This window comes from Bifidobacterium sp. WK012_4_13 (assembly GCF_041080835.1).
In the GTDB taxonomy this organism is placed as follows: Bacteria; Actinomycetota; Actinomycetes; order Actinomycetales; family Bifidobacteriaceae; genus Bombiscardovia; species Bombiscardovia fermentum.
The window spans coordinates 749,729-865,071 of the sequence record NZ_CP129683.1; the positions used below are offsets into that span (position 1 = coordinate 749,729).

At 54.7% G+C, this 115,343-nt stretch carries 96 protein-coding genes, 1 tRNA gene, 1 pseudogene and 2 riboswitches (2 of these 100 running past the window's edge); of the genes and pseudogenes, 38 read left to right on the plus strand and 60 right to left on the minus strand.

Features of this window, described 5'->3' with window-relative positions:
- The 10 genes from QN062_RS02990 to QN062_RS03035 all read left to right on the plus strand — a co-directional run.
- Positions 1–292, plus strand: partial view of an AAA family ATPase gene (locus QN062_RS02990; RefSeq protein ID WP_369342127.1) — the 3' end only. The gene continues 722 nt to the left of window position 1, outside the view; 292 of the gene's 1,014 nt are visible here — the last part of the coding sequence; its start codon lies off the left edge, out of view; the stop codon is at positions 290–292.
- Positions 289–1,281, plus strand: a complete 993-nt coding sequence (locus QN062_RS02995) for a DUF58 domain-containing protein (RefSeq protein WP_369342128.1) — start codon at positions 289–291, stop codon at positions 1,279–1,281. The genes QN062_RS02990 and QN062_RS02995 overlap by 4 nt, the downstream gene beginning before the upstream one ends.
- Complete coding sequence (locus QN062_RS03000) at positions 1,278–1,844, plus strand: hypothetical protein (RefSeq protein ID WP_369342129.1); 567 nt, start codon at positions 1,278–1,280, stop codon at positions 1,842–1,844. Before QN062_RS02995 ends, QN062_RS03000 begins: the two co-directional genes overlap by 4 nt.
- Entirely contained in the window at positions 1,845–2,921 is a 1,077-nt protein-coding gene (locus QN062_RS03005; RefSeq protein ID WP_369342130.1) for a VWA domain-containing protein, read from the plus strand. It abuts the gene before it with no gap.
- A complete protein-coding gene (locus tag QN062_RS03010; RefSeq protein ID WP_369342131.1) occupies positions 2,918–3,946 on the plus strand; it encodes a vWA domain-containing protein in 1,029 nt (342 codons plus the stop codon). The genes QN062_RS03005 and QN062_RS03010 overlap by 4 nt, the downstream gene beginning before the upstream one ends.
- Positions 3,943–4,563 carry a DUF6466 family protein gene (locus QN062_RS03015; protein WP_369342132.1) on the plus strand — a complete coding sequence of 207 codons (621 nt, stop codon included), beginning with the start codon at positions 3,943–3,945 and terminating at the stop codon, positions 4,561–4,563. The genes QN062_RS03010 and QN062_RS03015 overlap by 4 nt, the downstream gene beginning before the upstream one ends.
- A gap of 484 nt (positions 4,564–5,047) precedes the next feature.
- Entirely contained in the window at positions 5,048–6,382 is a 1,335-nt protein-coding gene (locus tag QN062_RS03020; RefSeq protein ID WP_369342133.1) for an Mbeg1-like protein, read from the plus strand.
- Positions 6,383–6,436: 54 nt separating this feature from the next.
- The gene (gene purB, locus QN062_RS03025) at positions 6,437–7,876 is read left to right on the plus strand and encodes an adenylosuccinate lyase (protein ID WP_369342134.1); all 1,440 of its coding nucleotides are present in this window, start codon (positions 6,437–6,439) and stop codon (positions 7,874–7,876) included.
- A 1-nt stretch (position 7,877) separates the two neighbouring features.
- Positions 7,878–10,487, plus strand: coding sequence for a YbhN family protein (locus QN062_RS03030; protein ID WP_369342135.1), 2,610 nt, complete (start codon positions 7,878–7,880; stop codon positions 10,485–10,487).
- Positions 10,488–10,668: 181 nt separating this feature from the next.
- Positions 10,669–10,950: an HU family DNA-binding protein gene (locus QN062_RS03035; protein WP_094694680.1), complete on the plus strand. Its 282-nt coding sequence runs from the start codon at positions 10,669–10,671 to the stop codon at positions 10,948–10,950.
- Positions 10,951–11,029: 79 nt separating this feature from the next.
- Here QN062_RS03035 and QN062_RS03040 read toward each other — a convergent pair whose 3' ends face one another.
- From QN062_RS03040 to QN062_RS03065, 6 genes are all read right to left on the minus strand, one after another.
- Positions 11,030–12,538, minus strand: a complete 1,509-nt coding sequence (locus QN062_RS03040) for a proteasome accessory factor PafA2 family protein (RefSeq protein WP_369342136.1) — start codon at positions 12,536–12,538, stop codon at positions 11,030–11,032.
- A gap of 1 nt (position 12,539) precedes the next feature.
- Positions 12,540–12,731 carry a ubiquitin-like protein Pup gene (locus QN062_RS03045; RefSeq protein ID WP_369342137.1) on the minus strand — a complete coding sequence of 64 codons (192 nt, stop codon included), beginning with the start codon at positions 12,729–12,731 and terminating at the stop codon, positions 12,540–12,542.
- Positions 12,732–12,816: 85 nt separating this feature from the next.
- A complete protein-coding gene (locus QN062_RS03050; RefSeq protein ID WP_369342521.1) occupies positions 12,817–13,653 on the minus strand; it encodes an inositol monophosphatase in 837 nt (278 codons plus the stop codon).
- A 121-nt stretch (positions 13,654–13,774) separates the two neighbouring features.
- The gene (dop, locus tag QN062_RS03055; RefSeq protein WP_369342138.1) at positions 13,775–15,463 is read right to left on the minus strand and encodes a depupylase/deamidase Dop; all 1,689 of its coding nucleotides are present in this window, start codon (positions 15,461–15,463) and stop codon (positions 13,775–13,777) included.
- On the minus strand, positions 15,460–17,052 hold the full coding sequence (gene arc, locus QN062_RS03060) for a proteasome ATPase (protein WP_394854735.1): 1,593 nt from the start codon (positions 17,050–17,052) through the stop codon (positions 15,460–15,462). The genes dop and arc overlap by 4 nt, the downstream gene beginning before the upstream one ends.
- A gap of 225 nt (positions 17,053–17,277) precedes the next feature.
- The gene (locus QN062_RS03065; RefSeq protein WP_369342139.1) at positions 17,278–17,952 is read right to left on the minus strand and encodes a DedA family protein; all 675 of its coding nucleotides are present in this window, start codon (positions 17,950–17,952) and stop codon (positions 17,278–17,280) included.
- Positions 17,953–18,080: 128 nt separating this feature from the next.
- Between QN062_RS03065 and serB the strand changes: the two genes are divergently transcribed.
- The gene (gene serB, locus QN062_RS03070) at positions 18,081–18,695 is read left to right on the plus strand and encodes a phosphoserine phosphatase SerB (protein ID WP_369342523.1); all 615 of its coding nucleotides are present in this window, start codon (positions 18,081–18,083) and stop codon (positions 18,693–18,695) included.
- A gap of 21 nt (positions 18,696–18,716) precedes the next feature.
- Here the strand turns inward: serB and fmt are convergent, their stop codons facing one another.
- The 12 genes from fmt to QN062_RS03130 form a co-directional block, all read right to left on the minus strand.
- On the minus strand, positions 18,717–19,694 hold the full coding sequence (gene fmt / locus QN062_RS03075; RefSeq protein WP_369342140.1) for a methionyl-tRNA formyltransferase: 978 nt from the start codon (positions 19,692–19,694) through the stop codon (positions 18,717–18,719).
- A 93-nt stretch (positions 19,695–19,787) separates the two neighbouring features.
- On the minus strand, positions 19,788–20,522 hold the full coding sequence (locus QN062_RS03080) for an HAD family hydrolase (protein WP_369342141.1): 735 nt from the start codon (positions 20,520–20,522) through the stop codon (positions 19,788–19,790).
- 93 nt (positions 20,523–20,615) lie between these two features.
- On the minus strand, positions 20,616–22,898 hold the full coding sequence (locus tag QN062_RS03085; protein WP_369342142.1) for a primosomal protein N': 2,283 nt from the start codon (positions 22,896–22,898) through the stop codon (positions 20,616–20,618).
- Positions 22,899–23,022: 124 nt separating this feature from the next.
- Positions 23,023–26,577 (minus strand): DNA polymerase III subunit alpha, encoded by a 3,555-nt coding sequence (gene dnaE, locus QN062_RS03090; protein ID WP_369342143.1) that lies wholly within the window; start codon positions 26,575–26,577, stop codon positions 23,023–23,025.
- Between the two features lie 66 nt (positions 26,578–26,643).
- Entirely contained in the window at positions 26,644–27,585 is a 942-nt protein-coding gene (locus QN062_RS03095) for an RluA family pseudouridine synthase (RefSeq protein WP_369342144.1), read from the minus strand.
- Positions 27,578–28,069 (minus strand): signal peptidase II, encoded by a 492-nt coding sequence (locus QN062_RS03100; protein ID WP_369342524.1) that lies wholly within the window; start codon positions 28,067–28,069, stop codon positions 27,578–27,580. Before QN062_RS03100 ends, QN062_RS03095 begins: the two co-directional genes overlap by 8 nt.
- Positions 28,070–28,122: 53 nt before the next feature.
- The gene (locus QN062_RS03105; RefSeq protein ID WP_369342145.1) at positions 28,123–29,397 is read right to left on the minus strand and encodes a DivIVA domain-containing protein; all 1,275 of its coding nucleotides are present in this window, start codon (positions 29,395–29,397) and stop codon (positions 28,123–28,125) included.
- A 103-nt stretch (positions 29,398–29,500) separates the two neighbouring features.
- A complete protein-coding gene (locus QN062_RS03110; RefSeq protein WP_369342525.1) occupies positions 29,501–29,782 on the minus strand; it encodes a YggT family protein in 282 nt (93 codons plus the stop codon).
- Between the two features lie 56 nt (positions 29,783–29,838).
- On the minus strand, positions 29,839–30,309 hold the full coding sequence (locus QN062_RS03115; RefSeq protein ID WP_369342146.1) for a cell division protein SepF: 471 nt from the start codon (positions 30,307–30,309) through the stop codon (positions 29,839–29,841).
- Between the two features lie 17 nt (positions 30,310–30,326).
- Positions 30,327–31,574, minus strand: a complete 1,248-nt coding sequence (gene ftsZ / locus QN062_RS03120) for a cell division protein FtsZ (RefSeq protein WP_369342147.1) — start codon at positions 31,572–31,574, stop codon at positions 30,327–30,329.
- Positions 31,575–31,928: 354 nt separating this feature from the next.
- Positions 31,929–33,026: a tRNA dihydrouridine synthase DusB gene (gene dusB, locus QN062_RS03125; RefSeq protein ID WP_369342526.1), complete on the minus strand. Its 1,098-nt coding sequence runs from the start codon at positions 33,024–33,026 to the stop codon at positions 31,929–31,931.
- 347 nt (positions 33,027–33,373) lie between these two features.
- Positions 33,374–34,891: a glycine--tRNA ligase gene (locus QN062_RS03130; RefSeq protein WP_369342148.1), complete on the minus strand. Its 1,518-nt coding sequence runs from the start codon at positions 34,889–34,891 to the stop codon at positions 33,374–33,376.
- A gap of 230 nt (positions 34,892–35,121) precedes the next feature.
- Positions 35,122–35,222, plus strand: a riboswitch (TPP riboswitch).
- Between QN062_RS03130 and QN062_RS03135 the strand changes: the two genes are divergently transcribed.
- From QN062_RS03135 to QN062_RS03145, 3 genes are all read left to right on the plus strand, one after another.
- A complete protein-coding gene (locus QN062_RS03135; RefSeq protein ID WP_394854679.1) occupies positions 35,213–36,151 on the plus strand; it encodes a hydroxyethylthiazole kinase in 939 nt (312 codons plus the stop codon). It overlaps the preceding riboswitch by 10 nt.
- Positions 36,152–36,280: 129 nt before the next feature.
- Entirely contained in the window at positions 36,281–37,015 is a 735-nt protein-coding gene (locus tag QN062_RS03140) for a thiamine phosphate synthase (protein ID WP_369342149.1), read from the plus strand.
- 46 nt (positions 37,016–37,061) lie between these two features.
- Positions 37,062–37,439, plus strand: a complete 378-nt coding sequence (locus QN062_RS03145) for an MTH1187 family thiamine-binding protein (RefSeq protein ID WP_369342150.1) — start codon at positions 37,062–37,064, stop codon at positions 37,437–37,439.
- A gap of 217 nt (positions 37,440–37,656) precedes the next feature.
- On the opposite strand, the gene QN062_RS03150 is transcribed toward QN062_RS03145, so the two are convergent.
- The 4 genes from QN062_RS03150 to QN062_RS03165 all read right to left on the minus strand — a co-directional run bounded on the left by QN062_RS03150 (position 37,657) and on the right by QN062_RS03165 (position 43,085).
- Positions 37,657–38,445, minus strand: a complete 789-nt coding sequence (locus tag QN062_RS03150; protein ID WP_369342151.1) for an isoprenyl transferase — start codon at positions 38,443–38,445, stop codon at positions 37,657–37,659.
- Positions 38,442–39,170, minus strand: a complete 729-nt coding sequence (gene recO / locus QN062_RS03155; protein ID WP_369342152.1) for a DNA repair protein RecO — start codon at positions 39,168–39,170, stop codon at positions 38,442–38,444. The genes QN062_RS03150 and recO overlap by 4 nt, the downstream gene beginning before the upstream one ends.
- A gap of 94 nt (positions 39,171–39,264) precedes the next feature.
- Positions 39,265–40,998 carry an alpha/beta hydrolase family protein gene (locus tag QN062_RS03160; RefSeq protein WP_369342153.1) on the minus strand — a complete coding sequence of 578 codons (1,734 nt, stop codon included), beginning with the start codon at positions 40,996–40,998 and terminating at the stop codon, positions 39,265–39,267.
- Between the two features lie 134 nt (positions 40,999–41,132).
- On the minus strand, positions 41,133–43,085 hold the full coding sequence (locus QN062_RS03165) for a DivIVA domain-containing protein (RefSeq protein WP_369342154.1): 1,953 nt from the start codon (positions 43,083–43,085) through the stop codon (positions 41,133–41,135).
- 292 nt (positions 43,086–43,377) lie between these two features.
- Between QN062_RS03165 and QN062_RS03170 the strand changes: the two genes are divergently transcribed.
- Positions 43,378–43,451 (plus strand) — tRNA-Val (locus QN062_RS03170).
- Positions 43,452–43,606: 155 nt separating this feature from the next.
- Here QN062_RS03170 and QN062_RS03175 read toward each other — a convergent pair.
- From QN062_RS03175 to QN062_RS03200, 5 genes and pseudogenes are all read right to left on the minus strand, one after another.
- Positions 43,607–44,170: a DUF4230 domain-containing protein gene (locus QN062_RS03175; RefSeq protein ID WP_369342155.1), complete on the minus strand. Its 564-nt coding sequence runs from the start codon at positions 44,168–44,170 to the stop codon at positions 43,607–43,609.
- 411 nt (positions 44,171–44,581) lie between these two features.
- Positions 44,582–46,841, minus strand: a pseudogene (locus QN062_RS03185) (BNR repeat-containing protein).
- Between the two features lie 472 nt (positions 46,842–47,313).
- Positions 47,314–48,201: a hypothetical protein gene (locus QN062_RS03190; RefSeq protein ID WP_369342158.1), complete on the minus strand. Its 888-nt coding sequence runs from the start codon at positions 48,199–48,201 to the stop codon at positions 47,314–47,316.
- Positions 48,202–48,213: 12 nt separating this feature from the next.
- Positions 48,214–48,867, minus strand: coding sequence for a hypothetical protein (locus QN062_RS03195; protein WP_369342159.1), 654 nt, complete (start codon positions 48,865–48,867; stop codon positions 48,214–48,216).
- A 107-nt stretch (positions 48,868–48,974) separates the two neighbouring features.
- On the minus strand, positions 48,975–49,472 hold the full coding sequence (locus QN062_RS03200; protein WP_369342160.1) for a hypothetical protein: 498 nt from the start codon (positions 49,470–49,472) through the stop codon (positions 48,975–48,977).
- A gap of 101 nt (positions 49,473–49,573) precedes the next feature.
- Between QN062_RS03200 and QN062_RS03205 the strand changes: the two genes are divergently transcribed.
- Positions 49,574–50,080, plus strand: a complete 507-nt coding sequence (locus QN062_RS03205) for a hypothetical protein (protein WP_369342161.1) — start codon at positions 49,574–49,576, stop codon at positions 50,078–50,080.
- A gap of 237 nt (positions 50,081–50,317) precedes the next feature.
- Here the strand turns inward: QN062_RS03205 and QN062_RS03210 are convergent, their stop codons facing one another.
- The 5 genes from QN062_RS03210 to QN062_RS03230 form a co-directional block, all read right to left on the minus strand.
- The gene (locus QN062_RS03210; protein WP_369342162.1) at positions 50,318–51,406 is read right to left on the minus strand and encodes a LacI family DNA-binding transcriptional regulator; all 1,089 of its coding nucleotides are present in this window, start codon (positions 51,404–51,406) and stop codon (positions 50,318–50,320) included.
- On the minus strand, positions 51,403–52,302 hold the full coding sequence (locus QN062_RS03215; RefSeq protein WP_369342163.1) for a carbohydrate ABC transporter permease: 900 nt from the start codon (positions 52,300–52,302) through the stop codon (positions 51,403–51,405). Before QN062_RS03215 ends, QN062_RS03210 begins: the two co-directional genes overlap by 4 nt.
- Positions 52,299–53,174: a carbohydrate ABC transporter permease gene (locus tag QN062_RS03220; protein ID WP_369342164.1), complete on the minus strand. Its 876-nt coding sequence runs from the start codon at positions 53,172–53,174 to the stop codon at positions 52,299–52,301. Before QN062_RS03220 ends, QN062_RS03215 begins: the two co-directional genes overlap by 4 nt.
- Before the next feature lie 50 nt (positions 53,175–53,224).
- Entirely contained in the window at positions 53,225–54,571 is a 1,347-nt protein-coding gene (locus tag QN062_RS03225; RefSeq protein WP_369342165.1) for an ABC transporter substrate-binding protein, read from the minus strand.
- Positions 54,572–54,684: 113 nt separating this feature from the next.
- Positions 54,685–56,211, minus strand: coding sequence for a hypothetical protein (locus tag QN062_RS03230; RefSeq protein WP_369342166.1), 1,527 nt, complete (start codon positions 56,209–56,211; stop codon positions 54,685–54,687).
- A 322-nt stretch (positions 56,212–56,533) separates the two neighbouring features.
- On the opposite strand from QN062_RS03230, the gene QN062_RS03235 reads away from it, so the two are divergent.
- Positions 56,534–57,199, plus strand: a complete 666-nt coding sequence (locus QN062_RS03235) for a GyrI-like domain-containing protein (RefSeq protein ID WP_369342167.1) — start codon at positions 56,534–56,536, stop codon at positions 57,197–57,199.
- A gap of 324 nt (positions 57,200–57,523) precedes the next feature.
- On the plus strand, positions 57,524–59,242 hold the full coding sequence (gene dld, locus QN062_RS03240; protein ID WP_369342168.1) for a D-lactate dehydrogenase: 1,719 nt from the start codon (positions 57,524–57,526) through the stop codon (positions 59,240–59,242).
- Between the two features lie 147 nt (positions 59,243–59,389).
- Here the strand turns inward: dld and QN062_RS03245 are convergent, their stop codons facing one another.
- From QN062_RS03245 to QN062_RS03255, 3 genes are all read right to left on the minus strand, one after another.
- On the minus strand, positions 59,390–59,896 hold the full coding sequence (locus QN062_RS03245) for a VOC family protein (RefSeq protein ID WP_369342169.1): 507 nt from the start codon (positions 59,894–59,896) through the stop codon (positions 59,390–59,392).
- Between the two features lie 169 nt (positions 59,897–60,065).
- On the minus strand, positions 60,066–60,758 hold the full coding sequence (locus QN062_RS03250) for a LuxR C-terminal-related transcriptional regulator (RefSeq protein ID WP_369342528.1): 693 nt from the start codon (positions 60,756–60,758) through the stop codon (positions 60,066–60,068).
- A 5-nt stretch (positions 60,759–60,763) separates the two neighbouring features.
- Positions 60,764–62,281, minus strand: a complete 1,518-nt coding sequence (locus QN062_RS03255) for a PspC domain-containing protein (protein WP_369342170.1) — start codon at positions 62,279–62,281, stop codon at positions 60,764–60,766.
- Between the two features lie 103 nt (positions 62,282–62,384).
- Between QN062_RS03255 and QN062_RS03260 the strand changes: the two genes are divergently transcribed.
- Positions 62,385–63,929 (plus strand): PspC domain-containing protein, encoded by a 1,545-nt coding sequence (locus QN062_RS03260; RefSeq protein WP_369342171.1) that lies wholly within the window; start codon positions 62,385–62,387, stop codon positions 63,927–63,929.
- 111 nt (positions 63,930–64,040) lie between these two features.
- Positions 64,041–64,703, plus strand: a complete 663-nt coding sequence (locus QN062_RS03265) for a hypothetical protein (RefSeq protein ID WP_369342172.1) — start codon at positions 64,041–64,043, stop codon at positions 64,701–64,703.
- A gap of 39 nt (positions 64,704–64,742) precedes the next feature.
- Here QN062_RS03265 and QN062_RS03270 read toward each other — a convergent pair whose 3' ends face one another.
- Positions 64,743–66,122, minus strand: a complete 1,380-nt coding sequence (locus QN062_RS03270) for a DUF2142 domain-containing protein (RefSeq protein ID WP_369342173.1) — start codon at positions 66,120–66,122, stop codon at positions 64,743–64,745.
- Between the two features lie 387 nt (positions 66,123–66,509).
- Positions 66,510–66,611, plus strand: a riboswitch (TPP riboswitch).
- A gap of 61 nt (positions 66,612–66,672) precedes the next feature.
- Between QN062_RS03270 and QN062_RS03275 the strand changes: the two genes are divergently transcribed.
- A complete protein-coding gene (locus tag QN062_RS03275; RefSeq protein ID WP_369342174.1) occupies positions 66,673–67,914 on the plus strand; it encodes a phosphotransferase enzyme family protein in 1,242 nt (413 codons plus the stop codon).
- 74 nt (positions 67,915–67,988) lie between these two features.
- Positions 67,989–68,957 (plus strand): ABC transporter substrate-binding protein, encoded by a 969-nt coding sequence (locus QN062_RS03280; RefSeq protein WP_369342175.1) that lies wholly within the window; start codon positions 67,989–67,991, stop codon positions 68,955–68,957.
- An 84-nt stretch (positions 68,958–69,041) separates the two neighbouring features.
- On the opposite strand, the gene QN062_RS03285 is transcribed toward QN062_RS03280, so the two are convergent.
- The 3 genes from QN062_RS03285 to QN062_RS03295 all read right to left on the minus strand — a co-directional run bounded on the left by QN062_RS03285 (position 69,042) and on the right by QN062_RS03295 (position 70,944).
- Positions 69,042–69,494, minus strand: coding sequence for a GNAT family N-acetyltransferase (locus tag QN062_RS03285; RefSeq protein ID WP_369342176.1), 453 nt, complete (start codon positions 69,492–69,494; stop codon positions 69,042–69,044).
- Between the two features lie 6 nt (positions 69,495–69,500).
- Complete coding sequence (locus QN062_RS03290; RefSeq protein WP_394854843.1) at positions 69,501–69,986, minus strand: DUF3052 domain-containing protein; 486 nt, start codon at positions 69,984–69,986, stop codon at positions 69,501–69,503.
- A 109-nt stretch (positions 69,987–70,095) separates the two neighbouring features.
- On the minus strand, positions 70,096–70,944 hold the full coding sequence (locus tag QN062_RS03295) for a PDZ domain-containing protein (protein ID WP_394854680.1): 849 nt from the start codon (positions 70,942–70,944) through the stop codon (positions 70,096–70,098).
- Between the two features lie 220 nt (positions 70,945–71,164).
- Here QN062_RS03295 and QN062_RS03300 point away from each other — a divergent pair, with 220 nt between their 5' ends.
- Positions 71,165–72,718 (plus strand): zinc-dependent metalloprotease, encoded by a 1,554-nt coding sequence (locus QN062_RS03300; protein ID WP_369342177.1) that lies wholly within the window; start codon positions 71,165–71,167, stop codon positions 72,716–72,718.
- Between the two features lie 67 nt (positions 72,719–72,785).
- Here the strand turns inward: QN062_RS03300 and QN062_RS03305 are convergent, their stop codons facing one another.
- The gene (locus QN062_RS03305) at positions 72,786–74,312 is read right to left on the minus strand and encodes an ATP-dependent helicase (RefSeq protein WP_369342178.1); all 1,527 of its coding nucleotides are present in this window, start codon (positions 74,310–74,312) and stop codon (positions 72,786–72,788) included.
- A gap of 83 nt (positions 74,313–74,395) precedes the next feature.
- Here QN062_RS03305 and QN062_RS03310 point away from each other — a divergent pair, with 83 nt between their 5' ends.
- Together QN062_RS03310 and QN062_RS03315 are read left to right on the plus strand one after the other, a co-directional pair.
- Positions 74,396–75,961, plus strand: coding sequence for a phosphotransferase (locus QN062_RS03310; RefSeq protein WP_369342179.1), 1,566 nt, complete (start codon positions 74,396–74,398; stop codon positions 75,959–75,961).
- Between the two features lie 90 nt (positions 75,962–76,051).
- Entirely contained in the window at positions 76,052–76,276 is a 225-nt protein-coding gene (locus QN062_RS03315) for a DUF3107 domain-containing protein (RefSeq protein ID WP_369342180.1), read from the plus strand.
- A 173-nt stretch (positions 76,277–76,449) separates the two neighbouring features.
- On the opposite strand, the gene QN062_RS03320 is transcribed toward QN062_RS03315, so the two are convergent.
- Positions 76,450–77,331, minus strand: coding sequence for a PHP domain-containing protein (locus tag QN062_RS03320; protein ID WP_394854681.1), 882 nt, complete (start codon positions 77,329–77,331; stop codon positions 76,450–76,452).
- A gap of 165 nt (positions 77,332–77,496) precedes the next feature.
- Here QN062_RS03320 and QN062_RS03325 point away from each other — a divergent pair, with 165 nt between their 5' ends.
- A complete protein-coding gene (locus tag QN062_RS03325) occupies positions 77,497–78,168 on the plus strand; it encodes a vitamin K epoxide reductase family protein (RefSeq protein WP_369342532.1) in 672 nt (223 codons plus the stop codon).
- Positions 78,169–78,274: 106 nt separating this feature from the next.
- Here QN062_RS03325 and dapF read toward each other — a convergent pair whose 3' ends face one another.
- A complete protein-coding gene (gene dapF / locus QN062_RS03330; protein WP_369342181.1) occupies positions 78,275–79,228 on the minus strand; it encodes a diaminopimelate epimerase in 954 nt (317 codons plus the stop codon).
- Between the two features lie 75 nt (positions 79,229–79,303).
- Between dapF and QN062_RS03335 the strand changes: the two genes are divergently transcribed.
- Positions 79,304–80,149 (plus strand): patatin family protein, encoded by an 846-nt coding sequence (locus QN062_RS03335; protein ID WP_369342182.1) that lies wholly within the window; start codon positions 79,304–79,306, stop codon positions 80,147–80,149.
- Positions 80,150–80,446: 297 nt separating this feature from the next.
- Here QN062_RS03335 and QN062_RS03340 read toward each other — a convergent pair whose 3' ends face one another.
- Positions 80,447–81,340, minus strand: a complete 894-nt coding sequence (locus QN062_RS03340; RefSeq protein WP_369342183.1) for an SPFH domain-containing protein — start codon at positions 81,338–81,340, stop codon at positions 80,447–80,449.
- A gap of 265 nt (positions 81,341–81,605) precedes the next feature.
- Here QN062_RS03340 and QN062_RS03345 point away from each other — a divergent pair, with 265 nt between their 5' ends.
- On the plus strand, positions 81,606–82,556 hold the full coding sequence (locus tag QN062_RS03345) for an aldo/keto reductase (RefSeq protein WP_369342184.1): 951 nt from the start codon (positions 81,606–81,608) through the stop codon (positions 82,554–82,556).
- A gap of 268 nt (positions 82,557–82,824) precedes the next feature.
- Here QN062_RS03345 and QN062_RS03350 read toward each other — a convergent pair whose 3' ends face one another.
- From QN062_RS03350 to QN062_RS03380, 7 genes are all read right to left on the minus strand, one after another.
- Positions 82,825–83,259, minus strand: a complete 435-nt coding sequence (locus tag QN062_RS03350) for a GNAT family N-acetyltransferase (RefSeq protein ID WP_369342185.1) — start codon at positions 83,257–83,259, stop codon at positions 82,825–82,827.
- A gap of 276 nt (positions 83,260–83,535) precedes the next feature.
- Positions 83,536–86,883, minus strand: a complete 3,348-nt coding sequence (ileS, locus tag QN062_RS03355) for an isoleucine--tRNA ligase (protein WP_369342186.1) — start codon at positions 86,881–86,883, stop codon at positions 83,536–83,538.
- A gap of 380 nt (positions 86,884–87,263) precedes the next feature.
- Positions 87,264–88,532 carry a glutamate-cysteine ligase family protein gene (locus QN062_RS03360; RefSeq protein WP_369342187.1) on the minus strand — a complete coding sequence of 423 codons (1,269 nt, stop codon included), beginning with the start codon at positions 88,530–88,532 and terminating at the stop codon, positions 87,264–87,266.
- A 321-nt stretch (positions 88,533–88,853) separates the two neighbouring features.
- Complete coding sequence (locus tag QN062_RS03365; RefSeq protein ID WP_369342188.1) at positions 88,854–89,183, minus strand: exodeoxyribonuclease VII small subunit; 330 nt, start codon at positions 89,181–89,183, stop codon at positions 88,854–88,856.
- 138 nt (positions 89,184–89,321) lie between these two features.
- Positions 89,322–90,593: an exodeoxyribonuclease VII large subunit gene (xseA, locus tag QN062_RS03370; RefSeq protein WP_369342189.1), complete on the minus strand. Its 1,272-nt coding sequence runs from the start codon at positions 90,591–90,593 to the stop codon at positions 89,322–89,324.
- A 302-nt stretch (positions 90,594–90,895) separates the two neighbouring features.
- Positions 90,896–91,864, minus strand: coding sequence for a Ppx/GppA phosphatase family protein (locus QN062_RS03375; protein ID WP_369342190.1), 969 nt, complete (start codon positions 91,862–91,864; stop codon positions 90,896–90,898).
- An 89-nt stretch (positions 91,865–91,953) separates the two neighbouring features.
- Positions 91,954–92,898 (minus strand): ABC transporter substrate-binding protein, encoded by a 945-nt coding sequence (locus tag QN062_RS03380; protein WP_369342191.1) that lies wholly within the window; start codon positions 92,896–92,898, stop codon positions 91,954–91,956.
- Positions 92,899–93,087: 189 nt separating this feature from the next.
- Between QN062_RS03380 and QN062_RS03385 the strand changes: the two genes are divergently transcribed.
- The 5 genes from QN062_RS03385 (at position 93,088) to QN062_RS03405 (ending at position 99,464) form a co-directional block, all read left to right on the plus strand.
- Positions 93,088–93,753, plus strand: coding sequence for a hypothetical protein (locus tag QN062_RS03385; protein ID WP_369342192.1), 666 nt, complete (start codon positions 93,088–93,090; stop codon positions 93,751–93,753).
- Positions 93,754–93,809: 56 nt separating this feature from the next.
- A complete protein-coding gene (locus QN062_RS03390; RefSeq protein WP_369342193.1) occupies positions 93,810–94,694 on the plus strand; it encodes a sugar transferase in 885 nt (294 codons plus the stop codon).
- A gap of 112 nt (positions 94,695–94,806) precedes the next feature.
- Positions 94,807–96,696 carry a DUF4012 domain-containing protein gene (locus tag QN062_RS03395; RefSeq protein ID WP_369342194.1) on the plus strand — a complete coding sequence of 630 codons (1,890 nt, stop codon included), beginning with the start codon at positions 94,807–94,809 and terminating at the stop codon, positions 96,694–96,696.
- A gap of 338 nt (positions 96,697–97,034) precedes the next feature.
- Positions 97,035–98,309 (plus strand): hypothetical protein, encoded by a 1,275-nt coding sequence (locus tag QN062_RS03400; RefSeq protein ID WP_369342195.1) that lies wholly within the window; start codon positions 97,035–97,037, stop codon positions 98,307–98,309.
- Between the two features lie 102 nt (positions 98,310–98,411).
- Positions 98,412–99,464 (plus strand): glycosyltransferase family 2 protein, encoded by a 1,053-nt coding sequence (locus tag QN062_RS03405; RefSeq protein WP_369342196.1) that lies wholly within the window; start codon positions 98,412–98,414, stop codon positions 99,462–99,464.
- Positions 99,465–99,519: 55 nt separating this feature from the next.
- Here the strand turns inward: QN062_RS03405 and QN062_RS03410 are convergent, their stop codons facing one another.
- From QN062_RS03410 to QN062_RS03445, 8 genes are all read right to left on the minus strand, one after another.
- Positions 99,520–100,311: a DUF4422 domain-containing protein gene (locus QN062_RS03410; RefSeq protein WP_369342197.1), complete on the minus strand. Its 792-nt coding sequence runs from the start codon at positions 100,309–100,311 to the stop codon at positions 99,520–99,522.
- 212 nt (positions 100,312–100,523) lie between these two features.
- The gene (locus tag QN062_RS03415; RefSeq protein WP_369342198.1) at positions 100,524–101,402 is read right to left on the minus strand and encodes a glycosyltransferase family 2 protein; all 879 of its coding nucleotides are present in this window, start codon (positions 101,400–101,402) and stop codon (positions 100,524–100,526) included.
- A 254-nt stretch (positions 101,403–101,656) separates the two neighbouring features.
- A complete protein-coding gene (locus QN062_RS03420) occupies positions 101,657–102,421 on the minus strand; it encodes a DUF4422 domain-containing protein (RefSeq protein WP_369342199.1) in 765 nt (254 codons plus the stop codon).
- 123 nt (positions 102,422–102,544) lie between these two features.
- Positions 102,545–102,859: a glycosyltransferase gene (locus tag QN062_RS03425; protein ID WP_369342200.1), complete on the minus strand. Its 315-nt coding sequence runs from the start codon at positions 102,857–102,859 to the stop codon at positions 102,545–102,547.
- Positions 102,856–103,737 carry a hypothetical protein gene (locus QN062_RS03430; RefSeq protein ID WP_369342201.1) on the minus strand — a complete coding sequence of 294 codons (882 nt, stop codon included), beginning with the start codon at positions 103,735–103,737 and terminating at the stop codon, positions 102,856–102,858. Before QN062_RS03430 ends, QN062_RS03425 begins: the two co-directional genes overlap by 4 nt.
- 109 nt (positions 103,738–103,846) lie before the next feature.
- Complete coding sequence (locus QN062_RS03435) at positions 103,847–105,328, minus strand: flippase (RefSeq protein ID WP_369342202.1); 1,482 nt, start codon at positions 105,326–105,328, stop codon at positions 103,847–103,849.
- Positions 105,329–105,882: 554 nt separating this feature from the next.
- Complete coding sequence (locus QN062_RS03440; RefSeq protein ID WP_369342203.1) at positions 105,883–106,047, minus strand: hypothetical protein; 165 nt, start codon at positions 106,045–106,047, stop codon at positions 105,883–105,885.
- A gap of 298 nt (positions 106,048–106,345) precedes the next feature.
- Positions 106,346–107,380 (minus strand): LacI family DNA-binding transcriptional regulator, encoded by a 1,035-nt coding sequence (locus QN062_RS03445; protein WP_369342204.1) that lies wholly within the window; start codon positions 107,378–107,380, stop codon positions 106,346–106,348.
- A 279-nt stretch (positions 107,381–107,659) separates the two neighbouring features.
- On the opposite strand from QN062_RS03445, the gene QN062_RS03450 reads away from it, so the two are divergent.
- The 5 genes from QN062_RS03450 to QN062_RS03470 all read left to right on the plus strand — a co-directional run bounded on the left by QN062_RS03450 (position 107,660) and on the right by QN062_RS03470 (position 113,712).
- Positions 107,660–108,433, plus strand: coding sequence for a glucose 1-dehydrogenase (locus QN062_RS03450; RefSeq protein ID WP_369342205.1), 774 nt, complete (start codon positions 107,660–107,662; stop codon positions 108,431–108,433).
- A gap of 75 nt (positions 108,434–108,508) precedes the next feature.
- Positions 108,509–109,843: an MFS transporter gene (locus QN062_RS03455; protein ID WP_369342206.1), complete on the plus strand. Its 1,335-nt coding sequence runs from the start codon at positions 108,509–108,511 to the stop codon at positions 109,841–109,843.
- 294 nt (positions 109,844–110,137) lie between these two features.
- Positions 110,138–111,364, plus strand: coding sequence for an endonuclease/exonuclease/phosphatase family protein (locus tag QN062_RS03460; RefSeq protein ID WP_369342207.1), 1,227 nt, complete (start codon positions 110,138–110,140; stop codon positions 111,362–111,364).
- Positions 111,365–112,005: 641 nt separating this feature from the next.
- Complete coding sequence (locus QN062_RS03465) at positions 112,006–112,842, plus strand: MurR/RpiR family transcriptional regulator (RefSeq protein WP_369342208.1); 837 nt, start codon at positions 112,006–112,008, stop codon at positions 112,840–112,842.
- A gap of 48 nt (positions 112,843–112,890) precedes the next feature.
- Positions 112,891–113,712: an HAD family hydrolase gene (locus QN062_RS03470; RefSeq protein ID WP_369342209.1), complete on the plus strand. Its 822-nt coding sequence runs from the start codon at positions 112,891–112,893 to the stop codon at positions 113,710–113,712.
- A gap of 127 nt (positions 113,713–113,839) precedes the next feature.
- Here QN062_RS03470 and QN062_RS03475 read toward each other — a convergent pair whose 3' ends face one another.
- Both QN062_RS03475 and QN062_RS03480 read right to left on the minus strand, forming a co-directional pair.
- Positions 113,840–114,100: an HPr family phosphocarrier protein gene (locus tag QN062_RS03475; RefSeq protein ID WP_369342210.1), complete on the minus strand. Its 261-nt coding sequence runs from the start codon at positions 114,098–114,100 to the stop codon at positions 113,840–113,842.
- 16 nt (positions 114,101–114,116) lie between these two features.
- Positions 114,117–115,343 carry the 3' portion of a glucose PTS transporter subunit IIA gene (locus QN062_RS03480; protein WP_369342211.1) on the minus strand. The gene runs 837 nt beyond the window's last position, so 1,227 of the gene's 2,064 nt are visible here — the last part of the coding sequence; the start codon falls outside the window, past its right edge; the stop codon is at positions 114,117–114,119.

Here is a 115,343-nt window from a genome sequence, read left to right on the forward strand (position 1 = left end):
CTACGCCGTCGATTTGGCAGCGACCAGCCGAGGAGCGGGAACCCATCCGATTCAAGGACTGTCCAATCTGGTTCGCCTCGGTGCAAGCCCGCGAGCATCCATCGCGCTGACGCGCATCGGTCAGGCGAACGCCCTGCTTTCAGGCCGTGATTTCGTTATTCCGGAAGACATCAAGGCCTATGTGCATGAGGTGCTTCGCCATCGCATACTGCTGACTTTCGAGGCTCTGGCTGACGCAGTGGCAAGCGATGAGGTGATTGATTCCATCGTGCAGGCGGTGCCCGTACCATGAGTTCGCAGAGGCGCACGGAAGTCACCGATGAATCGAACGATCCCATTCGCCGCAAGATCGAGTCCCTTGGCAGCACGCTGAGCCTTCCGACGGTACGCCGGGCGATGGGTGTTCTCGAGGGCGAACATACTTCCCATCAGCGTGGCGGGAGTCAGGACACCCTCGACATAAGGGCCTATGAGCCCGGTGACGAGGCTCGACTCATTGATTGGAAGACCAGTGCCCGCGTCGGCCGTCCCATGATCGCCGAGAAGGAACGGCCTTCGACGAGTCGTGTCTGGATGCTTCTAGACATGGGCATGGAGATGTCAGGAAGCTGCGAGGGCGGCGAGCGCGCTCTCGACGTGGCATGCAACGCACTCGCGATGTTTGCGACGCTTTCGCTTCGCCGCTCAGATGACATATCCCTTGTGCTGGGCGATTCGGCGAACATCACCCGCATACAGTTCAATGGCGGCTTCGCGCAATTCGAACGCAGGCTCGACGACGCGACCGGTCGCGACCTGGATCGTCCGCGAAACCTCGATGCGTTGCTGGACTACGGAAGGCGGATTCAGGATCGCAATGCACTGCTGGTCCTGGCAACGGACGACACTGCGCTTGAAAAGCCCCAGCTCGAGAAGATTCGCCAACTCGCCCAATCGCATCCCGTGGTCGTCATCAATGTGGTGACGGTCAACCCATTTTCACGACCACGGCGCTACGATCGCGTGGTCGATGCAGCCACCGGACGTTTCGTTCCGGCTTTCCTTGCACGGAAGGCAAATGCGGAGGACGTCGAGAATCATCGGCGCTTCAATGCAGCCCAACTCACCCATGAGTTGCAGAAATCGGGCTCGAGGATGCTTCGTTCGAGTTCGAGCGAGCTCATGTTTCATGATTTTGTCAGACTGGTGTCCCTTTCACTTGCCCGCAGTTCTACGAATCGCATAGTAAAGCCATATGCAACCACATCAGATAGAGAAAAAGTTGGAGACGGCACTCGATGATCGATGTTCTCAGCACTGCAGGCCCTGACGGCCGAACACTGTTCCTGGCGGGGATCGACACCTCGGATCTCGACGTCCTCGGCAGCCTTGGCACGGGAAAGCTGTGGTTCGCAGCGCTGGCGGGCGCGGTCATCGTATGCGCCACGATCGCACTCGTCATCTGGCTGTGGCGTCCACGGACGGTCAGAGAGCCCAAGCGCACAGGGGCGCACAGCCAGACCTCGCGCACGGACCCTTGGCACGGTCGAATCGATGATGTCGAACAACGTTTCGAGTCGGGAGAGATCACACGTGAGGAGGCATTCGTAGCCTTGGCCCGCATCGCCCGTGAATACGCGTCGAGGAACCTCAGCAAGGATGTGAGGTCGAATACACTGGCGGATTTTGGCAGTGAATCAAGGCACGGAAACAACAGGAACGGCATGGACCTGCTCAGACAGACGATAGCGGCGCTGTATCCTCCTGAGTTCGCCGACGGGGAGAGCAACCGTCAGGCCAAGGAATCGACGGTGCATGAGGCTGCGCGCTGGGTCGGTCGTCTTACGGAAAGGTGGCGCATATAGATGGGTGTGCTTATATGGCGCTGGCCTTGGGCCTTCGCGGTCGCCGCGGTGGCGATTCTTGTGGTGGTCGCCCTGGTGTGGTGGCGGAATCGACGCAACTATCCCCCGGTCATTCGCGAATCCGATGCTGAGGTATGGAATGTTGAGAGGCATCTGCAGACGGAGAACATCGCCGACCAGTATCGAGGCTGGCGCAACCTCAACCGTCTCGCGATCGCTGCTCTTGCTGCGGCGCTGATACTTGCTGGAGTGATCAACGCACGCCCATCCTCCGTCGATTCAAGCGAGGAATACAGCAGCACCAGAGACATCGTGCTCTGCCTTGACGTATCGGGTTCCGCACTCCCCTACGATCGTACGATCATCTCCACATATCTGGGATTGGTCTCGAACTTCCAAGGGGAACGCATCGGCATGAGCATCTTCAACTCAACGTCACGCACCGTGTTTCCGCTTACCGATGACTATTCCCTGGTTTCCAGGCAGCTGCGCAAGGCAGACAAGATCCTTGACGGGGTGCAGTCGCAGAGCGACATCGACAAGATGAGCGACAAGGACTATCAGGCGATTTCAGATTGGCTCGATGGCACTCAGAACCGTCAGAACGAGACTTCGCTCATAGGGGACGGTCTGGTGAACTGCTCGGCGATGCTGCCCGGATTCTCGTATTCGAGTACCAGCTCATCGGGCTCGACCGCAAGCCGGTCATCGTCGATCGTTCTGGCAACCGATAACGTCGTTTCCGGCACCTCCACATATTCGCTCAAGCAGGCCCTTGATCTGGCGAAATCTGCGAAGATCAACGTGGATGGTCTGTTCGCAGGCCCTGAGGAAAGCGAAGGCGATGCCACGACCATACAGATGAAGAACGAGATACAGTCGCATGGCGGCATCTTCCTCGCCACCAGTGCAAATGCGGGCGTGGAGGATCTGGTGAAGCAGATAGAAAGCAGACGCAACGGATCCGAAGAATCCGATGACCAGGCAAGCATCGTCGATGAGCCTACGTGGTGGGTTCTCGCCTTGGCTGTGCTCTTTGGGGGCTTCATGCTGACCGTCTGGAGGTTGCGTCGATGAACGGATACATGCTCTCCCCATCACTGGGTTGGATTGCCGGCGGCATCATCGCGGCGGCTCTGATCGTTGCGGCGATCGTCAATGCAGTGCTCTTCGTGCGGCAGCGGGAGAACTCGGACACCACCCTCGCAGCCTGCATCAGACGAAGCGCGATCGCCGTCCTGATCGCAATCATGGTGCTGACGCCAAGCGTCGTTTCCACCACGACGAGTCAGGCCATCAATGCGACAGACGTGTATGTCGCAGTGGACGTCACCGGTTCGATGGCTGTGAAAGATGCCAAATATGGCAGTCAGGACACGATGACCCGACTCAACGCCGCCAGCAAGGCGGTGACCGACATCACGAAGCTGTATCCCGATGCGAGCTTTGCAGGCATGAGCTTTGGAGCGAGCGCCAGCCTGGATGTTCCTCTGACCCCCGATTCCAACGCTCTGACCAACTGGGCCGAGACGCTTCGCACGGAACCCACCGCCAGCTCGTCGGGTTCCAACCTCGATGCCCCGCTGGACAAGCTGATCGTGAATCTGAAGTCGACCCATGACCAGCACCCCAATGATTCCATACTGCTCTATATCATCACCGATGGGGAACAGACCAGTTCGGCAACGCGCAGAAGCTTCTCATCATTGCGCGGATACATCAGCGATGGGTTCACGATAGGTGTCGGTTCAACGCAGGGAGGGCAGGTCCCCGTCACCGAAGTCACGGCTTCTGGCGATCAGACGCAGAGTGGCAGCTGGGTTATCGATCCAAGCACGAAGAAGCCTGCGGTCTCCAGGATGGATCCAAAGAATCTTGCCGCAATCGCCGACGAGATCAGCGGCCGATACATAGCGACGAACGCACAGAAGACATTGTCGGACTCGGCTTCGAAAGAGGCTTCCAAGCAGTATCGCGTGACTACCACGGTCAAGAGGCGCAAGCGGGCGATGCCTGTGGTCTGGCCCTTTGCCATCGTGACGGGGGCGCTGCTTCTATGGGAGTTCGGTGCATGGCTGACGACCACAAGGAGGATGTTGTGAGCACCAAGTCAACACGCAATGCAACCTCAGATCAGGCGTTGGACGCGTCAGAGACCGCCAAGCCCAGACACAGGGCGTCCCTAGGTGTCAGGATCGTTCTGATCGTGGCAGCAACCATCGTCTTTCTAGGTCTGGCGCTCACCTTGGTGAACATCCGTGCCGCAGGCACATACAATCAGGCGACCCAAAGCCTGCAGAGCAACATCAAGGCTGCCTCCAAGGACGATGCTGATCTGAACGAGCTCAAGGCAGCCCAGCAGCAGACCGATGCTCAGTTTTCAGATGCCGAGGCATTCTCGCATGCACTGCTGCCAGGCGTGTCCTATGCCGTGAAGTCCAATGCTGCGACCTCCAGGAAGCTTACGGCTATGATCGACGCCGCGCTCAAGGCCCAGAATGGCAGCAGCGGCAGCACATCTTCCAGCAATGCGAGCGGGGCAAGCTCAAGTTCGGCAAGCAGCACTCCAGAATCAAGCCTGAATGCCGAGCAGCGGAAGAAGGTCGCAGAATTGCTGAAGCAGAATCAGACGCTTCAACAGTCGAATTCAAGTTCCTCGGCGAGCACGTCGTCGGGCACTCCCTCGAGTTCTTCAAGTTCCACGACAAAGGCCTGGTAAGCATGTTCACCGTACAGACCGCGAGGGTCGCGATCGCATAGCGGAGTCGAACGGTCGTCTGCGTTCGATCGGACCGACATTCGACCACATTCCCAAACGAGTTTGAGACTTGCCCGGCGCGATGCTGGACTGAGGCAATGAACCAGATCACACATCGCCAGCCCATTGAATTCGGAGCCTTTCCGGCTCAGCCACACGGCGCATTGCAAGCAATCAGCCAGGCATCGTCAGACGGGACATACGCTCCTCCGTGCCCATGTCTTGCGTTGGCTCGTCATCACATACATCAGTTGCTGCCCATCATCGCCACCGCTCAGACCAGGATCGCGGAATCTCAATCTGCGCTTCAAGGCCTGCAAGGACTGACATGGGAGGGAAAAGCTGCGTCGCAGGCTCGTCAGCATGCCCAACGCATCATCATTCATGGACAGCGATGCTCGAGGATGCTGTCTGAAATCCAGTTCAGACTCAGCGCTTGGATTCGATGATGAGGCAGTATTCCCCAGGAAGTCTGCAATCATCGGTCTATGGGGGCAAGCCGTTCTCAACCCCTGAATCCCTTGCGTGCATCACGGTGGTTCATCAGCTTGAGGCCACGTCTGAGTCCTTGGCAAGGTGCACGACGCACTGGCGCGAGGCAATCATGCGAACCGCATGCCTGCCGGCCCAGGCTCCGCTCTGCCCTGCCTTGTCTGCAGAGTCATCGCACCATCCGGGAGCATACCTTCACACCCTTCTGCAACCCACCTGGCTCGTTGCCATGCTGACGGAAGTCGCCGCATCCGAGCAGACGCTGTCGGATGGCATCTCGGAACTTGCTCGATTGCTGGCTCGCGCTCACTCGACATATTCTCATGCCGAGGAAACCACCCTTCGCATGCTTGCGGGGCTCGCTGCAGGCTTTGGCATCGGCATGATCGCACATGGTCTGAGCGGCTACACCAGCCTCGTCTCCGCGCTGAAGCAGGGCAACGATCTCAGCGTGCGGCAGGTCGAAGGCATCTCGCTGCCTGCAGCACGATCGGTGAGGCAGGCCCTGTCGAACCTGCAGCGCATCGGGTCGCAGGGCGACGGATATTACGCCACCATTGCCATTCAGCGATATGTCGACGCGAAGGGCCTGGCATCTTGGGTGGTGACGATACCAGGAACCGACTCCCACGCCGATACGCCGATAGGATGGCTGCAGAACGTGGAACTCATGAGCGACAGTGCCGAACGACGCATGAACGCAGACAGTGTCAGATTCGTCCTTGCAGCGATGAAGGAGGCTGGAATCAGGCAATCAGACAAGGTGGCCCTGGTCGGGCATTCCCAGGGAGGAATTGTCGCGGCAACGATCGCAGCCGACGCGCAGAGGGAATATCAGATATCCCATGTGATCACGGCAGGCTCGCCAGTCGGCAACCACCCGATACCGCAGAAGACCTGGGTCACCAGCATAGAGGTCGATCGAGATGTGGTTCCCGGCCTTGATGGAAGACGCAATCCCAGCAATGCATCATGGCTGAGCGTGCGCGCACGGACGACATCTTCAGCGGAGCCGGCGGGCATGGCATGCAAGACAGGGGCGGACAGGACCGAGACGGAGGAAGAGCCACAATCGGAGAGGGACTGCGCCGTGGAATCCGATGCTGCCGTCGAAGCGTCGAAAGGTGAGCATCATTCGATGGAAAAGCAGCAGGAAGCCTGGAACGATGCCCTCCATATAGGTTCTCCGGCTGCGAGCATGCACGACGAGCACTTCAAGGCGATCACCTCCGGCACCCTCGAATCGACAAGGCATTACCAAGGACGACTGCATGCCGCCACCGGATGATCGCCTGACCGACGCTCACCCATAGCGTTCAGGGCTTCGCGTATTCTGTTGGCTATGAAGCTTTCTGAAATTGAACCCGCACTTGCCCTCAGCCCTCTCGATGGACGCTATCAGTCACAGACATCACCTCTCACCGAATATTTGAGCGAGGCCGCGCTCAATCGCGAACGCATGCGCGTCGAGGTCGAATGGATGATTCTGCTCGCGAATGGCTTTGACGGCAACGGCTTGCAGGCCATCATCCCTGGAGTGACCCCATTCACCGAAGCTGAGCGACGGTATCTGCGGAGCATTCCCGAGGCTTTCGGAAAAGATGGCATCGCAGAGCTCAAGGCCATCGAGGAAGTCACCCATCATGACGTGAAGGCCGTTGAATACTACATCGACCGTCGCCTTGACGCCGCTGCGGAACAACTCGGCACAGATACCGAGCTTGCCAGACTCAAGCCACTCGTTCACTTCGCCTGCACCAGCGAAGACATCAACAACCTTTCGTACGCTCGCTGCGTCAAGGACGCAGTCCAGCAGATCTGGCTTCCAGCGGCTCTGGAACTCGTTGACTACATCAAGGACAAGGCCGAGGAGTTCAAGGATCTCTCCATGCTGAGCCTGACGCATGGCCAACCCGCCACTCCAACGACTCTAGGCAAGGAACTTGCCGTGTTCGCCTATCGGCTGGGTCGCCAGATCAAGCATATCGAACTTCAGGAGTACCTGGGCAAGATCAACGGTGCGACGGGAACGTTCGGCGCGCATGTCGCCGCCCTACCCGACGTCGACTGGCTCGCCGTCTCACAGGAATTCGTCACCAATCGAATGCACCTGACATGGAATCCCCTCACCACTCAGATCGAATCGCACGACTGGCAGGCTGAACTCTATGGAAGCATCAGCCATCTCAACCGCATCCTGCATAATCTGGCGACGGATTCATGGATGTATATCTCACGAGGAGTGTTCGCGCAGACTCCTGTCAAGGGAGCAACCGGTTCAAGCACCATGCCTCACAAGGTCAATCCGATTCGCTTCGAGAACGCCGAGGCCAACCTCGAGATCTCATGCTCGTTCTTCGACACGCTCGGCGCCACGCTCACGGAGACCCGTTGGCAGCGCGATCTCACCGATTCCACCACCCAGCGCAATATCGGATCTGCATTCGGATATGCGCTGCTGGCACTGGACAATCTGCTCGGCGGACTCAAATCCGTGCATCCGAACCATGCCGTCATACAACGAGAGCTGCAGGAAAACTGGGAGGTGCTTGGCGAGCCGATTCAGACCGCGATGCGTGCAGCGGCCCTGGAAGGGCGTTCCGGAATGGACAACCCCTATGAGCGAGTCAAGGAACTCATGCGAGGCCATGCCATAGATCAGGAAGCCGTCGAATCCTTCATATCCACGATCGACTTCGATGATGAAACGTCAAGTCGGCTGAAGCGATTGCGTCCCGAAAGCTATGTGGGCATCGCCGGACGTTTGGTAAACTTCGACTGATATGGGGAACAATCTCAAGAAGAGAGATAATGTCCAGGATTCGGACAATCAGGCAGACCTCGGATCGAGCAGTCAGGCGACACCGATCTCTGCCACTATTCCATCGGACGATGGCCATGCCACGGACGATGGTCCTTCCACAGATAACGTTGTGCCGCAGATAACGGACACCGCTCCAAAGCGCGTGCACGATTTTGGCGACCTGGTGCGAGCAGGGTCGTATCTGCTGGCATTCGTCCTCGTGGTGCTTGTGTCTCTTTACCTCAAGGGACTGACCGCAGGCGTCGAATCCGACGTGCACACCACGGCCGGCCATGCGCTTGAGTGGCTTGTCGACTTTCCGACCAGCCTGCTGCAGCAATTCGTCACTACCGTGATAGTCATATGGGTCCTCGTTCAGCTGCTCATCAACAGGGAATGGCAGCAGGCCATAACGTCAACGCTGGCACTGTTCAGCGGGTATACGGTCATCCGACTGCTGTCGATGCTCATCATTCATATAGGCAATCAGACCTTGATCGAGGCTTTGAGCTCCTCAGCGCTGCTCACAGGCATTGGGTTTCTGCCTGACATATATGCCGGACTGGGAGCGTTCCTCACCGCCGCGGGCCCCCGGCGCATGCGCAATTCACTGGTGTGGGGGTGGAATCTGCTGCTGGGAGTCGGCATCGTTTCGGTCGCTCTGTCATCCAACTCACTGTCAGGCTCATTGGTTTCGATCACCGTAGGCTGCATGCTGGGCATGCTCATCCGCTTCGCATCCGGAACCCAGAACAAGGGTGCATGGGGAAATGAGATTGTGCAATCGGTGAGGACCATAGGCATATCCACCGCCGTGCTCGAACGTCTGTCGGAAGATGACAGCCACGCAATGCACTCCGGCGATCCTCAGGACGAAAGGCAGCAAGCCCAGGTCCGAGATGCCCAGAGCGGATCCTCCCTTCTCGATGACAACACCTCGCAGTCACGCATATACCGGCTCGTCGACACGCAAGGCAGGTCATATGTGGTCTCGGTCCTGGACAACCAGACGCATACCGCCGGATATCTTCTGCAGGTGTGGCGATGGATCAAATTCTCCGGAATCGCGATGCGGCGCGACAGATCTGCCTATGACACGACCGAACATCATCTTTCGATGCTGCTCGGACTTCGCAATCTGGGCCTGACAGCCGCCCACCCATACGCGATGTCTGCGGTGGGCGAGTCGTCGGTTCTTGTCTTCGACACCGACGTGAGGCTTGAAAAGCTCGATCTTGACGGCATTGACGACGACGATGCCAGACAGATGATGCACTATCTGGAGACAGCCCATCGACATGGGTACACGCATCGCCATATCTCCGCCTCGAATCTCTCACGCGACGAGCATGGCAACGTAGTCATCGCAGGTTGGCAGAATGGCGACTATGCAAGCTCCTCACCGAATATGAGCATCGATCGGGTGCAGCTTCTTGTACTTCTCTGCTGCACCATAGGCCGTGAACGCACTTTGAATATCGCATGCGCCGTCTGGGGCAAGGATGCGGTCATCCAGCTCGCGCCCTTCATGCAGAAGGTCGCCATTCCCGCATCGACCTGCGCCCTGCCGACATGGGGCAAAAACACGATTCGAGACCTGCGGGACGATGTTCGCAAGCTGAGCGATGAAGAAGCCGTCGAATCGCTCGAGACGGTGAATCTCTCCCGTTTCAGCTTCCGCTCCTTCGCGGCCTTGGTGCTGCTGATCGTCGCCGTCGTGGTCATCATCACACAGCTGAACCTTCAACAGGTCATCGATGCAGTCACCCATGCCAACCCATGGATGGCGGGTCTGTGCTTCCTCTTCGGCGTCATGGCCTGGCTCGGCGGCGCCATATCGCTTGGCACCTTCGTCGACAGGGACAAGCGCAACTACCTTGGTCTGTTCCTGACGCAGGTCGCTTCGAGCTTCACTGCCGTCTCCATGCCTTCCGGCGTAGGCCCCGCCTTCGTCAATCTGCAATACCTGAGAAAGAGCGGGTACAAGAATAGCATCGCCACGGCGATCATGAGCGCAGTGGTGGCCGTGCAGTTTGCCACCACATTCCTGCTTCTGGTCTTCATAGGCATATTCACGGGCCGCAGCAGCTTCTCCGGCATGATCCCAACGAACACCCTCGTCGTAGTGATCGGCGTTCTGGCAATCATCATCGCACTCGCAATCGCGATTACTCCCGTTCGCCAATATGCGATGAAGCGTCTGCTTCCGATAGTGTCGACCTACACACGTCAGCTGCTTGATGTGCTGACCCAGCCCAAGGAGCTGATCATCAGTTCCTTGGGATCATGGCTGCAGAGCTTCGGCCTCGGATTCGGCTACTGGGCGGCACTGATGGCATTTGGATACCACACCAACATCATGGAAACCACATTCATATATCTTCTGGCCAACACGATCGGTTCGGCAGTGCCGACACCGGGAGGGTTGGGAGCCGTGGAGGCTGCGCTGACATTCGGATTCTCGAGCCTTGGCGTCCCTACCGCACTGTCTCTTTCAGCAACGGTGCTCTTCCGCGTCGCAACGTATTGGATTCGCATTCCACTCGGCGCCCTTGCCGCCAAATGGCTGGAAAGGCACAGTCTTCTCTAGTGGGAATCGCCTGACTGGATGACGATGATATGACGATGATGTGAAAATGCTTGTCAAGATACCGGCGTTTTGCAGAAAAAACCCTTAGGAACGCGGCAATTTCAACGGATATGCGCTAATATCGTCTGTGACCGATGGGTTTCCCGGAAAGGATGGGGGCCCCCAAAAGAAGGATGCTCATATGGCATACAACAAGTCCGATCTCGTTTCAAAGATTGCACAGAAGTCAAACCTGACCAAGGCACAGTCTGAGGCTGCAATCAACGCATTTCAGGATATTTTTGTGGAGTCCCTCCAGTCAGGCGAAGGCCTGAGACTTACGGGTCTTTTCTCGGCGGAACGCGTCAAGCGCGCTGCCCGCACCGGCCGCAACCCACGCACCGGTGAAACCATCAAGATTCCAGCAAGCTACGGCGTCCGCATCAGCGCAGGCTCACTGCTCAAGAAGGCAGTCACCAAGTAATCTGGGGACATACAAACGTTGTAATCCCGGTCGATAACGTTATCGACCGGGATTTTTGATTTCGCGGTCAAGACGCACATCAGGAATCACGTTCGATGTAGCCAGGAGCCATGGAATCGATGAATTCCTCGAAATCCGGGGTGACATCACTCATGAAGGGATCCATGATCTCGAATTCCGCATGATGGTCCCCCATGGCGACCAGATGCGTCCAATCGCATGACCATGGGATATCGCTGGCAAGCGCCCTGCGAACGAATAGGCCACGCAGCCGTGCGCGCGTGTCAGCTGGAGGGTTGCTCGCCGAATCCGAGATCATTTCCTTGGAGATCAGGGTCTTCAACTGGCGATGCCGCTCCAGGGATTCTATGACATGCCCATTGACGATGTCATGGTATTCGAAATCAAGCATCTTCATCTGCGCCCATGATGGCGACGATTTCCCCATATGGGCACGACCGCGTCGATTCAGCGCATTGATTATGCGTAGCTTCGCCGCCCAGTCTACCCAATCCGACAGGGCCTGCCAGTTCCCCGCTTCGATGGCCTGAAGCGCACGGCCCCATAGTTCAAGGACCTGCCCCGCATCGTCAAGGACGGAGCTTCCCAGACCGCTATGACGGGACACGAAGTCCTGGGCCGCCTCAAGATACACATGCTGGATGGACAGTGCGGATGACTGCGCCGAGTGCTGTTCGCCGGAGTCCGCCACCACATCGATCATGGCACGGCCAGTGAGGTCCCTGCTGACGGCACGGATCGCCTTCCCGGGAGAGACAAGCGCACAACGTTCGAATGGTGTCGCAGAACCCTTCTCGATGGCCTCCTCGATGATGCAGAGCACCAGGTGAGTCGTGGCCAGCTTCATCCATGTGGCGACCTGGGAGCGATTCGAGTCGCCGACGATGACATGCAGTCTGCGGAAAAGCTCAGGATCGGCATGTGGCTCGTCACGGGTGTTCACCATCGGGCGCGAGCGGGTCGTTGCACTCGAGACAGCCTCGTCAAGATAGTCGGCGCGCTGGGAAAGCTCGAAACCGTCTCTCGTGACCTTTCCCGCACCGGAGAAAAGCTGTCGCGTCACCAGGAAGGGCACCAACAGCCTGCGCACGTCATCGAGTGAGACGTGGCGTCGCAGCAGATAGTTCTCATGACATCCGAATGACTGTCCAGAGGCATCGACGTTGTTCTTGAACACGTGCACGCGCGCCTCGGCACCATATTCACGCTGGAGCTGTTTTTGGGCGCGTAGGGCAAGGCGAGCCACGATCCGCTCACCTGCAAGATCCTGCTTCACGGCGTCCAACGGGGTGCGCGCCTCGGCAGTCGCGTACTCGGGGTGCGATCCGACATCCAGGTAAAGGCGGGCGCCGTTCTGCAGATAGGTGTTGGTCGACCGGGCGCGTGAGATGACCGGCTGAAACATCGTTCTGGCGATATCCGGAGCCGGGCAGAGCCTCTCAGTTCCAGTGAGGCTCACCCCATATTCCGTTTCTATGCCGAATATGCGTGCGAAGGCACCGCCGCGGGACCCTCGTAACCGGTCGTGGTCCATTGCCTCAAGATGGGAATCGCGTAGCTGAGGCACATCACTCGCCACCCTTTTGCACGAATCTGTTCACGTACTCTTCGGCGTTCTCACTAAGCGAGGTCTCGATATCATCAAGCACCGAATCAAGCTCGTCGATGTTCGATTCATCGCCCTTCACACGTTGGGCCGATCCCTGCTCCTGCACATCGTCATGCGCCTGCCGAACGATGCGGCTACGTTCCTGTGGCATATGTCCTCCTTGCATTGCTGGGACGAGCGCAGTCGCGCGCATGAGACATGCATGCCGAACCACGCCAAGACCCCATTGCGACATGTCAATCCTGGTTGAGATAGCCCTTCAGGTCTCCATCGATCAGCCCGTTCGATGCGACGATGTCGTTGTCCCGTCCCCAGTCGATCGGCTTGCCGTTCCACTGATTCAATCTACCCTGTGACTCCCATACAACCACAGATCCGGCAGAAACGGCAGGAATATCCCAAGAATGAAGCTTTGGCTCAAAATAGGCGTCGTAGGTTCCATCGGCGACCTTGCACAGGTCAAGTGACGTCGGACCGACACGCTTGATGTCGGCAGGCCTTCCAGCCATGGCTGCGACCGTTCTCAGCGCGCGTTTCGATTCGTTCGGAAAATATGACATGCCGAAGCTCACCACGGAGCCATCAAGTGAATCCGTCGTCGACGGTATGATCTTCTCACGCTTGCTGCCTATCGGCGTTCGCCTGATGCGAATGGCTCCCTGCCCATGAGCCGCAAGGTAGGTCAGGCCGAGCGCCGGGGCATGGACCACTCCAATGATTGGCGAGGGCACACCATTCTCCTGTATCTCGAACAGGGAGAAAGTCACAGCCCACTCAGCCATGTTGCGCACGTAATTGATGGCGCCATCAATGTTTCCTATGCACCAGTAGCGTCTGTTGGCCACACGACTGGAACCCTCATCTTCCCAGAATCCATCGGCCGGATCTATCTTGCCTATGCCGTCTCGGCAAAAACGCATCAGCCGAGTGTCGACCTCGGAGGAAAAGCGCTGTTCCGACTTCGGCTGGACTCGATATTTCAAATCGTGTGGGTTGACCTGATCCTGAAGGGCGTGCTCTCCAGCCTCGAATGCCAGATGAGAAACCCTCGTGGTTAAATCTCGCAGATCCATCAGTCCCACCTCATTCCTTCTCGATAGAAATAATACAGAATAGCAATGATTTATCACTTTCCCTAACGACTGACGCCGTCTCCCGAACGAAGGCCATCATATCGCTCTGCACCAAGCCTCATCAGCGAAGTCGCCAGTCACGATCGGCCGCGAACGGTTCGGCCGCGAGCATTTCGACTGCCTCGGCCGCACTGTCGGCTCGCTGCAGCACAGCCTCGCAACGAGACTTGCCGAACTTCGAGGAATCGCGCATATCCAGCCTCAGCGTCTTGGCATGGTCGCCGCCCCTGTCATCACGGACGGTCATCCTTGCCCAGGCGACGCCGATGATCTGAGTCGGAAAGCGTCTGACAAGCCGAGCACGCAACCATGCTCGGGTGTCCTGCGGCGGTTCCGCGCAGGCTTGCCGCAACTCATCGTCGCTGACCGTGCGTTCGAGGCGACCTTGCATCCTTGCGAACAGTCCCTTCCCGGAATCGACGGCCGACCATGCAAGATCGAGTGCGCGGAGTCTCGGATCTGACCATGACTCCGCAGATTCGCCATTGGATGCGCCATTGGATACGCCGGTTCCAGGCATCCGGCCATGCTCCCTATGACGGATGCGAATCTCAAGCGCATGCAGGAGCTGCCATTTCGCCAGCCACTCGATTCGAGACGCTTCATCTCGCATTCCGAGACGCTCTTCGTCACCCGCATCCCTTACCTTGCACAGGTCCGAAAGAATCTCCCTCCACATATGCATGACGCGTTCCGTCGATGGATCCGGCCAGTCAATCCCGGAAGAATCTCCGCCACGTCTGCCGTATACATCGGATCCGGTCCGCTCAACGGCTTCCAGCAGACGACGCTGCATCTCCAGCGCAGTGATCTCTTCCCCGCCATCAAGAGCGAGCCTTGCAGAAAGCCCCAGATCGTGCGAGACAATGTGCATGGCCTCCACGGGGTCGACGAAGTCGAGAGGCATATGACCTTCCACGCGGTTAAGCTCTGGCCTGAGCATTCGCATCTCAAGCATCCACAGCAGCATGCTGGTGGTGCCCAGCTTAAGGACCTGCGGCACATCCATGCGGTTGGCATCGCCGACAATCACATGCAGGCGTCTGAATTCGTCCGTGCTGTGCGATTCATCGCGCGTGTTGATGATCGGACGCTCGAATGTCGTCTGCAGGCCGATTCGACTGTGAATGTAATCCGCACGCTGACTCAGTTGAAATCCCGGGGTTTCGGACCGCTCGCCAATGCCTACGCGGCCGGAACCTGCATAGATCTGCCTGGTGACGAAATGTGCGGTCATCAGACCCTGGACCTGCGCGAAGGGAACGCTGCGCAACATCTGATAGTTCTCATGGGTTCCCCAGCTCGCACCTTTGCCGTCCACATTGTTCCGATGCAGCTGAATCTGCCTTCCGGTGCGTCGACCTGCCCTGATCGCCGCCTGCTCCATCAATGCGTCGCCTGCATGGTCGTATCGGACAGCCATGAAGGGGTCGTTCGTCTCCGGAGCGGAATATTCCGGGTGGGCGTGGTCAACGTAGATTCGGCCACCGTTGGGAGCGATCACATTCGTGATATGCAGCTGCGGCGCATCCGTCAGCATGCTTGCCGGTGCGGCAGCTCTGCTCAGACGCATGCCACGGGCATCGTGCGTCGGATCCTCTTCCCCATAGTCCCAACGAATCCCTTGAGTCGATGGGTCTGCGACACCAGCGACGACGTCGAAGGGCAGCTGCATGGGATTGCTCCGGGTATCCTCGAAGTCGCTCACCGCATATTCGGTCTCGGTGCCCATGAGGCGCAACACGCTCATGCAGGCCTGCCTTCGGATTCCCGACCGCGCTCGATGCGTACGACACGTCCGACATCCAATCCCGTGATATTCGACCACTGCGAAGGATCGGCATCACCGATCGAGTCAGCGCTTTCAACGAATTCATCTTGCACGGCATCGGCGAGGATCGATTCGCCCAGCGCCACATCGCTGCCACTTTCAATGGAAGCCTTGACCGCCTTGGTCTTCGCGCGGTCGACGATATTCTTCAGCATCGCCCCTGATATCACATCGGCGAAGAACACGCTCGTCCATTGACCCCGTTCATCGCAGACATCGCACACCTTGCGGTCCGCACCCCGCGAGAAGGCATCGCTGACGACCGACGATGCCAGGCTCTCCGAATCGCGGTCGAGCTGAAGGGGCAGGTCATTCGTCAGATAGTGCCGAAGGATGCTCGTCGCCTGAGCCTTGTTGGGTCTGTCGACACGAATCTTCACATCCAGCCTTCCTGGTCTCAGCACGGCTGGGTCGATCATGTCCACTCGGTTCGAAGCTCCGATCACGATCACGTTGTCAAGGGCCTCCACTCCGTCGAGCTCCGCCAGGAACTGCGGCACGATGGTCGTCTCAACGTCCGACGAGACTCCGGATCCACGCGTGCGCAGCAGCGAATCCATCTCGTCAATGAAGACGATCACCAGAGCGCCTTGGGCGGCCCTTTCGCGGGCCCGCTTGAAGATGCCGCGTATGAGCCGCTCGGATTCACCGACGAACTTGTTGAGCAGCTCCGGCCCCTTGACTGAAAGGAAGATGCCACGTCGGGCATGCGTCCCCTGAGCAAGCGAGTGGGCAACCGCCTTGGCGATCATCGTTTTGCCGTTGCCCGGAGGCCCATACAGCAGGACGCCCTTCGGAGGTCTCAGGTCGTAGCGTTCGAAGAGTTCCCGATGCTCGAAGGGCAGCTGCACAGCGTCGCGGATACGGTCGATCTGCGAGTCGAGACCACCGATATCGGCGTAGCTGACATCCGGTGTCTCCTCGAGGACGAGATTCGTCTCATCCTCCGCCGGCAGCAGATCGAGTGCGATATGGCCAGAATCGTCAAGAATGACACGATCCCCCGCCACGATCCTGGTGTCCATCACCTTGCCTGCGCGGGTCACGACCGATGCAGCGCCTGACGAATCCTGCACCACCAGATTCGGCATATCGATGACCTGCAGCACAGTTCGGACCTGTCCGGTCTGATGCCTTCCTCGGAATTCGACCAGCACCATGTTCTCATTGAGCAGGACCGACTCTCCGCACGTGGCCCTCTGCAGGTCGACGTTGGGTGCAACGGGAACGATCATGCGCCGGTTCGAGAGCGCGATCTCCGCCGTCGCATGACGCACATTGTGGCTGTCAAGCGAAATGCGATCCTGGGAAATGAACACTGCGAAGCTCATCGGAGGCTTCGCGAGCTGCTCCATCTGTGACTTGACCTTTCCCAATTCCTCCGCCGCCTTGGTGAGGGCGGCTGCAAGCGCATGGTTCTTTCGTTGCGAAAGATCGAGCTGCGCGGCCATATCGGAAAGTCGGCTGGCTGAGGATTCGTCGGAATCTCGTAGGGAATCCTCTTCCATGGGGTTCCTGCGGGGCGGTTGCCATGCCGAGACTCCCTCGACTCTTCCCGTCCCACGATCTTCGGTTCCGTCGGTTGCCTGCACGTCCGGCGATTCGCCGTCTGTCAGGTCAGTGCGCAAGGAATCGTCGCGCCTCTCCATCTGATCATCCTGAGGATGTTCACTCATTGATGTCTCTCCCCCTGCCGCCTTGCCATGCACCAGTCCAAGATGACGCCAAACCGATCACCGTTCTGCGGACCCATGCCGTTCCCGTATCAGATTACGCACCCAGAGCACAATCAGCAGCACGATGACCACTATTGCGACGATGATGACGGCATCTTCCATGATGCCAATCACGCTCATGATCGAACACCACTGTTCAGCAAGGCCGAAACCAAAGCCGATGAGCAGAGTGTTCCACACCGCCGAGCCGAGCAGCGTCCATGCGGAGAAGCGCCAGAAATTCATGGCGCTGAGACCTGCAGGAATCGAGATCAGGGAGCGGACGACCGGAATGACACGCCCGATAAGCACCGACCACGTTCCATACTTTTCAAACCAGTGGTCCGCCTTGGCAAGATCCTTCGCACTCACGCCGGGAATCTTGCTGGCAAGGCGTTCCAGTCGCTCGATGCCAATCCATCGAGAAAGCCAGTACAGCGTCCATGCGCCAAGCAGAGAACCGACCGTAGCCGCGATGATTGCCTCGACAAGACCGATCTTCCCCTGTGACGCCGTGAAGCCTGCAAGAGGCAGAATCACTTCGCTGGGAATCGGTGGGAAAATGGATTCGAGAGCAATCGCAAGCGCCACGCCGATGCCGCCTGCAAGATGCATCATTTCTACAAGCCAGTTGGTTATCGCACCGATGATGCCTGTCTGTTCAGTGGTGCATGCGGAAGCGGCCATAATCATATGAGTCGGATTCATACTCGACATTGTCCCAACGATTTCAGAGAATCGAAACCATGCACAACCAAACTTTGCAAGCTCCGAACAACTCGCCGACGAAAACAAACGCAAATCCACGAAGATTGCTGGTGATGGACGTCGATTCGACGCTCATCGACGAGGAAGTCATCGATCTTATCGGCGATGCCAGTGGCAAGGGCGCGCTTATCTCCGACATCACGAAGCGGGCGATGCGTGGCGAACTGGATTTCAGACAGGCTCTCGACGAACGCGTGAGTCTCCTGAAAGGCGTGCCCGTCTCGGTTTTGGAAGATGTCTTCAAGGAGGTGCACTTCACCAATGGCGCGCTCGATATGATCGCGACGGCGCACGACCGGGGCTGGACCGTCGGCGTGGTTTCCGGAGGATTCCACGAGATCGTCGATGGACTTGTCGCACAGGCGGGAATCGACCATGCCATCGCCAACTCCTTGCAGGTCCATGATGGCCTGCTCACAGGCAGCACCGTGGGCGAAACCGTAACCAAGGAGACGAAGTTGCGCGCGCTCAGAGCCTGGGCGGAGCAGGACGGCGTCGATATGGCAGACACCGTTGCCATCGGTGACGGCGCCAACGACATTCCGATGATTCTCGCCGCCGGAACAGGCATCGCGTTCTGTGCGAAGCCTGCGGTTCGCAAAGCCGCGCCATATACGCTTAATGTCCGAGATCTGAGACAGGTCATCTCAATAATCGATGGGCTATGATCCAAAGCCCCTTCGGAGCCTTCAGTCCAGGAATGCGCTGTCGGAAAGATGCGCGCCCCTTGCCCAGGCGGAGGCATCCATCGCCTTGCGCCCCTGAAGCTTGACCTCACGCAGTTCCAATGGGACGGTCAGGGTCCCCACCCACACATGTCTCTTGGAGGTGAGCAGCTCACCTGGCGAAAGAACGACATCCTTCAGTTCCTGCGGCTGCTCATCGGGAAGATATCTGGCCTCACGCGCATCAAGAACATGCATGAGCAACGGCTTGTCATTGCCACGATCCTGATGCAGATGAGCCCACGCACCAGGTTCGGGAGTGCAGGCGCGAATTTGGCGCTCGACTGCATAGGCAGGCGCGCGGAAGTCGATGTGAGCATCGTCTACGCCTATCTTCTCCGCCTTCTCGAACACTCCCTGCTGCTGTGGTTCTGGACGTGCCTTGCCCGAAGCGACTGCCTTGATGGCCATTGAAAGCAGATGGGAGCCATCCATGGACAGACGGCCCAGCAGCGACCCGGCAGTCTCATGCCTTCCTATTTCCACGGTGGACTGGGCGATGACTGGTCCATCATCCAGCCCTTTGGTGATGCGAAACACCGTCGCTCCCGAAAGACGATCCCCAGCCCAGATGGCGCGCTGAACAGGGGCGGCCCCTCTCCACTGCGGAAGCAGCGAGAAATGAAGGTTATACCAGCCAAGCGGCATCGCATCGAGGGCGGCCTGACGAAGAATCCTGCCGTATGCCACGACCGCCGCAATCTCCGCGCCCGTCGACCTCAGCTCCGAAACGAATGCGGGGTCGCTCGGATTGCCGTCAAGCACGGGGATACCCAGCTCCAGGGCCGCCCGCTTGACCGGGCTGGGCACGAGTCTGCGACCGCGCCCCTGCGGCGCATCGGGGCGCGTCAGAACCGCTACTATCTCGAAGGCATCATCATCTGCCAAGGCTTGCAACGAAGGCACGGCAACCTCCGGAGTGCCTGCAAACAGCAACTTCATATGCTCAACCCCTACCTCTCTCATGCCATGTCGGCACAGCCCTGAAAATGAGCCTCAGTCGCGGCACCATGGCATATTCGTCCACATCCCAGATCATTGCACGGAAGGAATGTCCACTCCTGCAGCGATCAGCGCATTGCGCAGCTTGTATGAGTCCGAGAACTGGAATCCCCGCATTCCCGCCGAATTCGCACCCAGGACGTTCTGTGACTTGTCGTCGACGAAAAGGCTTGCATGGGGGTCGATGCCAAACTGGCGAATGGCGAGATCGTATATGTCCTTATGTGGCTTGCGCATGCGGACATTCCCGGATATGACCTTGTCCTGCAGGGTATGCAGGATCTCGAACCTATCCCAGGCTATGGGGAACATGGTGCGCTCCCAGTTCGACAATCCCCACACGCCAATGCCCGAGTGCCGCAGATCCTGAATGAGCATGCGGGCCCCTGGCACCACGCCCGTGAGCGAATCCTCGAAGTGCTCGACATAGAAGCGAAAGATCTCGGCGTCAGCATGACCATGGGTGCGATCCATCCAGTCGGTCACATCCTCCACGGACTCTCCGCCATCAAGGAAATCGTTGGCGTCGAAGAAGCCCGAAACCGAGTTGTCAAGAAAACGATTGATCGTTTCAGGACTGTATCTGCTGACCAATGCAGCGCTCGGATCCCAGTACACCAGCACATTGCCAAAATCAAAGACGACATCCGTGATCGTCTGACCAGAGGCCACCTTGGCGGGACCCTGAGCGGTTATTGCGTTGGGAACGACAAGGTCAGCGGTGACGATGTCCTTTGGCGCATCCGGCGATTCAATGATTTCAGGCATATTCGACCAATCCTTTCGATAGCTCCCTATACATGGAAACACCCAGCATGGAGAAATGGGCCATGATCCCTTGGACCATCCTCCGGCATTTGACTACATCAGGTCCTTCGGATCCATCTTGAAGTGCAGCTCCTTCGGATTGCGCGTCGCCATATGCTTCGCGACGCTTGCACGCAACCGTAATGCAAGATCGTCCCTGTCTGCGACAGCAACCCTCACTATCGCCCGAACGCGGTCATGCGTACCCTCCAGCTGACGATCCGCCAAGGTTCTTGGCGGTGCGATCGGCACCGGGCCAAGCAGCGCAGGGACATATTCCCCATGTATCTGCACAGCCGCACGCTCTCCTCGCATGGCGCCGACCTCATTGACCGCATTCATGACGGCATCCCGATTTCCCCAGACGCTGGCGGCAGCGACCACTGGCGGCAGCGCGGTCTCGACACGATCATGAAGCTCCTGTCTTGCAAGGATTCCACTATCCCATAGCATGAGCGACTGGGCACAGGCAGGATCCGTTTCTCCGATGAGCATCACCTGACCGCCCATCGTTCGCGGGAGGCATAGAGAGGCCGCACGCATCCAGTCGGTCAGCGAGTCTATTCGAGCATCGACGCCAAGCGCATACAGGCTCGTCCAGGCATCCAGAATGACTACCGCCTGATATGAAGACTGCTGCCTCTCAGGCCGTCTCGACGCCCCCTCCGCTTCAGTCCGGCGCCCTACCGTCTGCCGTATCCTCGGTTCCGCACCAGGCGTCGCAATGACGATCTGAGGCCTGTCAGCGATATCCGTGACTATCCCCCTGGGCTGGAGTGGCGTCGATAGGACGATGGGAACATTACGGAACAGACCTCGTAGCTCCGCTGCCGTTCCCTGCGCGCCTACTCGCAGAACGCGCATGCCTTCATTGCCGCAGTTGGTGCACTTCCAGTCCACCGCTGCGGCGCCGCACCACAGGCAGTGGGCCACTCTCCCGGCGTGCGTGTCTGCATGGAGAGGACCGGTGCAGCGATTGCATCGTGCCTGTCTGTGACACTTGGTGCAGCACAGCACGTCAACGGCATGCTCCCGAGGAATCGAAAGCAGGACGGGTCCCAGCTTCAACGCGCGCTGAATCACGGATACCGCAGTGTGTGGCACGCGAGCGCCTATTGCCAGATCGGCGAGTCTGGAGAGCTCCTCATGGTTAAGCCAGCGAATCCAAGGCGACTGCTCCTGAGTGGCTGTGCGCAGACCTTGGACGTTCACGCTCGTGCCGCACACCGCATTGCCTTCATGGCTGCCGTCGAGAATCTCCCACTGACTCATGGGACTGCGAACGGCGGAGAAATCGATGAAGGTCCCACGGTGGTTCCTGGCACGAAGCCTCAATACTCCGCGAGCATGGGCATAGGGCATGAACCCATCGGCATTCTGATACGCGTTATCGTCCATGATGGCAAAGACCCCACTGCCTTCAACAGGCGCATACATGACGGCGCGTGTTCCGATCACGCAGCGAACCTGCCCGCTCGCCACCGCCTGAAATGCTCGATAGCGCTCCTCCGGTGGCAAGGCCGCTCCGAGAACGGCGAAGTCACCGTCCCATGCACCCTGCGAACCCTTCGCGGGAGCGAAGGGTCTGAGTCCCGCTTCCTGAAGGACCTCGCTCAGATCCTGGACATGCCGCATATCCGGCAGCACCATGACGGCGGATTTGCCAAGAAGCAGTGCCTCCATCAGCGTCCATGAGGCATCGCGCGCCCAGCGCAGAACTCCTGGCAGGACATTCCACACAAAGCTGGAGCCCGCATGCGCGGCAAGCGACCTTCGCACCTCTTCGACATGGTCGTAGCTCGCGCGCAGGCTTTCGAAACGCCTGTCACACCATGCGCGCATGTCTCGTTTCATCGGCTCGCTCATGCCAATCGCAAAGCGGCCGGTGACGAGCCGTTGCTCGGCATCTACGCGGGCAACTCTCGGAGGCACGGCCATGCGCAGTATGTTCGCCCTGGTTCCACCGTATGCACGTGCGATGTCGGTGATGTCCATTCTGCCTTGCTCGCTCACTGCGATGCTCGGACTGACGACCCGCTCTATGAATCGAAGCGTTGACGGTGGAACGGCACTGGTCTGAACGCGATTCCATATGAAACCGAAGAGCAGTTGGCGGCCAAAGCGCACGCGCACACGCACCCCAGGCAGTGCCGCATCATCATCCTTGGCCTGCACCAGATAGTCGAAGGTATCGCCAAGCTGGGTCGCCTGAACATCGAGAATCACCTGCGCGATTGGATTGCGCTCGGCCGCGATGCGCTGGGCAGGCGTTCGTCTGCGACGTCTTCGAGGGGCAAGGCCGTCAAGGGCCAGCTGCTCTGCGTCCGAATCAGCCATGTGTCCCTTTCCCGAAGCTGCGTCAACCAGTCAGATCGACCTCGTCCAAATCCACGATTCCGCGTCGAACCCATGCCGAGGAAATCCGCATCCACAAACATGCATGTCACCAAGCGGAGCATGCCTACATTGGCAGACAGGACGGACCGAACACGGTTTTGATCTCCGCAAATAGACTGGTATCCCTGTGAACCCTGTAGTTGTCTCCGAATGTAAGCACCTGGGCGCTGCCGTCATGCTGCAGCACGACGAGCTTCACCTCGCAATAGCCAGGATGAGCCTTGATGATTCCGCTCAGACGGTTCAGATGCAGCCTGTCCAAGGCTGGTTGTGGAAGCGCTATCATCAGTGGACGTTCGTCCGCGGCCTCTACGCTCGGAACTTCCAGCTCCATCGCACGCATCGACACCGTCTCGTCCCGAACCTCGACCTGGCCTCTGATCTTCACCAGGGTATCGATCGACAGATCGGCAAGGCTGGCCTCATATACCTTGCCAAAGAACATGCACTGTATGGAGCTTTCAAGGTCCTCGACGGTCACGATCGCCCATGGGTTACCCTTGCGCGACACTCTCCTGTCGACATTGGTGATAAGACCTGCGATGGTCACGGTGCGCACGTTGCCATCGTCCATGGATTGCGCGCTGTCGACCAGCTTTGCGATCGAGATGTCGCGCAGACCGGCAAGCACGGATGCCATGCCGCTCAAGGGATGGTCGGACACATACAGGCCGAGCATTTCGCGTTCGAAGTTAAGCTTGGTCGACTTGTCCCACTCCTCGATGTCAGGGACGGTGACCGCGGCGTCTCCCATCGCATCGTCGTCGCTTCCTCCATCGGGATCGGCGAACAGGTCGAACTGCCCTTCCGCCTGCTTGCGCTTGAGCGGGACAAGCGAGTCGATCGCGCTCTCGTGAATCTGATAGAGAGCCCTGCGGTTGGGATCGATGCCATCGAATGCGCCCGCCTTGATCAAGGATTCGATGGTCCGCCTGTTCAAGACATTCAGCGAGACGCGGCGCACGAAGTCGACGAAGTTGACGAACTTGCCGTGCGAGCCTTCCCGCTGTGCGATGATGTCAGCAACGGCCTTGTCGCCCACGTTGCGGATGGCTCCCAGTCCAAATCGCACCACATCGCCGACTGCCGAATATTCGAGGATCGACTCGTTCACGTCGGGCGGGAGGACCTGAATGCCCATACGTCGGGCTTCGCCCAGATACAGCGCGGTCTTGTCTTTGTTGCTGCGTTCGTTCTGCAGGAGCGCCGCCATGAATTCGACCGGATAATGCGTCTTGAGATAGGCCGTCCAATACGAGATCATGCCATAGGCAGCCGAATGCGCCTTGTTGAACGCGTAGCCAGAGAACGGCACCAGAATGTCCCAGACCGCCTGCGCGGCCTCCTGCGAGTATCCGTGGTCCTTCATGCCTTGGAAGAAGGGCACCTTTTCCTTGGCCAGCACCTCGGGCTTCTTCTTGCCCATCGCGCGTCGAAGCACATCTGCCTTGCCGAGCGAATATCCTGCCAGAATACGCGCAGCCGACTGCACCTGCTCCTGATAGACGATCAGGCCGTATGTCTCGTCCAGAACCGCCTTCAACGGCTTCTCGACCTCTGGATGGATGGGGGTTATCTTCTGCAGACCATTCTTGCGCTTCGCATAGTTCGTATGCGAGTTCATATCCATGGGCCCTGGGCGATAGAGCGCTATGAGTGCCGAAATATCGTTGAAGTTATCGGGTTTCAGCGTTTTGAGCAACGAACGCATGCCATCGGAATCAAGCTGGAACACCCCCAGCGTATCGCCACGCGAAAGCAGCTGATACGTTTCCTTGTCATCAAGCGGAATGTCGTGGATGGTGATTTCATCCTTGCCGTTGCGCGTGATGTTCTTCAAGGTGTCTCGTATGACCGTGAGATTGGAGAGCCCCAGGAAGTCCATCTTCACCAGACCGAGCGTTTCGCATGTGTGATATTCGAAGGTCGTGGTTACCGTGCCGTCGTTGCGCTGCATCAGCGGCGAGGTGTTCGTGATTGGCTGCGATGCCATGATCGTGGCGCAGGCGTGCACTCCGGTCTGTCGGATAATCCCTTCGATGCCCAATGCCTGCTCGGTTATGCGCTTGACATCGGGGTCTGATTCATAGAGGTCCCGGTATTCCTTGGCCTCCGCATAACGCTTGGCAGCGGGGTCGAAGATATCCCTGAGGCTGATGTCCTTGCCGTTTGCCGACGGCGGAATCGCCTTGGTCACCTTGTCGCCCATCGAGAATTCGTAGTCCATGATTCTCGCGGAATCCTTCAGCGCCTGCTTGGTCTTGATGGTGCCATAGGTCACGCATTGGGCGACCTTGTCTGCACCATACTTCCTCGCCACGTATTCAAGGACGCGCATGCGGCCCTCAGGGTCGAAGTCCACGTCGATATCAGGCAGGGAGACGCGCTCAGGGTTGAGGAATCTCTCGAAGATGAGGCCGTGCTTGATCGGATCGAGTTCGGTGATGCCCATTGCATAGGCGACCATCGATCCTGCCGCCGAGCCACGGCCCGGACCTACCATGATGCCGTTTTCCTTCGCCCAATTGATGTAATCCGCAACCACGAGGAAGTATCCTGCGAACTGCATCTGGCAGATGACGCCGCATTCGTAGTCGGCCTGCTTCGCCACTCGCTCTGGGATTCCGTCCGGGAAACGTTCCTCAAGTCCCTGTTCCACGTCTCGCAGGAAGAGCGAGGTCTCGTCCCATCCCTCCGGGCAGTCAAACTGGGGCATGAAGGCACCGTCTTCATGGTCGTCGAACATCACATTGCAGCGCTCGGCTATCTCGAGGGTGTTGTCACACGCCTCGGGGAACTCGTCGAACAGTTCGCGCATCTCCTCAGCGGATTTGATGTAATAGCCGCTGCCATCGAACTTGAAGCGTCCTGGTTCGTCGAGTCTGGAACCGGAGTTGATGCACAGCAATGCATCCTGTGCCGAGGCATCCTGCTCATGGACGTAATGCGAATCATTGGTCGCGACCAGCGGCGCATCGATGTCCTTGGCGAGGCGCAGCAAGTCGCTGGTGACCCGCCGCTCGATCTCCAATCCATGGTCCATCAGTTCGACGTAATAGTTCTCGCGTCCGAAAATGTCCTGGAATTCGGAGGCGGCCCGCAAGGCCTCATCGTATTGTCCCAGACGCAGACGCGTCTGCACGATGCCTGAGGGGCAGCCTGTCGTCGCGATCACACCCTTGTGATATGTCGACAGCACCTCTTTGTCCATGCGCGGCCACTTGCCGACCAGACCCTCGAGATTGGCTATGGACGATGCCTTCAGCAGGTTGACCAGACCTTCGTCGTTCTGTGCAAGCAGGGTCATATGGGTTATCAGGCCGTTGCCGGAGACATCGTCGGAATGCTGGGCCTCGGTTCCCCAGTGCACACGCGTCTTATCCTGACGGGCCGTTTCAGGCGTGACATAGGCCTCGATGCCGATGATGGGCTTGACGCCGGCGCCGACTGCGGTTTTCCAGAGCTCATAGGCACCATGCATGTTGCCGTGGTCTGTTATGGCCACGGCAGGCTGTCCAAGCGATTTCACCTGTTCCACAAGGTCAGGGATACGTGAGGCACCGTCAAGCATCGAATAATGCGTGTGCGTATGAAGATGAACGAAACTAGGAGAAGCCATGCCTTCTAACTTAACCCATTGCCTGCCATAAGCAACAGCAAGTCGCCGGGAAGCGGAAGGAACACCTTATTTCTGGGTGTGTCGTGAACGCATCAGATCGAGCGCGATCTGCAGGTCGGAAGGATAGTGCGAGTCGACTCGAGTCCAGACATGCGTTCTGGGATGTCGAAATTCCAGGCGCATCGCATGAAGCCATTGCCTCTCGAGGCCAAGGGACTCAGCCATCTTCGGGTTGGCTCCATACATATGGTCACCCACGAGAGGATGGTTGATCGAAGAGAAATGCACACGAATCTGGTGCGTCCTTCCGGTCTCGAGATTCACACTCACCAAGGTTGCAGCGGAAAACCGCTCCAGCACATCCCAGTGTGTGACTGCATCCTTGCCCATAGGCGTGACCGTGAAACGAAAGTCCGAAACCTTGGCCCGACCTATCGGCGCCTCGATCGTAGCCCTGTCCTGCTCCAGATTGCCTTGAACCAGCGCATGATAGGTCTTTGCAACCTCATGGTTTGCGAACTGCCTGCGCATCTCCTTATATGCAAGCTCCGACTTGCAGACGAGCATGAGACCGCTTGTGCCCACATCCAGACGACTCACGATGCCGTGTCTGCCGGGAGCTCCGTAGCTTGTTATGTGCACTCCCCTGGCAATGAGGCTTCCCAGAACGGTCGGCCCTGACCAGCCTACAGATGCATGCGCAGCCACGCCCACAGGCTTGTCCACGACGACGATGTCGTCGTCCTCATAGGCAATCGCCATTTCAGTGGCTATGGGTTCGCTGCGAGGCTCCGGCCGCTCAAGACGAACCTCCATCGTGTCACCGGCCAGCAGGACGGTCGATTTCGAAAAGCTGCGATCGCTCAGCTCAGCGTGTCCGGAATCGATCAGATCGCTTGCCTTCGCGCGAGACAGGCCAAGCATCTTTGACAGGGCGACATCGAATCTTCTGCCGACAAGCGCATCCGGTACGGGAAGAATCCTGTTCGCTGCCTCAGGATCATTCATTGCCGTCATCAGCATCGGCCGTCCGACCACTCATTCTCCAAGGAACACCGATGCTTACCAGCACGACCATGCCCACTCCGGCACACATCAGAAAGATGTCAGCGACATTGCCGACCGACCAGCCATAATCAAGAAAATCGACGACCTTGCCGTTGAGCACTCCATCCGCATAGGCCACCCGATCGATCAGATTGCCGGCGGCACCGGAAAATGCCATTCCGAGAACGACTATCCAAGCCATCGATGTCGCACGGCAGGCAATCGCTGCGATCACGATGCATGCGACGATCGCAAGGACTGAAATCACCCATGTCGAGTTTGAGCCAAAGCCAAGCGACGCTCCCGGATTCCTGAGAAGGCGGAGCGACAGCAGGTGCGGAATCACCGTTCGAGACTCGGTGAGTGACAGGTATCTGAGCGCCAGCAGCTTGCTGACACGATCGAGAACGAGACCGAGAAGCGCCACGCAAGAGAAAACGGCCACGCTTCTGCGCGGCCGTTGTGCAGCAATTCTCGAAGGAGCATTGCCGTTAGCTGTCACTTATCTTCGCCCTTGTCTGAACCAATGCCATCGAAGGAATCAGTGTTGGACACCTGAGACACAAGCTGACCGAGGAAGGACTTGAGACGACTGCGATATTCAGTCTCGAACTGCTTGAGACCCTGGATATTGCCTTCGATGACCTTCGACTGCGCGACAAGCTTGTCCTTGACGTCCGCCGAGTATTGATCGGCCGCAGAACGGGTGTTGCGATCGTATGCCTGTGCCTTCTGATGGACCTCGACCTCATAGGTGTCGGCCTCGGCACGCTTGTTCTTCGAATACGTATCGGCATCCTGGCGCGTCTTGCCTGAATATGCGTCAGCCTCCGTGCGAACGCGATCGGAATAGCCATCGGCCTCGTCGTGGACGCGCTTTGAATAGTTGTCGGCATCGGCATGGGTGCGGTTCATATAGGAATCGCCCTGGGCGATCAAGTCATCATGCTTGGCCTGACCATCGGCAACAAGCTCGGCACCCTTGGCCTTGCCCTTGTCAACGTATTGATCGTGCAGCTGCATCGCAAGCGTGAGCATGGCCGTCGCGCGCTCTGGCTCGGAATTCGCATCCGCACCGGCTCCAGCAATCTTCTTCAGGCTGCCAGTCTCGGTCGAAGGCTCCATCTTGGAAACCTGCTGACGAAGCTGCTCCTCACGCTGCTTGGACTCATCAAGCTGATGTGACAGGGTGTCGTTCTTCGTGGCGAAGTCACGGGCGCTCTGCTGGACCTGGAAGAGCTGCTGCTTGCTCTGCCCGAGCTGCTGCGCGAGCTCTTCTCCCTTGGTTCTGAACTGATCGCGTTCCTTGCTCACTGCCGCGAGCTGATCGTTCAGCGCCTGCGTGTTATTGCCCTTGGCCGCCTGGGCCGTGAGCTGGTCGATCTGGGAATTCAGCTGGTCGACCTGCTGCTTCAGCTGATCGTTCTGCTGACTCAGAGCCTGCACCTGCTGCTGCGCCTCGTTGAGTTCGCGGGAGCTGTCCTGGGCGGCGGAACCTTGCTTTTCAGCCTGTTCATCCTTGAGTTGCTTGTTCTCTGTCTGCAGAGCCTCGAGCTGATTCGTCAAGTCGGAAATCTTGGTGTTCAGGCTCGTCACATCAGGACTGAGTGATTGCGTCGATGCACCACCTTGAACTGCCTTCTGTCCGAGAGCCTCAACGGTCTCAGTTACCTGATCGAGGAAGTCGTCCACCTCGTCAACGTCATACCCTTCCTTAAACCTCACGGTCTGGAAGATATGCTCTCTAATGTCCTTTGGCGTCAAAAGAGCCATTAATGTCCCACCTCGCTTCAAGCAACATGCTTTGCATTCTTGGTATCAAATCAAGACTTTAGCACGTAGCTGAGTCTTGTGTCCTTCAAGCGACCGCAACACGCTAGATAAGCACTTGCAAAACGACAAGAACGAAGTATAGAACCATGAAACTCATGTCAAGCTGTATGGCACCAAGCGACAGAGGAGGTATGAATCGTCTGAGCCAGCGCAGCGGCGGATCCGTAAGACGATAGACGATGCCTATCAGTGAGGCGACCACGCCTCTCGGATACCACCGTGGAGCAAGGATCCGAGACCAGTCGAGGATCATCCGAGCAAACAGAATCATCAGATACGCGCTGATTGCCCAGTGGAGTATTGCAAAAATCAACGAAACGAGCATGACGCTCACACTAGCAGACAACGCCTGACCGCAAGCTGGGCGTTGTCTTCGAACATTCAGTCCGAGAACAGGTCATGGGAAGCGGAGCTTGGCTTGGGGTCCTCGACCTTGATGTTGACCTGGGCCGGGCTCAGCAGGAACACACGTGGCGTCACCCTCTCGATCGAGCCACGGACTCCGAATACGACACCTGCGGAAAAGTCGACGATCCTATAGGCGACCGCCTCGGTGACGTTGGATAGATTGAGCACGACTGGCACACCGTCGCGCAGCGCCCGCCCCACAAGCTGTGCATCCTCGTAGGACTTCGGCAGGATGGTCGTTATTCGGCTGATTCTCGTCGAGAAATCACCATGGTTGCGCAATGGCACGGAATTCGAGGGTTCCTGGGACATGGGAGTAACCGACCGATCGCTGTCGAAATCCGAGACGGCATTGTCATCCTGCGCCGAATCGATGTCCGCATCCTCATCCACAACGTCTGCCATACCGAGGTATGACATGGCATTCTTCATGAAATTCGCCATTTTAGCCCCTTACCCAATCAGCGAAGAAAATCAGGAATATCGAGATCCCCGGAATCAGATGAATTCTCGGACTCCGTGGAACCATAGTCATCGTGCCTTAGCTCCGCAGCAACGTTGCGTTGGGCCGGAGCCTCCTCCACTCGCACGACGCGATGTTCGGAAGTCTGGTCGGAGGCGGCAGCCTCTGTCTGCTCATCGCTCGACTTATGAATCGGCGTCAGCGGAGGAACGATGGGCTGCTTGCTGCCTTCTGCCTTATGCTGAGGCTGGTGCGCTGCGTGAGCGCCATCTTCATCATTCTTGGAATTCGCGTCGAAGCCAGCAGCGATGACGGTGACTCTGACCTCGTCGCCATATGCGTCATCAAGCGCAAGGCCCCAGATGATCTGCGCCTCGGGGTGAATGGCATTCTGCACCAGCTGAACGGCGGCGGATGCCTCCTGCATGCTCAAATCCGTTGGACCTGCAATGTTGATCAAAGCCCCGTGGGCCCCTTCGATGCTCTCCTCAAGCAAAGGCGAGCTTATTGCGATTTCAGCGGCCTGAGTTGCCCTATCCTCACCCCGGGCTGCCCCAATGCCAAACAGTGCGGTTCCTGAATCCTTGAGTATCGCGGTGACATCCGAGAAATCAACGTGGATGTAGGAATTCATCGTGATCAGATCCGTGATGCCCTGAACGCCGGCGAGCAATGCCGTGTCGGCGGTCTTGAAGGCATCCATGACGCTTACCGTTCGGTCAGAAAGATCAAGAAGCCGATCGTTGGGAATGACGATGAGGGCATCGACCTCATTGCGGAGATTGTCGATGCCGGTTTCGGCCGAAGAGGCACGACGCGGCCCTTCGAAGGAGAACGGGCGGGTGACCACCGCTATCGTCAATGCACCGAGCTGACGCGCGCTTCTTGCGACGAGAGGACTTGCACCGGTTCCGGTGCCACCGCCCTCGCCCGCCGTGACGAACACCATGTCGGAAGCCTTCAAGGCCTCCTCTATGTCAGATTGGTGATCCTGCGCAGCCTTCGCGCCTCGTTCGGGATCGGCACCGGCGCCCAGGCCACGACTGGAATTGTCCGACAACGAGATCTTGACATCCGCGTCTGAACGCAGCAGATCCTTGGCATCGGTATTCACAGCAACGAATTCAACGTTCTGCAGTCCTTCGGCAATCATTCGGTTGACTGCATTGCCACCTGCACCACCAACACCGACGACCTTGATGTTGGTTTTGTCGTTGAAATTGTCAATCTGGGCAATCTCGCTCACAGTAAGCTCCTGTTCTCACGCTTTGTTCCAACTCTATCGCAGTTCATACCCTTAACAAGCGCTATTTCGGGCGTGTATCGTTGTTTTTTTGAAATCAGCAACAATCCCCCCTAGGTCACTCCAGACTAGTCGGTAGTTGCTCTCCATGACAACATTGCGGAAAAAATGGCTGTGTCGAAGCATGACGGAACGCCATGGAATCTCTTCAGCACGCCTTTCCTCACCCATGCGGGCATCCCGCGAGCCGCATCATGACGATCGGGTCATTGCAGGAGCGAGACAGAACGAGGCCGTCAGAACGATGGGTGGCTATCCAACCCAGAAGGCATGCCCACACCCATAGCGACCCCTTCGCTAATATGAAGCATCCATGGGATCGTCCCCGAAAAGCTGCTTGCGTGCCTCAGGCGGCATTGTCCTGGAATCCAACCACCCGTATGGCAGATGAACCTTTCGCGCGTATCTGACACGGCCACGAGGCTTGTCTGCTATCTCCATCGGGAATGGTGTGTCCGCATCGAATCGAGCGACCTTCGCATCCACGTCTGCAACGCTTTCGCATTCCATGAATGCGCGACGAGCCTCGCCGCCGACGGGAAAGCCCTTGAGATACCAAGCCACATGCTTGCGAAGATCGTGAACCGCCATCTTCTCATCACCGTCATAGAACTCGGTGAGAAGTCTGGCATGTCTGGCGATGATTTCACCGATCTGGCCCAGCGTCGGGTTGACACGCTCGGAAGAACCGTTGAGCGCGTTGGCTATGTCTGCGAAAAGCCATGGCCTGCCCTGGCATCCACGACCCACGGCGACGCCGGCGCAGCCTGTCTGGCTCATCATTTCGAGAGCGTCCTCCGCCGTCCATATATCACCGTTCCCGAATACCGGGATGCTCAATTCCTCCGCCAGCTGTGCGATTCGATTCCAGTCGGAATGACCGCCATAGTATTCCGCGGTCGTTCTCGCATGGAGCGTTACTGCGGCGCAGCCTTCCTCCTGAGCGATATGGCCGGCTTCAAGAAATGTCTCATGCTCATGATCGATGCCGACCCTGATCTTGGCCGTGACGGGAATGCCCGCCGGCTCGCACACGCCAACGACTCGATGAATCAGTTCCGCAAAGACATCCAGCTTCCATGGCAGGGCTGAGCCACCGCCGTGACGAGTGACCTTGGGAGCAGGGCACCCGAAATTCAGGTCGACGTGATCGGCCATATCGCCGTCAGCGACCATCGCCGCAGCCTGACGCGTTATATCCGGATTGACGCCATAAAGCTGAAGAGAACGTGGATGTTCACTGGGAGCGAAACGACAGAGCCTGAATGCCTTCGGATTCCTTGCAACCAGCGCGCGTGCGGTGATCATCTCGGCGACGTAGAGACCGTGTGGACCGAATTGTTCGCACAGCACCCGGAATGGCCAATTGGTGACCCCGGCCATAGGTGACAGCATGACAGGCGTCTCGATGTGCAGCTTCCCCAGATTGACGCCATCGAAGCGTCTATCCCTACTCGACGGAAGCGCCGACTGAGTTCCTTCGAACGCTTGCGCTTCTTGGATCCGCTGCCCGCCCTGAACCGATGATCTCTGTCGAGGAGAATCGGAAGACTCCAACGCCTCTGCAGACACGGAAGTCTCAGCAGCCACGGAAACCTCAGCAGATACAGAAGCGTCGGCGTCCTGAACCTTCAGCCCATCACGACCCTGAACATCCCCGGTATCCATATCGCCTCTCAATCAGCGTCACATCGTCTTGGCGAACGCCCATCTAGACGTCCCCTTCGCGGCGTTGTCAACGCTCAGTAGCTTCCGCCTGCCTCAGCGACCTTCACGGGTGCCGATTCATCGATTCCCTGCTCCTGCGAAACGTCCACCGAGCCATCCGCAGCGGTCGAGCCAGTGATGCTCGCCGGGCCTTCGGGATATCGCACGCGCCTCTCCTGAATGCGAGCGCGCACATACTCCTCGACCTTGTCAAGCGCGACGCGTTCCTGCTTCATCGTGTCACGATCACGGATTGTCACGGCTTGGTCATTAGGCGTATCGAAGTCGACGGTGATGCACAGCGGCGTGCCGATTTCGTCTTCGCGACGGTAACGACGGCCGATTGCACCCGACTCGTCATAGTCGATCATCCATTCGTTCTGCCGCAGGTCACCTGCGAGATTATGTGCGATGGACTGCAGCTCGGGCTTCTTGGAAAGGGGCAGGACGGCGGCCTTCACAGGAGCGAGTCGTGGATCGAGACGCAACACCGTACGACGGTCGACTCCTCCCTTGGTGTTCGGAGCCTCGTCGACATCATATGCATCCACCAGGAATGCCATCAGGGATCGAGTCAGACCAGCGGCCGGCTCGATGACGAACGGCGTGTATTTCTGTCCCGATGCCTGATCGAAGTAGCTCAGATCCTCACCCGAATGCTTTGCATGGGCACCAAGATCGAAATCGGTTCGATTGGCAACGCCCTCGAGCTCACCCCACTGCGAGCCTTGGAATCCAAAGCGGTATTCGATGTCGACGGTTCGCTTCGCATAATGCGCGAGCTTCTCCTTCGGATGTTCGTAGTGACGCAGGTTCTCTGCCTTGACACCCAGATCGGTATACCAGCGCGTGCGGGTATCAATCCAGTATTGATGCCAGTCCTCGTCTGTTCCCGGCTGAACGAAGAACTCCATTTCCATCTGTTCGAATTCACGGGTCCTGAATATGAAGTTGCCCGGGGTGATCTCGTTACGGAAGCTCTTGCCCATGTTGGCGATTCCGAATGGGGGCTTTGAGCGCGAGGAACCCATCACATTCTTGAAATCGACGAAAATGCCCTGCGCCGTCTCCGGTCGCAGATAATGAAGGCTGCTGTCATCCTGAACCGGTCCGAGGTGGGTCTGCAGCATCATGTTGAAGTCGCGAGGCTCCGTCCAGTTTCCCTTGGTTCCGCAGTCGGGGCACGGAATGTCCTTCAATCCGTCCTTCGGCTCATGACCGTGCTTCTCGAAGTATGCCTCCTCCAAGGTATCGGCGCGATGACGCTTGTGGCAAGACAAGCACTCGATCAGGGGATCATTGAATACCGAGACATGACCTGAGGCAACCCATACTTCGGTGGGAAGAATGATCGAGGTATCGACGCCGACCACATCGCCGCGGGTGATGACCATGGAACGCCACCATTCGCGCTTGATGTTGTCCTTGAGCGCAACCCCGAGCGGCCCGTAATCCCATGCGGAACGCGTACCGCCATAGATTTCCCCAGCCGGAAACACAAAGCCACGACGCTTCGCCAAAGACACCACTGCATCAAGTCTGGATTCTGACACGGAACACCTCTTGTTGGATTTCACCGGGATTTGAACGAGTTCAAGATTATAGCCACCGCATGACACACCCATCGCATGTCACATGCGGAATCGTGAGGCCTGTCGCCCGTGATTCGGGGGGAATTGCGTGAAGGGCCGTACGTGACGGACAGCACGAACCTTCATCCTTGACCTGGATGCGGGCTGCGCGGCAACGGGAGCCACATGTCTGCGTTGTCATTTATCGTGAAAAAGTCGTGCAGGGGAACTCGCAGCGAGTTGAGAAGGTACAAACCTGACCCTTGGAACCTGTTGGTTAAGACCATCGTAGGGAGGCATGCAATGACCGAATCATTGCCAATCACATCATCCAAAGCAGCATCGCCCTCTTCGGGGCGTCAGGCGTTCCGACCCATGTCACCGGACAGTCCAATCCGCGAGAGGATCAGAGAGGCCTGCGCGATGGTTCGGCAGAAGACTCCTCTGGCCCAGTCCTTCACGAACTTCGTGACGATGAACCTCGTCGCCAACGCGCAGCTTGCAGCAGGTGGCAGTGCGGCGATGAGCTTCCTTCCGGACGACATAGTCGATATCGATGACATATCAGGCGCGAGCTACATCAATGTAGGAACGCTGCTTCCCTCGTATAGGGAGACACTTGAAAAGATCGCACAGGTCTTCTTCGAAAGGCAGTCCCTGTGGGTCCTCGACCCTGTCGCCGCAGGGCTTGGAGCCACGAGAACGGCGATCCTCAGGTCATTTGCGAACTATCCGCCGACGATAGTGCGCGCAAACGCCTCTGAGACAATCGCGCTCTGTGGCATATGGGGCATCAGCCTGGGCCCTGACTCACATGGCGGGATGAATCGTCCAGCCGGTGTCGAGACGGTCGATGACGTCGACAGCGCAATGCCCTATGCAATCGAGCTCGCACGCTATCTGCGCGCCCACAACTCGACGCACACGGCTGCCGTCGCCGTGTCAGGAGAGTGCGATCTGATCACTGACGGGGAACGGAGCTTCAGACTTCCCGGCGGCGATGCGATGATGACGAAGATCACCGGTGCCGGCTGCTCCCTGGGAGGCGTCACCGCAAGCTACCTTGCGGTTTCCGATCCTCTTATCGCAGCGACTGCGGCCTCGCTGCACTATAATCGCGCTTCCGAAAAGGCAGGCGCCGTCGCGAAGGGACCGGGCAGCTTCCAAGCGGAATTCCTGGATGCATTGTGGCAGACCCAGCCGGACGAAATCTGTGCCAGTGACATCATCGAGTCGCGCTGAATCGTGCGTCGATGCTGGGAGTACGCGATTGCTTGACATTGAGCGTCAAATCGAGATATGAACCCAGATCGCACATGACAGCCCGAAATATGCATTCAATACGCATTCAAGAAGATCAGGAGGTAGCAAATGGAAGGTGCAGAGGAATCTGAGCATTTCCAATCATTGCGTGACTCACTCGACATCTCGGCTTATCTGGTGATAGGACCCGAGAACACCAAGGGCCGAGATGTCGCTGCAATCGTAGGGGACGCTCTGTTGGGAGGCATCACGTGCGTGCAGCTGAGGGCAAAGCATTCCGACGCGTCACAGATAGTCGCTCTTGCCCGTCAGATCGCGGATGTCATCAGCCGTGCAGGAAAAAGCGACAGCGTCGCCTTTGTCATTGACGACCGCGTCGATGTCGTCTGGCAATGCCGTTGCATGGGAATCAAGGTCGATGGCGTCCATGTCGGGCAGACCGACATGGACGTACGCTATTGCAGAAGACTGCTGGGACCGAACGCGGTCATTGGCCTTTCCGCAGCGACAGACAGGCTTGTGGACTTGGTGAATGAGCTTCCTTCAGGAATCATCGACTATGTCGGAGCGGGTCCAGTCCATCCATCGGCAAGCAAGCCGGATTGCGGTGTCGACGCCGATGGTCAGATGCATGTCCTGGCAGTTCAGGGCATTGCAAGGCTTGCGGAAATCAGCAGATATCCCGTTGTCGCGGGAGGAGGAGTCACCGTCGCCGACATTCCAGCGCTCGCCCAGACCAAGGCCGCAGGGTGGTTCGTGATCTCAGCCATCGCCGGGGCGGATGACCCTCGCCTGGCAGCGGAAAAGCTGGTCCGCGCATGGGATTCAGCCCGCCGCAGGTAATCATTCAATCCGTGCAACAAACCATTCGAACCATGAGGAGTCTCACATGACTGAAGCAACGACAGCAACGACCACATCAGCAGATGGCACCGAGAAGGACGGTGCACGAGGCAAGGGAAGCTACATCAATACCGTGGCGGCCCTGTCGATCGCCCCGAGCGGCGTAGGCGATGAGCTATCACAATACGTCGCTCAGGCAGTCGACGTCATTCGCGATTCCGGCCTTCCCAACGAAACCAACGCCATGTTCACCAACATCGAAGGCGACCTTGACGATGTGCTCAAGGTCGTGCGTGACGCAACCCTGAAACTGGCCGGACAGGGCTACCGCACCGGTGTGGTGCTCAAACTCGATATCCGCCCCGGGTTCGAGGGACAGATCCACAGAAAGGCCGAGCTCGTGGATGAGATTCTGAGAAAATAGTCCACATCCTCAACGAGGTTTTCATGCCCTGACAGGCTCTCCCAAGCAGGAACGGGGACTGTCAGGCAGGCATGGGGTCAGTCTGGCAAACTCCCAGGACCGGTTTCCAGACCGTTCATGTCGAGCCGTCCTGAATCGCCATGCGACTTGGAAACATGGGCTTGGAAATCAGTGTCTCGGAGCGCTGTCATCCTGAAAACCTGCTATGGCCCAGTCCCTACTTCACTCCTCCGAAGCGACGATCACGATGCACGTAATCGTTGATCGCCCGCCACAGAACGTCGCGCCCACAATCGGGAAACAATTCGGGCACGAAGTCGAGCTCTGAATAGGCGGCCTCCCAGGGAAGGAAATTGCTGGTCCGCTGCTCGCCAGAGGTTCGTATCACCAGATCGCAGTCAGGAATGTCAGGATTATAGAGGTGCTCCGCAATCATCTTCTCGGTGACGCGATTCCCCTTGATCCTTCCACTGGCAATCTCCCGGGCTATTTCGGTCGCAGCGTCGGCTATCTCTGCCCGTCCTCCATAGTTGATGCAGAACACAACGTCTATGACCTTGTTGTTCTTGGTCTGCTCCATCGCATCCTCAAGCTCGTCGATCACGGACTTCCACAGCTTCGGCCTTCTCCCCGACCATCGAACGCGCACTCCCCATGCATTCATCTGAGAGACGCGGCGGTGAATGATGTCACGCGAGAACCCCATCAGAAAACGCACCTCGCTCGGCGAGCGCTTCCAGTTTTCAGTGGAGAAGGTATAGAGACTCAGATATCGCACACCGGCCTCGATCGCTCCTGCAATGATGTCAAAGACGACGGGTTCTGCCGCCTGATGCCCGTCGGTCCTTACCAGACCTCGCTTTTTCGCCCATCGACCGTTGCCGTCCATGATGACGCCGACATGACGGGGCACCTGCTTCTTGGGGAAGTCAGGAATCCTTGAGGGCTGGGAAAAGGGTGCCGCTGGCACATCCAGGGACTTGTAGTCGACGTGATCGAAAGTCATACATTCGAATCTAACAACCGCAGTGAACGAATTGGGCGTTCAAGGTAGTATTCTCCCCATTCCTCGACAAGTTCATCTACCTTGGGAGTCAGCATGTGCGCGTCGAGCAGCCTCCAGTCCCCAGCAACCAGCCCATTGAGCTGGGAAATGGCTTGATCGTCGACCGCCCGCGCATCGGGGGTGCGATCCGCCGAGCACATCATTCCGCCCATGCGCACAGAGAAATATGCAAGATTCTCTCGCCTTCCACAGACCACGCATGAGTCAAGCCTGGGGCTCCACCCAGCAAGCGCAAGCGCACGCATGACATACGATTCACCGGTGGCCTTGGGATCATGCCTATGATTTGCCATTGAGGCCAGAGCAGATACCAGCAGCACGTATTGGTCGCCCGAAGGCTCACGCTCGGCACTGACTATCTTGTCGACGGACTCGACGATCACTCCGGCATTCATGTAGGCATCGTAGTCTGCACAAATCGGATCGGCATACGTCGCGATGCTCACCGCCTGGGATATGACATCCAGGCTTCGGCCCTGCGCGATGAGCACATCGGCACGCATGAACGGTTCCAGTCTCGCGCCAAATCTGGAGCGGGTGCGGCGCACACCCTTCGCCACCGCGCGCACCTTTCCATGCATCTTGGTAAAGATGGTTATGATGCGATCAGCCTCGCCGAGCTTGACGGTCTTAAGAATCACGCCTTCATCGCGATAGGTTGCCATGAACCGTTCCAGTCTCCTCCCTGTGCCCGATGAATCCACACTTCGACAAGAAGCACGTCCGCACACCTGCACATCCGCACATCTGGAAACCACTCTAATAGATGAACAGGCCCCAGAAGGCAAACAATAGCAATACGCAGAACATGGCAATCGTGGTATTGACGAACAGTGCCTTGCCGAAGCGCGTATAGGCGATGACCGGCTGCACCTCGCTCTTGGATGCGCCTGGTGGCTTCGCCCTCGTCTGTCGATGTCCGATTAATCCGCGAATCAAGGCCATCGTCGGCATCCTGAGCAGTCCTCGCATCGAAGCAACCTCGATGAGGCGGGCAAATACCCGTGACCATGCCCAGACCACAAGCGTCGAAACGATCTGAATGACAGGCCAGCTCCAATAGATCATTCCGGCTGTTGCGGGAGCGCCTCCCCAGACAAGCTTCACCACGGCATACACCACCTGTGCAAGGCCGGAGAAGAACAGCACGAGAGTCGCCAGGGTGGTTCCGGTTATGAGGACGAGTATCTCTCCAAATCCGTGGGTGAACCCAAGCACATGACCGGAATCCCGTCGAATGAGCGCTCTGGTCTTGCGGACCAAGGCAACGATCCACATCAGCATCGTCGCAAGGATGAAAATCAGTGAGGCCGCATGGATCACGAGCATGTACACGGTGAGGGTCGGACGGGAGCGCAAATCGAACGGCACCGCAATGGATTGCTTGATGGTCGCTCCGGTCACCAGCTGTGTGGTCTGCTTGAGATCATGCGTGATTCCGACAGCCCAGTCAACCATGTCGTTCTCATACGAATCGACGAGAGGCGTATTGGTCTGGGCCTCGTCTCCCAGCCGCAGCACATGGTTGGCAAGCGGATAGTTGCGGATGGTCACGTTCCAGTTGTCTGCCTCATGCGCGAGCTTCATGATGGTCTGGGCGCCGTCGACCTGAGCCGTCATCACATCCTTCGATCCGTATGCCACAAAGGTTGGAATGGCGTATGCCGCAGGCTTCAGCGTATCGATGTCGAGATTATGCAGGCCGAAAAGGTCGAGGTCGGCGCTGAAGAGGCGTCTGACTATGGATTGATACCCTGGGTTGGCTCCGACCATGGCAAAGTCCTGAGCCGCAAGGAATCCTAGGGAATGACGTGGAGAATGCACCATAGGGCTCAGAAGAATCTGGAAGGCGACCTTATGGTCACTCTGCAGCAGGTAGGAGCTGATCCATGTGCTCTCGCTCGTTGCATATATCCCGACGGTGGATGAATCGACGTTCTCGAGCTCCCTCAGGTAATCTATGACCTGATCGTATGCCTTCGCCGATGCCGGGTAATCACGATTGGCGTCGGATGTGTTCCATACTGGCTTGTCAATCACAGCAGAGACGAAGCCTGCCGAGCTGAGATCCGATGCGACGTCTCCAAAGGAATCCTCCGCCGTGCCATATCCCGCTCCATGCATGAAAACGACGCCGGGAAGCTTGCCGGATGCCCCCTTGGGTTCTCTGATCAGTATGTGGATGTGCTGGGTATCTCCGGTCGACTTCTGTTTCACGTCAATGGTCGCATGACGCTCTGTGATGGAATAGGTGCCCCTTTTGGCAAGGGTGACCTTGCTGGGGTTAGCGAATTTGACCGAGGTGTCGGAGTCCACCGTCTCGATGCTCTGATCGATGGGATCGTTGTTCCAAGGAACCGCAGTCGCATTGGAAACCGAAGACAAAAGCGCTATCAGAATGACGAAAATGGGGAGACTCAAGGTCAGACGTTTGGACCAGCTCCACGCTTGTGGGCTCTCCTCAGTTTGATCTTTGCTTGACACGGAGCTCATTGTATATGCTCATGCCGAATTCGGGCTGAAAAGACGAAAATGAGCGTTGCCGGTGACTGTGATCAGACCGTCATCGGCAGCGCTCTCGAAGAGGGTTTGGGCTCGGACACCCAATCACACTTCCATCGCTCGAACTAGTCGTTATCCGAAGAGATGTCCTTCTCGGAAGCGCCCTGTGAGGAACCGGTGGAGGCATCGCCAGCGCCCGATTGCGATTCCTTCGAAGCGGTGGAGTCCGAGGAATCAGTCGTGGGGAAAGCCAAATCAGGAATATCCAGATCGACTTTCGGGAACGACGTGCTGTCGAGCATCGAATTCAATGATGCCAGATACTGATCCGTGTCCTGTATCGAGTCGAGGTTGTCAGAGAACGATGTCTGAGCGTTTCGGTCAACTGAATCGGAACGAGCGTCAGATGCGTCTGAACGAGATGCCGGAACCGATGCACTCCTTGGTGCGAAGGCCTGCGTCTCTTGATTCTCTGAGCTTGTGGAACTGCCGGATGTCGCGGAGGCAAGAGGAGAATTCGTCTGAATCGTTCCGCGGTCCAAGCTGGTTGCAGCGCCTTGGCCTTCGATACCATTCGAACGGTCATCGTCGTTTTTCCCGGAACCTGCCTGCACATTGCCGTTATCCCCGAATGACATGTTCTGCGTCATCGTCGAGTTCCTATCGGATGCCTTGCCATGTCCCCAAAAGTCGAATGTGGATGGCGCCGTCGAGGGTTCCTGAGGAGTTTCGACGGTGGTCTCGGCATTGGCATGGCCTGTCGCCGAATGCCGTGCGTGAGGGTAGTTGACGATGCCCTCATTCGCCTGCTGAGGCACATATTCCGTTCTGGATTGCGACCGATCCGACAGTGCAGAGTCCGAGTCTGACGGTTTCTGAGACTGCGCTGGCAGTGACACCGTATGCGACGTCTGGTCATCAGCCTCGCTTCCGGCCTGATTGAATACCGCCTGCTCCTCACGATGCAGATTCCTGAAGTCCGCACGTCCGTCATTGTTCGCATGAGATGCTACGGCAGATGAGTCGTTCCCCGAATAGGCTTCGTTCGCATACGAGTCCGCGGTGTCCGATGCATTGGCCAAGCCGCCGGCATATCTGGCACGGTTTGCAATTCTGGATGATGGCGCCTGAACCGAGGCGCCGTTCTCGTCAAACAGAGGTCGAATGGTCTCCGTTGACTGTCCCACCTCGTTGGTCTCGGCATCATTCGTTTGAGGCCTGGCGAAAGGCGAGCGCGAGTTCATCTGCGAGGATGAAGGGGCAGCGGGCTCAGCGACCGACTCGGCTATGGGTTCGGCGATGGGCTGGAAAATCTGCGTTTCCTCAGCGTTGGGATTTGCCGGTTCCGCCAAGGCCGCCAAGGATTCAAAGGCACTGGCCTGTGGATCATAGACCGGCTGGGCTTGCGGCTGAACAGCCTCGGGCGCCTCCGACTTTGAATAATCGGTCACACGGGCATATGACTCGATTCTTGACATGAGCTGAACGCCATAATTAAGGAAGTAATCCACCTGTCGTTCGTCATAGCCCTTTTTGCCCTTGCGCTGTGTAAAGACGACGTTGGAAACCCTGTTCGGAGTCAGATCAACCAAATCGCCGGAATCCTGGGCGCGATCCGAAGATTCTCCAAGTTCCTGAGCCAGCTTCTGCACCAGCTGATCGAGGAGACGGTCGACCTGCTTGCGGTCATATGAGGGATTGCTCGAAGTGCCCGGCTTGAACCGCTCGTTCTCTTCACGCTCACAATGGGCGATGAACTTACGGTACATCGATTCAGTCTGTCCGCGCCATGCGACTCGACCATTCTGGGAAATCTCCCATTGCGTCTGCTTGTCTACCACGGCACGTTCCAGGCGTGCCAAGGCAGCATCAACCTGACCGACGGCGTAGCCATTCTTGCGAAGACCGAACGAAACGTCCTGAATGTCTCTCTGGGTAAGCCTTGGCTCGGCGCTCTCATAGAGCTTATGAGCATTGTCGAGGAATTCGTCAACTTGTTCAGAGTCGTATCCCCACTTACGCTTGCTTACCCGGGCTATGTTCGTTCCATTGCCGTTCGATTCGGGCTTTCTCGCCATGGGACATCGACCTCCTACTTCTTGAGAAAATCTCAATCAGTCAAATTCACTTCAAAAATCACAGTACGTGAATGTTGAGACTCTACTTCACTGTTGCACCACCATTGCGCCCAAAAGCTCGAGTCGCAAAGCATATCCACTGTCACATAATAGTTGAAGTATACGGCCCACCTGTATAAATAGCCTGAAAAACACTGAGATGTTGCACATATCTTCGTCAATGGTAGGCTATTCTAGGTTTCTACGGAGCATGCCAGGTTTGTTTGCCGCAGTCTTTGAACCAGGATTTTTCGGGCGATTAGCTCAGTTGGCTAGAGCGCCACCTTTACACGGTGGATGTCGGGGGTTCGAGCCCCTCATCGCCCACACAATTTATAAGACTGAAATCGTCTACGCAGTCGTTGCCAAAGCATACGTCTACCTAGGCTCGAGACCGGTCACGACCAGTTGCAGGAAGACATCAAGAACCTCTAAACAACCAATTACCCTGCTCCCGGCATCACGCCGGGCGGGGATTTTCCCTATTCTGCGACGGAGTATTCGATCTTGTAGTTTCCGGCGACGCCTGGAGCAGCGTTGATAATGGACGAGAGCATACCTTCGATTGAGTCAAGTGTCTGTTTCTGGTAGTCCTCGTCGTTGAGCACTGCGGATTTCACACTGCGACTTTTCGCGTTGACGGCATTAAGCACATCCTGTGAGGAATAGCTGTCCAGCAAGGATCCGCTTTGACTGTATACATGCGGCGTACCGACCTGTTCCATGGAAGTGACCATGAGCTTCGGCAACTCTGCTTTGATGACATTACTGCTGTCACCAGTGGTCAGCTTGATTTTTGATCCGTCAATTCCAAGCTTCACTTTCCAGCTGGCGACGATCAGCATCTTCTTACCACCGATGATGGGCAGACCGTCCTTCTCGGACTCGATGACCTTCTCCGTGGACACCGCAAGCCCGTTAATCTCCGTGATGGGCAGGGTCTTCTTGACTGTGACCGATATTTTTGTGGAGCTGGTGGGTTCCTTCCAGAATCCGAACTTGTATCCTAAGACACCGTATTGTGCCAGGACAACAGCGCCGATCATTACCACGAGTATGAGCAGTAGCCAAAAAAGAAATAAAGCTCATACATAATCATGGTGATTCTGACGACGTGACCATGCGATCGAACGTGTTGCTGAACCGGAATGACGATACGAGCATTGCATGCAGGCAGCGCACCCATGTCATATTGGAGCAGCGCAAAACGTGATCATCGACGCACTCCATAACCCCGATTTGAACACGAGGCAAGCGAAGCCGCCTAGATAGTCAGCATCGGGAGGTAAAGACGGACATCAGCAGGATTAGGCTCGAAGCGCCACAGTACGTGTTCCAGAATATAGACAGGAGGTGGAAGTGATTACTTCGTCCATTCAATCTGCGAGATTTTCAGGCCGCCCCATGGTTAAGATGCAATCCAGACATGGGTGCTTTTCTCCAAACGTAGATTACTGCTAATTCCCTCCGACCATGTTGCCGCCATCGTTCGCATTAGACGATGCGAGCAGATTACTATCCACATCGAGGATATACACATGATTTGCAGGATACTTCTGTATACCCTCGCCATCACCCTGCCCGACTTTTTGAACAAAGATATCCAGCTTTCTATCTAACTGCCATAGACTTGTATCATAGGTCGGTTCCCAGTAGTCAAGAGACTGATCTGTAAGATTTATATACGTCCATTGTGCAGTTCCGACTGTCTCAGTGGCTAGCGTGGCCATGCTGCCTCGTTCTGCATCGCGGATGATAAGATGCACGGTTGCATTTTCTCCAGATCCTGAGACTGCTATCTGCGGGCGTGCAATAGGCACAGCCTTGCTTCCGCCCCCTGCGAGATCAAAATTGCTAACCCCATCAATTCCAGGACTGCGAATGCCAGTGTTCTCCGTTACCCAGGCCCCATCATCTTTTTGTCTCACAACCATATATTGAACAACCTGATTATTGGTTTCTAGATCGGGATTCCAATAGGAGACGATGTATGGGTTATCATTGTCGTTCACGGTCATGGAGGTCTGATTCATCAGCTGACTATTCTGATTGATAGACGCTATCTTCTCCGCGGTTTTCTGCGTTGGAACCCGTGTATGCGACGCCGGTAGACTTTTCCCACTTGACCCCGGTCGTATCGCTCGACCTTGCGTAGGCAAGATCATGATTGGTGGAAACGTCTGAGCTTTCACGCCACACCCATGATATCTGCAGACGGTTTTTTGAGTCAACAACAGCCTGCCAATACGGCGACGAACTGCCAGAAATGGAATCAGTCACGCCATCTATCAAATCACTCTGCACCTGAGTCCACTTGCCCGTGCTCACATTATAATGATCCAGGACAAGATTACCGTTGCCCGATGAACCGTTCCTGTATAGCAGGAACATATTCCCGTTGGATTGAGTATAGAACTGTGGGTAGGTTACGGCACCCTCATTCTTGCCTGTAACGGACTTCTTCGCGCCAAGCGTCACCCCCCAGGCCGTTGTGGATTCTGCGTATTGCATCGCTGCTCCGTGCATTCCCCAAGCAACGTGTAGGAATCCTTTACCGTCGATGCCAAGCGAGACCACATTATGCGCATCTGTGACGTTTCCGGAATATTGTGTCGCATACAGTTTCCAATCCGTGCTCTCGATGCTTCTTCGCGCAAGTATTATTCTGCCCGTCTGGTCATAATATGCGGTGGTCTGAATCTCCTCTCCCTGCGAATTCTTTGCCGTGATCACCGACGATTGTCGGAATGAGGTGTCGTTGACTGAATTGGATGCCCAGGCCGAACCTAGGTCATTGAGCGTCCCCGCGGTCGAAGTAATCTGTGTAGGCGCCTCATTCGAAACGTAATCAGCCAAGTTTGGAGTAGTGGCCGATGATGTACTTGCAGCCCTTCTCACTGCAAACGTATCGGTGCCATTCCCATCCCAATCGCCGACCAACACATAATCGGTAGATTTTCCAAAGGCGACAACGGTGTCAGCAATCCCCGCTGCCAAAGAGTTTTTGATGTAGTAGGCGCTACCACGTCGGACAGCGAAGGTGTCGCTACCGTTGCCATCCCAGTCACCGGCAAGCACATAATCCGTGGCCTTGCCGTAGGTGAAAACCTTGTCGGCCTTTCCACTGTGCAGCGTGTCCAGAACATAGAACGTATTGCTTCGGCGTACAGCGAACGTGTCCATCTTGTCACCGTTCCAATCACCCACAAGCACCTGATCGTTCGCTTTCCCATAGGTCAGGACCCTATCGGCGATGCCTCCATGCAAACTATTCAACAGGTAGTATGTGTTGCCGCGTCTTACAGCAAGCGTGTCCGTACCATCGCCGTTCCAATCGCCTGCGAGAACATCATCACTGCTTTTTCCGAACTTTATAACCTGGTCTGCGTTCCCGCCGCTGATGCTGTTTTTGAAGTAGTAGATATTGCCTCTTCGAACAGCCAGCGTGTCCTTTCCATCGCCGTTCCAATCACCTACCAGTGTCTGATCGCTGCTTTTTCCATAGACCACTGAGTAATCGGCGTTCCCACCATGAAGAGAATTCTCGAAATAATATGAATTACCTAGGTCCTGAGCCTCAGCGGCATCCACATGTGCGGTGCTCAATGCAAAAGGCAAGATGAACGCCATTATGAAAACGCCGATGAATAGCGATCTCTTCTTTGTCTTGGTTCTTCTCAGCATTCCAGAATCGGTTCTCTCAGTGTTTAAACTCATTCCTAAAGCAAAGCAATGCTAGCATCCTAGAAGCATTCTCTCAAAGGTTGTTATCGCTGACTGGGCAAGCAGGAGAATTACAAAGACGTGGTTGTGGTTGGTTCAGACTCTGCAATGATACATTGCATGATCGTAAGGTCATGGCTCGAACGGTCCCATTGCTTGATTGCGTTCGGTATTCCTCGGGAGCCAATCGTGCGTCAGGGTATCACTTTTCTGCGTCGCAAGCCGTTTCTTCAAGAGAATGGGACCATACCGCGATCTTCAGATTCGCCCACAATTTGCCACGATTTTCAAAAACGGTCGAATCATACTAATTTCATGAATCGCATAAACGTTCATTTCCCAACGTTCCTTGAAACCCTTCCTCTCCGCCCTTTTCGCAAACTCGTACCCATACGGCCCGAGACCAGGTAAATGCCACACCCAGCCGCAGCCATTCATCGCCATCACACATACGGCTGTGCACAGTTCAACTGCCGGATATCATCGCTATCACGAGGCTGAATGCGATGCAGGCAACGATGACGGCAAGCACGATTCCTATGGCGTTCAGGAAGCAGTAGACCAGGAAACTGCTGGACAGCGAATACACGACGATGAGGGCAGCCAGAATAATCGCGGTAACGATGATCGCTCTGACCGTAGCGTTGCTGTACCATCCCCCGCTGTTCACCGTGAAGTAGACGGCCATAACGATCAGCGCCATCATGATCGGACGGTAGAACATTTGGATGGACGTGGTGTCAAGCGCGGGGAAATACCAATCCCACACCTCGATTCGGGTCACATATTGCAGGCCGTCAACCAGTTTCCACAATATGGAAACAAACACGAGCGAAACAGCAAGCTTGAGGATAAGATACACGATTCGTTTCGCCCACCTCTCAAAGGAGCCGGGCTCGCTGAAGTCCATGAACCAGCTTGCAAAGTCATGATCGTCACGGCATATGATGCGCGTACCCATCACCAACATGAGCGCACCCGCGATCAGGCGCACCCAATTCATCGAGAACAGCGCGTCTGCAAGGAAAACAAGCGGCATGCTGGCAACCGTGTAACCGACGCAGATACTAAACAGGTCGCTGCGTTTCCACTGCAAGGAGAACACCCTCCATGCCATATACGAAGCGATCGCAATCAGCGAGATTGCCGTGACATAGGAGCTCAACGAGGCGGCTTCTTCCGAGGACCAGACGATCGCATGCACGATTCGTTCCAACATGCCGTATAGGTTGAGGGCGATACCGAGCTCAAACACCGCACGGACAATCATCGTGACCCAGCTGAGGGCACTCGTGGGAAGGAATCGAGCATAAGCCGCAGATCCATTCATTTGTGCGTCTTTGTCAGATGTCATCGGTATGCGCCTCTACCCTCGTAACGTGTGTGTCATCGCATCGGAGATCAGCGGGGTGCTCAGACCACTGTGATAGGCAGTCATCGTCTCACCCAGGACGACGATGCCGTACATCTTCTCCAACGCAGCCAAGGCAACGAGCCTCTGCGCACCAACCCGTGCAATCAATCCGTCCGTGGGAAAACCGGAACAGAAGATGCGGGTGAACAGCGAACCCGACTTCCACGATTCGAACTCGCCCAGCTCATGCAACAGGCGTGACTGCGCATCACGGAACGCGAGGGAGGTCTGGCTGATCACCGAATTCAAGGTTGAAAAGTCGAGATTCGAGAATTCAGGCACCTCTTCGACATACAGCTGCGGATTCATGCCATCCTTGAACTTGGATGCGCTGTATTTCAGGCATGCCTCGACGATCCTATCTGCCTCGATCTTCGAGACAGACAGCACCGACTGCACCTGACGGCGCATGTCATCGTAATAGTTCTGACAGTCCACGAAGGCGGCATTGAGCTTGCCCTCACGGATATGCCCATCATTGACAGCCCTATTCCAGCTCGCCAGCACCCATCCGATGATGAACAACACCAACGCGACAGCGATAATCTTCAGCAACAGGGCGAAGTACATGGTGATATCCTGCATGGGATCGCCACTAGTGTTCATGTTATGGTTCCTTTGATTAAGTATCTTGCTACCAATGTGCACGGTCGAATGGAGCAGTCCAAGAAGAGACAAGCAATCATGAGATGCAACCAACGAGCACGCAAGGATCAGTGTTCTTTCTCGGCATTAAGCGCTTCGATCTTGTCAATCAGCGTCTGTGCCTTCGGCATATTGGAATCAATAAAAAATAGGTCGATGAACGCTCGAACCATCGAACCGAAGCAATTCATGCAAATCACCAGAACGCATATTCCGCCAAAAATGAAAGCCAAGGTCTCCTGTGGTGCTAACTTGATGAAGACAAATGCAATGCATCCACTTATTCCTGCGATAAGCCAAGAATGATGCAAGATATTGCCGTAGACCATCATTCGACGGAATTTCCCACTGGTAAAGATTTCCTGATCCCAACGGCCGTCCTCGTTCATATTCAGGAAGAAGTCCTTCCCTCCATAACGGATGATGCCCTTTTCAAGGTCCACTGCATTATCGAGAGGATTTCTCTGAGCGGCCTCATCAAGCTTCTTGGCATAATAGCTTGCCTTGACCTTATCCAGCGCCATAAGCGCCGCAATAACCACGATGAGCCCAATTATTCCAGCCATGCATACTCCATCTGTTGAAAAGGGACAAGTGGACGCAGAAAATCAATACTCAATATATTATATTATACAATCCGCATACATAATTTCGAAAGAAACCAACTATGGAACTGAAAGATGCGCTTCTACTGGTCATACCAATCGTTTCTAATGGAATTCTAATCTGGGTATTTCAATTTATGGTTTCTGAGAAACTCAACAGTGAGAAAGAATTTGAGAAGTTGCGACAAGAGATATTCTCAGAATATCTATCGAAAATTCAATGCGCGATAACATCCATGAGGAATCTATACACCGCTCAGGGAGAGGCCAAGGCAAACGAAGCAGAAAGCAGGGCTGAACTCGACAATGCAGTACAGTCGTTAAGGGCAAACGTAAGAGAAATCTATTACTACTTTGAGGATTACAAAGTGGTTCTTGGAACAAATGCATATGTGGCCAGTCAGCATAGAGTTTTGCAAGAGCGATTTGAAAATTGGGTAATAAATTGGGAAGACAGCGACACATTTATGGATTTTATCCATGCTTGCGAAGATATGCTGCACAACATCATGGATGCCACTCTTCACCGTATTTATGGAAGCAGGCGGAAACGTAACGCTAATAATTAAACCTCGACACCCACAAAACGAGGGTAGCCATGGATACCGGAACAATCTACTCAATCGTTCAAGGTCACACGCTCAGCTCGGTGTAACTCACTCTGCCCATACCGAGCACGCTCCCAGCTGCTCAATGAGCATACGCACCATCAGCATCGCTGCCTGAAACAATTCGGGATGACACCGGCCAACACAACGTAGCACCGATCAAATAGCGCAACGTCAAAATCATCTGCACTGTACTATCTATCGCGCGTTCCCCTGCATCGCGACCGATGCCCGATATACGGCCGGACAGCTGATCAAGATCCGATGATCCCCGGTGTTCACGGGTCGTGACAGAACGGCATCGACCCCCGATGCTCCCAATTCGTAATGTGGCAGCGCCACCGTCGAAAGAGGTGGAAGCATGTGGGCGGCAATCACTTCCTGATCGTCGAATCCAACGACTGAGATATCAGATGGCACGCTAATGCCACGATTACGAAGTGCGTCGTATAGCCCCATGGCGACCCGATCGTTATGGCAGCATACGCCGGTCGCACCCGATGCACATATGCTCTCAGCCACCGTGCGACCGCCCTCCTGCGTGGGCTCGGCCGCAAAGATCAATGATGGATCCTCCTCTATGCCTCTCTCGGAAAGAGCATGGCGATAACCTGCCAGCCGACCGGCACGGGCCGGCGACTCGACGGTGGTGTTGACGAATGCCACACGACGATGTCCCTGTCCCAATAGCATATTCGCAGCAGTCCTGCCACCATTGAACTCGTCAGGCACCACGGAAGTGAGATTCTCGTCATCGGCGTAGCAATTCACCAATACGGTGTTCATGTCCTTGAGAGATTCTGGCAGCGTGATCTCATGATGGTACCAAGTGGAATACAGGATTCCATGCACCTTGTATTCCAGAAACATGCGGATAGCCTGGCGCTCGATGCTCTCATTGCCTTCGGTGTTAACGATCAGCAGCACATATCCCTGTTTCCATGCCCGATCCTGGGCTCCGTGGATGATCTGACCAGCGAAAGGGGTGGTGGCGATCGAATCTGTTACCAAACCTATGAATTTCGAGCTTCCCGTGACTAGATTCTGAGCCAGAGCGTTCGGCCTGTATTGCAGCTCATGAATGGCGCGGTGCACTCTCTCCTGCGTCTTCACCGCGATGCGCGCATCCTTCTTGTCATTCATGACCAGCGAGACCGTCGACACCGAAACACCTGCCAGCTCTGCGACATCCTTCAAGGTCACATGCCGTGCATGGCGAGTGTAGACACTCCCATGCACGGTTTCACCGTCGCGTCCCTCATCGTTTCTTGCTGCCGAAACTCTCATCCTTTGGTGGCACCTCCTTCAAGTCCCTGGATCATCGCCTTGTTCAGCACCATGAAAATCAGCATAAGGGGAGTTATCGTCACGCAGACGGCTGCGAAGGTGGCGGTCCAGTCAGTATTGCCCATAGCACCAATATAGTTCTGCAAGCCAAGGGGTATCGTCTTTAGCCCGTCAGACAGGACGAAGGTGTTCGCAAATATGAACTCGTTCCATATGAAGATGCTGTTGACCAGAACGACCGTCACGATGGTATTCAGTGACAGAGGCAGCGTTATCTGCCAAAAAATCCGGTATGGGCCCGCGCCGTCCAAGGATGCCGCCTCGTAGGTTTCCCTGGGTATGTAGTTGTAGAACGATGAGAACAGGAACACCGACATCGGCACCGCGAAACCGGCAAGGGGAATGATCATGGATGCATAGGTATCCAGCAGGTTGATCTGGGAATAGTCGATGAACAGAGGCACCAGCGCGATTTGCACCGGGACGATGATTCCCAGCAGAAATATTCCGCTTACTATCTTGCTGCCTCGAAAGCCAAGCACGTTGATCGCATATGCCGCCATCATGCCCATAAGCACGATGAAGAAGCTCGCGCCGAAGGTCACTATGAGACTGTTGCGAATATAGAGGAGCAGATCCCCTGATTCGAATGCACGAACATAGTTCTCCAAGGTGAACTGCTTTGGAATGCCGAAGGGGTCACCTGAGGCGAAATCATGCTCGGTGCGCAGACTCGTGATGAACAGCCACAACAGTGGATAGACCTGTATGATCACCAGAACCGCTATGATCACCCAACGCACGGTGCCATGGAACGACAGACGCTTGCGTCGACGGTATTCATTGAGCGGCGCTGACGAGGTGCCAGATGCATCGAAAATGCTTGTGAGTTTCATTCGTCCACCTTCCTTCTCATGAATGCGAATATCAGACCGACGGCAACAAGGCACTCAACGACGATGAACACCGCCATCGCGCTGGCATACCCGTAGTTCGTGTTGGTGAAAGCCGTGCGGTACATGTATGTGGTCACCAGTTGCCCATAGCGACTGTTGCTCAAGAGGTATGGGATGTCAAAGCCACGCAGCGCATAAGTGACCGCCATGATGGTTGTGGTGATCCACACGGGCCTGATGTAGGGGAAACGAATCTTGGAGAACATCTGCCAGTTGTTGACTCCATCGAGTTTGGCCGCCTCTTCCAGTTCCGTGGGCACCGCCATGAAGGCCGCATAGATGATCAGCATGTACAGGCCGGAGAAACGCCACCCCTCAGGGAAGGACACCGCAGCCAGAATCGTGCTTGGATTCGAGAGCCAAGCCTGCTGCAGACCGGACAATCCCACAAAATCCAACAGTCGATTGAGTAGTCCGACCGGGTCCACCGAATAGATCCGCTGGAACAGGAAACCGATGGCCACGGTCGATATGACCGCGGGAAGCAGATACAGCGTCTTGATCAGATCTCGCCCCTTGGTGATCTGAAGCAGCAGCGTCGCGACCAACAAGGCTCCTCCCAGCTGCAAGGTCAGACAGATGACCAGGTAGACCATCGAATTGCCGAAGGCCTGCCAGAAGACCGAATCATTGGAAAGCATCTGGGCATAATTGCTGAATCCCACGAATTCCATATCGCTGATTCCATCCCAGCTGAAAAAGCTCAGCACCAAGGATTGCACGACGGGAAGCAGGACGCCTGCACCATAGAACAGCAGGGGCGGCAACAGAAATATCAGCACTGATTTTTTTGATCTGGAAGGTAACATCATTGGCCTTTCTTGGGGAGAGGAAACGGGTGACGCGCCTCTCCCCTGTGGGATCAATCCTCGGCGAAGGCCTTAGGACCGTTTTCCGCTATGACTTTGTCCATTGTGGTGATGAATTCGTCGACGCTTACATCACCTTGCACCAATAGCGGCAATTCCTGCTGCAATCTGGTGTTCGACGTCGAGTCCAACTGGGTATCCCAGGGCATGGCCGTGGTCTTGCCAACATTGTCCGCATCGTCGAACAGACGTTTGTACAGTGATGTCGCGTTGTTTGGAATCGTCGGTTCGACATTCGTCGTCGGCGAAATCTGACCCGTGGCACCATACACTTCTGGGTATCTCTTCAACGCAAATTCGAGGAAATCCCTGACAAGAGGATCGAAGGACTGCGAATTGACGGCCATTCCGATTCCCGAAGGTGCCACATATTCGTTCTGTGCCGTGGCCGAATTCTCAATCACTGGAAGGTGGAAGTAATCGACATCATTGCGCACGGTGGCATTGAGCGAGTCTGTGGCGAGAGCCGAGGCATCCCATGAACCGTCGTTGTAGATGGCTGCCTTGCCGGTGGTGAACAGCGCCTGCGCGTCGGAATAACCCGTTGAGGAGAAGCCCTCCTGGAAGCATCCCGCCTCTCCGAGGCTGGCCATCCATTCCACGGCTTGGCGACCGACCTCATCAGAGAGTTTTGCCTTGCCTTGTTTGAGCTGCTTGATATAGTCACTGCCCGAAGCCCTGAAGGGGTAGTATGCCATATATCGTTCAAGCGGCCACATATCCTGCCCATCCAATGCGATTGGCGTGATGCCCTTGGATCTGAGAGCCTTGCAGACCTTGGGAAAATCGTCGAGCGTGGCGGGCACCTCAACACCGGCCTCCTTGAACAGGGCCTTGTTGTAGAAGAAGACCTCGACCTGTGATTCAAAGGGGACCATGTACAGACTCCCGTCGTCAAACCGCTGGTAATCCAAAGCCGACGTACGGTATTCGTCATAGAGATCCATGCTCTTGAGCAGTTTTTCGACATTGATCATATTGCCGCTTTTCGCAAGCTTCTGCGCAAACGGCGTCGCATCGATATCGAAGAGTTCGGGAAGCTTCTTTGCTGCGGCCAAGGTCTCTAATTTCTGAATGTACGAGGGGCGATCAGGCGTGGTGATCAGGTTGAGGGAGAAACCGGGATGCTCCTTGGCGTATTCCTTGGCGATCTTATTCATCGCGGTAATCACGCCTCCGTCCGCCGGACGCGAGAGCAGCCAGGAGATTTCCCTGGCCTTGATGTCCCCTGTTGGGTTGATGTTGTCTGCATCATTTACCGATGCACCCGTGCCGCAGCCCGAAACGATAAGGGCCAATGCCAATGCTGCAGCCACGGTCATGGTTCTGAGTGTTTTCATGAGTAATCTCCGTTGATTAGTGGTGAGAATTCAGAAGTGGAATATTGCTGGTCTATGAAATATGAACGGAAGGAGAACGCATTGTCGGCGATAGGAATCGTCATTCGATTAGCTCATGACTCCACCTCCACACCTTCGCCGACGCCTTTGCCGGCATCCAAGCCATCCTGCGCTTTCGCAATCAGCGCTACGTTCTCCTGCGCTGGACTCGCAGGAGCGAGCGCATGTACGACGAATGCGTCAAAGGACGTCAACCCATCGTTGGAGAAAACCCCTAAGGCATTCCCCCATGAGTGTTCCATGCGACAACTGACCGTAACTTCATCATCCAGACAGGCAACGAAGATATCATCCTCCATGACGATGTTGAGTTCATGCTGGCCGGTGGAAAGATCGCAAGGACGTTCCAATTCCAATAGGTAGGGGACATCCCCCGAGATCTGCCACTGCTCGTCGCCTGTCTGCAACCGCGGCCAGCGATCAATTACCATGCGTCCACGTTTCGGCTCCAGACGCAAGATATGGCTCGAATCGCCGTCAGCGCTCGCATGAATGAGCAACCCCGCATCCGCTCGTTCGGCATGTACCGTAAAGTTCACAGTGAGGCGACAGGTGGCGGGAATGTCATCGCAGAGCATGCGTGAGGCAAAGCCATCCTGCCTTCCCAGAAGCAACCCCGCTGAGGGAAGCAATTCCTTCCCCTCATATTCGAAGCATCCAAGAATCTCCCGGGGAATGGAGAAAGCCAATGTTCCATCCTGGCGCTGCCGGGATTCCAAAATCGACATCGACCCGGCCCACTCGTATGCCCCGTCATCGCTGCCGCCCCTTCGAGTCGGTATCCAACCGAAGAAGAATCGTCGTCCATCGCGCTCGGCTGTTTTTGCGGCGTAGAAGCCCCTGCCGTCCACGGTGTCGGAATCAGGCGTCATCCAGGGACCGAGACGATCCTTCGACATCCGGTATCTGGTGGCAAAGGCATCAGAGAACTCCGAATACACCAGATACCACCATTGCCCCCACTGGAATACGTCCGGGCATTCATGGGTGATGAAACGCTCCGGTGCCCAGAAGGGCTCTGCATATTCCCAGTGTCGAAGATCTTTCGACACGCATTGAGCTGTCAATCCACGTCGTCGGCTCGGTCCGGTCCTAACTCTGGCAGCAAGCAGCATGCGCCACACCTTGCATTGTTCATCGCGGAACACGAAGGGGTCCCGCCAATCTGCACTTTCGTATGCTTCAGGCGCTCCGAATGCATCCTCTGGAAGCTTGACCCAATGCAGCATGCCATCGTAGCTGACGGCATGCATCACCAGCTGAAGCGGCAAGCCGTCGTCCCCGCGATTCGTCGGGTTTTGCCCGGTATAAAAAATATGGTGCACGCCATCGTCGTCCACCACGACGCTACCTGTATAGGCATTGAAATCAAGCGATTGCGGAGAGCCATGCACCAGCGCGTCGCCACGATCATGATACTGCAGCAGATCCTGTGTGGTCACCAGACGCCAGCTCATGCCCTCGCGGGGACTTTCTCTGCGCTCATGAAGGAAAAAAAGGTTGAATGTGCCGTCTTCCTCGAAAGGAATGATGTCCCCGACCCAGCCCTCTTCGGGGGTAAAGAAAATGCGACCCGACATAGTAGCCTCTTTGCTAAAACGTTTGAATTCGATGATTAGGTAAAATTCTACGGATTCCAGAGCCATTGTCAAACCGTCGAGAAACGTTGCGATTGTAGTTGCTCAAACGCTTTATCTTTCAAGGCTTACGCGACGACACGCCGTAAGCTGCGCATTACTCCCAAAGGAATGACAGGCCTTGTGAGCGAGTTCCCGCACTCCGCCAATGCGTTGCCTGCATCAAAGCACCATCATCCACTATGCCGTTGCGCAAGATTTGGTGCATTTCGATCCTGACAATACGATTGGATCACATGTCGGCTGCACCGCAGAGGGGGGCGCAATGGTCTTCGATTTCAAGAGAGAATGCAAGGACATCTATCGTCCCAAGACAACGCCGAGCATCATTGATGTTCCGACCATGCGATTCATCATGGTCGATGGCAAGGGTGACCCCAACACGAGCGAGGAGTATCAGGCAGCGGTCGAACTGCTCTATGGACTCTCATACACCATCAAGATGAGCAAGAAGGGCCCGTACCTTCCCGACGGCTATTTCGATTACGTGGTGCCACCGCTCGAAGGACTATGGAGCCTTGACGATGACGGCGAGTTCCGAGGCAACGGTGCGACGATTGCAGACAAGAGCAAGTTCCTGTGGACGGCCATGATACGTCAGCCGGATTTCGTCACGAAGGAAGTGTTCGTGTGGGCCAAGGATGCGCTTGCCAGGAAGAAACCCGAACTCGACTTGGCACAGGTGCGGCTTGCCGACTTCACTGAAGGCCTGTGCGGCCAGGTCATGCACATCGGTGCATACGATGATGAGCCTGCGACCGTGGCTTTGTTGGAAAGCTTCATCAAAGACAACGGATACAAGACGGAAATGACGGACATTCGCAGACACCACGAAATCTACCTTGGCGACCCACGCAGAACCACACCGGAGAAGCTCAGGACTGTCATCCGCCACCCGATAATAAAACTCATCGAAAGTAAGCAGCTCTGATCCTCATGTCTCGCACCCTGAGACGGACTGTCTCACACTACAAGACTGACCAACCATCGAGCAACAGGCTACGCTTCAAAGTCATTTCGCAGACACGTTGAACTTTGAAAGTCGGTTTTCACGGAATTGACTCGAAGAATGGCTCAAAACCACACAATCCTTCACGGGCAACAGTGCCTAGGCACAACACTAGGCTGTCGGCATGCCTCCTTGACAATCGTTTTCGTGCAACAGAGAATTGCTGCAGACTGCACGCTCAGCAAGCGTTATCCGTTCAACACCATGACATGCTCGTGATGCTGTGTATTACACGAAAGGTCAGCTATGACGGAGCCGGAACAGACACCGAAGAATTCCAATGAAGTGATCGAAGCTTTCAAGAAGGTCGTGGGAGCGAAGTTCGTATTGACATCGTCGCGCAGAACCACACCTTTTTCAAAGGGATACCGCTTCGGCGGAGGACCAGTATTCGCCGTCGTCCGCCCAGCGACCCTGGTTGAAATGTGGAAGACGCTGCAGGTATGTGTGGATAACGATCTCATCGTGATCTGCCAAGCATCGAACACTGGGCTGACGGGCGGATCGGGGCCATCGCCAGATCAGCGATATGACCGTCCTGTCGTCATCATCTCGACCCATCGCATCAGCCAGGTATTCCTCATCAACGATGCCCGAGAAGCCATCTCACTTGCCGGAACTCCATTGACGCATCTGACGGATGTGCTTGCACAGGCGCACCGCGAAACGCACTCCGTGATCGGTTCGACATCGATCGGCGCCTCGGTCATCGGCGGCATATCGAACAACTCCGGCGGCAGCCAGATTCGCAAGGGTCCGGCATTCACCCGTGAGGCCATATATGCGCGCGTGAATGAGCATGGCAAGGTCGAACTGGTCAATCATCTTGGCATCGCACTCAGGGACGATCCCGAGGCGGCGCTTGACCGCCTGCAGCATGGCAATTGGAAGACCGACGATGTCACTGCGCCCCCAGAGGATTCCCACGAGACCGAATATGCCAAGCATCTTCGTGACATCGTGCCCTCCCCCGCCCGTTACAACGCGAACCCGGACTACCTCTATGAGGCATCAGGCTCAGCCGGAAAGCTGATGGTGTTCGCGGTACGCACACGCACCTTCCCACTTGAGGTGAATCCGACCATGTTCTACATCGGCGTCAACGACCCACACGAACTCGAAGCGATCCGCCGGATGTTCCTCGAATCCGATATGCAGCTTCCCATCTCGGGTGAATACATGGGTCGCCTGGCATTCGACATGGCAGAGAAATATGGCAAGGACACCTTTATATTCTTGAAGTTCCTCAGTCCCAAGGTTCAGACATTCATGTTCGCCTTCAAGACATGGGTGAATGGCATATTCGCCAAGATTCCCGGTTTCGGCCCCACCTTTGCCGACACCGTGTCGCAGGCGTTTTTCAGCATATTCCCCAACCAGTTGCCCAAGCGGATGATGCAATACCGCAACCGCTTCGAGCATCATCTGCTGCTGACGGTGAGCGCCGAGCAGAAGGAGCAAAGCGAGCAGATGCTCAAGGACTTCTTCGCCAAGCCGGAGCACACCGGAGACTTCTTCATATGCACCCCTGAGGAAGCGAAAAGCGCCAACCTGAACCGCTTCGGTGCGGCGAGCGCGGCGACCAGATTCGCAGAACTGAAGCGCCGCCACATCGCCGGTCTCATCCCCATCGACGTGGCGCTGCGCCGAGATGACTGGGATTGGCTTGAAGTGTTGCCCAAGGATATCGAAGACCAGCTCGTGGCCAAGGCATACTACGGCCATTTCTTCTGCCACGTCATGCATCAGGATTACGTCGCCAGGCAGGGAGTCGATGCCAAGAAGCTCCACGACCGAATTCAGCAGCTACTCGAGGCGCGCGGTGCGAAGCTGCCCGCCGAGCATAACTATGGCCGCCTGTACCACATGCCACCCGAAATGGAACAGCATTTCAAGGAACTCGACCCCAGCAACACCTTCAATGCCGGACTTGGCGGCACCTCCACCCGCAAGAACTGGGCATGATGCGCGTTCCACGGACACGTTGCGCTTCCAAAGTCACTTCGTAGACAGCCTGTGCCTTGTAACTCGCATGTTCGCTGATGCAGGCCATAAGGCGGATTGCAAGGCACGCGCCATGGAATGCGCCAAGGAGCGCGCCCAAGTGAACATTCACTCACCGAGATAGGCGCTATGCAGGGTTGCGATGTCGAGCTTGCCCATCTTCATCAGTGCATCCATCACCCGCTTCGCGGCTTCGCTGTGTGGATCGTCGATCCAGTCGGGCAGCTCGCTTGGCGATATCTGCCACGACACACCGTATCTGTCCTTGAGCCATCCGCACACCTGTGCAGTCTTATCTCCACCCTCCCCGAGCTTCTCCCAGTAGTGGTCAATTTCATCCTGCGAATCACAATTGACCACGAACGACACTGCCTCGCTGAACTTGAATTCAGGACCGCCATTCAAGGCCATGAATTCCATGCCATTGAGACTGAATTCGACTGTCAGCACCGAATATGGCGGTTTGCCGTGCACTTCCTGACCTGAATTCGTATAATATTGCGTTCGCTTGATCTGCGAATCCTTGAATATCGAAGTATAGAACTTCGCTGCTTCCTCAGCCTGATCGTCAAACCACAGACAGGCCTGCATCGTTGCAATCTTGCCGGTCATCATGACCCCTCACTGTGTTGTGCATGTCTTCGCACCAATGTGATCCATCAACAATTACTCGCCGTGAGCGCATCTGCGCCCACTCCCCGTAGCAGAGAATCCGCGGTTGGTATCGCGTACAGGCAATGATATCGGAATGCCATATGCCTTGCATCCTCCGAGAGAAAACATCTCACACGATCCGGCGGTCGGCAGCCCATCGTGCCAGCTCGTTGCGATTGGATAGCTGCAGCTTTCGAAGCACCTTCGACACGTGCGTTTCCACGGTCTTCACGGATATGAACAGCTCCGCCGCGGTTTCCCTGTATGTATATCCTCGTGCGATCAAACGCATGACTTCTTGCTCCCTGGCAGACAGCGAATTGAGCTCATCGTCATCATCGATGCTGTTCGACTGGCCTGGCATCGTCTGGAAGGTCGAGAGCACAAAACCCGCCAGCTTGGGCGAGAACACGGCATAGCCCTCGTGAACCTGTCGGATCGACGACACCAGATCGTTGCCAGACACGGTTTTCGTCACATAGCCTTGAGCCCCGGCTCGAATCACCGCACCGACATCCTGCGGCGAATCAGAGACGGACAGTGCAAGGAACACTGACTTTGGCGAACGATGCTGGGATTTCACCAGAATCTCCGCACCGCCGCCACCAGCCCCTCCCGGAACATGAACGTCCAGCAAGACCACGTCAGGCTGACTTTCGGCAATCATCGCCTCGGCACCCTCGACGTCGGCAGCCTGCGCGACGATGTCGAAGAAAGGTCGCAGGGTTGAAATGACGCCGATCCTGAACATTTCATGGTCGTCAACGACTGCCACACGAATTCTCGCTGCATCGCGCGGCGCCTGACCTTGACTCTCTTGCATCATATTCACGCCTGCGACTCCTCTGCTCGATCTTCGTTCTCCACATGATCCCTATGCCGTTCGGCGTTGACTGCAGAATCGCTCCCGTCATGAAGATGCGGAGAAGACTGTGCGGAAGACTGCCCAGAGGAATGACCGGAATGCTGCCGGCCCTTCGTCTGCCTCTGGTTGTCAAAGACCGGCTTGAGAGGCATCCACATGCGTACCTCAGTCCCCCAGTGTGGTCTCGACACTATATCCACCCTGCCACCCCTGCGCTGCAATCTGCCGACGATCGATTCACGTATGCCAAGCCTATCGTCTGGAATGGTCTGCACGTCAAAGCCTTCTCCATGATCGCGCACGAACACTTCGATGGCATCATCATGGGCTTCGCTGTAGACGGATATTGGCTCTCCCCCATGCTTGGCGGCGTTAAGCAATGCCTGACGGGTGGCATCCAGCAGGGCTTCGCTTTGCTTTGACGGCTGCGCATCGGAGACGGTGACCACCTCGATGGCTTTTCTCTGCCCGACTTCGATTTCGGCTGCAATGTCCCGTATGCCGGAGCTGACCGAGCGGTCGGCAGGAGTCCTGTCCTGATACAGCCAATCTCTCAGCGAACGTTCCTGCGAGCGCGCGAGCGTCGAAACGACAGCTGGTTCGCCTGAATGAAGCTGAATCAAAGCAAGCGTCTGCAATACGCCATCATGCAGATGAGCCGTCATGTCCGCGCGTTCCTCCTCACGCTCCTTCAAGGCACGCTCGGCGCTGAGATTCTGCACCATCGAATTCGCCCAAGGCACCAGGGCCGCCACCACCCCGATAAGCAGCAGTGCGGCGATGAACAACACCTGCGATGCCTGCATGAATGGATAGGAGGCAAAGGCATATGCGACAAGCGCGGCAAGCATCAATGCGATGGCGACGATCATCCGAATCAGACTGTTGCCGTCTATTTGGAGCCACGCGATTGCCATGCCACTGGCTGTGAGCAGCACGGGAACGATGACGTTCACGGGCATTCCTCGCATGCCAAGCGAAAAGCCGAAGCACGCCAGCACGACGCTGCAGGCAAGGATGGTGAGCGGCATGGGCGTGCGGCCAAGGATATGAAGCAGCCCCTCGGACCGTTCAGTTGCTGGACGCAGCTGGGAATCTCCGTTGGAAAGGGGCATGTCCCGCTGCCGTTGCGCATAAGGAGCCCGTTTCTTCGAATTCTGCGGACGAACAATCTGTGGACGAACACAGATGGCAAGCAACACATATGCGACCAGTCCAGCTCCAAAGAATGGGATCAAGGCGAGCGCAACCAGTCGTACGAGCCATGTCTGCATGCCAAGATGCTGTGCCACCCCTCGGCAGACGCCACTGATCATTCTGCCCTGTCTTGGTCTGCGCAGTGGATGGCGCGCAGGCAGAAGCGGCGGAACGGCTGCATAGGAGTCCTCGGCAGAAGAGGAATCCTGCCAAGGTGGCTGTTCTGACTGCCATGTCTGCTCTGAATCTGGTGCGATACCCATATATGCCATTATTGTCTGCAATGCGATTCCTTGCCGACATTCAGGCCGCATATGGGAAGGAATCAGGGATAAATCAGGGTGTTCCCCGAGGTGTTTCGCACAAAGGGCTTGGTGTAATGGAAGCATGAACAATACACAGATGAACGGGCCGACGCCGCCAAGTGCGGAATCTCGGTTCTTTGCATGGATACGAGAGAGCGGCATCGAACGCTCCGACGACCGTTGGATTGCCGGTGTCGGCAGCGGTCTGGCAGTCAGAATCGGATGGGATGTCGTGCTCGTCAGGGTTCTATTCATTGTCTCGACGCTCTGCTTCGGCATCGGAGCTGCAGTATATGGATTGATGTGGTTCCTCATTCCCGACCGCCGCAGCAATGCGATTCTTCTTGAGGAACTGATTGCCGGTCGGTGGGATTGGAGCTGTGTCGGAGTATTCCTCTGCATCTTGGTGGCGATGATCTTTCCAGGTGCCGGACTGTTCATCCTCACGCTGTCCTTCCTTGGGGTCTTCCTGATGATGCTGTGGAGCAGGAACAGAAGATATCAGGCAGAGCAAGGTCAGCCCGGACACATGCCCCCACCTGCCGAAGGGCAGCAGAAAGCGGCTCGTCCATCGCAGTCACCGTTCCAGTCGCAGGACGATTCCCAACCGCTGGGTTCTTCACAGCGCGATGTTCCAGAACAAGGCGATGCGGCTGCAAACTCTTCGCATCAAGCGACGCAGCCAAGCTTTAGACGGCCGAACTTCGCTGATTCCGCGAACACGCACTATGCGCCCCACTCCACGGCGCAGGCTGGGATGCATGCCCCTCAGCCGTATCAATACCGGCCTCGAACCATCCATCCACGCCGCAGGCCCGCCGGACCCATAGTCGTGAGCATGCTTGTCGGGCTGATGCTGCTTGTGGGGGCAGGACTGTTTCTCTATGCAGGTCTCAGTGGCTTAAGCACGGAACAGACCTTGAACATGGCGACCATATGGTCCTGCGCGAATGTCATTGTCCTCGGAGCTGCGCTGGTGATCCTCGGCGGTTCGGGCAGGCGTTCAGGAGGCTTGATTCCGTTTGCCATTCTTGGACTGCTGCTGAGCTTCATCCTGGTCGCGACTTCGGTGGGATTCGGATATGCAAGCACCGCTTCGCATGAGAGGACGAGCGGTTTCGAGCGTATCCCCGTGCATTCGCATGTCAGCTTCGGCTCGACTCCGAGCGACATGCAACGCTATTCTCGGGGCATGCTTCTTGACGCAAGTAACGCAACCCGCGGCGCAGGCGACGACAGTCGCACCGCAACCATCGACCTGAGCGAATACGAACGCGATAACGGCAAGCACACCATAACGAGGGACGACGGTTCTAAGGTCGAATCCTCCTGCCCGACGGGAAAGATCTCTTTCAGCTTCGTAGAGACGAAAGCCACGATCATCATGCCTAAGCACTGCGCATACAGCGTCAATAACTACGGCGTCACCAATACTTCACGGGCGAACATGGGAGGAACCTTCCTGTTTCTCGGCGACTCGAAGGGAGTGATTTCGTTGCAGCACTGGTTCACTATGGCCGACAATGCGCCAGACGCAACCCTGCCGAAGGATCTCGCCAATGAGACGCTACTCATCGAGGTCCCCTCGATGCTTGATGGCGAGCTGTCCGTCATCTACGCGCAATGAATCTCACGAAGAGACACGAAGAGACACGAAGAGACACGGCGAAACACGGCGAAACACAGCGGAACACGACGAACAGCGCAAAGGCGAACAGCACAAAGCTAAGGAAAGAATATGACGAACAATGACAATCAACACGCCAAGGACATAGACAATGACAGGCACGAGGGCAGCATAGGCGATGAACGCACAGCCGGGCAGGCCAACGATTCGTCTGACACCCAGCCCATAGGCCGGCTCGCCAGCGAATCTGACACCTCATACGACGACCGACAGAACGACATCACCTTCAGAATCAGCACAGTCACAGCCGAAGAAGACACAGCCGAAGAAGATACAGTCAAAGAAAACACGGTCAAAGCTGCCGCAGACAAAGACGCCACAGCCAATGAGGAGAAGACGCGGCCCACGCAAGAGCAGGATGCGGCAGAGCCCATGCGCGCGAATCCCTTGGATGCCGACCCATCGCATGCGCAGGATGTGCCGCTCTATGCAAGCATCGCCTCAGAGGGAGAGGAACGGGACGCTTACGGCAATAGGATCATACATAAGAAGGGCGCGAGCGCGCCTACCATCGTTCTAGGATCGATACTCATCGTGTGCGGAGTGCTTGGCCTGCTGACCAGCTCGTATTGGGCGCCCCTGAACATGGTCGCATCGCTGGGCATCGATTGGAGGATCGTAGCTGCAATCGCATTCGCGGCCGTCGGCGGCATACTGCTGCTTTCCTCCCTTTCGTGGCTCATCAGCACAGCAATCCACCATTTCATCCGGTGACTTCGAGATGCGGTCTCACGGCGCTGTCCTGCGTCGAATTCATGGAAGGTTCCGACTGCGCGGAATTGAATTGACCATCATGGAAGAACAAGCACGCCAGCAAGGGCACCACCGGATATAGATATCGCATCTGGAAGCCAGCAAGCTCCAGTCCCTGCTGCGTGTCTGACAGGTCGTTCCACGTGACCTGGAGTGAGAGCCATACAAGCGCGAGCGATCCCCGAATGCTGCAAGACCAGACAGCGCGTAGAGCGCGTAGAGTCTGTTCCTGCCATAGAGCCTGCCCGTTCTCTCCGAATTGAGCCTGCCCGAGAAAAGGATGACCGCGCACAACAGCAGCAAGGAGGCCACCGTGGTTGGATCCTTGCTGACGAGGTCGAAGGTCTGCACGAGTGTGTCGGCCACCAATCGAAAGATCGTTCCAGCAAGATGATGCATGACATATTGCTTGTTGGCCGCATAGAGATCGGGAAGAATGACGAGCATATGCGTTTTCTCCCACCACAGATTCACCAAGGTGGCTGGAATAAAGGCACACAGCACATATATGATCTTTCTACGCATCGATAATGCCTTGGTAGCCAAGACGAGCAGGATGACAGGCGCATAGACCGACTTCATCAGACACTGCAGGAAGGCGGCGACTATCAGCAGCACCCACCAGACGGTCGTCAATGGCTTCCTCCTAGCGAAAAGCCACAGTGACAACGCGATGAAGCATGCCGTGTAACCTATCACCGGGCCATCGGCCATCAGACTGCTCGCGCAGAACACCGGGTACGGCAGGCATCCGAACACCGCGAAGAACCATTTCCCGCTGGGAATCATGACTATCGCTATTCCGATGGCAAGCATGAACGCAAGCAGATTGGTCAATCTTGCGAGTTTCAGCACCGCCGATGGTCGAAGACCGAAGTGCAGACCGAATTTCATGCCAATAGCCTGAGGCAGGTATGAGACGAACAGGTACTGATTGCTTCGCGTCGCTACGTGGACGATTGAATGATCGTCGCTGTTCAGAGCCTCAACCTGCGCGTCATACTGCGGATCCCGCTTCAATGCAGTGATATCGATTCCTTCGACGGTTTGATTCGAGACGGTCGGCTGATCTATGTATCGCGAATCGCCCACAAGGTTTTGCGCACGCTTGGCACCATCAGGAGAATCCACCATCGTCGTCGAGTTGAATGACTGCAAGGTTGCGAGCGCGTAGGTGCTTCCGAGATGCAGATGCGGGTCCGGCATCGTCAGTGGCCCCACCGTTGCAATGAACGCACAGCCTTCAATGCAGCACACGATCAGAAATGAGACGAGCGGAATCAGCACTTTGGATTTGCCCCGCAGCCAATCCCTCAATCTCACAATCAAGTCAGGCATCGATGATTTGCCAAGTCCGAATCGTGCTCTGTTCGATGTCACAAGTAAGTCCATTCCTACTGAGAAGAATCGTGGATACGCGCATGTTCCACGGCGTCTGTTTCACATCCAATATATTCAGGGCACCATATGAATCGCACATACCTGCGTTCTTCGTGGCAGACACGGCATATTTCCTCCACTGTCGATGCCCTGGATGCCCTGGATGCCGTGTCCGCGCCTTCAGACGCAACATCCCTCAGCTCAGCCATATCCCTGCATGGGCGTCGCACGAATGCGCACCATGTCGACTTATACACAGGAACGTTCCTGGCTCTCTGTCTCAATCATGTCTGGCGTCATCGATCCAGTGCAGAAACCAAGTCCAGCTCCCAGTCGGTCGAAAGACTCGTGACGCATGCGCTGTCAGGCACTGTGCCTATGCTCGAGATGTCCATGCACGGGAGCTTACGAGCTGAGAGGGAGAGCGATCTCCGACCGTTGAACGTGACACGGCTAATACCGTCGAACGAACGCATTGCAAGGCTTTACATATCCTCGCGTGGTCGCATGCCGTGAAACGAATCACCATCACGGCCCGAAACGCACTGGAATGGGGATACCTTTGGACTCTGACGGAAATCCGCAGCTAGAAATCGTCGCACAACGCTGGCCGGACATCGAAATGATGGAATCGCAACGAATTCTCGATGCCTTGGATCAGCCGCTTCGTGCCAGGTCAATCGTCTCCCATAGCGGGCGCCCCACATCTGCCGCATCGCTGATCCGGACAGATCGGGGTCTGGTGTTCATCAAGCGCTATTCGCGCACGGTCCGTGATGTGGAGACCATTGCGCCATACCACCGTTACGCCGAGTTTCTGTCTCATTCTGGAATTTCCACCCCGCGGTTCCTGCGCTTCAACCCCGAGGCCTCTGTGTCTCCTACTGCGATGGAAGAGCTGGGGAACACCGACATGCTGAACGTCGATCCACAGCTCAGCGTTGCTCAACAGCACAGCGTCAATCCACAGACAGCTACCGTCGCGATCACTGCCGACGCTGCATATGAAGCATATATGGCATCGACCGGCGAGGACCGATATGGAAAGGCTCTGAGCTGGGATCCTCCGAAAACGCTTGAAGAGGCCAGGAATCTCGGCGAATCCGTGGCGAAGATCGATGCCGCGTCCAGAGATTTCGATGAACCGCGCATGCGGCCGAACGGCATGTCGAACACCTTCGGGCTCTTTGCCTCGGACGACATCCATGCATCGTGGAAATCCTGGGTCGCCAGGCGTCCAGCAGTTCAGAGGTACATTCGTCTCACAAATCGAGACATTTCTCATGATTTGGACATCGTGCAGCCATACGCAGGTAAGGTCGCGGCACATTACGGGCAGCTCCATCGTCAATGGACGCATGGCGATCCGCACACCTCGAACTTTCTGTGGACTGGCAACGCGCCGTCAACGGTCATCGACTTCGGTCTGGCGGACCGGAATACGGCAGTCTTCGACCTGGCGATGGCCATCGAACGCCATGCGATTCAATGGGTTGCCGTGATGGATGGTCACGAGGATGCATGCCGGCCAGATATCGCCGAATCCATCATTCGCGGATATTGCAGCCACAGACCTCTGCAGGATGCGGAAAAGCTGATTCTGCCAGAGCTCCTTGCCATATGTCAGGCCGAATCAGGCTTGAACTGGCTCCAATACTATATGGATGGCGTTCATCGGCTCGACGATGCGGCATGGTGCTACGATGTCTGCTTTCTCGCGCACACCCGCTGGTTCTCGACAGGACCGGGACGGGCGCTTCTTGACTCCATACGGGACTGTCTGAGCGAATAGGCGCCCAACGGCAGCCAGTAAAGACCCATTTCCACACAGGAATTTTCCAATATCACCAATCAGAAGGGCAAATCATGATAGAGGTTCGACTTGAATATGTGCATCCTTGGACGAATCATGCAGGAATGTATCTGGCGCGGAAGCGCGGTCTGTACCAGAGGCAGGGCATGGATGTCGAATTCACCAGCGGTGACTTCTTCCGCGGCGATCCAGCATATCTTCTGGCTCGTGGCGAATGCGACATCGCACTCGTGCGGCTCAATCAGCTGCTGTTCCATCAGCAGGGAGAGGCCTCTCTCATATCCGTCGCCGTGATGAACCAATGTCAGATTGGCGGCATCATCACCAATGCTTCGACTGGCATCACTCGCTTCCGCGACCTGGAGGGCAAGAGAGTCTGTGTCCCGATGGGCGTCGCAAGGCTGCGAACCGAGCTTGAGCAGGCTGTGACCAAGGATGGCGGCGACTTCTCGAAGGTCACGACCATCGACCCAGGCGAATGGGAGCCAGACATGCGTTCCGTCGAACGCGGCAAGTGCGATGCATTCATCAACGTCGCATGGTGGGAGCCATTCCAGGGCTCCGAGCCCTTCGAGCAGATTCGCACGATTCCGTTTGACTCCATAGGCGTCGCTCCCCACCATTCCTATTACGTCTGCTTCCGCCGAGAATTTCTTGAGCGAAATCAGGAGATGGTTCGCAACTTCATCGCTGCCACGCAGGAAGGGTATGCGATGGTTCGCGAGGATCATGCCGCAGGCGTCGATGCGCTGCAACCAGCGTTATGCCATATAGATCCGGATGTCATCTCGGCATCCATCGATGCCGTGCTGCCATCATGGTTCGACGCGAATGGCAACTGGGGAGCCGCAGACATCGCCATGGTCCGTTCCTACGTGCGTTGGATGGATCAGTATCACCACATGAGCGTATCCCTACAGCAGGCAGTCGATGCGCTGAACGGCAATTGCGTCACGAACGCCCTGCTGCCGCAATCGAATGACCCTCTTCCCTCGCCCATGTCCCTTCCAGACATCGGATAGGACTGCGGTCTCGCATGAAATGAGAGCCGGAAATGCTGCCCTTGTGCCGATGCAAATCCCCTTCGGCAAGCCGCCACACCCCCGCTATTTTCTCTCCGCAGCCTTGAGCAGCATGTGGCGGTGGGGGGTGTGCTCGATGGAGAATATGTCTCCGAAGGCTTCGAAGCCTTGCTTTTCATAGAACCCTATGACCTGCACCTGGGCATTGATAAGGATGTCGAGGTTGGGCCAATGCTCCGCGCATGATGTCAGGACCGCATCCATGAGCATGGAGCCATACCCCTTGCCGCGTACGGCAAGGGAGGTCGCGACACGTCCGAAGGTCACATGGTCCTTCTCGCGAAAGATGCGCGCATAGGCAAGAGTCCTGTTATCTGGACCATCGATGAGAAAAACGTGGCGGGCCTCAAGATCGTGATCGTCCAGGTCATGGTACTGATGCCCCTGTTCGACGACGAAGGCATCTATGCGCAGCCTTTCAAAAGAAAAAAGCTCCAATGCGCTCAACTCATCGAGTGTCTTATCACGCCACTCCATACAGTCTCAGCGACCCTTGCCAAACGCGCTCAACCGAACACCATTCCAATCCTTCGAAACAGTGAGTGGCATCGCTGCGTTCATGCCGGCAGTCTTCGCCGCATTTTCCACAGTGCTCGCACTGGGGGCGCCAGTTCGGCCTGGTTTCGGACAAAGAATCCACAGGGGACCGTCATCACCCAATACGGTATACGCATCGACAATGGTATCTGCCAAATCGTCTTCGGCATCACCATCCCGCCACCAAATCACAACGCCATCGACGGCCGAATCATAGTCCTCATCAACTAGGTCCTCGCCAGTGACGTCCTCAATTTGCGAGCGGATGCCGTCATCGACATCGTCATCCCACAACCACTCCTGAACAATGTTTCCAGAGTGGAATCCGAATTCTTCTGCTTTCCTGGTAGTCGTTTGAGCCACGCCCCCAGCATAACAAGAGTGGCGAACAGAATGTAAACAATAAGCGTCAGTGCAACGGAAAATGGTCATAATATGAATGCAGGCATACGCAATCACCTACGCGAATGCCTTGGAAACGTCGGTTTCTCAACATATTCATGCCTTTTTCACGCATCGTTGCAATCGGGTCGCGGCATGCTCATTTCTGCGAGACGGCGCACTGCGGCAGCGTGTCACCCTTGCCTTGACCGATGGCCACCAGCGAGGAATATGCATTGGCGATGGTCGAGACCTTCACGACATGCAACCCTGAAGGAATATGCCCAACCACTTCATCGCAGTTCGATGCAGGGGCGAGGAACCATGTGGCGCCGTCACGCCGTGCACCAAGCATCTTGAGCCTGATTCCTCCGATGGCGCCAACCTTCCCGGCAGAATCCATCGTGCCGGTGCCCGCTATGGTCTTCCCACCCGACTCATTCTGCGGAGTCAGCATGTCGATCGCGCCCAGGGTATACATCATCCCTGCAGAGGGGCCACCGATGTTGTCCACATGCATCTTGATGGCGTATCCGGACGTGTCGATGCCCTGTTTCTTCAGGAATGCAAGCGCTTGGGATTCGGCCGCACTCTGCGAGCCACTCATCTGCGACTTGTTCTGCCGCTCATACTCGTCGAGCGTCTGTCCCTGAGGTATGACGGCTTCCCTCGGAATGACATCGGCGCTCCTGCTGAACCAGGAAGCCAGAACCTGCAGGTTGGTGACCGGATAGCCAGGAATTCCCTGGGCATTCACGGTGACCAGCAGCAATGACCCCTTGTCCTTGTATGTCTTTCCACCTGAGACGCTGATGACGGATGTCGAGCCTGACTTCCCCAGCACATTCTGGGTAGGCCCTGGGGTCTCCACCACGTATGGCGAGGGCATCAGCAGCAAGATGACCGCGAGCAGGAACCCTACGGTTCCGATCAGATACGAAGGCGAGCGATGGGCGAAATAGTCGCCACCACGCGCACGAACGGCCTTCAATGCGCCTTTGGCTGACATTGAAACTTTCCCCTGCATAAAGCTCATAGCTCTAATACTATTGAAAACACCGACATGAACGGACGGATACGCGCATCTGGGCTTTCCTTGCGAAACGTGCGAACGGACGCGTAGCACCACTGTCGAGTTCTCTGATTGTTCTCTGGGAACTCCGCCAATCACAGACGTGTAATCTAGTCAGCACAGGGAATCACAAATCACTTTGATATGGATGGGCGCTATGGACGAGAATGCAATTCACCAATGGCTTATACAGTGCTTTGGGCCTGTACAGGGAGAGGCTGCCTGGGCGCAGTTCTCTCAGCTTCCGGAAGAGGTCCGCGATCAGATTCTGTCGCAGGGCGCTGCAGGACTTCCCAAGCCAGAGGAAGTGCAGTCACTCGTCAAGGCATTTTCGGCAGGCGGTCTGAACACTGCGGGCGACGTGGAACGAACGATTGAAAAGGGTCCGGTAAACACCGATCTGGCAAAGTCAATTGCGGCAAGCACCATTGCTTCCGAAGGTGCAGAGGGCACTGTGACCGCCGATGAGGCCCAGACCGCTCGGGAAGCCATCAGCGCGTCCGGACTCTGGCTTGATGCGGTCAGCGACTTCAACCCTGCACCGGGCGAGACGCAGGTCCTCACCCGAGATGGCTGGCTGGAGAACACCATCGAGGCATGGGCTCAGTTCGCAGCTCCGGTGGTTCAATCCATGAACGACGCCCTTTCCTCGGTTTTCTCCGAGCGCTTTGGAGATTCCTTCGAAAGTCAGGTCTCAGGCATGTTCGCTGGTCCAGTCCCAATTCCGATTCCTGAGAATCTCAAGGATCCAGGAACGCTCATGAAACTGTTGGGCAACACATCCTTCTCGATGCAGCTTGGCCAGGCTGCGGGCAAACTGGCGAAGGAGATCCGTGGCAGCTACGATCAGGGCATCGCATTGCAGTCAAACCCTGCGGGTGCACTCATTCCTCAGAACATCGACGAATATGCCACGTCGCTCGAGCTTGACGTGGATGAGGTCATGGGCTTCCTGGCATTGCGCGAGCAGGCCTACGCCCGTCTCTATGCGTCGGTGCCATGGCTGATGCCACGATTCGAGGCGCTGATCGGCAAGTATGCACGTGGCATCACCATCGACCTCGATGCGATGGAAGACCAACTTCGAGATGCGACAGACATGAATCCCGAATCGATTGCCGGTGCCGTGAACCTTACCAATGTTGCGGCTTCCGACACTCCTGAGCAGAAGGAGGCTCTGCACAGCTTGGCAGACATGCTGGCCTTGGTCGAAGGCTGGGTCGACTGCGTCGTGTGGCGCGCTGGCATGGCGCACATCCCGCACATCGAGCAGCTTCGTGAGATGATTCGCAGGGAACGCGCGGTCGGAGGGCCTGCGGAGCAGACCTTCGAATCGCTTATCGGTCTGGAACTTCGCCCGAAGCGTCTGCGCGAGGCCTCGCAGATTTGGGAGAGGCTTACCGTCGAAGGCGGCCAGGAACTCCGCGACTCGAAATGGAACCATCCCGACATGCTGCCATCCCTTCCATCGGAGCAGGTTGATGACACCGCTGCCACGTCCCCGGACTCAGGCGCATCCTCACAGGCGGATATGGGCTATGCGACGAAGAGCACCATTGATTGGGATGCCGAGCTGAGCAACCTTCTTGAGCAGGGAGACACAGGACAGGCGGGTTCCGAAAGAGGCGGCGACCAGGACGACTCAGGCGATGGGCAAGACAAGCCCTCAGACGACTCCTCGGGAAATGATGCCGATCCAGGCACGAAGTGACTTCCCCATTCGACATCGCCTAGGTGAATGTGCGGGCTTCCAGCCTGGAACATGGCCGGATCGGCCATCAGCGATTTCTGAGCAGGAATCTGCTGGGTCTTCGCTCGGTGTACCCTCCAGCTCGGGCGGTTCTTGCAAACGAGAGGGTGAGCACATCCTCTGCCCTGGTTATTCCGACATACATGAGACGTCGTTCTTCCTCCAGGCTTTCCTCCTCGCCGGAACAGAAGGGAATGAGTCCCTCGGAGCAGCCGATGATGAAGACGTGGGCGAATTCGAGACCTTTGGCCGCATGGATGGTTGAGACCGTCACCAGCTTCGATGCGTTCTCAAGCACCTTCGATTGGTCATGTCTTTCGGCGCCGGTCACATCCGGAACATGCACCTGCGAGCTCTGCCATCCTGAATCCGTACGGACCTGATAGCGGATGTGCCGCTCGGCCAGCGCCGCGCAGACTGCGCGCTGCTGGGCATTCACACGCGTCAGAATCGCTATCGAAGCTGTGTCGTGTCCATTGCGCATCATTCGCATGATGCGCTGCGCGATTGCCTGGACTTCACTTGAATCATCAGGAAACACGACGGTGTTCACCCGTTTGCCACCATTCCTCGGTGACCGAAGCGTGAGATACATCTCATTTTCTGGACTGCCGGAAAGCACCATATTGGCATAGTTCACAATCTGAGGAGTGGACCGGTAATCGGTATTCAGCTGAACATCCGCGGACAACGGTCCGAATTCCTCTGCGAAATGACGAAGATAGTAGCTGCTCGCTCCGGCAAAGGAATAGATCGTCTGCGCGGCATCGCCAACCACGCATATGGATCTGCCTTCACCCATCCACAGCTGCAGCAGACGATGCTGCAGTGGCGAAACGTCCTGATATTCGTCGACGGTCACGTGTCGGGCATGGGAGCGGATATGTTCCGCTATCTCCGGCTGACGTTCGATGATGTTGCAGCCGATGAGCAGAATGTCATTGAAATCCATCTGATTGCGACTCGATTTCTCATGCTCGAAGGCAACCGTGACCGCCGCCATGGCCTCAGGGTCGAGATTCGCAGGAGGGATGCGGTGCAATGCGGCGCAGACACGAACATAGTCATCGGGAGCGATCAACGATACCTTCATCCAGCTTATCTCTGAGAGAATGTCCCTCATCTGCATCGGATCCATGTCCATCGTCGCGTCCGCACGCTTCAGCGCCGTGGACAGCACGGCCCTTGCATCGTCGATGATCTGCGGGAAAGGAGCATCGCTCAGCTCATACCAAGCCGATCGGACCTGCGACAATGCCGCGGAGTGAAAAGTCGCAGCCTGAACGGCTTCATCGACTCCCAGCCGAAGCAGCCGGGCCTTCATCTCGTCCGCAGCCTTGACCGAGAAGGTCACGGCCAGGGTCTCTGCAGGGTTCCAGGCACCGATCGAACAGGCATATGCGATGCGATGCGTTATGGTCCGCGTTTTTCCCGCACCTGCACCTGCAATGATCCTCACAGGGCCGTCAATCGTCGAAGCAGCCTTGAACTGGTCGTCGTCAAGCGACTCGAGAATCTCGTTGTCGCGAGGATTATCTGTGTGCAATGTCGTCACACTTCCATTGTCTTCAGCATGGCAGACTTCATCTGGTGGCGTGTGTGTATTACTGTGGAAACGTGACCATTGAAAGCAACCTAATGCTGGCAGCATTGGCATCGGCGACCATGCCGAGCATCGCCGTGTCTGGAATAAGCGCATGCGAGCGACTTTCCAGCCAGGATGTCTCGGCGGGAATCCGCAGTGCCATCATACGTGACACCTCGGGCAGACTCTATGACGTTATCGCCGCAAGCAGGCCTCAGGGCAAGAAAATACTGGCATCTCGGGTGAATGCCGCCATGGCGCTGACGCGGGCGAGAGAAACGGCAGGGCTTGGCTTCTCGATTGAACGCATTCTTTCGCATGCGGCCGGGGACGACAAGGACGCCGCGACAGGCATGACGGCGGTGGTCATGACATCGCACTGCGACGGCAACCCACGTAGGCTGGGCGAGCTCACGATCGATGAATGCATGGCCATGGGCACAGCCATAGGTGCGATTCATAGAATGCGCACGAACTTTCTCAGGGATGAATCGTATCCCTGCTACAGCACCGAACAGATTCAAAGGCAGCTGACAGGCTGGATCCGCACTCTTGCAAAGGCAGGCCACGTTCCACGCGAGATAACCTCCAGCTGGGCGCAGATCGTCAAGACAGAGGGACTGTGGTCTTTCAACACGTGCACCGTACACGGCGGCTTCAACGATGGCGATGTGATTTTCAACGGGTCGAATCTCACAGGAATCCATAACTGGCAGAATATGCAGATGAACGATCCCGCCCGGGACTTGGCTTGGATATTTGCCAAACTCGACGAGCAGCATAGAAACGCGCTGCTCTCCTCCTATGGACGCATGATGGGTTCAAGGCTGGACTCGCTCATCATGCTCCGAGCCAATCTGTGGCTTCAGATGGAAAAGGTCAGCGACCTGATCAAGGCTCTCGACAGTGCCGACAACGATGCCATCGTCACCTTCCGAGCGGAGGTCGAGCGGCTTGCCCACCAACTGGCGATGAAAAGCGTGGAATCACAGAGAATCCCGGCACATCGCGATCCAAACGCCGCTGCGCCCTCAACCATAACCGTCGGCTCCCTGCTTGCCTCGGAAGACGGCGCAGGCCATGAGGCCCGGCACGCTTCCCGCAACGCGGTATCCGACAATTCCGGCGCTCCTCGTCGCAATGATACGAACGATGGCGAATCGGCCTCGCACAACGCCCTCGATGCGGATGATGGCCTGAACCCATCTGAGAGACCTGGGGATATGGGTGGGCCGAAAGAATTGGCAGCTAATGACCATACGGTTGAGCATGCGTACCGCCCGGTGCCCAGTGAGCCGACCGAGGCTTCCGCCTCTTCGGTCAAATTCCCGGTTTCAGAGCAATTCCCGCCGGACGGGAAAGCTCACGAATCCGCATTTGACGAAGAGTCCGCTGGATCCGACGGGACTCAGTCCAATGACACAGGATCCAGTCGGACAGGATTCAATGGGACGGGATCCGATGGTAGAGGGCATGCAGCGGATTCACATCCGACCGTAATCGTTCACGCCGCCGAGAGCACGGCTTCGCGGCGTGAAAGCCAGGAGACTATCATCATCCCAATTCAGGAGCTGCACGATGCTGTTGGCGAACATCGTGAGGCGAAAGACAACAGCTGACAATAGAATGCCTGAGAGACGGATTTGTGCGAGAAAAGATCGCATGAACAACCACAGGCCTCGAACGGCACATATGATTCGGAGGAATCCATGGATATCGAAATCGGCATCAGAAACGTCGCCAGAGCGCTCAACTTCACCGTCGATGCGTCCGCTGACGACATCTCGAAGGCAATTGACGTTGCCGTCGCCGACAAAAAACCGATCGATCTGACAGATAATCGCGGCCGTCGCATCGTCATTCCAACCGATGCGCTTGGCTATGCCGTCATTGGTTCAGACATAGCCCATCCAGTCGGATTTGGAGCTCTCTGATCCATTCACGTCGGGAGCGAGGAAAAGACTGAACTCCCCCACGCCGTCAGAGCCATGGACTTACATCCCGTTTCCTCGGGGTGCGATTCGCGGGACTTCCTCAGACAGACCATGCTGAGCAGTCAGCTGTGCGGATTGCCCCCACTGCAAGAAGCACAGGATCGACATGTCTGTCAAGGCAGCAGCGGGATGCATCCCCGATTGACGATTTCAGATGCGACGATGCCTGACGCGGCATTCTCACCCAGCCGATTCGGCTTCCCCTTGCCATGCCAATCGGAACCACCGGTCATGATGAGCCCATGTTTGACGGCAATCTGCGAAAGTCTCTCCCTCTGTTCCGACGAATTATCGCGATGCCAGATCTCAAGTCCATCGAGCCCCTCGGATATGAGCGTCTCGATCTGCTCATCTGACAGCAGCTCCGGATTGCGTGCGACAGCGCCCGCATGGGCAATGACCACCACACCCCCGGCAGCATGAACGCAGCGAATCACCTCGTGGGTCGACGGCGAGGGAGTCGGGATGTAATAAGGGCTGTCAGACGAGCATATCCCAGCAAACGCCTGGGATCTGTTGCCGTAGACACCCGCATGGACCAGTGCGTCGGCAATGTGGGGCCGACCCACCGTCGTCCTGTCTCCCTCCCCCACCTGGGCAAGCACCGCTTCCCAGCTGATGGGATAATCCTGCGCCATTGACTCGACCATGCTTCGTGTCCGCTTCAGACGAGCCTGTCTGGTCGTCGCGAACATATCGATCACTGTCTCATTGTTCGGATCATATAGATATGCAAGCATGTGGACCGAAGTCCGTCGATCATATGCGGTTATCTCGCTACCTCGGATCACCGGGAATCGATAACGCCGGGAGGCCTGAGCCACTTCATCCCAACCTGCATAGGTATCGTGATCCGTTATAGCGACTCCTTGGAGTCCACTCTCCTTCGCCTGTCTTACCAATTCCGTCGGAGTATGTGTCCCGTCGGAGAATTGCGTATGGCAGTGCAGATCCCATCGGGCATCCGCGGAGAATGATTCGTTTCCTTCGCTCATACGTATCATCGTAGGCATAGAATCATGATATTGCTGTCGAGACAGTCGTCCCGTGTCTCGAAAATCATAGGTAAAGGATTGTGAATGGCCACGAATTCAAATGATGACGCTCAGAATGCGGGCAATCGCCGCAACGCGCCCACGAACGGCGCCAGCGCCGCGGAACTGTCGAATTCCAATGATCCGATAGTGTCGGCAGACAGCCCATTCGACAGACTTGCAGGCTGGAGGCATGGCTCCACATGGACATATCTGGTCATGCTCATCGCATCAGTCGCAGCACTTGTCGTCTCATTCATACTTTCCGGAGAGACTCTTGAACTTGCAAGGCATCCCAATGCCAAGCTCAGCTGCGACGTCAATGCCGTCGTCTCATGCTCGACGGTGGCGCAATCCTGGCAGGCAGAAATCGTTCACTTCGGGACGCTGAGCTTTCCCAACGCATTCTTCGGCATTGCCGCAGAATCGGTATTCATAACGCTGGCTGTCCTGGGATTGGCCCACGCACGGGTCCCCCGCTGGTTTTCGATTGCCACATGGTGGGGAGGATTGGCCGCTTTTCTCTACGCATACTGGCTCTTCTCACAATCCATGTTCGTCATCGATGCCCTGTGCCCATGGTGCCTGTGCCTGATGTTCGCCACGACAATTCAGTTCATGGCTCTGAGCCATGCAACGGTAAGCGTGCAGCATATCCCCGATCCGCAACGCTTTCAAGGTCTGGCACAGGGGCTGGTCAACTACTATCGCCTGCACTTCGACCTCATGGTGGATGTGCTGTGGATAGTCGCAATGGTCGCGCTCATATTCATCGACAAAGGCGCCGCAATCTTCTGAACAGGCTTCGCGCACCGAGCTCATGCAGAGGTGCAAATACCGAGGCGCAAGCCTGCATGTCAGGCTTGCGAAAGATGCCTCGACCCATGAACCTTCCTTGACAACGTCAAATCTGCAAAGCTCCGTCACCAAGCTCGATTCTAGCTACGATTCGAGCCGCCCCGGTAAGCAGGACCCTGTCCGTCTCGACATCGACCCGAAGCTTGCCTCCCGGCACTCCAAGCGTCCAATGATTGATACCGGTGAGGCTGCGCAGCACCGCAGCGCTCGCACACAAGCCTGTGCCGCAAGACAGCGTTTCGCCGACACCGCGCTCGTTCACACGCATGTTTGCCATGCCATGGTCCGAGGCCTCATCGATCATAACCACATCAAGGAACTCGACATTCTGTCCATCTTCCAGAATCGGTTCCACCATGGGGGTCTTGGTCAAATCCAAGTCGGCGACATCGCCAAGTGACGAAAGCTTCGCCTGTTCGAGCAGTGCGGGGCTTGATGTGCGATTCTGCGTCACCACAACGATGTGTGGATTGCCCAGGTCGGCGAACGTACCTCTTCCAAGCCCCTCGGTGCCAGGCAACGTGACGGCGTACCGGTCATGCACGCCGACCTTCCAAGGTCCCATGTCAACCTGGAACAGACTCTTTCCGAGAATCGGATCGTCCGCAACCTCACGTATCGACTTCACTCCCGCGCGAGTTCCAAGAATGAAGTCCTGCGATGCGACCGCCGTCGATTCCAAGGAGACCATCTGCGCGAACAAAGCCGAAACGCGCGTGCCGTTGCCACACATCTGTGCAAGGGAACCGTCAGCGTTTCGATAGTCCATAAACCATTTCACCCCGTTGCGTTGCATGGTGCGAACCATCTCGGGACTCAGATCGGTAACGTCTTGGGGGTGCGCAAGCCTGATCAGCCCATCTCCCCCGATGCCGAAATGACGGTCAGTGACACGCCGGACTTCCTTCGCTGTGGGCTCATACCTACCATCCGGATCGGCATAGATAACGAAATCATTGCCTGTGCCGTGGCCTTTGTAGACTATGTCGGGAACGCTCATGTATGTAGACTAGAGCGACGCGAAGACCGCCGTGGTCGCTACCCTGTGTAGTCTAAAGGGAAAAAGGAGTTAGAGATGACCGGTACTGCAATCATTGACGTTGGTGGAGGATTCAGATCTATTTTTGGCGCTGGCATCCTTGATTTCTGCGATGAACGCGGCATCTCGTTCGATCATTGCTATGGCGTTTCCGCTGGAAGCGCCAATCTGGCTTCGTTCCTTTCGAAACAACCAGGGCGCACGCATCGCTTCTACACGCAATATGCCTTCCGCCGGGAATATGCCAGCGCGACGAACTTTCTGAAAGACAGAAACTTCGTCAACCTCGACTATGTGTATAGCACACTGTCGAATCATGATGGCGAGGATCCAATGGACTTTGAGGCACTGAAGAACAATCCCAGCGCGCTGACGGTCGTCGCATGCAACGCCGAGACCGGCGAGGCGGTCTATTTCGACAAGTCTGAGATTACGCAGGACCATTACGACATATTCAAGACATCGTCCGCAGTGCCAGTTGCCTGCGAGCCCTACGCATACATGGACGTTCCATACTTCGATGGCGGCATCGCCGACCCAGTCCCAGTCCAGAAGGCAATTGACGACGGCAACGACCGAATAGTGCTCGTTCTCACCCGCCAGAAGGATGTGCTGCGCGAGCAGCACAAGGACATCATGCCTGCCAGAATTCTACGCAGGACATATCCGAATGCGGCAGAGCGTCTGTTGAACCGCTACCAGACATATAACGATGAAGTCGCTCTGGCCAAGAATTATGCCGAGGATGGCTCCGTGCTCATTCTCGCACCTGATGACCTGTGCGGTCTGGATACGCTGAGCAAACGGTATGAAGGCCTCGAACGTATGTATCGCAAGGGATACGCCGCCGCCGCGGCAATCCCATCGTTCCTCAAAGACTAAGGGCGACAAACACTAAGCGCGGCAAAGCCTTCAGCCCCGCCGAGGATTCCGGTTCCTTCACTGATTCGTGTGGCCCTTTTCGACGAGCGTTTAAGTTTTTGGCACTTGTCAAAGTATTCCGGGCTGAATTCCTTGAAATCGAGACCCTAGAAAGCCAATTATTCGGCTTTTATACTTTGACAAGTGCCAAAAACTTGAACGCTCGTGAATAAGAGTGAGTTTCAACCCTTCATGTGCACGTCGACATGACAGAATTATGCGATTCTGACCGGCGATCGAAGAATCTCAGCCCCAACGTCACTTCTGAGTGGTCAGAGTCGCCTGGGTGACCTGGTTGAACAGCTCGTTATAACCGCCAGGAGTCGATGCCGGGAGCACCACCGTCTTGGCATTAGGCGATTCCGAAAGCGAACGAACGACATCGAGATACTGATTGAACAGCACCACATTGTTCACATCGGCGATGTTCATGCCAACACCCTGCAGACTCTTGATCTGGTCCACAATGCCGTTCGCAATCTCGCGACGATAGTTGGCCTGTCCCTCGCCTTGCAAACGAGTGCGTTCAGCCTCTGCGGCAGCCTGTGTCTCTATCTGAATCTGCTGAGCCTGCGCACGTTCGCGGGTGGCTTCCTTCTCACGCTGGGCCGCGTTGATGGAGTCCATCGCGTTCTTGACCTGCTGAGATGGATCGATTGCCGTGACCAAGGTCTTGATTACTGAGAATCCGAACTTGGACATTTCCTGGCCGACGGTTTTCTGCACATCCGAAGCCACGTCATCCTTGCGAGCGAAGGCATCGTCAAGCTTCAGACCTGGGATTGCGCTTCGCAGTGCGTCTTCGATGTATGATCTGAGCTGCCCGGCAGGATCCCTCAGCTCGTAGTATGCAGTCGCGACGTTCTCTGGATTGACTCGGAACTGCGTGGACACGACCACGGTGACGAACACGTTGTCAAGCGTCTTGGTCTCGAGCTTGACGCTGAGCTGATTCACCCGCATGTTGGTCTTCATCGAAATGCGATCCACGATCGGAATCTTCACATGCAATCCGGCGTAGGTCACCTTCTTGAACTTTCCCAGGCGCTCGACGATGTAGGCCTGCTGCTGCGGAACGACATATAGCGAACCGTACAGCAGCACGAGAATGAGCACTATAAGAATAATCGTAGATATAAGGCTTCCAGTCATAGCTTCTCCAAAATAATCGTTGATGCCGATGCCGATAAGATGACGGGCATCAGCCTTCTCCCAGCTACGAGCATATCAGCTCAGCCTCATAGAGGCAGAGCGGCTCGCTCGCGACTTGATAGGACTCGCTGCGACTAGCTACGGCTGGCTGCGACATTGACCGCTGCCTCGTGCTAATGGCTAAATTCACGGCTCCATGTTGCACCGGCCGCGACACATAGCTAAAAATGGATAGCAGTGATTATCTCTATGAAAGGACTCGCACATGGCGACATTAGGCAATGGTGGCACTGAGATATACCCTCTGGTTCTGGGATCCAACACATTCGGCTGGACCAGCTCCGAACAGGACAGCCGCACCGTCTTGGACGACTTCGTCGCCGCAGGCGGCAATCTGATCGACACCGCAGATGTATATTCCGCATGGGCTCCGGGCCATTCCGGCGGAGAGTCCGAGATCATCCTCGGTCGATGGCTGGCCACGAGCGGCAAACGAGACAAGGTCCTGGTCGCGACCAAGGTCTCGCAGCATCCACAGTATTCAGGTCTTTCCGCAGACAACATCGGGGCTGCAGCCAACGCTTCGCTGCTTCGACTTGGTACCGATGTGATTGACCTGTATTACGCACACTTCGATGATGACAAGACACCATTGGAAGAGACCGTCGCCGCCTTCGACAAGCTCGTCAAGGAAGGCAAGGTCCGCTATGTGGGCATCTCGAACTATTCCGCCGAACGCATCGAGGAATGGTTCCGCATCGCTCGCGAGAACGACCTCACCCTGCCTGTGGCGCTCGAACCTCACTATAATCTGGTCACCCGCAAGAACTATGAGACGAACCTTCTGCCAGTGGCCAAGAAGGAGAACCTCGCAGTGTTTCCATACTTCGCCCTAGCTTCCGGCTTCCTCACCGGCAAATATCGCACCGAGGAGGATCTGAAGGGCAAGCAGCGCGAAGGCATGGTCAAGGGCTACTTCTCACAGGAAGGTCTGGAAGTCGTCGCCGCAATGGACGAGATAGCAAAGTCGCATGACGTGGCCATCGCAACCGTCGCACTCGCCTGGCTTCGTCACCAGCCTCAGATTGCGGGCCCGATCGCATCGGCACGAATTCCCGAGCAACTTCCCGCGCTTCTGGCCTCCACGAAGCTCGACCTGTCCGCCGACGAACTGTCGACGCTTGACAAGGCGTCTGCCGCCGTTCCTGAAAAGTAGCGCATCCGCACCGTTCTCAACTCATCTGCGCTGTTCTCAACGCATGCGCACCGTTCTCAACACATGCGCACCCGCCGCTTGACGCTTCGCACGTTCAGCCTTGAGAACGCTTCTCCCACTGCTCTCTGGTGATTCTTCGGAGTTCTTCGTCCCGATAGACATCGCCGGGGAGCAGACTCATATGGATGTGCCGCATCACGCCGACACGTTCGAAGCCGATCTTGTCTTGCGCGCGTCCTGACTTGACATTCTCGACGTCATGTCTGCATCATACCGCATTGAGATGCAGGTCGTCGAAGGCGTGATTGATCAGCGCACGGGAAGCCTGTGGGACGAGTCCCCTTCCCCAGAACGGCTTGCCGATCCAGAATCCAAGCTCCATCGTGTTACCTGGCTCGCAGGATTCAAAGGCCGCAATATGATGCAAGACCTGGTCCGGCACCGGTTGCAGTGAAATCGATCCTATGGGCATGTCAGCCAGTTCCTTGTCATCGGGTTTTCTCAGAACGATCGCGTAGCTCTCGGCACCGCACAGCACATCACGAATTATTGCCGCGCTCTCCTGCACATCCGCATGCGTGTTCCACCCAGCGGATGGTCCGATCTCCGGATCCTTCGCATAGCGGAAAAGCGCCTGTGCCTCGGCTTCGTCATTCGCCCGCCAAGGTCGCAATATCAGATCGTCAGCCATCAGAATCGTCATGTCTGCACTCTACTCCACCCACAACCACAATAAGGCTGCGACGACTTCGCATCCCCTTCCCCATGCACGCCATGACATGTGCCTCAGAGTTCCGGATCCTCTGACGGCCGACGCTCAGATACCAAGCAACGCCTAGTGACACAACGAAGCTTATCGACACAACGAAGCCCCAGTGACACAACAAGGCTCAGTGACACAACAAGGCTCAGTGACACAACAAGGGGCATCGCGCAGACACTCTGGTCCGCACGATGCCCCCATCCGATTCAAATGATGTCAGGCGCGAATGACTGAGACCGTCAGTTCCTCGGCCTTCTCGTCTGCATGGATCTCGATGTCCGTCGAAAGCGTCTCGCGTGCGATCAGATCGCGGAACTGCTCGAGCTTGTCTGCATCCTTGGCTGGAACGTCCATCGTGAGCCTGATACGGTCTGAGATGTCGAAATCAGCTTCCTTCCTGGCATCCTGAACGACTCTGATGGCGTCACGCGCATAACCCTCGGCCACCAGGTCATCGTTCAACGCGGTATCGAGAATGTCGAAGCCTCCATTGGGCAAGGCAGTCGACACGGAGTTTGCCTCTTCCCTCGCGTCCTTCTCCTCGACCTGATTGAGCACTTCATATTCGCCATCTACCAGTGGCAGATCGCCAGAAGGCGTTTCAACGACAACCGAACCATCAGACTGCTGATGCCAGGCACCGGACTTCGAGGCCCTGATTGCGAACTGCACCTTCTTGCCAAGTCGTGGACCAGCGGCGCGTGCATTCACGCGGAGCTCATGGAGGATCTTCAGTCCCTTCGACGAAGCATCCTCCAAGGTGGAGAACACGATGCTCTTGACGTTGAGCTCACTCTTCAGCAGTTCTTCGTATGGCTTCAAGGCCAGAACGTTCTCAACCACAACCGTAAGCTTGCTCAGCGGCTGACGAACACGAATCTGCTTCGCCTTGCGAAGGCTCAGCGTGCTCGAAACGACTTCGCGCACCTTCTCCATCGCTGCGACAAGCCTGTCATCGGCGACGAGCACCTTGCCCAAATCGGTGTCCTCACCCGACTTCTCATCTACGACGAACGGCCAGTCAGCCAAATGCACCGATTCGCCGCCAGTCAGACCACGCCAGACTTCCTCGGCTTCCATGGGAGCCAACGGAGCCAGAACGCGCGAGAACACTTCCAACACCGTATACAGCGTGTTGAATGCCTTGGAATCCTCAGCCCAGAAGCGGTCGCGCGTGTTGCGGATATACCAGTTGGTAAGCACATCGATGAACTCGCTCACCGAAGCACAGGCATCGGCAATCGCGAAGTCATTCAAGGAACCTTCGGTTTCCAGCACCAGCTTGCGAGCGCGAGCAAGCAGATAGCGGTCCATGCGGGGCAGATCCTTGACCTCCTCCGGCGTGAGCCGGCGAGCGTTGAATCCCTGGCCCTTGTTCGCCGCATTGGCATAGAGCGTGAAGAAGTAATACGAACTCCACACCGGCAGCATGACTTGGCGCACGGTATCACGGATGCCATCGGCGGTCACGACGAGATTGCCTCCGCGCAGCACCGTCGAACTCATCAGGAACCAGCGCATCGCGTCTGATCCGAACTTGTCGAACACTCCATTCACATCGGGATAGTTGCGAAGATGCTTGCTCATCTTCTGTCCGTCCGAACCGAGCACGATGCCGTGGCAGATCACATTCTTGAACGCCGGCTTGTCGAACAGTGCGGTCGCCATGACGTGCAGCAGATAGAACCATCCGCGGGTCTGACCGATGTATTCCACGATGTAGTCGCAGGGGAAGTGCTGCTCGAAGTATTCCTTGTTTTCGAAGGGGTAGTGGAACTGGGCGAATGGCATCGAACCTGAATCGAACCAGCAGTCGAGCACGTCGGTGATGCGGTGCATATGCGACTTGCCGGTCGGATCGTCTGGATTGGGGCGCGTCAAGTCATCGATCCATGGGCGGTGCAGATTCACATTGCCCTTGTCATCAGTCGGATAGCGGCCGAAGTCGTCCTTCAGCTGCTCAAGCGAACCATACACGTCGACTCGAGGATACTTTGGATCGTCCGAAACCCAGACCGGAATCGGCGAGCCCCAGAAACGATTGCGGCTGATGGACCAGTCGCGGGCATTCTGCAGCCACTTGCCAAACTGGCCGTCCTGCACATTCTCGGGAATCCAGTTGATCTGCTGGTTGTTCTTCAGCAGACGGTCCTTGAACTTGGTGACCGATACGAACCAGCTGGAAACTGGCTTGTAGATCAGTGGCTTGCCGCAGCGCCAGCAATGTGGATAGCTGTGCACGTAGCTCTTCTCCTGGAAGAGGATTGCGCGATGCTTCTCAGGGATGCTGGCCAATGGGCCGTCACCGGCACGCAGGTTACGGATGATGGGCATGTTCGCGTCGAAAACCTGCAAGCCTTCGTATTCCGGGCATTGCGAAGTAAACACCGCACCTGCATCGAGTACATCCACCGACTTGATGCCCTTGGCGTTGAGCGTGTTCATATCGTCCTCGCCATAGGGAGCCTGATGCACGAGTCCGGTGCCCTCGACGGTGTCGACGTAGTCAGCAGTGAAGATCTGGTAGGCATTCGGGCCAGGTGCGCCACCCTCGGCCAGAGCCTTGTCATCAGAGAAATAGGGGAATACGGGCCAATAGCGCCAGCCTTCCATCTGCGAGCCCTTCAGCGTGCGAACGAGCTGGTAGTCCTCACCCAATTCCTTCGCATAGTCCTCGACGCGGGCGGAAGCGATGTAGAACTTCTTGCCGGCGTTCGGTCCATTCACCGCAAGCAGCTCGCTGTATTCGATGTCTGCGCCCACGACGATCGCGAAATTGGTCGGGACGGTCCATGGCGTGGTCGTCCAGAAGACGGCATACGCATCGTCCTCGTCCCTGAGCTTGACGGCGACCGACACGGTCAGATCCTGACGGTCCTGATACACATCGGCATCCATGCGCAGCTCATGGTTGGACAGCGGCGTCTGATCATTCCAGCAATAGGGCAGGACTCGATAGCCCTGGTATGCGAGTCCCTTGTCATAGAGCTGCTTGAAGGCCCAGATGACCGATTCCATATAGGTCGTGTTCAGCGTCTTGTATCCATGATCGAAATCGACCCAGCGAGCCTGACGATGCACGTAGCTCTTCCACTCTTCGGTGTACTTCAGCACGGATTGGCGGCAGGCATCGTTGAACTTGGCGATGCCCATCTCTTCGATCTGATCGACGCTTTCGATGCCCAGCTCCCGCTGTGCCTCCAACTCGGCCGGCAGGCCATGGGTGTCCCAGCCGAAGACGCGGTTGACCTTGTGGCCTTTCATGGTCTGATAGCGCGGGATGACATCCTTTGCGTAGCCGGTCAGCAGATGGCCGTAATGCGGCAGACCGTTGGCGAACGGCGGTCCGTCGAAGAAGACGAACTCGTTGTTGAAGTGCTCTCCTGAGCTTCTGTGCTCGATTGATTTCTCGAAGGTGTCGTCCTTGTCCCAGTACTTCAGAACATGCTGTTCCAAATCGGGAAAGCTTGGATTTGGCGCCACTCGTGCGTCATCTCCCGAGGCGCTTGCCTTTGGATATTGATTGGCTGAATCATGTGTGGTTGATTCTGTGGTATCACTCACCGCAATCTCCTCGTGTCTAGGTCTTTCCACCTTACGAGGACGATCGACGACGATTGCTCGTTGTCACCGCGGTACCACCCCGCTTGCCACGCACACGGAACTGAGACGCGTGACCGCTTGAATCAGGCTATTCGGGCCATCCCGCCGGTTCTAATCATGCACAGTGCGATGCCGCTGCCGAAGCAGCGTCTGAGACGACACCCTGCACTTTCTTCCGGTGACTCCCCGCTGATAACGGATCAATGCCATACAGCCGACAATGATAACACCTGCATGCGAGCGTTGCGTCACTATGCTCGCAGCTTCGGCCAAGGCATCCCGCAAATCTCGCCAGCCGTGAGCATCGAGTACGATAGGCCGGTCAAAATCTCAAATCAGTGTCATGCCTGGAACACATCAGGATGTCTCTGGTCTCCTGGCGTGTCAGAAAGCAATCCCTCGAGGCCAAGGAACTCCTGCCAGAATTCCATGGGCTGACCATACGGAGTCGCCTCTGCGCCGTTTGCCTGAATGGCGGACTTTGCCGCCTCGACATCCAATTGCGTCAATCCATCGAAGTAGCTGGTGAGTCTGCCGAGATTCTCGGCGTTGTAATAGAGCGAGAACATGATGTCGACAAGTCTGCGCGCACGGTCCTCGGGCAACGAATCCCAATGGCGGAATTCCAGGAAGTTCTTCATGCGCACATCGTTGAAATGCATCGAAAGAACGTGGTTGATCTCGTATTGGTTGAGTGCACGGTCGGGGTATATTTCTGCGGCATTCTCGTGCCACGCGATCACATGACCATCGGGAACGGAATCCTTCTTTTCGGGGGTGTGCGTCAGGTCAGCGAACAGCAGCGGCGTGCTGAGCACATCGACTGCATAAGTTTCCCACGAGAAATTGGGGCTATACAGCCCAGGCATGATTCCCGTTCTCTGGGGATCCATGAAGTCCCACATGCGCTGACGCAGCAGTGGATACGGATTCTCCCGACCTTCGAAGTAGGGAGCGTTGCGCAAGAACCACGCGATGATCGGACCTATTGCGGTCCCAACCCGCATCTTGCGGATCGAATCCCCTTCGTCCGTGTAATCGATGCTCACCTGCGTTGAGGCCGAACAACGCATCATCATCGGTCCATACGACCCGATCCGGCCAAGATACCTATTCATCGCCTCATACCGGAACTTCGGATTGAGCGGTATGTCACTGAATGAAGTCACTGGCTGATAGCCATAATTGACCAGGCGGAATCCCAGTTCGTCAGCAATGTGATCGACCTGTCCGCGGAACGACTCATAGGTCGCGTTGAAATCATCGGGAGCATGGAAGATTCCAATCGAGCATTCAACCTGGCCTCCAGGCTCCAGCGAAACATTGACCTTGTCACGATTCAATCCGACGAGATGTCCATTTTCCCAGTATTCCCCCTCTTTGTCATAAAACGGAGAGAGACGTTTCAAAAGCGTCTCGATTCCATTGGGCTCCCAATAGGTGACCGCGGAATCGTCTCCGTTATGAACGGGAAGATGCTCGATCTCGACACCATAGCCGAATTCGCTGGGTTGCAGCTTGCCACTGTCGAAGAACCGCATCAGGCTGTCCAGATGCTTGGGGTTCGGCTTGGTGAGTAAGTGCGCGTAGTTAACCCGATTTATGCTCATATCCTTAGCGTAGACGAACAGGCTCAAAAAGCACTGACATACGCGCCAAACAAGCTATACGAGTAATGGATAGCACGCGCGAACGGCAATGTCCCCACCGTTGAGCTTCGCTTGCAGAGGGTCGATCACGGCACGATTGCCTGCATTCGCTCGCATGCCATCGGACGGTGTCTGTGGACGGTGTCTTCGGACTGTGCAAGCGAACTGTGTCTTCAGACTGTGCAAGCGAACCCAAGTGGAACCGAAATGGAGCCCAACTGGAGCAGGGATCGAGCCCAACTGGAGCAGGAATGACGCAGAAATGAGTTCTCGAACATGAAATCATTCAAGATTTGATTGGGTCCCGGCGGATTCTCCTGCGCTTGCCTGCTGAGCCTGGGCTTCGTCAAGCTTGTTGCGGACCTGATTGAGCAAGTCCTGCGCCCTCTTGGCCAGAGCTTCGCCAATCTCCCATTGGCGCATGGATGCGTCCAGATCCAGTCCTCCGGCTTCAAGGGCCTGAACAGCCTGAATCAGCTGATCTCGAGCCTGCTCGTATGGCAGCTTTGCGATCGCTTCGCGTTCCTTGTCGCTCAAATGCGTTTGGACATCATTGACAGCCTCCGATGCGGCGGCACCCTCGTGTGCTTCCTTGGCAGCTTTTCCAGTCATATATCTCTCCTTTTCACAGTGATTTCAATTCGTTGATTATCGTTGATTATCGTTGATTGTCGTTGATGGCTATTGCCTGTCAGGCATGTCACGGCATGTCATTGATCGTCGAAGCTCACTTCGACTTTCATTTCCCCGTCACACGGCCTGAGCATGCAGGCTTCCACGGCGCAGTGTCAAGGTAAGGGTCTCGCCCGGCGATACAGCCTTCGGATCGTCGAGAACGTGGCCATCGCCTGCCTGCACGACCGCGTAGCCGCGGTTCAAGGTCGACTGCGGACTCATGGCCGTCAACGATGCGTGAAGCTTTTCAACCGTAAGACTCGCATCGTCGATGATCCTTCGCAAGGCCATGTCGAGGCGCTGCTGGGAATCGTCAACGAAACGCTGTGGTTTCTCAAGCATTGTCTGGGGATTCGTGAGACTTGGACGATTCGCGTACCCATCAACCAGCCGAGACTCGTTTTCGACCATGGAACGGATGCGCTCACGAATTCTACGTTGGCCTTCTTCGACGATCTGCATCTGTTCGACAACGTCAGGTACGACCCTCTTTGCAGCATCGGTCGGAGTCGAAGCGCGCAAGTCTGAGGCCAGATCGATAAGCGTCCAGTCATCCTCGTGACCGATTGCCGAAACTATTGGCGTCTGGCAAGCGGCCGTGGCACGAACCACGCCCTCGTCTGAGAAACCGAGCAGGTCTTCGAAGCTGCCACCTCCTCGAGCGACGATGATCACATCAACGTCAGGATCCATATCGAGCTTCTGAATCGCCTGAATCACATCGGGCGGGCATTGAGGCCCTTGAACGTGAGCGTGAACGATGGTGAATTCGATGGTTGGCCACCGCAGACGCGCGTTGGTTATTACATCACCTTCCGCCCGTGCCTGTGGGGCGCAGACCAAACCCAGGCGGGCTGGAAACTCAGGCAAGACGGCTTTCTTGTCGGCATCGAAGAGTCCTTCACCCTTGAGTCGCTTACGGAGTTCTTCGATCTGGGCCTTCAAGTCTCCGGTTCCGACCCTGCGAATGTCATCTCCCATGAAGCTCAACCGGGTTTGCTTGACCCACAGATCCGGTCGACCATGGATCACGACTCTGTCGCCTTGACGAAAGTCGCGAGCCATCACGGCAAAGTTGCGAAAGCCCATGACCGAAATCGAAATGTCTTCCGTATTGTCGCGAACGGTGAGATAGGCTGAACCGCTTCGACGCGTGTTGATCTCGACGATCTGCCCTTCGATCCATGCGCCTGGCCAGCGGCTGACTGCATCGTGGAACTTCTGACTCAGCACACTTACCGGCCACGGGTTCTCGGCAGTCGTTTCTCGCGCCAATCGGGGCAGCTCCCGCACAGCTGGAGCGGCAGTGGCATCGTTATGAACTGGCAGATATGGGCTTTGAATCATGCTATACACTCTCTGACGACTGCGGGACATACGGTTGTCTATGCGCGGTGGCGGACTGAGCCCGTTGCGACTGGGCATTCATCAATCGCTCGAATTCAAGAACCCCGGAATTTCAACGATATTGACATGATGCGGAAACCGGATATCGCCCAGAAGAATCGAGATCGTGAGTTTTGCGGCAATGGGAAAGTATAAACCGCCAAGAATGGCATAATTGCGACGGCAAAAAACCAAAAATCAGGCGTGATACTTTCGAATTGCCGCAAAACTCACGATCTCGACTGAGAAGTGTCTGATTCAGATCAAAATCCGAGAGTCGTACGACCAAATTGATCGAGCCAGCGCAAGATTGCGCCTTCGCGCAGAGCCCACGGGCAGATTTCGACCTCTTCGACGTTCAGCGCCTTCATGATCTCGTCGGCGACCACTCCGCCACCGATGATCTGGAAGGTGCGCTCCTTGGTGATTCCGGGAAGCGCCACTCGCTGGTCAGGGGAAATCGCAGCAAGCCGGGGAATCCAATCCTCAAGCTCATCACGGGTCATGACCATCGAATTCTCCCGTCCGCCTTCCTTACGAACAGTTCCAGCAAGACGGGCCAGCGATCGCATGGTTTTTGACGTTCCGACAGCATGGTTGGGTTCCTTGCTCGTTGGAAATGCCTCGATCATGGGCTCAATGATCTTCTTCACCTCATGATGGACGTCTTCCAAAAGCTTCTCGTCGGCCATGCCATCGGGCAGCAGCTCATGGGTGACTCGCCCCGCACCCGCCGGAACGCTCAAAGCGAGACTGGGCTCCTCATCTCGTCCCATCGCGACCTCAAGAGAACCTCCGCCAATGTCGATCATGAGCAGCCGACCTGCATCCCACCCATACCAGCGTCGTGCGGCCAGGAACGTGAGCCTGGCCTCATCCTCTCCTGAAAGCACCGTGATTGGCTGACCTATATGATGTTCGAGCCTATGCAGAATCTTCGCCCCGTTCGGAGCTTCTCGGATTGCCGAGGTAGCCATTGGAAGCAGCTGAGTGATCTCGTGCTCCTTGGCCATCTCCATGGCCTTATCGATGGCGTCGATGATGATCTCAACCGCTGATTTTCTGATCGATCCATCATCTTTGATGTATTGCATCAGGCGAATCGTGGATTTGCAGCTTGCCTCGGGAACCGGAGGCGCCCCATGTGCGGCATCGACAATCAGCATATGAATGGTGTTGGAACCGATGTCGAGTACGCCCAGGCGTGTGCTTCTTGCGCGCATTGTTGTCATAGTTGCGACCTTAGCAATGGAGGCGTACCCAACTTCGCAATCCAGGACTGCCATGGGCAGCATTGCAAAAGTTGGGCACGAGAAGGCGACTATTCGACGGCCGGGTTCAGCTCCGCCTTCGTGATCGCACCGCCTTGCACTCCCCAGTGCTTCAGGATCTTGCCATAGGTGCCGTCGTCGATGAACTTCTGCATCGTCTTCTGAACAGCCTCTCCAAGCTTTCGATCGCCCTTCTTGATGACGATTCCCTGAGGAACGACTCCCTCATCCTCGCCAACCGTCTGCAGCTGCTTGCCCGTCTGCGCGATTGCATAGCCAGCAACCGGCGAATCCGCATAGAACGCGTCTATCTTACCGGTCAGGACAGCAGTCGTTGCGTCCGTCTGCATCTTGAAGGACTGGACGCCAATCGCCTTCTTGCCATCCGCGGTGCATTTCTTGCTATTGGTGTCAGCCTCCTGCTCCTCTATGGTTCCGGTCTGCACTCCCAGGCTCACGCCGCACATGTCCGTAGCCTGAACCTTCTCCGGATTGCCCTTCTTCACCACATAGGACATGCCGGCCTTGTAATACGAAACCATGTCCACGGTCTGTTCGCGATCCTTGGTGATGGTGAAGCTCGAGATTCCGAGATCGTACTTGCTTCCGATCGCTGGAATGATGGAGTCGAAGGATGCGCTTGTCGGGTTGGATTTCAAACCCCACACCCGTGCGATGGCGTTGGTCAGATCGACATCATATCCTGTCGGGGTCTTGCCATCTGACTCCAAAAACTCAGCAGGTGCATACGAGGTCTCCATGCCCACTGTCAGCTGGCTGTCATCGGTAACGCTCGATGGCACCAATGCGGCTATCGCGCTGTCCTTCTTGATTCCACTCACGTCATAAGGCTTGATCGTCGCACTCGTCGGGCCATTTGAACCGCTGGTGGAACCAGCTTCCGATCCATCCGTCGTGCCACACGCAACGGCAGTGAGCATCAGTCCTGCACACATCATGACGGCAGGCAACCTCTTAGCCAATGTTGTCTTCATATCTATATAACTCCCCCAAAATAACAAATAGCCCATCACACCTTACAGCTGATTGCTGAAAAGTGCATTTTTCCATAAAATGGGCCTTTAACGCTTCTTTCAGTATTCGTACAGTTACTATTATGTTTATCGGGAGTGCAACAAGAGAGAGAACAGTCCGCTGATTCATGAACGGGCATGGAGAGAACTATGCAGGAAAGCAGTTTTTCGACCGAGGACTCAACCACTCGTACCATTGAGCCGGAGGCGGGCAACGATGCCCGGAAACGCTATGGAAGAGTGCGGGACCGCAGTGCACGACTGTCCATTTCGCTGTCCGACTTGAGTCATGGTCGACATCAAAGTCAGATTCCGCGGTGGCGATACATGTATCTTGCATCGCTGGTTGCGCAGGATGTTCTGGCGATGCTCCTATCACTATGGTTCTGTCTCCTGGTCAAATCCGACTCCTACATAACGCTTACCGATTCATTTTCATTCTGGGCATTTGCTGTGTTCCAATGCCTGATCTGGGTGCTCTCCCTTCTTGGAGCGGGCGCATATCGACGACATATCATGACCGACGGATACCGGATCTACGCGATAATACTCAATGCCGGCGTGATCACCGTTGTGGTCACAGGATATCTTGTGTACATGTTCCAGCTTGAGCTGCCGAGGACTGCCGTCATCGAGGCGCCCACGGTCGCGGCATTCGTTGAGATATTGGGCAGATGGTGCTCCCGCAAGGTACTTCTCAGACTGAGGACGAAGAATCTGTGCAAATATGACACGGTGATCATGGGTTCGGTAGATGGCATACTTGAGAGCCTCCACATGTTGGACCATGCAACACCCTGGGATATCGGCCAGTAGCCGTCTGCCCAGTTGAGACCAACGCCAACTTCACGCAGGACATCTCAGCGCTCTCAGTGAGCAAGCTGATCTTTTCCAAGTTCCCTGTCAAGATACTGCCATTCTCGAACAGCATCGCCGATGACATGCAATCCATGAAGTCGCAGATTCTGCTGGTTACCGATGCCGTCTCCCGCGATTCGGAGCATATGAGAGCCCTGTCGCTGCTGTTGGAGTCGAGGAGCATCGAACTGGCCTTCACCGTTTCCGTGGCGGATGTCGGCGGACACCGCCTTCACCTGCGAGACACGATGCAGCAGAATGTGCTCACCGCTTCGCTGCCGCAATACAGCTTCTTCGCAGCAATGATCAAACGAACGTTCGACGTCATGGTGTCCTCCTTCGCCTTGCTTGTGCTTTGCCCATTCGTCATGCTCCCCATCGCCCTGATGATCAAGCACGAGGACAAGGGCCCGATATTCTATTGTCAGGAGCGAATCGGCAAGAATGGCAAGCCCTTCAAGTTCTATAAGTTCCGATCCATGCAAAGTAATGCGGACCAGCTTGATAAGATGCTCGCCGAGGAATACGGCCAGGAATATGGGGCGTTGTTCAAGCTGAAGGACGATCCCCGAGTGACTGCCATCGGAAAAGTCCTGCGCAAGTATTCCCTGGACGAGATTCCACAGTTCTACAACGTGCTCAAGGGAGACATGTCGATAGTCGGCCCACGCCCCCAGCGTCAGTATGAAGTCGACAAATATAGCAAGCTGTATTCGACGCGGTTGCTGGTGAAACCCGGGATAACAGGGCCTTGGCAGATTTCAGGGCGCTCGAATCTATCTCAGGAGCAGGCGGAGCAATTGGACGTTTCCTATATCGAGAATTGGTCGATCACCAGCGATGTCGTTATCATGCTTAAGACCGGGGTCGTCATGTTCAGAGGTGTCGGAGCCTATTAGCCTTTGCCATATCAGGCATAGGCATAATATCGATTAACCGACGGTTGATGCTTGCCTGCCTTTGAGACCGTACAATTGACACGTCGAATTTTGTATTGAGGAGCAAATATCCATGAGTGAAGCCAGCCAAGGTTCTTCTTCGAAACGCAGCGGAAAATATCAGAATCCGTCCGGACAGGGATATGGGCATCACTCAAATCAGCCGATTCCGAAGCATACTGGCCGCAAGATTGGGATCGCACTGTCGATCATCCTCCTGGTCCTGATCGTCATCGGAGTCGTTGGCGGGTATCTGGGCATGAAGCTCTATCGTCAGGCCATGGAGGTCAAATCGGAAGAGGAGCAGGCCATCTCGCTCATCTCGAGCGTCCAGGACATCAGCCAGCTCAAGGACAAGGATGCGGTCAGCAAGATCATTCCAGAGCTTCAGAAGCACACTTCGAAGGCAGCCTCGATAACCGATGGAAGCCTATGGAAGCTGGCCTCTAAGGCGCCGGTCTATGGGGATGACATCACCACAGTTCGTGGCATGACTCATGCCGTTGATTCACTGGCCTCGGATACCCTCCCCCAGCTTTCGAAAACATTGCAGAAGATGCTTGGGGCAAAGCTGAGCACCGGCGACAAGCAGATCAACATCCAACCAATCGTCAATGCACAGAGTGGCTTCAATGCGGCAAACGATTCGATCAAGTCAGAGCTGAAGACCCTGCAGAGTCTTCCTGAACCGCATCTGAAGCAAATCAAGTCGCCATATAACATGGCCGTTGAGAAATTCACTTCGGTCTCTGAGAAAACCGACAAGATCAATAATCTGATTCAGGTCATGCCAAAGTTCCTTGGTTCCGGCGGCGCCCGGAATTATGTCATCGTCGCCCAGACGACTTCGGAAGCACGTTCCAGTGGTGGCTTGATCGGCTCTTTGGGAAGCTTCTCGGCGGATGACGGTCTGATCAAGGTCGGGGACTTCCATCCGAACTCAGAATTCCTCAACATTGGCGGGTCGCATGCCAATGCCGAAGAGGAAAGCGTGTTCAGCTCGCCTCTGGACTTTGCCTTTGACATTCGTGACCTTGCCACCTTCCCCGATTTCTCGCGCACCGCAGACACGGTCAAGTCCGTGTGGCAGGAGTCGCAATACAACAGCACGGTCGACGGAGTGATGGCCATCGACCCCGTGTTCGTGCAGGAGATGATAAAGCTGAGCGGCGACGTGACCTTGCCCACGGGGCAGACGCTCACCGGCGACAACACCGCTGCATTCCTGCTTAACGGCATCTACAAGGACGTTCCCGTATCGCAGCAGAACGCGTACTTCGGATATGTCGCCACGGCTGCTATGAACGATGTGTTCGAAAACATGACTGCATCGAAGATGATCAAGATGGCGCAGTCATTCACGACGCTGGCAGGCCAAAGGCATCTCTACCTCTATTCCTTCCATTCCGACGATGCCAAGCACTTCCAAGATGCCGGACTCGCAAAAAGCTCGCCGAGCAGCGAGACGGATCCCGAGATAGGCATCTATCTCAATGAGAACAACCCGTCAAAGATGGATTGGTATATTCACAGGAAGACGGTCATCACCAGAAGCTCATGCAATGCAGATGGTTCGCAGAGCTATCGTGTCACCTTCACGGCCACGAATACAATCCCCGCTGCCGATCTGGCAAGCGGCAACGCATATATCCTCGGTGGTTCCGGAAATATCAGCGCACCTGGCACGGCCGTTGAAAGAATGCTCTTCTATGGCCCGGCAGGTGGCTCTCTATCGAATCTGACGGTATCGTCCGGCAATGGTGGAACGCCAAAGCAGGTTTCGATGGACGGCAAGACCCCTTGGACGACCATTGCGACCATAGCCCCTAACAAGTCAGTCACCTACAGCTACGATGTGACCACATCGAAGAAATCCACAAGCGACCTCAAGCTCGATCAGACCCCGATGGGCTGGACCGATGAAGGTGTCACGTATGATACGAAGGCCTGCGTGGTGAGGTGAGCTTCTCGATGCTGACAAGTGCAGACCGTCACTGTTGCTTCTGTGAAAGTCGAAACAGTCGAAAGGAAGAATTCGATTGATTAATTGATTTTTTCAACTCAATCATGAAAGACATTGAACAAGAATGATTTCAGTCTCATGCTTATACATCTTGACCACTTTCTTCGGTTAACCCACCCAAACATAGTTCAAGCTCGATACTTATTGCGTTTTGAATTCCAGTGGCTGTAAGTTCAGATAGATTTATTTGTAATGAGAAGAACTTTTACAATTTACCGATACCGTAGTCGATATCAATAATGTTAAATCAGCGTTGAGTCTTGAAAGAAAGAACCACATTGAGCAAGCTAACCAATAAAAGTAGCAGTGCACTAGAACAGGTAATTGCATTTATATTTGTACTGGCGGCATATAGTGTTTACTTTAAGCACTCCCCATTCAGCTCTTTGGTGTTCGAAGCATCAATTATCTTCCTTGGCATTATCTGGCTCTTCACGTTAAGGAGCCAAATCAAGTTAAATATGTTGCGGAACTGTTTAATTCTCTGTTCTCTGTCGTTTATTGCTATCATCATCACACTCGCCGCAAATTCAGACAGTTCAGTATTGTCATATGTGGCTCAGAAAATTGTAATATTAGCGGTAATCATTCCTATATTTGGTCTTATCTTCACTGTAAAAGGCGAAGAAACCTGCATTGAAGGATTCTTTACAAAGATCATTAACTGTGTGGTGTTCATCTCAACGATCGCACTATTCGTCTGGTTCATTATTATATTTTTTAAATCAAAGATTCCTTATATCGATTTCTCGTATATTTGGGGAGGGCATAAAACTGCATCAGGATATTTAGGAATACTCTATACCATTCAGAACGAATCTTTTCATGGATACTTAATCCCCAAATTCACTCTATTCTATGTTGAGCCTCCACTTGCCAACTTTGTTTTCTTAATTTGTCTATCTACCGAGTTGCTACTCAGAAGAACGCCAAGAATTCTTCCTGCCGCGCTCTTAACATTTTGTTCATTAGCCTCTTTCTCTACCACGGGGATCATTCTTCTACCTGTTATCTGGTTCGCCTTTTTAGTTACCTCCCAACCTTTAGTGGGTTTAAGAAAGAAATATATTTCAGCCAGGATCTTGTACTGGGTGTGTCTCATATCTGCAATATCCGTCATTCCAATATGGGCCATACTTCATAAGTCAAATACTAAATCATTAATGATTCATAACCGTGATATTGTGGCTGGCCTGTACTCTTTTCTGGACAGTCCAGTGACGGGACATGGGTTAGGCAACTATCAGGATTCTTTCCTTGCATTTGGTGGATCGAATGGCTCATCCAGCGGGCTTTTTTCCGTTCTGGCTCAGGCAGGGCTATTGTTACTGTTCCTCTATCTAATACCAATATGCATATATCTTTGGATTGGAATTCATTCAAAGAATGAGCGATTAATCTATTTTGGTATTATATTGCTGATTCAATTTACTGTGGTGACCATTGACAATTCACCTTTGCTTTCCGTCTATCTAGCTTTGTCTTATTCCATGGTAATAATGCAATTCAAAGTACTGCGGTCAAAGAAAAACGATATGAATATGGACAATTAGCGGGATGGGATATATACGCAATGATTTGCAACAAAAGCAGTTCATTCGCACAATTTGTAATCAAACGATATTAGATACATCGATTTGGAAGGATTTGATCAAGTGAAAGCCGCTGCCTGTCAGCCCATGATCTCAATCATTATGCCGGTATATAACACAGATTCAGTCTTATTGACCAAATGCTTGGAAAGTATATTAAGGCAAACGAACCAGGATTTTGAGCTACTCATCATCGATGATGGGTCGACCGATGAAGAGACGATTAAAGTTTGTGATTGTTTCGCCAACATCAGTAAAAATGCTTCTGTCTTTCATAGGGTTAATAATGGCGTTTCTGCGGCAAGAAACTATGGTCTGTACCATGCAACAGGCAGTTGGATCGCATTTATTGATGCCGATGACTGGATTGACCCAAGCTACTTGGGACAACTTGTCTCGAGAGCGCATGGAGAGGCGTGTGACATCGTTTTTTGCGATTGTTACGTCGAATTTAAAAACCACTCCGTGAGCAACGCTTTTATCCCAGAAACTGTTTCGCATCAAATTGATTCATCAAACATCAGAGAACAGCTATTGCTACAGATTTTGGGGCAGAATAAATGCTATAACCCACCAGAAATAGGTATTGGAGTTCCGTGGGGAAAGTTGTACAGACATGACTTTTTGCTCTCCCATGAATTGAAATTCGATGAGTCACTAAAACGAATGCAAGACAATGTCTTCAACCTTTATGCGTTCAAGCAAGCCTCTGCTATAAGTTATGTTCCAGAAAAGCTGTATCACTACAACAATATTGAATCCTCAGCAAGCCACAAATTCAACCCCAACATAGTCAATGACTTCGCACAGGTTCACGAATCGACAGAACAGTTTCTGGAAAGATTCGAATTCGATCAGACAATTTTACAAGGCTATTATTCCCGGGTAATCCAGAGCATTCATCCCATTCTCCGCTACTATTTCTTCCACGAGAAATATCCAGAAAACAAAAAAACAATGTACTCTGAAATAAAGACGCTTCTAAGTAAAGAACCCTATATCACGGCAATGCGCAAGGCTGACTATACAAGGATGCCGGTGAAAATGTTTATATACGCACTGTTACTTAAATTCCATCTATTCACACTCATGAGGCTGATCATCTCAAGGGAGTGATGTATCACCAAGAAACTGGGCGGTTCTGAAGGAGAGAAACGCTAAGTAACCGAAGCTAGAAGCTTGCGTCATACCCCTTACCCCCAAGCTTTGCTCTAATGAAAGAAGTCCCCTTTTTCCACCAATTCACGGGTTCAGTGCTTACAACTGGAAGCTCTGCGTAAGCATAGTTGTTGGTGAGCAACCACACGTCTAAGAGTCTTTCGCTGATTCTGCCCGGATAACGAGACTGAAAAGCATTCAGATCATCGTATCCGATATATTCCTCAAGTTTGCCAATCACAGAAAACATGAAGTCGCAATAATCATCGACAAGATGGGATTCCATAATAAACATGTTGAACAGGTGTGCACTTGTTGAAGACATAACCCGATCGAATGCCGGTACATACTTGCCAAAGTCTTTCTCGAGGATCTCGCGTGTAACATCAAGCTGTTTACCATCAAAAGTATGGGAATAGTGGGAATAAATAGTCTCAACATAATAGTGGCGTTTTTTCGGAAGAATTATCTGAGAATTACTAAGAATTTCTTTAATTTCTATCCCTCGAACGATCTTCGTAAAGCGGTCTCGAGAAAATAATCGAACAAATATATTCCTTGTACCGAAATGGCGGCGATAGTGTACAAGACCCTTGTAGTCTGCATCACTGTTCTTCCACAGCCAATACAGAGCGGTGAGCTCCGAATAATGCGGATTCTTGGCTGAAATATTGTCTCCCGCGTCATCCATTTGAAATCCAAAATTGTTATGAGCAATTCCCCTGCCTAATTGGATAGGTAAGTATACTGAATCATGTGGCATTCTATACTGCTTATGTGTCGCAATGGCAATGGCAACAACCATCTGAAGTCTTTCTTTTTAGTCGACGAGTCTTTCACTCTGCAATGAACGCAAATATACAACCACTCGGATGATACTTATCGTTATGCTGTTTCATTCCACATCTTGTCACTCGAACCACAACAATCTTGGGTCAATTAATAATTTTTTTAACCAATGAAGAATAGATTAATATACGTGTCACTCCTAAAACTTGATTTCAACCAACAACTTTCTCAATTCATACTCGATTCTTTGAACGCCTTCAATAAACTATTCGCAGATTCAATATGATAAGAAAGATTCGAAATTTTCCTTGCAACTACGTCTTTCGAAGCCATTACTGTACTTGCATGCTCATTATGAATCACCTTCAAACAGGGATCATATAAAAGTACGTATCCCTTTCTCATGCACCTGTGATATAAAAAGTCCTCTTCAAGGTATAGGAACGTGCGCGGATCAAATGCAAAATCTTCATTATGGATGAAATGCGGCCCATATATTAAGAAAGCCCCATTCAACTGAATATTTCTCATTACGGAATCAACTTTATGGATCGAGGGCTTCGTATGCAATATTTTTAGCAGGCGGTTATAAAACAAATCAACAATTCTAAAGGGAAAGCCTCTGTAAATAGCTCTAATCAATTTCCACTTAGCGATATCTGACTCAAGCTCTTGACTTGAATAACCCTTCAGTCGTTGAGGGTTTTGATGTTTTTCTGAAGACGGGATATAGATATCTGGCCCCAGCACATCAAATCTTGGTCTCTCCTTGTACAGCAAAAGATCAATAAAGCCTTTCTGGTGGATTAAAATATCATTGTTTGAAAGACAAATATACTCGGCACAAAGCTTTTTCTTGGCAAAAACATATCCAATATTGTTACCTCTTGCAAAGCCCAGATTCTCATCGTTTAAAATGACATGTATCTGTGAAATGTTTTGATATTTTAGAATCAATTTCTTGCCAGTACCATTTGAGGATCCATTGTCAACGATGACTACTTGAACATCGTCAAAAGACTGAAGCGATCGAATAGATTCAACACAATTAACGGTTGAATCGAAATCAAGATAATGGAGCACAACGAAGCAAACTCTATCCGACAACTTATTCTTCCTCCATCGCGACCATATTCAGCAAGACAGCAATGCCCCTCATCGGGTTCTTACCATATCAGGTGTAAATATATTCTCGGGCATAAACAATTTTCAGCCCATTTATTGTTTCATTCATCTATGTCCAATACCGATCAATGACATAACAATACCAACAGAGAATTTGGGACCACCGACATTGTCGCGTTTCAGCTACTACTTAACCGCAAAAAGCGCCGCATCGCCGAGAAAAGGATTGAGACGAATTAGCTACAGAACACTTCCCACATTTTGCTTTCCCCTTTTCTCTTAATCATTCTTGGAAGATGATACTTTTCGTCAAGAAGAAAGACAGGTTTGTACTCGATTTTAATCATCTCGGTATCAATCCAAACGTTCATCAGACGTTCTGAAAGAAAACCATACAGACGCGCATTGTGCTTATCATATCTTCTTATGTCTGTTCTCTCTTCGACCTCAGCCAAAATTGAAAAGAGCCAGGAGCTGTATTCAGCGAATACCTCTTTTCTTGTAATCAACATGTTGAAACAACTTAACTCTTTTTTCATTAGCATGTTGTCAAATGCGTCCAAGAAGATGGGACATTTCTCTGCCAGAACTTGTCTACACGTCAGCAGATCACCAATATGGTGGTAATGGCTGAATACCTCTGCATTAGTATATTTAAATTGCCGTGGCTTCGCTATAACCATTTGTGCCTGAGATAATGCCTCATCGATATCGTCATTTTTCATGATATTGCTGGCATTTGCAGAAAATGAATTCGTAAAGAAATATCGCCGGTAGTGACATAAACCGATGACATCTTCCAAGGCATTTTTCCACATCCAATATTGTGCGGTCAATTCACAGTAGTGTGGGTTCTTGGAAGAAATATTATCCTCCGTATCGTCTCTTAAATAGCCAATCGGCTCATGCCCCTCTGCTCCAACTTGGATGGGCTTATAAATATCCGCGGGTTTGAAAGACAGCTCTTGCTGAGTAGCGATATAAATACCTGTGGTTGACATACCAGCCTTCTCCTGATCAAATACAACCTAAATTCTGAGCATCGTAATGAATTAATAGCATCAATTTAAACACCTTGAGTGCAATGATTCATTTAGCCACTAGCAGTGACTTCCCAGTGACCATCATTTCAAAACAGTTTCAAATATTGTAAGCAGCTTATGCTGCATCATTTCAACTGTAAAATTGGTTCTAGCTAATTTAATAAACTCATTTTGATGCGTGATATAGTGCTCTTTACTTTGGATGACTTCACGAATTTTTTCACCCAGATCCTCGCAACTACCCAATATATATTTAATACCACCAATTTTGCTCAAAATCTCAGGCGTAGCTCCGGTATCGGCACCAATAACTATGCAGCCTGCAGATGCTGCTTCGATAGTTACTCGGCCGAAAGCCTCACATTTTGAACATACTAAGGCTATATCTGCGCTCATATAATATCTTTGAGTTTCACTTTGATACCCGACCATGGATATGTTAGCATCAATTTTTTTTCATCGATCGTATCTCTTATTTCATTCAAATAGTTGCGTGGCGTATGCGAAGGATCTCCCACGACGGTCAAATGCACTTCTTGCCCTTCATCATGAAGCCATCCAATTGCTTTGATAGCTTCAAGCTGTCCTTTATGAGGAGCGATATTCCCTACAATTACTATTTCTGGAACTTCTTTTCCAAATAGCTTGTGTGAAGAGACAGCACGGTTACTTCCTGATAGTGCATTGAAAATCGCATTATAAACGACGCAGAAATTACCTGTAGGATATTTCGTACGAAATTTCTTTTCCAATGCGTTCGATATGCATATCGATACGGAGGCATAATCAAAATATTTCCGCTGTAAGCGCTCAGAAAGATATGCCCAATTCTGGTCCTCTTCAATGAACTCACGGATATGAATAATTAAAGGCAATTTTCTAAGTGCCGCGCACAAGAAGCCCTGAGTTAGGTTACCGCCGCCGTGGTAGAATAACACTTTTCTCTGTGAATACTTAATGCTCATCAAAAAGAGAATAAACTCATTAGGAATGAAAAAACACAGTCTTATCAACAACCTGAAGTAAAAATGGAGTTTTTCATGATTTGTCTTAAAAGTCTGTGGCCTGACAGACATTGGCATCACTAATCGCATACATGAATACCCTTTTTTCTGCAAAGTATCGTACACATCATGATGATGTCGGGCAAATGGAATTATTGGCCGGACACAATATCCTGAATCACGAAGGATATCAGCGATTTGGATATTCGACTTCGCGGCCCCACCCTCAACATAAGGTGAGGGAAAGAATTGAAAAATTACCGATGACAACCTTGCTCCTTATTTATACAATCAACATCATCAATGCAAAACAATCCGCAATTGCTTGCATTCTAAGAATATAATCATTACCACCTCAAAATCTTCAAAAAAAGTCCTATTACTCTTCTCTTTCCTTCGAGACAAAAATCACCAAAAAACTGTATCTTGTGATCAACAAAACCCCAAAATAACAAGCGACAAATGAACCTACCGAGACGAGTAACGAGAAAAACGACCCCCATATCTCTGTATAGCCCAGTAGAAAAATGGAAAGTAAAGAAGCCAAGACCAAAGCGGCAAAAACTTTCCACAACTCCAACCGTTTCAATATTGATTTGACAAAAAATCGAAGAGTATAAATTCTAACGAGAATTGACAGGAGTTCAGCCACTGTAACACTTATTCCAGCACCAATTGCGCCCAACCTTTGGACAAATATACTTGAAAGTAAAATGGCTAGGATGAGCGTGCCAAAATTTATACAGGCGTACGCTTTCTCTTTTCCAATTGCTATCATCTGTTGTGAAAGCATTTGATTTGCCGGCGACAGCAACATCACTGGAGCAATTATGCACAGAGGAATTGCCGAAGACAAAAAAGAGTCTCCTCCGACTAAAAGAACGAGTCTCTTGCTGCATATAATGCATATGGCCGTTAGAGCAAGTCCGCAGCTGATAATAAAATTGAAATTTTTCACTAGGAGCTTTTCGAACTCTTCCTTCTTCCCGCCTTGATTGAAATATGAAAGTCTAGGTAGCATTACATTGCCGACTGAACCAATGGCAGTGGTCAAGACGTTTTTAATTTTGAAAGCCAATTGATAAACACCTACCATCGATGTAGTGCCCAAGAAGCCAAGCATCACAATGTCAATTTGACTGTATAAACCCGAAGAGATACTAGATACGGTAAATGAAAACATTGGTTTAAAGTGTCTTCGAAAATTCCATTTGTTTTCTTTCTTGAAAGAAATTAGCTTTCTAAGACGGAACATATTAACGATGTTCGATCCATACCCCGCGATTACCGTGACTAAACCGTATAGTTCATAGTCCGAAGCTCTACGGACTAAAATAAACATCAGAATCAGTGCAATAAACTTGAAAACAATATTTCTGGCAGTAATGTATCCGTATTGCTCTATTGCTTGATAAAACCAGTCAATTCCAAAAGATGAAAGCCAGATCCCGACGCTAAATATAAGCATCAAAGTCATCTGGTCACGCATCTTAGGGACGAAGAAAACGGCCAGTAAAAAAATAATATAGACAACTGTGGTCGTGCAAAACAGAATAATAAGCAATTCCTGAACAGTTTTACTTAATTGTCTATAGTCGTCTCGAATCCTTGCACATTCACGAACTCCATAAACTGTGATACCCATGACTGCAAATAAAGAGAAGTAACCAATGAGACTCTGTGCAAAAGCAACGGCTCCGGTACCATGAGTACCTAAAACCCTTGAGGCATATGGAACAGTCATGAGAGGAAATATGAAAGACGACGATGTCAGAATCATATTCATTAATACATTGAACTTAACTGAACGTATTTTTGGCTTGTTCTCCACTGGTTTTTCTTCTTCCACTCGATTCAGCATACTCGAAACCCTTATCTTTTCGAACAGAAGCATCTCCACGTCTTCCACTGGCCTCAGTAATCAGACACTCACTACAACGCAACGTTCAGCATCAAAAAGAGTTGTGCTCGAGATCATTCCTAATATGTTCAAAACTCGTGGAAAAGATTCGAAGACAATTTCGTGGAACTATCAGGAATTCCAACAGAAGGCTCAATCTGAAATCAGATACATCGGATACATATGCATACCGCCAACACGCATTATGAGAGATAGTTGAGTAATATGTTTCTCTTCGATTGTCTCTTGAACAAACACTTTGTGGATGAAGTCCTCAAATAGTGGTTGACAATTCAGACTTGAGATTAAACCGAACTCCCCAATCCAACCAAGATTTGAATACTTTGAGTCTGTGTGAAGATCAGTCCAGAAGGGCCATCCTAGACCGCATTCACCAATAATTGCTGTCTTATGACACACTCCAGTGTTGCCTCTGCAACCGCATTACAACCGTCACCTGCGTCTGCACGATTCCCATCCTGAACCCAGGTACACTGAGCTTCCCCTATGATGAATCATCCGACGAGACCTTCAAGGCACACCATCACGGCGCGCTGGACTGCCAGGAATTCGCGCAGGTGACATCGTGAGAGACCCGCATCCATGACCGAGAGACCTTCCCGCCACAGGAATCTCATGGACTCCCCCCATCCAAATCCACAGCCATCCCACACCACCATGCGAAGCATGCCAGCGACTGGCAGTCAAACCGTCATCAGCCGATCACCAACAGTCAATCACCAACAGCCATCTTACAAAGCCGGGAGGAAGCTGATGGGATACCGATGCACAAGACTCACCAATGCCAGGTTCGAGCAATCGGAACCAGCATTGCTAACACCCTGATGAACCCTGCCATGTACACTGTTTGCAGTCGTCATCATTGAAACGATGCAGGAAACTTGGGCATAAGAGCAATTGGCGGAAAGCACTCGCGTTCTTTCGCCTTCTGCAAGATCACAGACAACCATCCGGCCATCACTCATCGCGCAATGAGCGTGCCGGAACCGACCGCACGTCCAGAGTAATACGTTTGCTTGCGTCGTATAGACCCAGCGCCGGAGTCTGTCTGGCAGCATCGACCTGTTCCATCAGATTGCATGCCGCCGCTCGCCCAAGCTCCTGCGGATTCTGCTCGAGCAGATAGATGCCGTCGGCAACATATTGAGACCAGCGCCAATCGTCGAAGCTCACCAGTCCAACATCCTGCGGAAATTGGATGTGCAGCTCCCTCAGGCAGGAGAGGATGTCAAACAGCAAGGGACCCATAAGCGAGATGAACACCGTTGGACCCTTCACATGTTTCAATGAGGTGGCAATGGTCTGTTTCAGCCACACATTATCGTGCTGGCCAAGTTCGACATGGAGAAACAGCCTGTCGTTTCGAGCGGCGGCATCTCGGAATCCCTCGATACGCCTTGTCTGGGCGGAAATCTCACTGCCAATTCTGCTGAACACGACAACGTTGCAATAGCCGAGCCGAGCGAGGTGATCGCCAAGTCGTTTGCAGGATACTTCATTGTTTGCAGTGACCATGGAAATGCCTTCTGGAAGATCCTCGGGTTCACGATCAACCATGACCAGTGGCTTCTTTGCCTGGACTATGCTCTGATACGCCACAAAATGCTTGGCACTGGGCTGAACGATCAACCCATCGACCTGCTGAGAAAGCAAGCGATTGATCTGATCATGCTCCTGAGTCACGGAATTGTCGGCGTTCATCAGCATGACATCGTATCCCGCAGGCTGAAGCTGTCTATAAATGCCTTTGAACAGCAATGAGGAGAAGACGTTCGAAATGTCACCGACGATCAGACCGATCACGTGCGTCTCTTGCTGCCGCATTCTTCGTGCCGACGCACTGGGATGGTATTCCAGACGCTTCACCGACTCTGCGATAAGCGTTCGGGTCCTGGGACTCATTTTCTGATAGTTGCCATTAATGTACCGAGAGACCGTGGTGACCGAGACCCCAGCCTCACGGGCGACATCAGAAATCGTTGCTCTGCCCATGCTTCCATTCTCCTGTTCTGGAACAGTCTTTCAGTCAGCTTCGACCGAAACCTCCCGCATACTCATGGTACTGCCCCGCCATGCGCCGTTTGACAGTCCGATGCTCAGGTTCTATATTAGGTGTATCGATAAACCAAATCAATGGTGATTGCTTGTATTCAGTAGGGAAAACGATATTACTATTGAGATTCATCGACGCGAGCGCATCACATGGCTCCCCCAAGAACGGACACGAGCAAGGCTGCTCTTGAGAGACGATTCAGGATAAGGAAGTGCAGTATGTCAGATTTTTCAATCGATAGTTTCAGCCTGCGAGGACGTGTGGTCGTCATCACCGGGGGCGCAAGCGGCTTGGGACAGTTCTACACCCAAGCAGTCAGCAAGGTGGGAGCAGACGTCGTTGTCGTATCATCAACGCACCATGGCTGGGACGAGACCCGCGAAGCCGTCGAATCGCACGGCGGGAAGGTGCTGTTCATCCAGCGCGACATCACCGAAGCATCCGCAGCCGAAGCGATTGTTCGGCAGACGCTCGACGAATTCGGGCATATCGACGTGCTCATCAACAACGCCGGGATGCAGCGCAGGCATGAACTTGTCGACTTCCCCGATGAGGACTGGAACAAGGTCATCGACCTCAATCTCAATGCTCTCTACCATCTCTCGCATGAAGCCGCGAAGGTGATGATCGAACAGGGCCACGGCAAGATAGTCAACATCGGTTCCATGCAGTCATACCGAGCCGGAAAATTCATCTTCCCGTATACGGCAAGCAAGCACGGAGTCATCGGCCTGACCAAGGCATATGCCGATGCCCTGGCACCTCATAACATACAGGTCAATGCACTGGCACCTGGCTACATCAACACTCCGATGACAAAGGCGCTGCAGGAAGACCCTGTTCGAAGCGTAGAGATTCATGACCACATCCCCGCTGGTCACTGGGGCGAACCGAGCGAATTGATGGGCGCCATGGTGTTTCTCTGCTCTGCAGCCTCTGACTATGTCACCGGGGTGACCCTTCCCGTAGATGGCGGCTATCTGCTGCGCTGATCATGCAGGGAACGATTCCTCGGGTTAATCGCACTTCACCAATCACCACACATCGCATGAACTCAAAGGAGAGTCATGAGTAGTATCACCAAAAACCTTGAAGCCGTCCAGAAGCAAAACAAGATTGGACACTTCCGCTATGTCATTGGCCTGACGCTGTTTGGCATGCAACTGGTCAATTATTTTGACCGCGTCAACCTCTCCACAGCCGGCCCGTCAATGATGAGTTATTTCCATATGACGTCGACCGAATTCGGCATCGTGTCTTCGGCCTTCACCTGGACATACATGATCATGCAGATTCCATCAGGACTGATTCTCGATAAGATCGGCGTGAAATGGGTTGCCCGAGTGACCTCTGCAATCTGGGCGATCCCCACCTTCCTGACAGCCTTTGTCAGTGGGCTGGGCCCACTCATCCTGATTCGCGTTATTCTCGGCGTCGTTGAAGCGCCAAACACGCCCGCCGGCTCAAAGGCCGCTGGCTACTGGTTCCCATTGCGCGAGCGCGGTGTGGCAACTGCCCTGTATGATTCAGGAACGAAGTTCGCCAATGTGATCGGCGTTCCCGCATGCGCCTTCCTTGTGCTGCACTATGGCTGGCAGTCGGCATTCTACTTCACGGCGGCCATGAGCGTCATTTTCAGCATCTGGTACTGGATCATCTATCGCAATCCACGCGAGTCGACCCATCTTTCCAAGGCAGAGCTCGACTACATCGAGCAGGGTGGCGCTCAGGAGGATGCGCAGCCGGAACCTGGCGTCAATCTGTGGTTCGTGCTTCGTCAGCGCAAGATGTGGGGACTCATGCTTGGCAACTTCGCATACAATTATGCGACCTTCATGTTTCTTACCTGGCTGCCGAGCTTCTTCGTCAAGACCCTGAAGCTCAACATTCAGCAGTCGGGCTTCATGACGGCGATTCCCTGGCTGTTCGGGTTCGTGGCAGAAATCATCGTGGGAGGCATCTTCGTCGATCATCTCATCAAAAAGGGAATGGACGCCTCCAAGGTTCGCAAGACAATCATCGTCGTTGGCCTGAGCATGGGCATCGCACTGGTTGGTGCCGCGTATTCGCCCTCCGTGTGGGTTGCCGTCATGTGGTTCACGATAGCGCTGACCGGGGTCTGCGTCTCAGCCGCAGGCTTCTGGGCAATTCCCTCCATCATTGCGCCGACCGGCTTGGTCGGCGTGGTGAGCTCCACGATGAACGTTTCCGGAATGGTTGCCGCAATCATCACGCCAATCATCACCGGAGCGGCCGTGGATGCGACGGGATCGTTCGCAACCGCGTTCATCCTCATCGGGGTGGTTCTGGCAATTGGCATCTTCGGCATTCTCGTTCTTATGGGACCAATTGAACAGATGAAGACTGACAGCAACGCCGCTCGCACGATAGAAGCACACTGATTGCAACCGTCAATCTCCCGAGAAAGTCAGCGATAACCGCATTGAGCCTATGACGTTTCTATCTGCAGGTGGACTCGTCACCAATGGGCTTCACTGTTGGCTCACTGTGGACTCTCTGTGGACTCTCTTGGGAGATTGACGCAATTCCCTCGTTTCATGCATGTTCATGCGCTACTGTCAGAGCACAATGAATCAGTGCTCAATGAACGGTGCTGAATGAACGGTTTGATTAATCGTTGAACCGGCATTCGAAAGCTGTTCTGGCCGATCCGAGACGCGGGAAACGAGGAATCAATGTCTAGGAATGCACGCTCGACGCAAGATGGCGACACTAGGCAGATTCCGATTATCCAAACGAATCCCGAGGCTGGGGAACAATACGTTTCCTACGCTCCCACGAATCAAGGCAGCAGTGGTTACGCAGATTTTGCAGGACAGCGTGGCTCCTATGGCAACAGGCGTGCAGACGAATATGATTCTGGTTCACGCTCTGTCAGGCCCCGCAAGAATCGACGTCGTGCGAGACACGGGTTTCTAAGCCTGTGTCTGTGGGTGATCTCTGCATTCATCATGGGCATCATGAGCATACGAATGTTACCTGCTGACCTTGCGAACACCGGCTTCATGCCGCTGATTGTCTCGTTTGTACCGTGGCTTGCCATTGCCTCGCTGATCATTCTGCTATTCGCACTGCTATGGCGCAGAAGGCTGCTTGCCCTGGTGAGCGTGGTGTGCATTGTGTTCCAGATCGTCTGGCATATCGGCTATCTCAAACCGACGACCACGATTTCTCAGGCTGCCAAGACCGCCGTCGCGAGCGCAACGATCAACACAACTGACAGGTATGCGCGCATCATGACCTTCAACACCCATGCAGGGACCGCCAACGTAAACGAAATCGTCCAGACCGTGAAGGATCAGCATGTCGAGGTGCTTGCCCTGCAAGAGATGACGCAGGGATTCATTCAGCGTCTCGAAGCGGCGGGAATTTCAAGCGTGCTCCCCTACTCTGTGATTGCCAGTACCAAGCATGGCGACAATGGCGGAGTCAATGGCCTGTGGACGGCAGAGGCGCAGTCTGATGTGAACTCGAATCTGATTCCGACCGAGGCTTCGAGCATTCCCGCGGCATCGATCACACTCGGGACGACCATCGTCAGGTTCGGATCGGTGCACCCTAACTCCCCGACCCGTGGACAGCAGAGCGTATGGAGCGCAGGATTGGGAACCATCAGCTCTCTCAAGAACTATGACCACACATACGTGCTCATGGGAGACTTCAACTCGACCTGGGATCACCCCAGCTTCAGATCGCTTCTTGGATCGACATTCGTCGATTCATCGGAGCAGGCAGGGGAAGGCTTCCATATGACGTACCCTGCAAATTCGAAGATCCCTCCGCTCATTGAAATTGACCATATCGTGCATACCAGCGGCGTCAAGGTCGGTGACATAGAGACGGTTCAAATCTCCAAAAGCGACCATCGTGCGCTTGTGGCCACGCTTGAGGCCTCTTCCTGACCGCTCAATACGGAGCACATTCAAGATGCGTCACGTCATTTCCAATCGAGTTTTCAAGTTTTGAGGACTCCTGAAAGTAGCAAAGCTTCAAAATGGTTGCATGACATCCACCGTTTCAACGATTTCTGTCTTCTATACTTTCAGGAGTCCTCAAAACTTGAAAACTCGGAATGATTCACCAAAATCGTCGCATTCAGAGCACGCCAGAATGATACAGACTCAAAAAGCACAGACGAAATCGATGGCGAAGGCCCGATCTTGGCCGAGAAGGCGATTCTTGTGGCACGTTCGCAGAATAATCAAGGTTCAAAGGGTGAGAAGGGCTTCATTTCAACGAGAGGAAATGACGATACTCGCGGCCATCGCAAAACCGGCCATAAAAATCACCATTCCGTTTTGCAATGACCTCCGTCTGCGACTGCATGGTCCTTCGCGCACGCCGCGATGCTGGCAGGGACGGGAGAAAAGCCGCGATGGCGAGGGTGTTCGCCGGCACCTTACCGCATTCTTTGCCGCGCCAATCGATTGGGTTAGACTGTTGAGGGAACTGGTGTTTGCGACCCTGGACGCGGAACTTGCATTGACCGGACTTCACCAACCGTGAAGCGCGATGCACAATACGGTGTTGGAATCAAGGAACGATGAGCTGCATTTACAAGATCACTGAGGACATGTCGAACTACACTGTCACGGAAAAGAAGCTGGCAGACTACATTCTCGACCATCGCAGGGAGACCACGCTCAGTTCCACGAAAGAGCTCGCGGAGCGTTCAGGAGTGTCTCCATCTGCCGTGGTCCGATTCACGCAACGCCTTGGATACAGTGGCTTCGTTGCCTTCAAGGTCGATCTGGCAAGCGACGGCGACGATGAGATTGCCAATTTTGACGATATCCTTCTCGAACAGGACTCGATCAGCGACGTCGTCAGAAAGTCGAAGGCGCTCAACACTCGACTGCAGGAAGAATCATATCGATTGCTGAACATCAACAGTCTGGCGAAGGCAGTGGATGCGATGCAGAGCAGCCAGCGTATCTTTCTGTTTGGAATCGGCGCCTCTGGAATAGTGTGCATGGATCTGATGGAGAAGCTGTCAAGAATCAATCGCCTGACAATCTTCCACCATGACTTTCACGACCAGCTTGCCGCCACGACCCATATCGGCAGTCAAGACGTCGCCCTGGCAGTGAGCTATAGCGGGAAAACACATGAAGTCAACACTGCGATGCGCTATGCGAAGGAGCAGGGTGCCACTACGGTCGCCATCACCCAGTTCGAGAAAAGCCCACTGACAAGATACTCAGACATCCTTCTGCGCATTCCTTCGAACGAACGCGAAATCAGATTAGGGGCGATCGCTTCGAGGAACGCCTCGCTTATCGTCACCGACCTTATATATATGTGCCTTGCCAAGAATGACCTTGAACAGACCAAGGAATATCTGGTCAAGACGAAGGAAGCGATTCTGCGCCTGCACTGACAGTTCCACCCTTTGCCCTTTCAACCGAGATTCGAAGGAATGAAGACCGTGAACATAAAAATGATAGCGATGGATCTTGATGGCACCCTTCTGAGAAACGACCATCGGAGCGTCTCGCCATCATCGCTTAGAGCCATCGGTTCGGCGCACTCAAAGGATATCGTATGCGTCGTCGCCACAGGAAGAATCCTCTCGATCATTCCCGAGCAGGTTCAGGCCATATCTCACATCGACTGGTCGGTCACATCCAATGGCGCAGTGCTGAATGACGATGTGAACGCCATGCTGGCGGATGGAACCTATGTCGACCTTCAAGGGACCGCCCATCTGCTGAACAGTCTCTCAGAACATGTATGGGTGGAACTGTGGAGCTGCGGAAAGATCTATGTCAGCCGCAGGCAGTGGGAAAGCATGGACGCGTACGGACTGCGGCCCCTGCATATCCAGGCGTTGCGGAAGATTGGCAAGGCCGTCAACGACCTGCAGCAGCTGATCGACGACGGGATGCCGATTGAGAAGATCAACTTTCCATCAATCGATCGGGCGACTCAGGCCGTGGTGATGGAGGGGCTTCTCGACAGCCGTCTCTACTCCTTCATACCTATGCAGGAAGGTCTGGAAGTCATGGGCGCAGGCGTGTCCAAAGAGTATGGCATTCGACGCCTCTGCGCGATTTTGGGCATAGGACTTGACGATGTGATGGCCATTGGTGACAGCGAGAACGATATCGAGATGCTGCAGGCCTGCGGCAAGGGAATCGCAATGGGCAACGCCTTGGATGAGGTGAAGGATGCGGCTGACGATGTCACCCTGAGCAATGAAGCGGACGGCGTTGCCCAGGCAATCGAACGCTACGCGCTCAGGAATTGAAGGCGCGGGAGTCGCCCTCTGCCATCGAAGGTTACTCCCGCGTTGCATGTCAGCGTTCCTGGTCAAGCGCGCGGCCCGGCTTACGCAAGCTCGCACGCCTGACGCGATCTGCAGCCAATCCTACCGGTCAGAGATTGTCCCTGAAGAAGCTCTCTATCTGCCGAGCCGCCTCGTCCTCATCATTTCCTGCAATGGTTACGGTCAATTCGTCCCCCTTGCCGACGCCCAGGGACATGACAGCCAGAATGTGCTTGGCATCCGCCGTCTTCCCGGAAAGATCCAGCGTGACGTCAGAATCATACTGCTGCGTCAGCTTCACTAGCTGTCCTGCCGGTCTGGCGTGGATCCCCACGGAATCGGTGATCGTATATGTGAATTGCTTGCTCATGCGCATCTCCCTACTGTTATTTGTTGGTCACCGAAAGAACCTTGGATCCCACCTCGGCATGCTGGTTCGCGTAGCTACCGAAGGATGAGACCACGTCCATATTGGTGACGACGGTTATGACCGTGTCCTTCTTGCCTGCTTCATGAATCTTCTTCAGATCCATCAAGCCAAGCTGCTGGCCCGCCTTCACATGCTGGCCCGCCTCGACGTTGAAGCTGAATGGTCCCCCATCGAGTTCAACGGTGTCAATGCCCAGATGGACAAGGATTTCAAGTCCGGAGTCACTGACCATGGTGAATGCATGTCTGGTGTCCGAGATCGTGAAGATCTTTCCGTCGACCGGTGCCACCACTGTCTGCATCTCAGGTTCGATTGCGTATCCTTCGCCAAGTATCTTCTGCGAGAAGGTCTCGTCATCGACTTCGTTGAGTTGGATCAGCTTGCCTGCAACAGGTGCGACCAAGTCGGTGGTGACGGTGACATGCGTGTCAGTCGATGTGCCCAGACCTGCAAGGGTGTGCTCCTGCTCGTATTCAAGCTCATCTGCGTTGGAGGTATCCTGGGCGTTCGTGCCTGCGGCAGGCCCTTCGAGAATGGTGCCATCCTCTGCAGTGGCCAAGGTTGCGCTCTTCGGGGTGCCAAAGAAGTAGGTTGCCACGAACCCGCCAAGGTAGGCAGCGAGCAGGCCGATGATGTATCCTAGCGCATTGCCGAATCCGCCAGAGATCAGCGGTATGAGAGCAACGCCGGATGGACCGATGGACGTTGCGCCGATGCCACCGATCGCGCCGATGACCGCACCGCCGACGCCTCCACCGATGCATGCGGTGATGAACGGTCTGCCAAGCGGCAGTGAAACGCCATAGATCAGAGGCTCGCCGACACCGAGAATCCCGACGGGCAAGGCACCCTTTATCATGCGAGTCAGCTGCTTGTTCTTGCGGCAACGAATCCACAGGGCGATTGCAGCGCCGACCTGACCGGCTCCTGCCATCGCGAGGATTGGGAGCAGAGGCGTCATGCCAAGATTCTTGATCATCTCAAGATGAATCGGCGTAAGGATCTGATGCAGTCCAAGCATGACCATCGGAAGGAAGACCAGGCCAAGAACGAAGCCGGAGAACGCTCCTCCAACGTTCAAGACCCAGTTGATGGCGCCGACCAGCGAGTCCGACACCCATCCTGCGGCAGGCATGACGAGGAAGATCGTGAACATACCCATGACGAGCAGCGTCAGGAACGG

Coding starts and splice junctions, on each gene's coding strand:
- QN062_RS03160 (WP_369342153.1), bottom strand. CDS start 40,998: ATGAGCTCCGTGTCAAGCAAAGATCAAACTGAGGAGAGCCCACAAGCG.
- QN062_RS03345 (WP_369342184.1), top strand. CDS start 81,606: ATGGCGACATTAGGCAATGGTGGCACTGAGATATACCCTCTGGTTCTG.
- QN062_RS03340 (WP_369342183.1), bottom strand. CDS start 81,340: ATGACTGGAAGCCTTATATCTACGATTATTCTTATAGTGCTCATTCTC.
- QN062_RS03425 (WP_369342200.1), bottom strand. CDS start 102,859: ATGAGCGCAGATATAGCCTTAGTATGTTCAAAATGTGAGGCTTTCGGC.
- arc (WP_394854735.1), bottom strand. CDS start 17,052: ATGGAAGAGGATTCCCTACGAGATTCCGACGAATCCTCAGCCAGCCGA.
- QN062_RS03335 (WP_369342182.1), top strand. CDS start 79,304: ATGACCGGTACTGCAATCATTGACGTTGGTGGAGGATTCAGATCTATT.
- QN062_RS03085 (WP_369342142.1), bottom strand. CDS start 22,898: ATGGCTGATTCGGACGCAGAGCAGCTGGCCCTTGACGGCCTTGCCCCT.
- QN062_RS03285 (WP_369342176.1), bottom strand. CDS start 69,494: ATGGAGTGGCGTGATAAGACACTCGATGAGTTGAGCGCATTGGAGCTT.
- recO (WP_369342152.1), bottom strand. CDS start 39,170: ATGGCAACCTATCGCGATGAAGGCGTGATTCTTAAGACCGTCAAGCTC.
- QN062_RS03310 (WP_369342179.1), top strand. CDS start 74,396: ATGCTGGCAGCATTGGCATCGGCGACCATGCCGAGCATCGCCGTGTCT.
- dop (WP_369342138.1), bottom strand. CDS start 15,463: ATGAGCGTGTTGCGCCTCATGGGCACCGAGACCGAATATGCGGTGAGC.
- QN062_RS02995 (WP_369342128.1), top strand. CDS start 289: ATGAGTTCGCAGAGGCGCACGGAAGTCACCGATGAATCGAACGATCCC.
- QN062_RS03050 (WP_369342521.1), bottom strand. CDS start 13,653: ATGGATCTGCGAGATTTAACCACGAGGGTTTCTCATCTGGCATTCGAG.
- QN062_RS03360 (WP_369342187.1), bottom strand. CDS start 88,532: ATGAGCATAAATCGGGTTAACTACGCGCACTTACTCACCAAGCCGAAC.
- QN062_RS03245 (WP_369342169.1), bottom strand. CDS start 59,896: ATGATGACCGGCAAGATTGCAACGATGCAGGCCTGTCTGTGGTTTGAC.
- QN062_RS03445 (WP_369342204.1), bottom strand. CDS start 107,380: ATGGGCAGAGCAACGATTTCTGATGTCGCCCGTGAGGCTGGGGTCTCG.
- dapF (WP_369342181.1), bottom strand. CDS start 79,228: ATGAGCGTTCCCGACATAGTCTACAAAGGCCACGGCACAGGCAATGAT.
- QN062_RS03410 (WP_369342197.1), bottom strand. CDS start 100,311: ATGGTTGTTGCCATTGCCATTGCGACACATAAGCAGTATAGAATGCCA.
- QN062_RS03230 (WP_369342166.1), bottom strand. CDS start 56,211: ATGTCGGGTCGCATTTTCTTTACCCCCGAAGAGGGCTGGGTCGGGGAC.
- QN062_RS03265 (WP_369342172.1), top strand. CDS start 64,041: ATGACGAACAATGACAATCAACACGCCAAGGACATAGACAATGACAGG.
- dusB (WP_369342526.1), bottom strand. CDS start 33,026: ATGCTGTCACCTATGGCCGGGGTCACCAATTGGCCATTCCGGGTGCTG.
- QN062_RS03225 (WP_369342165.1), bottom strand. CDS start 54,571: ATGAAAACACTCAGAACCATGACCGTGGCTGCAGCATTGGCATTGGCC.
- QN062_RS03385 (WP_369342192.1), top strand. CDS start 93,088: ATGCAGGAAAGCAGTTTTTCGACCGAGGACTCAACCACTCGTACCATT.
- QN062_RS03210 (WP_369342162.1), bottom strand. CDS start 51,406: ATGAGAGTTTCGGCAGCAAGAAACGATGAGGGACGCGACGGTGAAACC.
- QN062_RS03200 (WP_369342160.1), bottom strand. CDS start 49,472: ATGGCTGGAATAATTGGGCTCATCGTGGTTATTGCGGCGCTTATGGCG.
- QN062_RS03260 (WP_369342171.1), top strand. CDS start 62,385: ATGAACAATACACAGATGAACGGGCCGACGCCGCCAAGTGCGGAATCT.
- QN062_RS03065 (WP_369342139.1), bottom strand. CDS start 17,952: ATGATTATGGCCGCTTCCGCATGCACCACTGAACAGACAGGCATCATC.
- QN062_RS03315 (WP_369342180.1), top strand. CDS start 76,052: ATGGATATCGAAATCGGCATCAGAAACGTCGCCAGAGCGCTCAACTTC.
- QN062_RS03380 (WP_369342191.1), bottom strand. CDS start 92,898: ATGAAGACAACATTGGCTAAGAGGTTGCCTGCCGTCATGATGTGTGCA.
- QN062_RS03215 (WP_369342163.1), bottom strand. CDS start 52,302: ATGAAACTCACAAGCATTTTCGATGCATCTGGCACCTCGTCAGCGCCG.
- QN062_RS03280 (WP_369342175.1), top strand. CDS start 67,989: ATGATAGAGGTTCGACTTGAATATGTGCATCCTTGGACGAATCATGCA.
- QN062_RS03350 (WP_369342185.1), bottom strand. CDS start 83,259: ATGACGATTCTGATGGCTGACGATCTGATATTGCGACCTTGGCGGGCG.
- xseA (WP_369342189.1), bottom strand. CDS start 90,593: ATGATTCAAAGCCCATATCTGCCAGTTCATAACGATGCCACTGCCGCT.
- QN062_RS03455 (WP_369342206.1), top strand. CDS start 108,509: ATGAGTAGTATCACCAAAAACCTTGAAGCCGTCCAGAAGCAAAACAAG.
- QN062_RS03030 (WP_369342135.1), top strand. CDS start 7,878: ATGGGGAACAATCTCAAGAAGAGAGATAATGTCCAGGATTCGGACAAT.
- QN062_RS03395 (WP_369342194.1), top strand. CDS start 94,807: ATGAGTGAAGCCAGCCAAGGTTCTTCTTCGAAACGCAGCGGAAAATAT.
- serB (WP_369342523.1), top strand. CDS start 18,081: ATGGACGTCGATTCGACGCTCATCGACGAGGAAGTCATCGATCTTATC.
- QN062_RS03010 (WP_369342131.1), top strand. CDS start 2,918: ATGAACGGATACATGCTCTCCCCATCACTGGGTTGGATTGCCGGCGGC.
- QN062_RS03275 (WP_369342174.1), top strand. CDS start 66,673: ATGGGGATACCTTTGGACTCTGACGGAAATCCGCAGCTAGAAATCGTC.
- QN062_RS03175 (WP_369342155.1), bottom strand. CDS start 44,170: ATGATCGGCGCTGTTGTCCTGGCACAATACGGTGTCTTAGGATACAAG.
- QN062_RS03105 (WP_369342145.1), bottom strand. CDS start 29,397: ATGGCTCTTTTGACGCCAAAGGACATTAGAGAGCATATCTTCCAGACC.
- QN062_RS03000 (WP_369342129.1), top strand. CDS start 1,278: ATGATCGATGTTCTCAGCACTGCAGGCCCTGACGGCCGAACACTGTTC.
- QN062_RS03460 (WP_369342207.1), top strand. CDS start 110,138: ATGTCTAGGAATGCACGCTCGACGCAAGATGGCGACACTAGGCAGATT.
- QN062_RS03290 (WP_394854843.1), bottom strand. CDS start 69,986: ATGACCATTTTCCGTTGCACTGACGCTTATTGTTTACATTCTGTTCGC.
- QN062_RS03045 (WP_369342137.1), bottom strand. CDS start 12,731: ATGCCACAGGAACGTAGCCGCATCGTTCGGCAGGCGCATGACGATGTG.
- fmt (WP_369342140.1), bottom strand. CDS start 19,694: ATGAAGTTGCTGTTTGCAGGCACTCCGGAGGTTGCCGTGCCTTCGTTG.
- QN062_RS03295 (WP_394854680.1), bottom strand. CDS start 70,944: ATGTCAGCCAAAGGCGCATTGAAGGCCGTTCGTGCGCGTGGTGGCGAC.
- QN062_RS03440 (WP_369342203.1), bottom strand. CDS start 106,047: ATGGTGGTGTGGGATGGCTGTGGATTTGGATGGGGGGAGTCCATGAGA.
- QN062_RS03420 (WP_369342199.1), bottom strand. CDS start 102,421: ATGTCAACCACAGGTATTTATATCGCTACTCAGCAAGAGCTGTCTTTC.
- QN062_RS03320 (WP_394854681.1), bottom strand. CDS start 77,331: ATGAGCGAAGGAAACGAATCATTCTCCGCGGATGCCCGATGGGATCTG.
- QN062_RS03140 (WP_369342149.1), top strand. CDS start 36,281: ATGGAAGGTGCAGAGGAATCTGAGCATTTCCAATCATTGCGTGACTCA.
- QN062_RS03300 (WP_369342177.1), top strand. CDS start 71,165: ATGGACGAGAATGCAATTCACCAATGGCTTATACAGTGCTTTGGGCCT.
- QN062_RS03220 (WP_369342164.1), bottom strand. CDS start 53,174: ATGATGTTACCTTCCAGATCAAAAAAATCAGTGCTGATATTTCTGTTG.
- QN062_RS03475 (WP_369342210.1), bottom strand. CDS start 114,100: ATGAGCAAGCAATTCACATATACGATCACCGATTCCGTGGGGATCCAC.
- QN062_RS03375 (WP_369342190.1), bottom strand. CDS start 91,864: ATGACAACAATGCGCGCAAGAAGCACACGCCTGGGCGTACTCGACATC.
- QN062_RS03165 (WP_369342154.1), bottom strand. CDS start 43,085: ATGGCGAGAAAGCCCGAATCGAACGGCAATGGAACGAACATAGCCCGG.
- dnaE (WP_369342143.1), bottom strand. CDS start 26,577: ATGGCTTCTCCTAGTTTCGTTCATCTTCATACGCACACGCATTATTCG.
- QN062_RS03365 (WP_369342188.1), bottom strand. CDS start 89,183: ATGACTGGAAAAGCTGCCAAGGAAGCACACGAGGGTGCCGCCGCATCG.
- QN062_RS03115 (WP_369342146.1), bottom strand. CDS start 30,309: ATGGCGAATTTCATGAAGAATGCCATGTCATACCTCGGTATGGCAGAC.
- QN062_RS03235 (WP_369342167.1), top strand. CDS start 56,534: ATGGTCTTCGATTTCAAGAGAGAATGCAAGGACATCTATCGTCCCAAG.
- QN062_RS03195 (WP_369342159.1), bottom strand. CDS start 48,867: ATGAACACTAGTGGCGATCCCATGCAGGATATCACCATGTACTTCGCC.
- QN062_RS03035 (WP_094694680.1), top strand. CDS start 10,669: ATGGCATACAACAAGTCCGATCTCGTTTCAAAGATTGCACAGAAGTCA.
- QN062_RS03250 (WP_369342528.1), bottom strand. CDS start 60,758: ATGCAAGAGAGTCAAGGTCAGGCGCCGCGCGATGCAGCGAGAATTCGT.
- QN062_RS03150 (WP_369342151.1), bottom strand. CDS start 38,445: ATGACTTTCGATCACGTCGACTACAAGTCCCTGGATGTGCCAGCGGCA.
- QN062_RS03080 (WP_369342141.1), bottom strand. CDS start 20,522: ATGCCTGAAATCATTGAATCGCCGGATGCGCCAAAGGACATCGTCACC.
- QN062_RS03465 (WP_369342208.1), top strand. CDS start 112,006: ATGAGCTGCATTTACAAGATCACTGAGGACATGTCGAACTACACTGTC.
- QN062_RS03450 (WP_369342205.1), top strand. CDS start 107,660: ATGTCAGATTTTTCAATCGATAGTTTCAGCCTGCGAGGACGTGTGGTC.
- QN062_RS03135 (WP_394854679.1), top strand. CDS start 35,213: ATGACCGAATCATTGCCAATCACATCATCCAAAGCAGCATCGCCCTCT.
- QN062_RS03005 (WP_369342130.1), top strand. CDS start 1,845: ATGGGTGTGCTTATATGGCGCTGGCCTTGGGCCTTCGCGGTCGCCGCG.
- purB (WP_369342134.1), top strand. CDS start 6,437: ATGAAGCTTTCTGAAATTGAACCCGCACTTGCCCTCAGCCCTCTCGAT.
- QN062_RS03110 (WP_369342525.1), bottom strand. CDS start 29,782: ATGCTCGTTTCGTTGATTTTTGCAATACTCCACTGGGCAATCAGCGCG.
- QN062_RS03095 (WP_369342144.1), bottom strand. CDS start 27,585: ATGAATGATCCTGAGGCAGCGAACAGGATTCTTCCCGTACCGGATGCG.
- dld (WP_369342168.1), top strand. CDS start 57,524: ATGACGGAGCCGGAACAGACACCGAAGAATTCCAATGAAGTGATCGAA.
- QN062_RS03145 (WP_369342150.1), top strand. CDS start 37,062: ATGACTGAAGCAACGACAGCAACGACCACATCAGCAGATGGCACCGAG.
- QN062_RS03020 (WP_369342133.1), top strand. CDS start 5,048: ATGATGAGGCAGTATTCCCCAGGAAGTCTGCAATCATCGGTCTATGGG.
- QN062_RS03205 (WP_369342161.1), top strand. CDS start 49,574: ATGGAACTGAAAGATGCGCTTCTACTGGTCATACCAATCGTTTCTAAT.
- QN062_RS03190 (WP_369342158.1), bottom strand. CDS start 48,201: ATGACATCTGACAAAGACGCACAAATGAATGGATCTGCGGCTTATGCT.
- QN062_RS03435 (WP_369342202.1), bottom strand. CDS start 105,328: ATGCTGAATCGAGTGGAAGAAGAAAAACCAGTGGAGAACAAGCCAAAA.